93 protein-coding genes and 5 pseudogenes (2 of these 98 running past the window's edge) are annotated in these 115,343 nt (G+C 62.1%); 56 read left to right on the top strand and 42 right to left on the bottom strand.

Annotated features, from left to right (window positions below; all coding sequences use genetic code 11):
* The 4 genes in view from J1G34_RS00460 to glnE are tightly spaced (at most 54 nt apart) and all read right to left on the bottom strand, a layout consistent with a single transcriptional unit that may run on beyond the window.
* On the bottom strand, nucleotides 1–428 hold the 5' portion of the coding sequence (locus J1G34_RS00460; RefSeq protein ID WP_130138738.1) for a glycosyltransferase family 4 protein. 697 nt of this gene lie to the left of the window's left edge; 428 of the gene's 1,125 nt are visible here — the first part of the coding sequence; it begins with the start codon at nucleotides 426–428; the stop codon falls past the left edge of the window.
* Entirely contained in the window at nucleotides 428–1,489 is a 1,062-nt protein-coding gene (gene waaC / locus J1G34_RS00465) for a lipopolysaccharide heptosyltransferase I (RefSeq protein ID WP_065894440.1), read from the bottom strand. Before waaC ends, J1G34_RS00460 begins: the two co-directional genes overlap by 1 nt.
* A 1-nt stretch (nucleotide 1,490) precedes the next feature.
* Nucleotides 1,491–2,525, bottom strand: a complete 1,035-nt coding sequence (gene waaF / locus J1G34_RS00470) for a lipopolysaccharide heptosyltransferase II (protein ID WP_065894438.1) — start codon at nucleotides 2,523–2,525, stop codon at nucleotides 1,491–1,493.
* Between the two features lie 54 nt (nucleotides 2,526–2,579).
* Entirely contained in the window at nucleotides 2,580–5,519 is a 2,940-nt protein-coding gene (glnE, locus tag J1G34_RS00475; RefSeq protein ID WP_065894436.1) for a bifunctional [glutamate--ammonia ligase]-adenylyl-L-tyrosine phosphorylase/[glutamate--ammonia-ligase] adenylyltransferase, read from the bottom strand.
* 383 nt (nucleotides 5,520–5,902) lie between these two features.
* On the opposite strand from glnE, the gene aceE reads away from it, so the two are divergent.
* The 4 genes from aceE (at nucleotide 5,903) to msrA (ending at nucleotide 13,924) form a co-directional block, all read left to right on the top strand.
* Entirely contained in the window at nucleotides 5,903–8,548 is a 2,646-nt protein-coding gene (gene aceE, locus J1G34_RS00480) for a pyruvate dehydrogenase (acetyl-transferring), homodimeric type (RefSeq protein ID WP_065894434.1), read from the top strand.
* An 11-nt stretch (nucleotides 8,549–8,559) separates the two neighbouring features.
* Nucleotides 8,560–10,209, top strand: coding sequence for a dihydrolipoyllysine-residue acetyltransferase (gene aceF / locus J1G34_RS00485; protein WP_222993015.1), 1,650 nt, complete (start codon nucleotides 8,560–8,562; stop codon nucleotides 10,207–10,209).
* A 301-nt stretch (nucleotides 10,210–10,510) separates the two neighbouring features.
* Nucleotides 10,511–13,204, top strand: coding sequence for a putative bifunctional diguanylate cyclase/phosphodiesterase (locus J1G34_RS00490; RefSeq protein WP_065934840.1), 2,694 nt, complete (start codon nucleotides 10,511–10,513; stop codon nucleotides 13,202–13,204).
* Between the two features lie 72 nt (nucleotides 13,205–13,276).
* The gene (msrA, locus tag J1G34_RS00495; protein WP_065894429.1) at nucleotides 13,277–13,924 is read left to right on the top strand and encodes a peptide-methionine (S)-S-oxide reductase MsrA; all 648 of its coding nucleotides are present in this window, start codon (nucleotides 13,277–13,279) and stop codon (nucleotides 13,922–13,924) included.
* 333 nt (nucleotides 13,925–14,257) lie between these two features.
* Here the strand turns inward: msrA and J1G34_RS00500 are convergent, their stop codons facing one another.
* From J1G34_RS00500 to putP, 4 genes are all read right to left on the bottom strand, one after another.
* Nucleotides 14,258–15,094 carry a 23S rRNA (adenine(2030)-N(6))-methyltransferase RlmJ gene (locus tag J1G34_RS00500; RefSeq protein WP_065886580.1) on the bottom strand — a complete coding sequence of 279 codons (837 nt, stop codon included), beginning with the start codon at nucleotides 15,092–15,094 and terminating at the stop codon, nucleotides 14,258–14,260.
* Nucleotides 15,095–15,173: 79 nt separating this feature from the next.
* Complete coding sequence (locus J1G34_RS00505) at nucleotides 15,174–15,899, bottom strand: DUF4123 domain-containing protein (RefSeq protein WP_222993017.1); 726 nt, start codon at nucleotides 15,897–15,899, stop codon at nucleotides 15,174–15,176.
* Nucleotides 15,899–17,905: a type VI secretion system Vgr family protein gene (locus tag J1G34_RS00510; protein ID WP_222993019.1), complete on the bottom strand. Its 2,007-nt coding sequence runs from the start codon at nucleotides 17,903–17,905 to the stop codon at nucleotides 15,899–15,901. The genes J1G34_RS00505 and J1G34_RS00510 overlap by 1 nt, the downstream gene beginning before the upstream one ends.
* 200 nt (nucleotides 17,906–18,105) lie before the next feature.
* Nucleotides 18,106–19,590, bottom strand: a complete 1,485-nt coding sequence (gene putP / locus J1G34_RS00515; RefSeq protein ID WP_065892045.1) for a sodium/proline symporter PutP — start codon at nucleotides 19,588–19,590, stop codon at nucleotides 18,106–18,108.
* Nucleotides 19,591–20,051: 461 nt separating this feature from the next.
* Here putP and putA point away from each other — a divergent pair, with 461 nt between their 5' ends.
* A complete protein-coding gene (putA, locus tag J1G34_RS00520; RefSeq protein WP_222993021.1) occupies nucleotides 20,052–24,005 on the top strand; it encodes a trifunctional transcriptional regulator/proline dehydrogenase/L-glutamate gamma-semialdehyde dehydrogenase in 3,954 nt (1,317 codons plus the stop codon).
* A 160-nt stretch (nucleotides 24,006–24,165) separates the two neighbouring features.
* Nucleotides 24,166–25,968 carry an acyl-CoA dehydrogenase gene (locus tag J1G34_RS00525; protein WP_222993023.1) on the top strand — a complete coding sequence of 601 codons (1,803 nt, stop codon included), beginning with the start codon at nucleotides 24,166–24,168 and terminating at the stop codon, nucleotides 25,966–25,968.
* Here J1G34_RS00525 and J1G34_RS00530 read toward each other — a convergent pair.
* Nucleotides 25,965–26,255: a cell division protein ZapA gene (locus J1G34_RS00530; protein WP_057724383.1), complete on the bottom strand. Its 291-nt coding sequence runs from the start codon at nucleotides 26,253–26,255 to the stop codon at nucleotides 25,965–25,967. The two genes, J1G34_RS00525 and J1G34_RS00530, sit on opposite strands and share 4 nt — an antisense overlap.
* A complete protein-coding gene (locus tag J1G34_RS00535; RefSeq protein ID WP_065892051.1) occupies nucleotides 26,252–26,482 on the bottom strand; it encodes a hypothetical protein in 231 nt (76 codons plus the stop codon). Before J1G34_RS00535 ends, J1G34_RS00530 begins: the two co-directional genes overlap by 4 nt.
* Nucleotides 26,483–26,773: 291 nt before the next feature.
* On the opposite strand from J1G34_RS00535, the pseudogene J1G34_RS27525 reads away from it, so the two are divergent.
* From J1G34_RS27525 to selO, 5 genes and pseudogenes are all read left to right on the top strand, one after another.
* Nucleotides 26,774–27,529, top strand: a pseudogene (locus J1G34_RS27525) (MCP four helix bundle domain-containing protein); the annotation flags it as partial.
* Nucleotides 27,521–28,384 carry a methyl-accepting chemotaxis protein gene (locus J1G34_RS27530; RefSeq protein WP_370671698.1) on the top strand — a complete coding sequence of 288 codons (864 nt, stop codon included), beginning with the start codon at nucleotides 27,521–27,523 and terminating at the stop codon, nucleotides 28,382–28,384. The pseudogene J1G34_RS27525 and the gene J1G34_RS27530, both read left to right, overlap by 9 nt.
* Nucleotides 28,385–28,651: 267 nt before the next feature.
* Nucleotides 28,652–30,394 (top strand): potassium/proton antiporter, encoded by a 1,743-nt coding sequence (locus tag J1G34_RS00545; RefSeq protein ID WP_065886587.1) that lies wholly within the window; start codon nucleotides 28,652–28,654, stop codon nucleotides 30,392–30,394.
* Between the two features lie 49 nt (nucleotides 30,395–30,443).
* A complete protein-coding gene (gene mscK / locus J1G34_RS00550; protein ID WP_065897102.1) occupies nucleotides 30,444–33,821 on the top strand; it encodes a mechanosensitive channel MscK in 3,378 nt (1,125 codons plus the stop codon).
* A gap of 48 nt (nucleotides 33,822–33,869) precedes the next feature.
* Entirely contained in the window at nucleotides 33,870–35,333 is a 1,464-nt protein-coding gene (selO, locus tag J1G34_RS00555; RefSeq protein WP_222993026.1) for a protein adenylyltransferase SelO, read from the top strand.
* 4 nt (nucleotides 35,334–35,337) lie between these two features.
* Here selO and J1G34_RS00560 read toward each other — a convergent pair whose 3' ends face one another.
* The gene (locus J1G34_RS00560) at nucleotides 35,338–35,739 is read right to left on the bottom strand and encodes a helix-turn-helix domain-containing protein (protein ID WP_222993028.1); all 402 of its coding nucleotides are present in this window, start codon (nucleotides 35,737–35,739) and stop codon (nucleotides 35,338–35,340) included.
* Nucleotides 35,736–36,031: pseudogene (locus J1G34_RS00565) on the bottom strand (type II toxin-antitoxin system HigB family toxin). The gene J1G34_RS00560 and the pseudogene J1G34_RS00565 overlap by 4 nt, the downstream one beginning before the upstream one ends.
* A gap of 222 nt (nucleotides 36,032–36,253) precedes the next feature.
* On the opposite strand from J1G34_RS00565, the gene trxC reads away from it, so the two are divergent.
* A complete protein-coding gene (gene trxC / locus J1G34_RS00570; RefSeq protein WP_057724391.1) occupies nucleotides 36,254–36,688 on the top strand; it encodes a thioredoxin TrxC in 435 nt (144 codons plus the stop codon).
* 129 nt (nucleotides 36,689–36,817) lie between these two features.
* Here trxC and J1G34_RS00575 read toward each other — a convergent pair whose 3' ends face one another.
* Together J1G34_RS00575 and J1G34_RS00580 are read right to left on the bottom strand one after the other, a co-directional pair.
* Nucleotides 36,818–37,036 (bottom strand): DUF6124 family protein, encoded by a 219-nt coding sequence (locus tag J1G34_RS00575; protein WP_065886606.1) that lies wholly within the window; start codon nucleotides 37,034–37,036, stop codon nucleotides 36,818–36,820.
* Between the two features lie 483 nt (nucleotides 37,037–37,519).
* Nucleotides 37,520–38,290, bottom strand: coding sequence for a ParA family protein (locus J1G34_RS00580; RefSeq protein ID WP_057724393.1), 771 nt, complete (start codon nucleotides 38,288–38,290; stop codon nucleotides 37,520–37,522).
* Between the two features lie 316 nt (nucleotides 38,291–38,606).
* Between J1G34_RS00580 and J1G34_RS00585 the strand changes: the two genes are divergently transcribed.
* The 20 genes from J1G34_RS00585 to J1G34_RS00680 are packed head-to-tail and all read left to right on the top strand — an operon-like array spanning nucleotide 38,607 to nucleotide 55,918.
* Nucleotides 38,607–39,326, top strand: a complete 720-nt coding sequence (locus J1G34_RS00585) for a beta-ketoacyl synthase chain length factor (RefSeq protein WP_222993030.1) — start codon at nucleotides 38,607–38,609, stop codon at nucleotides 39,324–39,326.
* Entirely contained in the window at nucleotides 39,302–40,114 is an 813-nt protein-coding gene (locus tag J1G34_RS00590; protein WP_065886593.1) for a lysophospholipid acyltransferase family protein, read from the top strand. The genes J1G34_RS00585 and J1G34_RS00590 overlap by 25 nt, the downstream gene beginning before the upstream one ends.
* Nucleotides 40,092–40,361, top strand: a complete 270-nt coding sequence (locus J1G34_RS00595) for a phosphopantetheine-binding protein (protein WP_065886594.1) — start codon at nucleotides 40,092–40,094, stop codon at nucleotides 40,359–40,361. Before J1G34_RS00590 ends, J1G34_RS00595 begins: the two co-directional genes overlap by 23 nt.
* A gap of 9 nt (nucleotides 40,362–40,370) precedes the next feature.
* Complete coding sequence (locus J1G34_RS00600; RefSeq protein WP_003209389.1) at nucleotides 40,371–40,625, top strand: acyl carrier protein; 255 nt, start codon at nucleotides 40,371–40,373, stop codon at nucleotides 40,623–40,625.
* Nucleotides 40,622–41,167 (top strand): COG4648 family protein, encoded by a 546-nt coding sequence (locus J1G34_RS00605; RefSeq protein WP_065897112.1) that lies wholly within the window; start codon nucleotides 40,622–40,624, stop codon nucleotides 41,165–41,167. The genes J1G34_RS00600 and J1G34_RS00605 overlap by 4 nt, the downstream gene beginning before the upstream one ends.
* Nucleotides 41,164–42,834: an acyl-CoA synthetase family protein gene (locus tag J1G34_RS00610; RefSeq protein WP_065897115.1), complete on the top strand. Its 1,671-nt coding sequence runs from the start codon at nucleotides 41,164–41,166 to the stop codon at nucleotides 42,832–42,834. Before J1G34_RS00605 ends, J1G34_RS00610 begins: the two co-directional genes overlap by 4 nt.
* Nucleotides 42,827–43,561 (top strand): glycosyltransferase family 2 protein, encoded by a 735-nt coding sequence (locus J1G34_RS00615; protein ID WP_222993032.1) that lies wholly within the window; start codon nucleotides 42,827–42,829, stop codon nucleotides 43,559–43,561. The genes J1G34_RS00610 and J1G34_RS00615 overlap by 8 nt, the downstream gene beginning before the upstream one ends.
* Complete coding sequence (locus J1G34_RS00620) at nucleotides 43,558–44,493, top strand: LpxL/LpxP family acyltransferase (RefSeq protein WP_065886598.1); 936 nt, start codon at nucleotides 43,558–43,560, stop codon at nucleotides 44,491–44,493. Before J1G34_RS00615 ends, J1G34_RS00620 begins: the two co-directional genes overlap by 4 nt.
* Nucleotides 44,477–46,018 carry an HAL/PAL/TAL family ammonia-lyase gene (locus J1G34_RS00625; protein WP_065935998.1) on the top strand — a complete coding sequence of 514 codons (1,542 nt, stop codon included), beginning with the start codon at nucleotides 44,477–44,479 and terminating at the stop codon, nucleotides 46,016–46,018. Before J1G34_RS00620 ends, J1G34_RS00625 begins: the two co-directional genes overlap by 17 nt.
* Nucleotides 46,011–46,436: an acyl-CoA thioesterase gene (locus J1G34_RS00630; protein WP_065897121.1), complete on the top strand. Its 426-nt coding sequence runs from the start codon at nucleotides 46,011–46,013 to the stop codon at nucleotides 46,434–46,436. Before J1G34_RS00625 ends, J1G34_RS00630 begins: the two co-directional genes overlap by 8 nt.
* Nucleotides 46,433–47,116: an outer membrane lipoprotein carrier protein LolA gene (locus J1G34_RS00635; RefSeq protein ID WP_065892077.1), complete on the top strand. Its 684-nt coding sequence runs from the start codon at nucleotides 46,433–46,435 to the stop codon at nucleotides 47,114–47,116. The genes J1G34_RS00630 and J1G34_RS00635 overlap by 4 nt, the downstream gene beginning before the upstream one ends.
* Nucleotides 47,088–49,418 (top strand): MMPL family transporter, encoded by a 2,331-nt coding sequence (locus tag J1G34_RS00640; RefSeq protein ID WP_222993034.1) that lies wholly within the window; start codon nucleotides 47,088–47,090, stop codon nucleotides 49,416–49,418. The genes J1G34_RS00635 and J1G34_RS00640 overlap by 29 nt, the downstream gene beginning before the upstream one ends.
* Before the next feature lie 33 nt (nucleotides 49,419–49,451).
* Nucleotides 49,452–50,699 carry an NAD(P)/FAD-dependent oxidoreductase gene (locus J1G34_RS00645; protein WP_122683228.1) on the top strand — a complete coding sequence of 416 codons (1,248 nt, stop codon included), beginning with the start codon at nucleotides 49,452–49,454 and terminating at the stop codon, nucleotides 50,697–50,699.
* Nucleotides 50,696–51,445 carry a class I SAM-dependent methyltransferase gene (locus J1G34_RS00650; protein WP_122561630.1) on the top strand — a complete coding sequence of 250 codons (750 nt, stop codon included), beginning with the start codon at nucleotides 50,696–50,698 and terminating at the stop codon, nucleotides 51,443–51,445. Before J1G34_RS00645 ends, J1G34_RS00650 begins: the two co-directional genes overlap by 4 nt.
* Complete coding sequence (locus J1G34_RS00655; protein WP_065892093.1) at nucleotides 51,442–51,924, top strand: hypothetical protein; 483 nt, start codon at nucleotides 51,442–51,444, stop codon at nucleotides 51,922–51,924. Before J1G34_RS00650 ends, J1G34_RS00655 begins: the two co-directional genes overlap by 4 nt.
* Complete coding sequence (locus tag J1G34_RS00660) at nucleotides 51,921–53,087, top strand: beta-ketoacyl-[acyl-carrier-protein] synthase family protein (RefSeq protein ID WP_222993036.1); 1,167 nt, start codon at nucleotides 51,921–51,923, stop codon at nucleotides 53,085–53,087. The genes J1G34_RS00655 and J1G34_RS00660 overlap by 4 nt, the downstream gene beginning before the upstream one ends.
* Complete coding sequence (locus J1G34_RS00665) at nucleotides 53,084–53,545, top strand: hotdog family protein (RefSeq protein ID WP_065895800.1); 462 nt, start codon at nucleotides 53,084–53,086, stop codon at nucleotides 53,543–53,545. Before J1G34_RS00660 ends, J1G34_RS00665 begins: the two co-directional genes overlap by 4 nt.
* Nucleotides 53,542–54,270 (top strand): 3-oxoacyl-ACP reductase FabG, encoded by a 729-nt coding sequence (gene fabG / locus J1G34_RS00670; RefSeq protein WP_222993038.1) that lies wholly within the window; start codon nucleotides 53,542–53,544, stop codon nucleotides 54,268–54,270. Before J1G34_RS00665 ends, fabG begins: the two co-directional genes overlap by 4 nt.
* The gene (locus J1G34_RS00675; RefSeq protein ID WP_065895805.1) at nucleotides 54,270–55,496 is read left to right on the top strand and encodes a beta-ketoacyl-ACP synthase; all 1,227 of its coding nucleotides are present in this window, start codon (nucleotides 54,270–54,272) and stop codon (nucleotides 55,494–55,496) included. The genes fabG and J1G34_RS00675 overlap by 1 nt, the downstream gene beginning before the upstream one ends.
* A 26-nt stretch (nucleotides 55,497–55,522) precedes the next feature.
* Nucleotides 55,523–55,918: a hypothetical protein gene (locus tag J1G34_RS00680; RefSeq protein ID WP_065883094.1), complete on the top strand. Its 396-nt coding sequence runs from the start codon at nucleotides 55,523–55,525 to the stop codon at nucleotides 55,916–55,918.
* A gap of 432 nt (nucleotides 55,919–56,350) precedes the next feature.
* On the opposite strand, the gene J1G34_RS00685 is transcribed toward J1G34_RS00680, so the two are convergent.
* Nucleotides 56,351–57,244: a LysR family transcriptional regulator gene (locus J1G34_RS00685; protein WP_222993040.1), complete on the bottom strand. Its 894-nt coding sequence runs from the start codon at nucleotides 57,242–57,244 to the stop codon at nucleotides 56,351–56,353.
* A 181-nt stretch (nucleotides 57,245–57,425) separates the two neighbouring features.
* Here J1G34_RS00685 and J1G34_RS00690 point away from each other — a divergent pair, with 181 nt between their 5' ends.
* The gene (locus J1G34_RS00690; RefSeq protein ID WP_459077105.1) at nucleotides 57,426–58,643 is read left to right on the top strand and encodes an MFS transporter; all 1,218 of its coding nucleotides are present in this window, start codon (nucleotides 57,426–57,428) and stop codon (nucleotides 58,641–58,643) included.
* Nucleotides 58,644–58,703: 60 nt separating this feature from the next.
* Here the strand turns inward: J1G34_RS00690 and hemE are convergent, their stop codons facing one another.
* From hemE to pilM, 10 genes and pseudogenes are all read right to left on the bottom strand, one after another.
* Nucleotides 58,704–59,771: a uroporphyrinogen decarboxylase gene (gene hemE / locus J1G34_RS00695; protein ID WP_065895803.1), complete on the bottom strand. Its 1,068-nt coding sequence runs from the start codon at nucleotides 59,769–59,771 to the stop codon at nucleotides 58,704–58,706.
* 241 nt (nucleotides 59,772–60,012) lie between these two features.
* Nucleotides 60,013–61,431, bottom strand: coding sequence for an FAD-dependent oxidoreductase (locus tag J1G34_RS00700; RefSeq protein ID WP_065892113.1), 1,419 nt, complete (start codon nucleotides 61,429–61,431; stop codon nucleotides 60,013–60,015).
* Between the two features lie 32 nt (nucleotides 61,432–61,463).
* Nucleotides 61,464–65,909, bottom strand: a complete 4,446-nt coding sequence (gene gltB / locus J1G34_RS00705) for a glutamate synthase large subunit (protein ID WP_222993045.1) — start codon at nucleotides 65,907–65,909, stop codon at nucleotides 61,464–61,466.
* Nucleotides 65,910–66,260: 351 nt separating this feature from the next.
* Nucleotides 66,261–67,835 carry an SPOR domain-containing protein gene (locus tag J1G34_RS00710; RefSeq protein ID WP_065934870.1) on the bottom strand — a complete coding sequence of 525 codons (1,575 nt, stop codon included), beginning with the start codon at nucleotides 67,833–67,835 and terminating at the stop codon, nucleotides 66,261–66,263.
* Between the two features lie 10 nt (nucleotides 67,836–67,845).
* Nucleotides 67,846–68,946 carry a 3-dehydroquinate synthase gene (gene aroB / locus J1G34_RS00715; protein ID WP_065885697.1) on the bottom strand — a complete coding sequence of 367 codons (1,101 nt, stop codon included), beginning with the start codon at nucleotides 68,944–68,946 and terminating at the stop codon, nucleotides 67,846–67,848.
* Nucleotides 68,947–69,071: 125 nt separating this feature from the next.
* Nucleotides 69,072–69,590, bottom strand: coding sequence for a shikimate kinase AroK (gene aroK / locus J1G34_RS00720; RefSeq protein ID WP_065885698.1), 519 nt, complete (start codon nucleotides 69,588–69,590; stop codon nucleotides 69,072–69,074).
* A gap of 4 nt (nucleotides 69,591–69,594) precedes the next feature.
* A pseudogene (locus tag J1G34_RS00725) lies at nucleotides 69,595–70,848 on the bottom strand (type IV pilus secretin PilQ); the annotation flags it as partial.
* A gap of 141 nt (nucleotides 70,849–70,989) precedes the next feature.
* A complete protein-coding gene (locus J1G34_RS00730) occupies nucleotides 70,990–71,961 on the bottom strand; it encodes a pilus assembly protein PilP (protein WP_222993047.1) in 972 nt (323 codons plus the stop codon).
* Nucleotides 71,958–72,509 (bottom strand): PilN domain-containing protein, encoded by a 552-nt coding sequence (locus J1G34_RS00735; protein WP_065885700.1) that lies wholly within the window; start codon nucleotides 72,507–72,509, stop codon nucleotides 71,958–71,960. Before J1G34_RS00735 ends, J1G34_RS00730 begins: the two co-directional genes overlap by 4 nt.
* Nucleotides 72,506–73,162, bottom strand: a complete 657-nt coding sequence (gene pilM, locus J1G34_RS00740; RefSeq protein ID WP_065885701.1) for a type IV pilus biogenesis protein PilM — start codon at nucleotides 73,160–73,162, stop codon at nucleotides 72,506–72,508. Before pilM ends, J1G34_RS00735 begins: the two co-directional genes overlap by 4 nt.
* A 218-nt stretch (nucleotides 73,163–73,380) precedes the next feature.
* Here pilM and J1G34_RS00745 point away from each other — a divergent pair, with 218 nt between their 5' ends.
* Nucleotides 73,381–75,843, top strand: a complete 2,463-nt coding sequence (locus J1G34_RS00745) for a penicillin-binding protein 1A (protein WP_370671215.1) — start codon at nucleotides 73,381–73,383, stop codon at nucleotides 75,841–75,843.
* Nucleotides 75,844–76,411: 568 nt separating this feature from the next.
* On the opposite strand, the gene J1G34_RS00750 is transcribed toward J1G34_RS00745, so the two are convergent.
* The 3 genes from J1G34_RS00750 to rpmE all read right to left on the bottom strand — a co-directional run bounded on the left by J1G34_RS00750 (nucleotide 76,412) and on the right by rpmE (nucleotide 78,919).
* Nucleotides 76,412–77,680, bottom strand: a complete 1,269-nt coding sequence (locus J1G34_RS00750) for a malic enzyme-like NAD(P)-binding protein (protein ID WP_065893697.1) — start codon at nucleotides 77,678–77,680, stop codon at nucleotides 76,412–76,414.
* Between the two features lie 190 nt (nucleotides 77,681–77,870).
* Nucleotides 77,871–78,668, bottom strand: a complete 798-nt coding sequence (locus J1G34_RS00755) for a thermonuclease family protein (protein WP_222993049.1) — start codon at nucleotides 78,666–78,668, stop codon at nucleotides 77,871–77,873.
* Between the two features lie 14 nt (nucleotides 78,669–78,682).
* Entirely contained in the window at nucleotides 78,683–78,919 is a 237-nt protein-coding gene (gene rpmE, locus J1G34_RS00760; protein WP_003237330.1) for a 50S ribosomal protein L31, read from the bottom strand.
* A 213-nt stretch (nucleotides 78,920–79,132) separates the two neighbouring features.
* Here rpmE and J1G34_RS00765 point away from each other — a divergent pair, with 213 nt between their 5' ends.
* The gene (locus J1G34_RS00765; RefSeq protein ID WP_222993052.1) at nucleotides 79,133–81,352 is read left to right on the top strand and encodes a primosomal protein N'; all 2,220 of its coding nucleotides are present in this window, start codon (nucleotides 79,133–79,135) and stop codon (nucleotides 81,350–81,352) included.
* Between the two features lie 51 nt (nucleotides 81,353–81,403).
* Here the strand turns inward: J1G34_RS00765 and J1G34_RS00770 are convergent, their stop codons facing one another.
* Nucleotides 81,404–81,604, bottom strand: coding sequence for a hypothetical protein (locus tag J1G34_RS00770; protein ID WP_124356682.1), 201 nt, complete (start codon nucleotides 81,602–81,604; stop codon nucleotides 81,404–81,406).
* On the opposite strand from J1G34_RS00770, the gene argS reads away from it, so the two are divergent.
* From argS to J1G34_RS00815, 9 genes are all read left to right on the top strand, one after another.
* Entirely contained in the window at nucleotides 81,572–83,308 is a 1,737-nt protein-coding gene (gene argS, locus J1G34_RS00775; RefSeq protein ID WP_065897894.1) for an arginine--tRNA ligase, read from the top strand. The genes J1G34_RS00770 and argS overlap by 33 nt on opposite strands.
* Nucleotide 83,309: 1 nt before the next feature.
* Nucleotides 83,310–84,011 carry an SPOR domain-containing protein gene (locus J1G34_RS00780; RefSeq protein WP_065885706.1) on the top strand — a complete coding sequence of 234 codons (702 nt, stop codon included), beginning with the start codon at nucleotides 83,310–83,312 and terminating at the stop codon, nucleotides 84,009–84,011.
* Nucleotides 84,012–84,268: 257 nt separating this feature from the next.
* Entirely contained in the window at nucleotides 84,269–84,799 is a 531-nt protein-coding gene (gene hslV, locus J1G34_RS00785; RefSeq protein WP_065885707.1) for an ATP-dependent protease subunit HslV, read from the top strand.
* A 37-nt stretch (nucleotides 84,800–84,836) separates the two neighbouring features.
* On the top strand, nucleotides 84,837–86,174 hold the full coding sequence (hslU, locus tag J1G34_RS00790; protein ID WP_057724431.1) for an ATP-dependent protease ATPase subunit HslU: 1,338 nt from the start codon (nucleotides 84,837–84,839) through the stop codon (nucleotides 86,172–86,174).
* Nucleotides 86,175–86,322: 148 nt separating this feature from the next.
* Entirely contained in the window at nucleotides 86,323–86,700 is a 378-nt protein-coding gene (locus J1G34_RS00795; protein WP_065893701.1) for a gamma-butyrobetaine hydroxylase family protein, read from the top strand.
* A 247-nt stretch (nucleotides 86,701–86,947) separates the two neighbouring features.
* Nucleotides 86,948–88,627 carry a class II poly(R)-hydroxyalkanoic acid synthase gene (gene phaC, locus J1G34_RS00800; RefSeq protein ID WP_065885710.1) on the top strand — a complete coding sequence of 560 codons (1,680 nt, stop codon included), beginning with the start codon at nucleotides 86,948–86,950 and terminating at the stop codon, nucleotides 88,625–88,627.
* 147 nt (nucleotides 88,628–88,774) lie between these two features.
* The gene (phaZ, locus tag J1G34_RS00805; RefSeq protein WP_122561621.1) at nucleotides 88,775–89,620 is read left to right on the top strand and encodes a poly(3-hydroxyalkanoate) depolymerase; all 846 of its coding nucleotides are present in this window, start codon (nucleotides 88,775–88,777) and stop codon (nucleotides 89,618–89,620) included.
* Nucleotides 89,621–89,709: 89 nt separating this feature from the next.
* On the top strand, nucleotides 89,710–91,392 hold the full coding sequence (gene phaC, locus J1G34_RS00810; RefSeq protein ID WP_065897897.1) for a class II poly(R)-hydroxyalkanoic acid synthase: 1,683 nt from the start codon (nucleotides 89,710–89,712) through the stop codon (nucleotides 91,390–91,392).
* Between the two features lie 26 nt (nucleotides 91,393–91,418).
* Complete coding sequence (locus J1G34_RS00815; protein ID WP_065935769.1) at nucleotides 91,419–92,039, top strand: TetR/AcrR family transcriptional regulator; 621 nt, start codon at nucleotides 91,419–91,421, stop codon at nucleotides 92,037–92,039.
* 127 nt (nucleotides 92,040–92,166) lie between these two features.
* On the opposite strand, the gene J1G34_RS00820 is transcribed toward J1G34_RS00815, so the two are convergent.
* The 3 genes from J1G34_RS00820 to J1G34_RS00830 all read right to left on the bottom strand — a co-directional run bounded on the left by J1G34_RS00820 (nucleotide 92,167) and on the right by J1G34_RS00830 (nucleotide 93,890).
* Complete coding sequence (locus J1G34_RS00820) at nucleotides 92,167–93,075, bottom strand: phasin family protein (protein ID WP_222993054.1); 909 nt, start codon at nucleotides 93,073–93,075, stop codon at nucleotides 92,167–92,169.
* A 12-nt stretch (nucleotides 93,076–93,087) separates the two neighbouring features.
* Nucleotides 93,088–93,510: a phasin family protein gene (locus tag J1G34_RS00825; RefSeq protein ID WP_065885715.1), complete on the bottom strand. Its 423-nt coding sequence runs from the start codon at nucleotides 93,508–93,510 to the stop codon at nucleotides 93,088–93,090.
* Nucleotides 93,511–93,614: 104 nt separating this feature from the next.
* Complete coding sequence (locus J1G34_RS00830) at nucleotides 93,615–93,890, bottom strand: polyhydroxyalkanoic acid system family protein (RefSeq protein ID WP_065885716.1); 276 nt, start codon at nucleotides 93,888–93,890, stop codon at nucleotides 93,615–93,617.
* A 144-nt stretch (nucleotides 93,891–94,034) separates the two neighbouring features.
* Between J1G34_RS00830 and ubiE the strand changes: the two genes are divergently transcribed.
* From ubiE to J1G34_RS00885, 12 genes and pseudogenes are all read left to right on the top strand, one after another.
* Entirely contained in the window at nucleotides 94,035–94,805 is a 771-nt protein-coding gene (gene ubiE, locus J1G34_RS00835) for a bifunctional demethylmenaquinone methyltransferase/2-methoxy-6-polyprenyl-1,4-benzoquinol methylase UbiE (RefSeq protein WP_003171186.1), read from the top strand.
* On the top strand, nucleotides 94,805–95,428 hold the full coding sequence (locus tag J1G34_RS00840) for a ubiquinone biosynthesis accessory factor UbiJ (RefSeq protein ID WP_065893707.1): 624 nt from the start codon (nucleotides 94,805–94,807) through the stop codon (nucleotides 95,426–95,428). The genes ubiE and J1G34_RS00840 overlap by 1 nt, the downstream gene beginning before the upstream one ends.
* Nucleotides 95,425–97,029: a ubiquinone biosynthesis regulatory protein kinase UbiB gene (ubiB, locus tag J1G34_RS00845; RefSeq protein WP_065893708.1), complete on the top strand. Its 1,605-nt coding sequence runs from the start codon at nucleotides 95,425–95,427 to the stop codon at nucleotides 97,027–97,029. The genes J1G34_RS00840 and ubiB overlap by 4 nt, the downstream gene beginning before the upstream one ends.
* A gap of 41 nt (nucleotides 97,030–97,070) precedes the next feature.
* Complete coding sequence (gene hisI / locus J1G34_RS00850) at nucleotides 97,071–97,463, top strand: phosphoribosyl-AMP cyclohydrolase (protein ID WP_065893709.1); 393 nt, start codon at nucleotides 97,071–97,073, stop codon at nucleotides 97,461–97,463.
* Between the two features lie 2 nt (nucleotides 97,464–97,465).
* Entirely contained in the window at nucleotides 97,466–97,798 is a 333-nt protein-coding gene (locus tag J1G34_RS00855) for a phosphoribosyl-ATP diphosphatase (protein WP_057724443.1), read from the top strand.
* 25 nt (nucleotides 97,799–97,823) lie between these two features.
* A complete protein-coding gene (locus J1G34_RS00860; protein WP_065885720.1) occupies nucleotides 97,824–98,102 on the top strand; it encodes a twin-arginine translocase TatA/TatE family subunit in 279 nt (92 codons plus the stop codon).
* Nucleotides 98,103–98,112: 10 nt separating this feature from the next.
* Complete coding sequence (gene tatB, locus J1G34_RS00865; RefSeq protein ID WP_065893710.1) at nucleotides 98,113–98,517, top strand: Sec-independent protein translocase protein TatB; 405 nt, start codon at nucleotides 98,113–98,115, stop codon at nucleotides 98,515–98,517.
* Nucleotides 98,514–99,305, top strand: a complete 792-nt coding sequence (tatC, locus tag J1G34_RS00870) for a twin-arginine translocase subunit TatC (protein ID WP_065885722.1) — start codon at nucleotides 98,514–98,516, stop codon at nucleotides 99,303–99,305. Before tatB ends, tatC begins: the two co-directional genes overlap by 4 nt.
* On the top strand, nucleotides 99,302–100,009 hold the full coding sequence (locus J1G34_RS00875; protein ID WP_122561617.1) for a 16S rRNA (uracil(1498)-N(3))-methyltransferase: 708 nt from the start codon (nucleotides 99,302–99,304) through the stop codon (nucleotides 100,007–100,009). Before tatC ends, J1G34_RS00875 begins: the two co-directional genes overlap by 4 nt.
* 288 nt (nucleotides 100,010–100,297) lie before the next feature.
* Nucleotides 100,298–101,308 (top strand): annotated as a pseudogene (locus tag J1G34_RS27535) (methyl-accepting chemotaxis protein); the annotation flags it as partial.
* A 201-nt stretch (nucleotides 101,309–101,509) separates the two neighbouring features.
* Nucleotides 101,510–102,214 carry a methyl-accepting chemotaxis protein gene (locus J1G34_RS27540; RefSeq protein WP_370671216.1) on the top strand — a complete coding sequence of 235 codons (705 nt, stop codon included), beginning with the start codon at nucleotides 101,510–101,512 and terminating at the stop codon, nucleotides 102,212–102,214.
* Between the two features lie 135 nt (nucleotides 102,215–102,349).
* Complete coding sequence (locus J1G34_RS00885; RefSeq protein ID WP_222993058.1) at nucleotides 102,350–104,257, top strand: methyl-accepting chemotaxis protein; 1,908 nt, start codon at nucleotides 102,350–102,352, stop codon at nucleotides 104,255–104,257.
* A 113-nt stretch (nucleotides 104,258–104,370) separates the two neighbouring features.
* Here J1G34_RS00885 and J1G34_RS00890 read toward each other — a convergent pair whose 3' ends face one another.
* The 10 genes and pseudogenes from J1G34_RS00890 to hutI all read right to left on the bottom strand — a co-directional run.
* Complete coding sequence (locus tag J1G34_RS00890) at nucleotides 104,371–105,105, bottom strand: amino acid ABC transporter ATP-binding protein (protein ID WP_065885726.1); 735 nt, start codon at nucleotides 105,103–105,105, stop codon at nucleotides 104,371–104,373.
* Nucleotides 105,098–106,057, bottom strand: a complete 960-nt coding sequence (locus J1G34_RS00895; RefSeq protein WP_065885727.1) for an amino acid ABC transporter permease — start codon at nucleotides 106,055–106,057, stop codon at nucleotides 105,098–105,100. Before J1G34_RS00895 ends, J1G34_RS00890 begins: the two co-directional genes overlap by 8 nt.
* A 123-nt stretch (nucleotides 106,058–106,180) precedes the next feature.
* A complete protein-coding gene (locus tag J1G34_RS00900) occupies nucleotides 106,181–106,978 on the bottom strand; it encodes a transporter substrate-binding domain-containing protein (RefSeq protein ID WP_065893741.1) in 798 nt (265 codons plus the stop codon).
* 218 nt (nucleotides 106,979–107,196) lie between these two features.
* Nucleotides 107,197–107,997 (bottom strand): transporter substrate-binding domain-containing protein, encoded by an 801-nt coding sequence (locus J1G34_RS00905; RefSeq protein ID WP_222993060.1) that lies wholly within the window; start codon nucleotides 107,995–107,997, stop codon nucleotides 107,197–107,199.
* A 184-nt stretch (nucleotides 107,998–108,181) separates the two neighbouring features.
* Nucleotides 108,182–110,754 (bottom strand): annotated as a pseudogene (gene mdoH / locus J1G34_RS00910) (glucans biosynthesis glucosyltransferase MdoH); the annotation flags it as partial.
* A complete protein-coding gene (locus J1G34_RS00915; protein ID WP_065893742.1) occupies nucleotides 110,747–112,498 on the bottom strand; it encodes a glucan biosynthesis protein G in 1,752 nt (583 codons plus the stop codon). The gene J1G34_RS00915 and the pseudogene mdoH, both read right to left, overlap by 8 nt.
* A gap of 267 nt (nucleotides 112,499–112,765) precedes the next feature.
* Nucleotides 112,766–113,203 carry a D-aminoacyl-tRNA deacylase gene (gene dtd, locus J1G34_RS00920; RefSeq protein ID WP_065885730.1) on the bottom strand — a complete coding sequence of 146 codons (438 nt, stop codon included), beginning with the start codon at nucleotides 113,201–113,203 and terminating at the stop codon, nucleotides 112,766–112,768.
* Entirely contained in the window at nucleotides 113,200–114,171 is a 972-nt protein-coding gene (gene pip, locus J1G34_RS00925; protein WP_065885731.1) for a prolyl aminopeptidase, read from the bottom strand. The genes dtd and pip overlap by 4 nt, the downstream gene beginning before the upstream one ends.
* Nucleotides 114,172–114,292: 121 nt before the next feature.
* Complete coding sequence (gene hutG, locus J1G34_RS00930; protein ID WP_065935775.1) at nucleotides 114,293–115,093, bottom strand: N-formylglutamate deformylase; 801 nt, start codon at nucleotides 115,091–115,093, stop codon at nucleotides 114,293–114,295.
* An 11-nt stretch (nucleotides 115,094–115,104) separates the two neighbouring features.
* Nucleotides 115,105–115,343: the end of an imidazolonepropionase gene (gene hutI, locus J1G34_RS00935; RefSeq protein ID WP_065885733.1), read on the bottom strand. The gene runs 967 nt beyond the window's last position; only the last 239 of its 1,206 coding nucleotides appear in the window; its start codon lies beyond the right edge, outside the window; the stop codon is at nucleotides 115,105–115,107.

Below are 115,343 nucleotides of genomic sequence, written 5' to 3' on the forward strand. Positions count from 1 at the left end.
ATCATCAGGATTTCGGTCTTGGCGTCCTTGGCAAACACGGCGCGCTCGTAGTCGGCAAAGTGTTTGTAACGACCAAAATAACGATACAGCGAATGACGCAGGTTTTGCGCCTTGTCTTCAAAGCAGCCGTCGGCGGCGTAGTACACGTCAAGGTCAGGCATCTTGTTGAAGCCGATCAGGCGATCCACCGGGCGTTTGGCAAGGTCGGCTTTCATCCACGCGCTGAGCTTCTCGTTGCGCCGATGGTTGAAGAATGCCTTGACCGGCGCCACCAGCACTTCAAAGCCCGGCGGGATATCGCCCTCCCAGATCAAGGTGTACACGCGGATTTTATGCCCGCGTTGCTGACACTCCAGGGCGATGCGCATGAAGTCGCGCTGCAGGCCACCGAAGGGAAAATATTTGTACAGTACGAAAGCCAGTTGCATCAGTGCAGCTCCTCAGCCAGTAACAACGTGCTCAGCCGGCTCGCTACACGCTCAGGATTGAGGCGCGTGAAGCACAGGGGCGACTCGCGCTTGATGTCGAACCGCCGCAGGTCATCGGCGGTGGGTTGATAAGTGCATTGCTTTTGCAGGCACGGCGCACACGGCCAGTCGCTGGCCAGGTGGATCTGGCCTTTGCCGTAGGCGCCGGTGAGGCCCGGATTGGTAGGCCCGAACAGCGAAATGGTCGGCACATCCAGCGCAGCCGCCAGATGACCCAGACCGGTGTCCACCGCCACACAGGCACGGGCACCGGCCAACACACGGGCCACGCCCGCCAGGTTCAGTTTTGGCAGCACTTCGGCGTTGGCCAGGCCTTGAGCCAGGCGCTCGGCGCGGGCCTTTTCGACGGCGCTGCCCCACGGCAATTTCACGTCCACGCCCAGGCGGCCCATGCGTTCGGCCAGTTCGCGCCAGTAGGCCTCGGGCCAGTGCTTGGTGTCCCAGGTCGTGCCGTGCAGCAGCAACACGAAGGGTTTCTTCGGCGGCAGGCCCAGCAGTTTCTCGACGCTCAGGCCATAGTCGCCCAGGCCCTTGGGCAGGTCGTAACCCAACGCCACGGCAAACAGTTGGCGCAGGCGCTCCACCGCATGTTGCCCGCGGGCCACGGCCAGGCGGCGGGAATAAAAGCGCGCCGCCAGGGGTTCGCGTGCCGAGCTTTTATCGAACCCGGCTACCGGCGCCCGCACGTAGCGGGTCAGCCAGGCACTTTTCAACAGGCCCTGGGCGTCGATCACCAGGTCATACCGGGTCGACTGCAGCGCCTGTTTGAACCGCCGCCATTCGCCGCTCTTGAGGGTTTGCCAGAGGTTCTTGCGCCAGCGACGAATCGCCACCGGGATCACCTTGTCTACCGCCGGGTGCCAGGTCGGGATTTCAGCGAAGCCTTCTTCCACCACCCAGTCGAAACGGATGCCGGGGATCGCCCGCGCCGCGTCGGTCAGTGCCGGCAAGGCGTGGATCACGTCGCCCAGGGATGAGGTCTTGATTACCAGTACCCGCAACTCAGTGAACCTCGACCACGTCGCCCTGCAACCGCTGCAACGCGTCGGTCACCGGCTGCGGCAGCAATTGGCGCAGGCAATTGTAGTGGCCGAAACGGCAGGTGCGCTCAAAACAGGGGCTGCAATCCAGGCCCAGGCGCACCACTTCGACCTTGTCCGCCAGGGGCGGGGTGAAGCCGGGTGACGTCGAGCCGTACACCGCCACCAAGGGACGGTTCAGCGCGGCGGCAACGTGCATCAGGCCGGAATCATTGGACACCACCGCGTCGGCGCACGACAGCAAGTCGATGGCCTCGGCCAGGGACGTTTCGCCACTGAGGTTCACCGCCTCTTCGCGCAGGCCCGGAATCAGGCGCTGGCGAATATCCTCACCCACCGAATGATCGTTCTTCGAGCCAAACAGCCACACCTGCCAGCCTTCGCGAATCCTGGTCTCGGCGACCTTGGCGTAATGCTCCGACGGCCAGCGCTTGGACTCGCCAAACTCGGCGCCCGGGCACAGCGCCAATACCGGGCGATCCAGCGTCAGGCCGAACTTGGCCAGCGCCGCAGCGCGGGTCACCGGGTCAATCTGCAAGCTGGGGCGCGGGTACGGCTTGGGCAGTTCGGCGCCCGGCTCGTAGGCCAGGGCCATGAAACGTTCGATCATCAGCGGATAGCGGGCTTTATCCAGGGTGCGTACGTCATTGAGCAGCACGTAGCGAAACTCGCCGCGCCAGCCGGTACGCTTGGGGATGCCGGCAAAAAACGGCACCAGCGCCGACTTCAGCGAGTTGGGCAACAGGATGGCCTGGTCGTACTGGCCGGCCATGGCTTTGCCGATGCGACGGCGGGTCGCCAATTCCAGCGCGCCATGGCCGAGCGGAAAGCTCAAGGCCTTGCGCACTTGCGGCATGCGCTCAAGGATCGGCCGGCTCCACTCAGGGGCGAGCACGTCGATCTGGCAGTCCGGATAGCGCAGCCGCAGGCACTGGAACAGTGTCTGCGCCATCACCATGTCTCCGACCCAGCTGGGCCCAACGATCAGAATATTCATGTCATTTCCACAAACGATGCGGGGAGGCTTATGCCTCCCCGCCCTAATAGTGTTTCAGCTCAAGCCCAGCGTTTGCCAGATTCGCATCACCTGTCGCCGTTCGTCGGCGAACTGGTCGCCGGCCACCGTACCGGCCTCGTTCTGCAAGGCTTGGCGGTGCGCGGCTGAGCGGTAGGCCTTATACACTTCACGCAGCAAGTGAGCATCGGCGGCGGGCATCAGCCCGACCTGCTCCAAGCCCTCGAGGATGCGGATATTGTCGGTGTAGCGCAGCAACGATGGATGTTGCGCAGACCACGCCAAAGCGGCGTATTGCACCATAAATTCAATATCGACGATACCTCCGGCGTCCTGCTTGAGGTCGAACAGCGCCGTGGCTTCGAAGGCATTGGCGCCCCTGCCGGCCGTTGTGCTCTTGGTTCCCAGGTTATCGCGCATCTTGGCGCGCATCTCGCTGACCTCCTGGCGCAGCTTGGCCAGATCCCGCTCACGCCCTAACACGTTAGCGCGTACCTTCTCGAATGCATGGCCCACATCCTGGCTGCCGACCAGGACGCGTGCGCGAATCAGCGCCTGATGCTCCCAGGTCCAGGCTTCATTTTGTTGATAGCGGTCGAATGCGCCCAGCGAACTGACCAGCAAGCCGGACGCCCCTGAAGGTCGCAGACGCATATCCACCTCGTACAACTGGCCGGAGTTGGTCTGGGTGGTCAGCAGGTGAATGATGCGCTGGCCCAGGCGCGTGAAGAACTGCGCGCCGTCGATCGGCTTGGCGCCGTCGGTCTCGGCCTGCGGGTCGCCGTCATGGATAAACACCAGGTCCAGGTCCGAACCATGCCCCAGCTCGATACCGCCGACCTTTCCATAACCGACAATGATGAACCCGGGATCGCACAGGCTGCCGTCCAGCCGTTGCGGCGAGCCGTGGCGGGCAACAGTCTGGCGCCAGGCCAGGGCCAGCACTTGCTCGAGAATGGCTTCGGCGAGCCAGGTGAGGTAGTCGCTGACTTTCATCAACGGCAGGCTGCCGGCGATTTCCGAGGCCGCCACGCGCAGGCGGTGCGCCAGCTTGAAATGGCGCAGCGCTTCCATCTGCTGCTCGAGGTCGTCTTCGGGGATACGCGTGAGGCGCTCGCGCAACTCGGCGGCCAGTTCCGGCGCCAGCGGTGGCTTGAACAAGCGTCCTTCGTTGAGCAATTCATCCAGCAACAGCGGAAAGCGCGTGATCTGCTCGGCGATCCACGGGCTCGCGGCGCACAGGGTCAATAGACGGCGCAGGGCGTCGGGATTCTCGGTGAGCAGCACCAGGTAAGCGGAACGCCGCGCGACGGCCTCCACCAGGGGCAGTACGCGCTCCAGTACCAGGTCCGGATTGGCGTGTTCGACAGCCTGGGCCAGCAAGCGCGGGATAAACGCATCCAGGCGCTCGCGACCGAGGCGCTGCATGGCGCGCAGTTGGGGGCTACCGCGCAGGCCGGCCAGGGCTTTGAGCGCCTTGGGCGCGTCAGTAAAGCCGCCTTCGCCCAATTGGCGGCAGGCCGCGTCGTCGTCCTGGGACTCTTCCCACAGCGGAAGCCACTCCCCACCGACAACCAACTCGCTTTCTTCACCCTCTTCTTCATCAGGGTCGGCAATCACTTGGCGGAAATGCCAATCCACTCGCCCACGCCAATACATCAAGCGCTCGTGGAACGCGGCCCAATCGGCAAAGCCCAGCATGAAGGCAATACGCGCCTGGTCTTCGGGGCTGTCCGGGAGCATTTGGGTCTGGCGGTCGGCAATCGCCTGGATCGCGTGCTCGGTGTAACGCAGGAATTCGTAGCCATTGCGCAGCTCGGCAATCACCGCAGGCGGCAGGTAGCCCTGGCCTTCCAGGGTGCCGAGCACGTTCAACAGCGGGCGTTGCTGCAGGCTGAGGTCGCGACCACCGTGGATCAGTTGAAACGCCTGGGCGATAAATTCCACCTCGCGAATACCGCCCGAACCCAGCTTGATATTGTCGGCCATGCCCTTGCGCCGCACTTCCTGCTGGATCAACTGCTTCATGGTGCGCAGCGCTTCGATGGCCGAGAAGTCCAGGTAACGGCGATAGACGAACGGGCGCAGCATGTCGAGCAGTTGCGCGCCGGCCACCTGGTCTCCGGCGACGACGCGGGCCTTGATCATGGCGTAACGTTCCCAGTCGCGGCCCTGGTCCTGGTAGTACTGCTCCAGCGCGTTGAAGCTGAGTACCAGCGCACCCGCCGAACCGTAGGGGCGCAGGCGCATGTCGACGCGAAAGACGAAACCGTCGACGGTCATCGGGTCGAGGGCCTTGATCAATTTTTGACCAAGACGGATGAAAAACTCCTGGTTATCCAGGGCGCGCTTGACCCCTACTGTCTCGCCGCCTTCGGGGTAGGCGAAGATCAGGTCGATATCCGACGACAGGTTCAGCTCCACGGCCCCGAGCTTGCCCATGCCGAGGATGACCATGTGCTGCGCCTCGCCGCTGCGCCGCCCGGTTGGCGTGCCGAACTGCACGCAATGGCGCTGGTACAGCCACTGGTAGGCCTGGTCGATACAGGCGTCGGCCATGTCGGAGAGGTCGCGACAGGTTTGCACCAGGTCAGCCTGGCGGGTCAGGTCGCGCCAGATGATGCGCACCTGCTGGCGCGTGCGCTGGCGGCGCAGCACACGGCCCATCTGCTCTTCTGTATCGGCCTGTTGCACGGCACCGGCAATCTGCCCGCACAGTTCACCCGGCGCAAAACCCCGGTCCAGCTCGCCCCAGGCCACCAGCTCGAGCAACATCAAAGGGTCACGAACACTCTGTTCAATCACGAAATCACTGGCGGCGCACACCCGCGCGAAGTCGGCCCAGCGTTGCGGCGTCCAGCCAGAAAGGCCATGATCGTCATCCAGCGCGGCCACGGCGTCACGAAATGACTGCTCGGCCCGACTGGCGTAAGGCAACAGAATGGCCGGCAGTTCGGCCAGCGTAGGAAGGCTCATGGTCTATCCTTGATCGGCGGGTAAATGGCGTGTAGTTGTGAACGCAGGAGCCCTGCTCGATGAAGGACTGTCGAACAAAAGTTAGAAATAGCTGAAATTAAATTAATCTTGGCAGGCAACATCAAACTTTCACCTTTTCTTGTTCGCAATAGACCAACAATAACGATTATGCTCACCAGCCAGACCGAGCCATACGCTCGGTCTTGTGTAGTTTTACTACTCGTATATACATTCGAAAGGCTGAAATGGCCGACGATTTGTAGTAAAACTACAGGACGCCGAAGCAACCTTCGGCCATCCAAGAATTTATGTCGTCTGCCCACAAGGCCAGTCGCAAACTTCAGGCAACCGATTCTGGTAGCCTTTCCGCCCTGGAGCAAGCCATGCAAGACCTCGATCCCGTCGAAACCCAGGAATGGCTGGACGCCCTGGAATCGGTTCTCGACAAAGAAGGCGAAGACCGTGCTCATTACCTGATGACCCGTATGGGCGAACTCGCGACCCGCAGCGGCTCGCAGTTGCCTTACGCCATCACTACGCCATACCGCAACACCATCCCCGTTACCCACGAAGCACGCATGCCTGGCGACCTGTTCATGGAACGCCGCATTCGCTCGCTGGTACGTTGGAACGCCATGGCGATGGTAATGCGCACGAACTTGAAAGATTCGGACCTGGGCGGTCACATCTCCAGCTTCGCTTCCAGCGCAACCCTGTATGACATCGGCTTCAACTACTTCTTCCAGGCCCCGACCGACGAACACGGCGGCGACCTGATCTACTTCCAGGGCCACACCTCGCCAGGCGTCTACGCCCGTGCGTTCATGGAAGGTCGCATCAGCGAAGAACAAATGAACAACTTCCGCCAGGAAGTCGACGGTCAGGGCCTGTCGTCCTACCCGCACCCTTGGCTGATGCCTGATTTCTGGCAGTTCCCGACGGTATCCATGGGCCTGGGCCCGATCCAGGCGATCTACCAGGCACGCTTCATGAAGTACCTGGAAGCCCGTGGCTTCATCCCCGAAGGCAAGCAGAAAGTCTGGTGCTTCCTGGGCGACGGCGAGTGCGACGAGCCGGAATCCCTGGGCGCCATCTCCCTGGCCGGCCGCGAGAAGCTGGACAACCTGATCTTCGTCATCAACTGCAACCTGCAGCGCCTCGACGGCCCGGTTCGCGGCAACGGCAAGATCATCCAGGAACTCGAAGGCGTGTTCCGCGGCGCTCACTGGAACGTGACCAAAGTCATCTGGGGCCGTTTCTGGGACCCACTGCTGGCCAAGGACGTCGACGGTATCCTGCAACGTCGCATGGACGAAGTCATCGACGGCGAGTACCAGAACTACAAGGCCAAAGACGGCGCGTTCGTTCGCGAGCACTTCTTCAACACGCCTGAACTCAAGGCGATGGTTGCCGACCTGTCCGACGACGAGATCTGGAAACTCAACCGTGGCGGCCACGACCCGTACAAGGTCTACGCGGCGTACCACGAAGCGGTCAACCACAAGGAACAACCGACCGTCATCCTGGCCAAGACCATCAAGGGTTATGGCACCGGTGCCGGCGAAGCGAAGAACACCGCGCACAACACCAAGAAAGTCGACGTCGACAGCCTGAAGCTGTTCCGCGACCGCTTCGACATCCCGGTCAAGGACGAAGAGCTGGAGAACCTGCCGTTCTTCAAGCCGGAGCCGAACAGCGCCGAAGCCCGTTACCTCAGCGAGCGTCGTAGCGCCCTGGGCGGTTTCGTGCCGCAACGCCGCGCCAAGAGCATGAGCATCCCGACGCCGCCACTCGATACCCTCAAGGCTATCCTGGACGGCTCGGGCGACCGTGAAATCTCCACCACCATGGCCTTCGTGCGCATCCTTGCGCAACTGGTCAAGGACAAGGAAATCGGTTCGCGCATCGTCCCGATCATCCCGGACGAAGCCCGTACCTTCGGTATGGAAGGCATGTTCCGCCAGTTGGGCATCTACTCCTCCGTCGGCCAGCTCTACGAGCCAGTCGATAAAGACCAGGTGATGTTCTACAAGGAAGACAAGAAGGGCCAGATCCTCGAAGAAGGCATCAACGAAGCGGGCGCCATGAGCTCCTTCATCGCTGCCGGTACTTCGTACTCCAGCCACAACCAGCCGATGCTGCCGTTCTACATCTTCTACTCGATGTTCGGCTTCCAACGTATTGGCGACCTGGCCTGGGCAGCCGGCGACAGCCGTACCCGTGGTTTCCTGATCGGCGGCACTGCCGGCCGCACCACGCTGAACGGCGAAGGCCTGCAACACGAAGACGGTCACAGCCACATCCTGGCTGCCACCATCCCGAACTGCCGCACCTTTGATCCAACCTACGGCTACGAGCTGGCGGTGATCATCCAGGACGGCATGAAGAAGATGACCGAAGAGCAGCAGGACGTTTTCTACTACATCACCGTGATGAACGAGTCCTACCAGCAGCCAGCCATGCCGGCCGGCGTGGAAGAAGGCATCATCAAGGGCATGTACCTGCTCGAGGAAGACACCAAGGAAGCGGCGCACCACGTACAGCTGATGGGCTCCGGCACCATCCTGCGCGAAGTGCGTGAAGCGGCGAAGATCCTGCGTGACGAATTCAACGTCGGCGCCGACGTGTGGAGCGTGACCAGCTTCAACGAACTGCGTCGCGACGGCCTGGCCGTAGAGCGCAGCAACCGCCTGCACCCTGGCCAGAAACCAGCCAAGAGCTACGTCGAAGAATGCCTGGCCGGCCGTAAGGGTCCGGTCATCGCCTCTACCGACTACATGAAACTGTTTGCTGAACAAATTCGCCAGTGGGTCCCGTCCAAGGAATTCAAAGTCCTGGGCACCGACGGTTTCGGTCGCAGTGACAGCCGCAAGAAGCTGCGTCACTTCTTCGAAGTCGACCGTCACTTCGTGGTGTTGGCAGCCCTGGAAGCCTTGGCTGACCGTGGTGAGATCGAACCCAAGGTGGTGGCTGACGCCATCGTCAAGTTCGGGATCAACCCGGAAAAACGCAACCCACTGGACTGCTGAGGAGACTTTTTGTGAGCGAACTCATTCGCGTACCTGACATCGGCAGCGGTGAAGGTGAAGTAATCGAGCTGTTTGTGAAGGTCGGCGACACCGTCGAAGCCGACCAGAGCATCCTGACCCTGGAATCGGACAAGGCGAGCATGGAAATCCCTGCTCCCAAGGCCGGCGTGGTCAAGAGCCTGAAAGTGAAGCTGGGCGACCGCCTGAAAGAAGGCGACGAACTGCTGGAGCTGGAAATCGAAGGTGCTGCCGATGCAGCGCCTGCGGCTGCCGCTCCGGCCGCCGCTGCACCTGCACCTGCTGCTGAACAGCCTGTCGCTGCCGCCGAGGCCCCAGCGGCCCCGGCTGCCGCACCTGCCGCCGCCACCGTCCAGGACATTCACGTCCCGGACATCGGCTCGTCGGGCAAGGCCAAGATCATCGAGTTGCTGGTCAAGGTCGGCGACACCGTCGAAGCCGACCAGTCGCTGATCACCCTGGAGTCCGACAAGGCTTCCATGGAAATCCCATCGCCGGCTGCCGGCGTGGTGGAAAGCATTGCGGTCAAGCTGGAAGACGAAGTCGGTACCGGTGACTTCATCCTCAAGCTGAAAGTACAAGGCGCTGCGCCTGCGGCCGCTCCAGCACCGGCCGCCGCTCCGGCTGCCAAGGCTGAAGCTGCTCCGGCTGCTGCCGCCCCTGCGCCTGCTGCAAAAGCTGAGGCCGCTCCGGCCCCTGCTGCTGCCGCACCTGCGCCAAGCGGTGCCAAGGTTCACGCCGGCCCGGCTGTACGCCAACTGGCCCGTGAATTCGGCGTCGAGCTGAGCGCCGTCTCGGCCAGCGGTCCTCACGGTCGCGTGCTGAAGGAAGACGTGCAGGCTTACGTCAAGGCCATGATGCAGAAGGCCAAGGAAGCGCCGTCTGCCGGGGGCGCTACCGGGGGCTCGGGCATTCCGCCGATCCGTACCGTGGATTTCAGCCGTTTCGGCGAAATCGAAGAAGTGCCGATGACCCGCCTGATGCAAATCGGCGCAGCCGGCCTGCACGCGAGCTGGCTGAACATCCCGCACGTGACTCAGTTCGACCAGGCCGATATCACCGACCTGGAAGCCTTCCGCGTTGCGCAGAAAGCCGTGGCCGAGAAGGCCGGCGTGAAGCTGACCGTGCTGCCCCTGCTGCTCAAGGCCTGTGCGCACCTGCTCAAGGAACTGCCGGACTTCAACAGCTCGCTGGCGCCAAGCGGCAAAGCGATCATCCGCAAGAAGTACGTGAACATCGGCTTTGCGGTCGACACCCCTGACGGCCTGCTGGTACCGGTCATCAAGAACGTCGACCAGAAGAGCCTGCTGCAACTGGCTGGCGAAGCGGCTGCGTTGGCCGCCAAGGCCCGCGACAAGAAGCTCACCCCGGACGACATGCAGGGCGCGTGCTTCACCATCTCCAGCCTCGGGCACATTGGCGGTACGGGCTTCACGCCAATCGTCAATGCGCCGGAAGTGGCGATCCTGGGTGTGTCCAAGGCGACTATCCAGCCGGTGTGGGACGGTAAAGCGTTCCAGCCCAAGCTGATGCTGCCACTGTCGCTGTCCTACGATCACCGTGTGATCAACGGCGCCGCAGCGGCACGCTTCACCCAGCGCCTGAGCCAGTTGCTCAACGACATCCGCACCATCCTGCTGTAAGCCGCAACGGCCTCCCCCTGGGGGGAGGCCATTGCCGCCTCGATTTCCGAGCGCCACGCTCGTACCTCAACCCCGCCACTTGGCGGGGCTTTTTTTGGGTTTTTTGTACACACAGGACAGGCTTGTACACCTTCTGTCACCCTGATTGCAGAAATCCCCCGGGTGGCCGATAACACCCTTATAGCACTTAGCCTTCATCCTCTCTTGTCAGTGCGTGCCGCATGATGCAACCTTGCCGCAAGCGACAGTAAAGAGGGCGTGAGCCCGGCGCCGTGCGTATTTTCCCAAGCGAGTTTCCCCCATGAAAAGCCAACCCGATGTTGCCCGAATGGCGACCGAGGTAGTGACGCAATTACCGGTGCCTTCGCGCCTCGGTATGCTGCGTTTCGAGCGGCTGAATGAGGCAAGCTGGGCGCTGCTCTACCTTGACCCCAATTGCGAGCGCCAATTCGGCTTGCCGGCGGTCGAACTGTGCGCCCTGCTGGGCACGCCGTACGCCAGCCTGATGGAGCCCCAGGCGCGCTATCAACTGCACGACGCGATCCAGCAGCAACTGAGCCACAGCGCCCACTACCTGGTGCGCTACACCCTGCACACCAGCGATGGCCCGCTGAGCCTGCTCGAAATGGGCGAGGCCTACAAACAGCACAACCGTCACCTGCTGCGCGGCTACCTGATGGTGGTGGATGGCCTGTTCAGCGAACTGCCCGTCACGGTGCCGACCGCCGACCTGGAAAACCAGAACAGCCGCCTGCAAATCGCCCTGGAACTCAACCAGCGCGCGCAGCAGGAGCAACTGCAGCACCTGGAGCGGGTACGCGCCCAGCAGGAGCTGATCCTGCTGCTGGCCCGCCAGCGCTACACCACGCCCAATTCGCTGCAAGAAGCCGCCGAACTGATCACCCGCAGCGCCTGCGACATCTATCAGATCGATCGCGCCAGCATCTGGAATCTGGACGGCCAGCACCTGGTGCCGATTTCGGCCTATCTGCGCGCCGATCAACGCCACTATTTGCCCGAAGCGATCGACGCCAGCTGCTTCCCCGACTACCTCGAAGCCCTGCACAGCAGCCGCGCCATCGATGCCACCCATGCCGTGCAAGACCCGCGCACCCGGGAAATGGCCGAAAGCCTGATCGCCAAGGATGTCCACGCCATGCTCGACGCGAGCATCCGCGTGGATGGCCAGGTCGTCGGCGTGCTGTGCCTGGAGCAAAGCGGCAGTTCGCGGGCATGGCAGTCCGATGAGATCGCCTTTGCCGGCGAGCTGGCGGACCAGTTCGCCCAAGTCATCAACAACCACAACCGGCGCACCGCCACCAGCGCCCTGCACCTGTTCCAGCGCGCGGTGGAACAGAGCGCCAACGCGTTTCTGCTGGTTAATTGCGATGGTGTGGTGGAGTACGTCAACCCAAGCTTTACCGCCATTACCCAATACAGCGCCGAAGAGGTGCACGGCCACCGCCTGGCGCAGTTGCCGGCCCTGGAGAACCTCAGCGAATTACTGTTCGACGCGCCGTCGGTCCTGGCCAAAAGCAACAGCTGGCAAGGCGAATTCAAAAGCCGGCGCAAAAACCTGGAACCCTACTGGGGCCAGTTGTCGATTTCCAAGGTATATGGCGACAACCGTGAGTTGACCCATTACATCGGCATCTACGAAGACATTACCCAGACCAAGCTGGCGCAACAGCGCATCGAACGCCTGGCCTACACCGACAACCTGACCAACCTGGGCAACCGCCCGGCGTTCATCCGCAACCTCGATGAGCGCTTTGCCCGCGACAGCGACAGCCCGATCAGCCTGCTGCTGGTGGACATCGACAACTTCAAGCGGATCAACGACAGCCTCGGCCACCAGACCGGTGACAAGCTGCTGATCAGCCTGGCCCGCCGTCTGCGCAACAGTTTGAGCAGCGGCGGCAGCCTGGCGCGCTTTGCCAGTAACGAGTTTGCGGTGCTGCTTGACGATGCCGACATGGAGACCGGCCAGCAGGTGGCCAGTCAGTTACTGGCCACCCTCGACAAACCGATGTTCGTCGACAACCAGTTGATCAGCGTGACCGGCTCCGTGGGCCTCGCCTGCGCGCCGCTGCACGGGCGCGACCCGCAGACCCTGATGCGCAACGCCGGCCTGGCCCTGCACAAGGCCAAGGCCAACGGCAAACACCAGGTGCAGGTGTTTACCGAAGCGCTGAATGCCGAGGCCAGCTACAAGCTGTTTGTGGAAAACAACCTGCGCCGCGCCCTGACCCAGAATGAGCTGGACGTGTTCTACCAGCCCAAGCTGTGCCTGCGCAGTGGTCGCCTGCTGGGCATGGAAGCGCTGTTGCGCTGGAACCACCCGGAAAAGGGCATGATCCGCCCCGACCAGTTCATCAGCGTGGCCGAAGAGACCGGTTTGATCATCCCCATCGGCAAATGGGTCGCCCGGCAGGCATGCCGCATGAGCCGTCGATTGACAGCCGCGGGCCTGGGTAATTTGCAGGTGGCGATCAACCTGTCGCCCAAGCAGTTTTCCGACCCGGACCTGGTGGCCTCGATTGCCACGATCCTCAAGGAAGAGCAGTTGCCGGCCAATCTGCTGGAGCTGGAGCTGACCGAAGGCCTGCTGCTGGAAGCCACCGAAGACACGCGCCAGCAACTGGACCAACTGAAGAGTTTTGGCCTGACCCTGGCCATGGACGACTTCGGTACCGGTTACTCGTCGCTGAGCTACTTGAAAAAATTCCCCATCGACATCATTAAGATCGACCGCAGCTTTATCCACGAAATCCCGGATAACCAGGACGACATGGAGATCACCTCGGCGGTCATCGCCATGGCCCACAACCTCAAGCTCAAGGTGGTCGCCGAAGGTATCGAGACCGCCGAGCAACTGGCGTTCCTGCGCCGGCATCGTTGCGACGTGGGCCAGGGCTATCTGTTCGACCGGCCAATCCCCGGCGCAGAGCTGCTGGAAAAGCTCAAACGTTATCCACGCGGGCCAATTGCCTGACAGCGCGGTAACACTCGGGCACACTGGCTGTCTGAAAATTTACTGTTACTCAACCTGACGAGAGGACTGATCATGGTCTTGCGCTCGGAAATTCTGGTGAACAAAAACGTGCTGCCTACTCAAGAACAAGCCTTGCCCGGCCGTGAAACCCCGATGGCATTGCCCGAAACTCACTTCGTCAACGGCAACCCGTTGCTGGGCCCTTTTACCGACGACGTCGGTTTCGCGATCTTCGGCCTCGGTTGTTTCTGGGGCGCCGAGCGCAAATTCTGGGAGCGCGACGGGGTGGTCAGTACCGTGGTCGGCTACGCCGGCGGCTTCACGCCGAACCCGACCTACGAAGAAGTCTGCTCGGGCCTGACCGGCCACAGCGAAGTGGTGCTGGTGGTATACGACCAGGCCAAAGTGAAATACGAAGACCTGCTGAAGATGTTCTGGGAACTGCACAACCCGACCCAGGGCATGCGCCAGGGCAACGACATCGGCAGCCAATACCGTTCGGTGATCTATGCCACCACGCCGGAGCAACTGGCGGCAGCCAAGGCCAGTGCCCAGGCCTATCAGCAAGAGCTGACCAAGGCCGGCCTGGGCGAGATCACCACCGAAATCGACGAAGCGCCGACGGTGTACTTCGCCGAGGCGTATCACCAGCAATACCTGGCGAAGAACCCGCAGGGCTATTGCGGCATCGGCGGCACCGGCGTGACCTGCCCGATCTAAAGCACAACACAGATTAAAAATGTGGGAGGGGGCTTGCCCCCGATAGCGGAGTGTCAGTTACTGATGTAATGACTGACACCCAGCAATCGGGGGCAAGCCCCCTCCCACATTGGGTCCGTGCTTGGCTTCAGAGCCGGTTACCCAGCGAGAAGCCAATCCATGGATCAGCGGCACTGGCGCGGCCTGCCCGATCTAAAGAGCAACACAGATTAAAAATGTGGGAGGGGGCTTGCCCCCGATAGCGGAGTGTCAGTCACAGATGTAATGACTGACACCCAGCAATCGGGGGCAAGCCCCCTCCCACATTGGGTTCTGCGTTTGTATTGAGATTAGTTACTCAGCGATAAGCCAATCCATCTGCCATCCACCTTGGGTCTGGCCAAGCTTCTTGGACAGCCATGGCAGCAGTTCACGCAATTCCTCTTCCAGCCCCCACGGCGGGTTGGCAATCGCCAGGCCTGAGCCGGTCAGGGTGTTGGGCGTGTCCAGCGGGTGCACCAACAGCTCCACGCGCAACAGTTTCGGCGCGCCGGTGCCGGCCAGGTCCTGATAAAAGCGGCGCAGCATGCGCGGGTCCTTCACCGGGTACCAGATCGCTGCGACGGTCTGGCGCATGCGGCTCACGGCTTCCTTGAGGGACGCCGCGCAGCGCTGCATTTCGTCGAGTTTTTCGAACGGTGGGTCGATCAGCATCAGCGCGCGTTTTTCCGGTACTGGCAACAAGGCGCGCGGCACATGCCAGCCTTCGCCCAGGTGCACTTTGACCCGGCGATCACCCTTCATGTTGTCCTTGAGCAGCACGCCGTCTTCCGGGTGTTTTTCGTTGAGCAGCACACGGTCCTGGGGGCGCGTCAGGCGCCGCGCCAGCTCCGGCGAGCCCGGGTAGTAGCGCAACTGGCCATCCGGGTTCATCTCGTGCAGCACGCGCATGTAATCGGCGGTGAGCGGCGGCAGGTCGTTGGCGCCCCACAGGCGGGCGATGCCTTCCAGGTATTCACCGGTGCGGTTGGCCTGGTCACCCTGCAGGTCGTACAGGCCAATGCCGGCGTGGGTATCGAGGTAGGCGAACGGCTGCTCCTTGCGCGACATCAGGGCGATGAGGCGGGTCAAGGTCAGGTGTTTGAAGACATCGGCGTGGTTGCCGGCGTGAAAGGCGTGACGATAATTCATGGTTGCTCCTGCGCAGGGGGCGAAGTTTACCTTCTACCGGCGCAAAGGTGCAGGGCCGCATGGCGGGTGGCATCTTTGTCTAACTCAACTGCGACTGGAGGTAATCGACCAGCGCGGCATGGCTGGCCCCCCGCCTGCGCACGAACCAGCCCAGTTTGTGCTGCAAGGTGGCCGGCGTGAAGGCAGCACACAGATCAGGACGCTGCGCTTGCAGCCATTGCAGCAGGTTGTCGATCAGCACGCCCGGCGACTGTTCCTCCAGGTGCCTGAGCAACGACGCAGGCACTCGCCACCACGGGCACGCTTGAGCTGGCGTGACCGGTCCAGTTGCCACCGTCAGCGGGCGGCCATTGATCAGGTAACGCCCAAACACCGGCAAGACCGCGCCTGCCTGGTCATCCAGGTGCTGCCACATCGGCTCAAACCGGGCGCCATCCCAGAAGCGGAAAAACACCGCCTGGTCATTGGGCAGGAACACCTTGCTCAAGCCTCGCAGGTGGGCTACCACGCTTTCCAATGGACTGGAAGATACCGCCAGCCACCCCCAATCGTCGGATGGCGCGGCGGCTACCCAATCGAGAAACGCGCTGCCCGGCTCGACGATGCCCACGTAAGGCATCACCGCCTCCCACTGGGCGTAGGCCGTGCCTGCCCAGATCGCTTGGGGCAGCGGCCCCGCCGCTGTGGCTTGCCAGGCAGCGAGCGGCCTGGCGTCGCTGGCATTGCCGAGTACGGCATAAATTCGCTCATCGGCAAGCAAAGGGCACTGCGCCAGCCAGCTGCGGGGGTCCATGGGTGTGCGCATCAGGAAACACTCCGTGCATGCCCGCTGATATCGCACTGCCCGGCACGGCAACGCTCGCATTCCTCGCAAAACGGCGCGCTGCGCTTGAGGGTGGCCACTTGCACAGGGCTCAGGGGCAGCGGGATAACCGCCTGCAGCGCCTCCTTCAAACCAGGCGTCAACGGCGCCATCGTTGCGGCAGGCGCCCCGCCAGGCTGGATGGGCACACTGCTGAAGATGCCGCCCGCCGACAGCGTGATCGACTGCCCTCCCGCCTGAATCGTAACGCTGGCCCCCGCATCGATGACGATGCTCTGCCCTGCCACCAGTTGTAGCGTGCGACCGGCATGCATGTGCTGCGAACCGCCGACCCTCAGGTGGTCATCCTGCTTGAGTTCAGTCAGGCGATTGCCGTGGGTGATGCGTTGCTCTTCGCCCTGCAACTCATGGTGCGACTCGCCGCCCACCGTAATCCGGCGCTGGTTATCGACCTGCACCTGCTGGTCATGCAACACGTGCTGGGTCCAGTCGCGCTGGGCGCGCAGGTAAATTTCCTCGGCGCCCTTGCGGTCATCGATGCGCAGTTCGTTGTAGCCGCCACCACCGGGGCTGCTCTGGCTGCGAAAGATACTGCGGGTCTTGTCCGCCGGCAGATCAAGGGGCAAACGATTCGCCGCGTTGGGCAGGCAGCCCATCACCAGGGGCATGTCCACGTCGCCATCGACGAAGCCCACCAGCACTTCCATGCCGACGCGCGGGGTCAGCACCGCCCCGTAACGATCATGGGCCCAGCCGCTCGCCACGCGCAGCCAGCAACTGGAGTGTTCGTTGTGTTCCCCGTCGCGATCCCAGGCCATCTGCACCTTGACCCGACCGTATTCGTCGCAGTGCACCTCACTGCCGACAGGCCCGGTGACCACCGCGTTCTGGTAACCCGACAGCTGCGGCCGGGGCATGATCAAAGGTGTTCGGAACGGCACATCCCAAGGCGTGACGACAAATTCGTTGCTGTAGCCTGCGGGCACGTCCTCAGGCGCAGACTCCTCCAATACTTGCGGCTGCTGCCCGGTGTGGTGCAACCGGGTGACCAGCCACAGATCATTCCACTCCTGACGCGGGTGGTCGGCCATCTTCAGAAACTGCCCGGTGACCAGGGCCGGCTGGTCGCTGATACCGCTGGCCTGGCGAAAGTCACTGCGATGACGCTCCAACACACGTTGCGCCAGGTACTTGCCGTGCGCTCGGTCCGTAAAGTCACCGGGGTAGCGCTGTTCGTCGAGGGTCGGGCGTTGCCCGCTGGAGGCCGTGCCTTCCAATACCAGGCTGGGCTTTTTGAAGTCGTAGGCCCGCAGGTTCACACCAGCCGTGCGGGTTTCGAGACGCAACATAAAGCGCTTGATCGCGGGGGCCCCGGCCACCATCCCGGAACCGGCCAAGTAGGACGTTTCCTGGTCCGGCTGCCTGAACACACTCTGGTCATCGCCAAACACCAGCAAGTGGCGCTCGGGACTGTGCTGAAAGTGGTAGTGAATGCCCGACTCAACGCACAAGCGATGGATGAACTGCAAATCGGTTTCGTCGAACTGAACACAGTATTCGCGCTCGGGATATTGACCGCTCAGGCGAAACACGAAGGTATCGGCCTGGATCTCCTGAGCCTCCAGCACCCGCGCAATGATCTGCGGCACGGTTTTTTGCTGAAATATCCGTTGGTGAGTGCTGTGTTCCAGATACGCCAACTGCGGTACCAGGGTGATCTGGTAACGGGTCAGGCGCTTGCCCGAATCGCCTTGCGCGACGCGGTAAACCTGGCCATGAATGCCATGGCCGTGGGCGTCGAACCCCAGGAATGCCTGGCGGTGCAGAAGGCTATCGAGGTCAAGGTCGGGTTGTTCGCTGACCAACTCAAGGTCAAAGCGAAAGGGCAGACTGATAAATTCATCGCCCATGAATCCATGAACCTTGAGATCACAAGGCTTCCCATCCAGGGTCAGATTAAAGGCACTTTGATTGGCAGGAGCGAACATCCGGTGTTTCTCTGCGAAGGGTGAGTGAGCGATTCTGCAACAGCCGTTTACCGAGTCGGGCACTGCTACGGAAAATAAGTAAGGTCCTACATCGGCGATGCCGGAATCCTCAAGGCCTGACCGCTCAGGCAAAAAAAAGGCCCGCATCCATCGGACGCAGGCCTTCTTTTCGATAACTGGGCGATCAACGCCCAGCGGTATTACTTGTTGAGGTTGTAATCTTTTTCCGCCGCATCAAAGCGCTCGACCATACCGGCAGTCGGTGCACCCATCTTGCTCACGAAGTAGATCGCCAGGCTGGCGAAGATGAAGCCTGGGATGATTTCGTACAGGCCGAGCAACTCGAAGTGTTTCCACACGATCACGGTGATTGCGCCCACCAGGATGCCGGCCAGTGCGCCGTTGCGGGTCATGTGTTTCCAGATGACCGAGATCAGCACCACAGGACCGAAGGCAGCGCCGAAACCGGCCCAGGCGTAGCTGACCAGGCCCAGTACGCGGTTTTCCGGGTTGGCGGCCATGGCGATGGCGATCAAGGCAACCACCAGCACCATGATCCGACCGACCCATACCAGTTCAAGCTGGGACGCGCCCTTGCGCAGGAAGGCCTTGTAGAAATCTTCGGTCAGGGCGCTGGAGCACACCAGCAACTGGCAGCTCAGGGTGCTCATGACGGCCGCGAGGATGGCCGACAGCAGGACACCGGCAATCCATGGGTTGAACAGGATCTTGGCCAGTTCGATAAACACGCGCTCAGGGTTTTCGGTCACGGGACCGGCCACCTCAGGATGCGCCGAGAAGTAAGCGATGCCGAAGAAGCCCACTGCCACCGTGCCACCCAGGCACAGAATCATCCAGGTCATGGAGATACGGCGCGCGTTGGCAATCGACTTCACCGAATCCGCCGCCATGAACCGCGCGAGAATGTGCGGCTGGCCGAAGTAACCCAGGCCCCAGCCCATCAGCGAGATGATGCCGATGAAGGTGGTGTTTTTCAGCATGTCGAAGTTGGTCGGGTCCTGGGCTTCGATGGCCAGGAAGGTGGTGTCCACGCCGCCGGTGGCCAGCAATACGATGATCGGCGTCAGGATCAACGCGAAGATCATCAGCGTGGCTTGCACGGTGTCGGTCCAACTGACCGCCAGGAAACCGCCGATAAAGGTGTAGGCAATGGTCGCCGCGGCACCGGCCCACAACGCCGTCTCGTAGGACATGCCGAAGGTGCTTTCGAACAGACGCGCACCGGCCACGATGCCGGAGGCGCAGTAAATGGTGAAGAACACCAGGATCACCACGGCGGAAATGATCCGCAGCAGGCCGCTTTTATCTTCGAAGCGGCTGGAGAAGTAATCCGGCAGGGTCAGGGCGTCGCCGTTGTGTTCAGTCTGCACCCGCAGGCGACCGGCCACGAACAGCCAATTGAGGTAGGCACCGACGATCAGGCCGATGGCGATCCAGCTTTCCGACAAGCCCGACATGTAGATCGCGCCCGGCAGGCCCATCAACAACCAGCCGCTCATATCGGAAGCACCGGCGGACAAGGCTGTCACCACGCTGCCAAGGCTGCGACCGCCAAGGATGTAATCGGAAAGGTTGTTGGTGGAGCGATAGGCCATCAGGCCGATCAGCACCATTGCTGCGATATAGATCACGAACGTGATCAGGGTGGGATTGCTAACGCTCATAGAAGTGACGCCCTGGCTTTGTTTTTATGTAGCGACGGTCTGTCAGACCGCTACCGGTAGTAACCGAATAAACGATGCTGAATGCCGCGCATTTATGACTGGCGTTTCCCCAGGAAAGCCGCCAGCCGATGAACCAAACCGTAGAGGTGGTTGCACCTTGGTGCGCGAATGCTATTCAACAATGCAAATAAGGTGCAACCAGTTTCTTGCGAATAAGTTGCACCTGCGCGCTTTTGCGCACAAACACCGTGTTTTTGCTCCTTTTCGGAGCAAGAACATTCAATCTCAGAAGCAAATGCACCGACAAGCAGCCGATTCGGTCAAAGGCCGGATTTTTTCCGATCAAGCGTCGTAAATTTCATCAACAAAAAGGGTTGCACCCGGTTGCACCTCGCCATGGGCAAAGCTAATCTTGCCGCCAGCAGATGCCACTCGGTAGTGGCACCCATGAGGATAAGAATATGGCTACGACCACCCTTGGGGTCAAACTCGACGACCCGACCCGCGAACGCCTCAAGGCCGCCGCGTCCTCCATTGATCGCACGCCGCACTGGCTGATCAAACAGGCAATTTTCAATTACCTGGAGAAACTCGAGGGTGGTGCAACCCTGAACGAGCTCAATGGCTTGAGCAACAAGCACGCCGATGATGCGGGCGAGGTGCAGGCCGACCACGCGCACCAGTGCTTCCTTGAGTTCGCCGAGAGCATCCTGCCGCAGTCCGTATTGCGCGCTTCGATCACCGCCGCTTACCGTCGCCCCGAGCCGGAAGTGGTGCCGATGCTGATCGAACAGGCCCGTCTGCCGGCCGACATGGCCGAAGCCACCCACAAGCTGGCCGCCACGATTGCCGAGAAACTGCGCAACCAGAAGAGCGCCGGCGGCCGTGCCGGTATTGTTCAGGGCCTGCTGCAGGAATTTTCCCTGTCGTCCCAGGAAGGCGTGGCGCTGATGTGCCTGGCCGAGGCGCTGCTGCGCATCCCGGACAAGGGCACTCGCGATGCACTGATTCGCGACAAGATCAGCACCGGCAACTGGCACCCGCACCTGGGTAACAGCCCGTCGCTGTTCGTCAATGCCGCCACCTGGGGCCTGCTGTTGACCGGCAAACTGGTCGCCACCCACAACGAAGCAGGACTGACCTCGTCCCTGAGCCGCATCATCGGCAAAAGCGGCGAGCCGATGATCCGCAAGGGCGTCGACATGGCCATGCGCCTGATGGGCGAGCAGTTCGTCACCGGCGAAACCATCGCCGAAGCCCTGGCCAATGCGAGCAAGTTCGAAGCCAAGGGCTTTCGCTACTCCTACGACATGCTCGGGGAAGCCGCGCTCACCGAGCACGATGCGCAGAAGTACCTGGCCTCGTACGAACAAGCCATTCATTCCATCGGCAAGGCGTCCCACGGCCGTGGGATCTATGAAGGCCCAGGCATCTCCATCAAGCTTTCCGCCCTGCACCCGCGTTACAGCCGCGCGCAGTACGAGCGGGTGATGGACGAGTTGTACCCGCGCCTGTTGTCGCTGACCCTGCTGGCCAAACAGTACGACATCGGCCTGAACATCGACGCCGAAGAGGCCGACCGCCTCGAGTTGTCCCTGGATCTGCTTGAGCGCCTGTGCTTCGAGCCGCAACTGACCGGCTGGAACGGTATCGGTTTCGTGATCCAGGCCTACCAGAAGCGTTGCCCGTACGTGATCGACTATGTGATCGACCTGGCCCGCCGCAGCCGCCACCGCCTGATGATCCGCCTGGTCAAAGGCGCGTACTGGGACAGCGAAATCAAGCGCGCCCAGGTCGAAGGCCTGGAAGGCTACCCGGTGTATACGCGCAAGGTGTACACCGACGTTTCCTACATTGCCTGCGCACGCAAACTGCTGTCGGTGCCGGAAGTCATCTACCCGCAGTTCGCCACGCACAACGCCCACACCCTGGCCGCCATCTACCACATTGCCGGTCAGAACTATTACCCCGGCCAGTACGAGTTCCAATGCCTGCACGGCATGGGTGAGCCGCTGTACGAACAGGTCGTAGGCAAGGTTTCCGAAGGCAAGTTGAACCGTCCGTGCCGCGTGTACGCCCCGGTCGGCACCCACGAAACACTGCTGGCGTATCTGGTGCGTCGCCTGCTGGAAAACGGTGCGAACACTTCGTTCGTCAACCGCATCGCCGACCAATCCATCTCGATCCAGGAGCTGGTGGCCGATCCAGTGGCGAGCATCGAGCAGATGGCGACCGTGGAAGGCGGCTTCGGCCTGCCGCACCCGCGTATCCCGCTGCCGCGTGACTTGTATGGCCGCGACCGCGCCAACTCGGCCGGTATCGACCTGGCCAACGAGCATCGCCTGGCATCGCTGTCCTGTGCCCTGCTGGCCACCGCCCACAACAACTGGAAAGCCGCGCCGATGCTCGGTTGCGCCTCCAGCGAACAACCGGCTGCCGCGGTGCTGAACCCGTCGGACCTGCGCGATGTGGTCGGTCATGTTCAGGAAGCCACGGTCGAAGACGTCGACAATGCCATCCAGTGCGCTATCAGCGCCGCACCGATCTGGCAGGCCACCCCGCCCGCCGAGCGCGCCGCGATCCTGGAACGCGCCGCCGACCTGATGGAAGGCGAAATCCAGCCACTGATGGGCCTGCTGGCCCGCGAAGCCGGCAAGACCTTCGCCAACGCCATCGCTGAAGTGCGCGAAGCCGTGGACTTCCTGCGCTATTACGCGGTACAGGCACGCAACGATTTCACCAACGACGCCCATCGCCCATTGGGCCCGGTGGTGTGTATCAGCCCGTGGAACTTCCCGCTGGCGATCTTCAGCGGCCAGGTTGCCGCTGCGCTGGCCGCCGGCAACCCGGTACTGGCCAAGCCTGCCGAACAAACCCCGCTGGTCGCCGCCCAAGCCGTGCGCATCCTGCTCGAAGCTGGTATCCCGCAAGGCGTGCTGCAATTGCTGCCGGGCCAGGGCGAAAGCGTCGGTGCCCGCCTGGTCGGTGACGAGCGCGTCAAGGGCGTGATGTTCACCGGCTCCACCGAGGTTGCACGCTTGCTGCAACGCAGTGTGGCCGGGCGCCTGGATGCCCAGGGGCGTCCGATTCCGCTGATCGCCGAAACCGGTGGCCAGAACGCGATGATCGTCGATTCGTCGGCGCTCACCGAACAAGTGGTCATCGACGTGGTGTCGTCGGCCTTCGACAGCGCCGGCCAACGTTGCTCGGCCCTGCGCGTCTTGTGCCTGCAGGAAGATTCGGCAGACCGTGTCATCGAAATGCTCAAGGGCGCCATGGCCGAATGCCGCCTGGGCAACCCGGAGCGCCTGTCGGTGGATATCGGCCCGGTGATCGACGCCGAAGCCAAGGCCGGCATCGAGAAACACATCCAGGCCATGCGCGACAAAGGCCGCAACGTTTACCAGGTGGCCATTGCCGATGGCGACGAGATCAAGCGTGGCACCTTCGTGATGCCGACCCTGATCGAGCTGGAAAGCTTCGACGAGCTGCAACGGGAAATCTTCGGTCCGGTGCTGCACGTGGTGCGCTACAAGCGTAAAGAGATCGACCAGCTCATCGGCCAGATCAACGCATCCGGCTACGGCCTGACCCTGGGCGTGCACACCCGCATCGACGAGACCATCGCCAAGGTGATCGACAACGTCAACGCCGGTAACGTCTACGTCAACCGCAACATTGTCGGCGCCGTGGTCGGCGTGCAACCGTTCGGCGGTGAAGGCCTGTCGGGTACCGGCCCCAAAGCCGGTGGTCCGCTGTACCTGTACCGCCTGTTGTCGACCCGTCCTACCGATGCGATCGAGCAATCCTTCGTACGTGGCGACGCCTTGACCGCACCCGACCTGCGCCTGCGCGACGCCATGAGCCAACCGCTGACCGCACTGAAAACCTGGGCCGACACTCATAAGTTCAGCGAACTGAGCGCCCTGTGCACACAATTTGCGGCACAGTCGCAAAGCGGTATCACCCGCCAACTGGCCGGCCCGACCGGCGAGCGCAACAGCTATGCGATCCTGCCGCGCGAGCACGTGCTGTGCCTGGCCGAAGTGGAAGGAGACCTGCTGACCCAACTGGCCGCGGTATTGGCGGTAGGCGGTTCGGCGGTATGGCCGGAAACCGAGCTGACCAAGGCCTTGTTCCCACGTCTGCCGAAAGATATTCAGACGAAGATCAAGCGCGTGGCCGACTGGACCAAGGACGACGTGGTGTTTGACGCGGTCCTGCATCACGGTGATTCCGACCAATTGCGCGCGGTGTGCCAGCAAGTGGCGCAGCGTGGCGGTGCGATTGTTGGCGTGCATGGTTTGTCCCAGGGCGAAACGGCGATTGCGCTGGAGCGCCTGGTGATTGAGCGGGCATTGAGCGTCAACACCGCTGCGGCAGGCGGTAACGCCAGCCTGATGACCATAGGCTAACCGCGGTAAAAAATATGGGAGGGGGCAAGCCCCCTCCCACATTTGGCCCCATTTCAATTCCCTGCCTGCGTTTTGCCCCTCTATCACCCAGATCAATCTTGCTATCCACCCTCCATTCGCGCACTTAGACTCAGGCCAATTCCTTCAAAGGTAATCCGCCATGTCCGAGACGCTGCTCAGTTCCCGCAATCTGGCTTTCGAGCTGTACGAAGTCCTCGATGCCGAGGGCCTGACCCAGCGCGAGCGGTTTGCCGAGCACAATCGCGAAACCTTCGATGCCGCCATCGGCACGGCGCGCAGCATTGCCGAAAAGCACTTCGCGCCGCACAACCGCAAGAACGATGAAAACGAACCGCGCTATGAAGACGGCAAGGCGATCCTGATTCCGGAAGTAAAGCCGGCCGTGGATGCCTTTCTTGAAGCCGGTTTTCTCAACGCCGCGCGCAGTTTCGAAGCCGGTGGCATGCAGCTGCCTACATTGCTATCCCAGGCTTGCTTTGCGCACTTCCAGTCGGCCAACGCCGCGTCCACGTCCTACCCGTTCCTGACTATGGGCGCCGCCAACCTGATTGAAAGTTTTGGCACCGAGGAGCAGAAAAAACGCTTCCTGCAGCCAATGATCGACGGACGTTTCTTCGGCACCATGGCCCTCACCGAACCGCATGCCGGGTCGTCTTTGTCGGATATTCGTACACGCGCAGAGCCTGCGGCGGACGGCACGTATCGCCTGAAGGGCAACAAGATCTTCATTTCCGGCGGCGACCACCCGCTGTCGGAAAATATCGTGCACATGGTGCTGGCCAAGCTGCCCGACGCGCCGGCCGGGGTGAAGGGTATTTCGCTGTTTATCGTGCCCAAATTCCTGGTCAACGATGACGGCAGCCTGGGCGAGCGCAACGACGTGCTGCTGGCCGGGCTGTTTCACAAGATGGGCTGGCGCGGCACCACGTCCACAGCGCTTAATTTCGGTGATAACGGCAACTGTGTCGGCTACCTGGTGGGCAAACCGCACCAGGGCCTGAGCTGCATGTTCCAGATGATGAATGAAGCCCGCATTGGCGTGGGCATGGGCGCGGTGATGCTCGGTTATGCGGGCTACCTTTACTCGCTGGAGTACGCCCGCGAACGTCCGCAAGGCCGCCTGCCGGACAACAAGGACCCAGGCACCGCGCCGGTACCGATCATCCAGCACGCCGATATCAAGCGCATGCTGCTGACACAAAAAGCCTATGTCGAAGGCGCCTTCGACCTGGGCCTGTATGCCGCGCGGCTGTTCGACGACACCACCACCCTGCCGACCGACGACGAACGCAAACAGGCCCACGAGCTGCTGGACCTGCTGACCCCCATCGTCAAATCCTGGCCGTCGGAGTTCTGCCTCAAGGCCAACGAACTGGCGATCCAGATTCTTGGCGGCCATGGCTATACCCGTGAATACCCGGTGGAGCAGTACTACCGCGATAACCGCCTGAACCCGATCCATGAAGGCACCCATGGCATCCAGTCCCTGGATTTGCTCGGGCGCAAACTGGCGCAGAACGGGGGTGCCGGGCTCAAGCAATTGATTCGACTGATCGCCGAGACAGGCGCCCGGGCACAGCGGTACCCATCGCTGACCGCGCTGAGGCAACCACTGGAGCACCTGGTCAGTCGCCTGCAAAGCGTCACCCTCGGCCTGCTGGGCGATCTCGCCCAGGGCAAGGTCAACAGCAGCCTGGCGAACTCGGCGCTGTACCTGAAGGTGTTCGGACACACGGTGATTGGCTGGCGCTGGCTGGAACAGGCGATTCGCGCCGAAGAAGGACTGGCCAGGGGCAACGCGGCCGATGTGGCCTTCTATAAAGGCAAGCTCCAGGCCGCCCGGTACTTCCTGACCTGGGAAGTACCAGGCTGCCATCATGAACTGGCGATTCTGGAGGCACGCGACGATACGTGCCTGGGCATGCAGGATGCGTGGTTCTAGGGCTGGATCGCCTTGGAAATCACCTCGACCGTGGCGCTGACTTGCTCTTGGTAACGGTCGAGTTCCTGTTGGTGAGCCTGCTGCATTTCGATTTGCTCGGCGCACAGGTTCAGCGCGGCCAGTACCAATAGTTTGTCACCGATCAGGGTCGGGTACTTTTTCTTGGTGGTGGCCAGGGAGGCCTTGAGCATAGTCACGGCGTGCATCAGGGTCTGGTCTTCCCCGGCCGGTGCCTTGATCGAGTAATCCTCTCCGAGAATCGAAACGACCTTTATCCCTTCGTTCATGCGCTGACAGGCCCTGCGCTTACACGCTCAACCAGTGCCTGGATACGGGCGGCGGTGGCACCGTGTTTTTCTTCCTGTTCCATCAGGTTCAGTTGCAGGCTGTCGTTTTCGTCCCTGGCACGGGCAAGCTCCGCCTTGAGGGATTCGTTGCTGCCCAGCAGGTCATGATTCTGCTGTACGAGGTCGCTGACCAGTTGTTCCAGTTGGCTGAGGGATGCTTCTAACATTTTGATTTCTCTAGCTTTTAAAAGGGCGGTGACGATAAAGAAAATTCACCTCGGATGCCAGGGTTATCCCCCGGCGCGCAGCCCGATTCCGAAGGCCCGGGCCGCACTTTCGAGCCTTAGTGACTGCAATTACCCAATCTGGTTCCTGAATCGCTGAAACCCCTGGTCAGATGCGACAAAAACGCACAGTCCCTTAAGACTTTAGTCGTAGGGCCGATACGCGATGCACACACCACCTCATGGCCGCACGGATCGCGCTCCCCCCAGGATTCCAGCATGTCTCTTCGTAATATGAATATCGCGCCGAGGGCCTTCCTCGGCTTCGCGTTTATTGGCGCCTTGATGTTGTTTCTCGGCGTGTTCGCGCTGAACCAGATGAGCAAGATCCGAGCGGCCACCGAAGACATCACCCTGGCCAGCGTACCCAGCATCCGCGCCCTCGACGAGTTCACCCAACTGACATTGCGCCTGCGTGTGTTGTCGTACCGCTTGCTCACCAACCGCGAGCCGGACGTGCAGCAAAAGACCCTGGAAGCCTTCGACCTGCGCAACCAGCAGATCCGCACCGCCCAAGGCGTATATGAAAAGCTGATCGAGACCAGCGAAGAACGTTCGACCTACAACGAATACGTGCGATTGCTGGCTCAGTACCATCAGATCGAAGAGCGTATGAAGAGCCTCTCGCAGGGCAACCAGGTCGAGGCATTGCGCGCCCTGCTCAACACCGAGCTGCTGACCAACTCCGAGCAGGTCAACGGGGTACTCAACCGCCTGCTGGAAATCAATAACGCCATGGCCCTGGACACCAACCAGCAGGCCGAAGACCAGTACAACCTGGCCTTCAACATGGTCGTGGGCCTGCTGGTGATCGCCACCGCGCTGACCCTGTTGTTCGCCTGGCTGCTGACCCGCAGCATCACCGTGCCGATCTCCCAGGCCCTGGAAGCGGCGGAAGAAGTGGCCGAAGGCAACCTCACGCGCCCGATCAAGGTCGACGGCAACGATGAAGCCGGGCGCTTGCTGGCCGCCATGGCCAAAATGCAGGACAAACTGCGCGACACCCTGCAACGCATCGCCGGCTCGGCCACGCAACTGGCGTCGGCCGCCGAAGAGCTCAACGCCGTCACCGACGAAAGCGCGCGCGGCCTGACCCAGCAGAACAACGAAATCGAACAGGCCGCCACCGCCGTCAACGAGATGACCAGCGCGGTCGAGGAAGTCGCACGCAATGCCGTGAGCACCTCTGAAGCCTCGCGCAACGCCACCACCTCCGCCGGCGACGGGCGTGACCTTGTGCAGGAAACCGTCAGCGCCATCGAACGCATGAGCGGCGACGTACAAGCCACCGCGACCTTGATCGGTGAGCTGGCCAATGAATCGCGCGATATCGGCAAGGTACTGGACGTGATCCGTGGCCTGGCCGACCAGACCAACCTGCTGGCCCTCAACGCGGCCATCGAAGCGGCGCGGGCCGGTGAGGCCGGGCGTGGTTTTGCGGTGGTGGCGGATGAGGTGCGCGCGTTGGCCCATCGTACCCAGCAGTCCACCAGCGAGATCGAACGCATGATCGGCAGCATCCAGGCCGGCACCGAGCACGCGGTGGATTCGATGCGCAACAGTACCGAGCGCGCCGAATCGACGCTGAACATCGCCAAGGGCGCGGGGCTGTCGCTGGACACCATCAACACCGCAATTGTCGAGATCAACGAGCGCAACCTGGTGATCGCCAGTGCGGCGGAGGAACAGGCGCAGGTCGCACGGGAAGTCGACCGCAACCTGGTGAATATCCGTGACCTGTCGGTGCAATCGGCGACCGGCGCCAGCCAGACCAGCGCGGCGAGCAACGAGCTGTCGCGCCTGGCGGTGGATTTGAATGGCATGGTCGGGCGCTTCCGTCTCTGACTGACGGCACTGGCTTAAAAATGTAGGAGCGAGCTTGCTCGCGAAAAACGGCAACGATAACGCGTGCTTCCTGACTGAACGCGGCGCCTGTGAGTTTTTCGCGAGCAAGCTCGCTCCTACAAAAAGCCCTGCCCCCCTCCCACATTTGGTTTTGCAAGAATCAGAAAAAGCTTTTTGACAGCGCAGCAATTCAACAGGTTAGAATCCCTGGCACGCAGACTGCATGGTCAGTTTGCGCCCTGTCTTCCCTGCTCTGGAGTACTGCCTTTGAATGCGACGACCATCAACAGCCTGTTCTTGATCGGCGCGTTGCTGGTGAGTGCGAGCATTCTGGTGAGTTCTCTTTCGTCACGCCTGGGCATCCCGATCCTGGTGATCATCCTGGCCGTGGGCATGATCGCCGGCGTCGATGGCGGCGGCATCATCTTCGATAACTACCCGACCGCCTACCTGGTGGGCAACCTCGCTCTGGCCGTGATCTTGCTCGACGGCGGTTTGCGCACGCGGGTGGCGAGTTTCCGTGTGGCACTCTGGCCGGCGTTGTCCCTGGCCACAGTGGGCGTGCTGATCACCACCGGCCTCACCGGCATGGCGGCGGCCTGGCTGTTCGACCTCAATATCATCCAGGGCTTGCTGATCGGCGCCATCGTCGGCTCCACGGACGCTGCGGCAGTGTTCTCGCTGCTGGGCGGCAAGGGCCTGAACGAACGGGTCAGCGCCAGCCTGGAAATCGAATCGGGCAGCAACGACCCCATGGCGGTGTTCCTCACCGTGACCCTGATCGACATGCTCGCCAGCGGCCAGACCGGCCTGCATTGGAGCCTGCTGACCCACCTGATCCGCGAATTCGGCATCGGCGGCCTGGTCGGCCTGGGCGGCGGCTGGCTGATGCTGCAAATGGTCAACCGCATCAACCTGGCCAACGGCCTGTACCCGATCCTGGTGATCGCCGGCGGCCTGTTCGTCTTCGCCCTGACCAACGCCTTGCACGGCAGCGGTTTTCTCGCCGTGTACCTGTGCGGCCTGGTGATCGGCAACCGTCCGGTGCGCAGCCGCCACGGCATCCTGCATATGCTCGACGGCATGGCCTGGCTGGCGCAGATCGGCATGTTCCTGGTGCTGGGCCTGCTGGTCACGCCCCATGACTTGCTGCCCATCGCCCTGCCCGCCCTGGGCCTGGCGCTGTGGATGATCCTGTTTGCGCGCCCGCTGTCGGTGATGGTCGGCCTGCTGCCGTTCAAGGCCTTCCACAGTCGCGAAAAAGCCTTTATCGCCTGGGTCGGGCTGCGCGGTGCGGTGCCGATCATTCTCGCGGTGTTCCCGCTGATGGCCGGCCTGCCCCATGCGCAGCTGTACTTCAACCTGGCGTTCTTTATCGTGCTGGTGTCGCTGCTGGTGCAAGGCACCAGCCTGCCGTGGGTGGCCAAGTTGCTCAAAGTCACCGTACCGCCGGACCCGGCGCCGATTTCCCGCGCCGCCCTGGAAGTGCACGTCACCAGTGAGTGGGAGCTGTTCGTCTACCGCCTGGGCGCGGAAAAATGGTGCATCGGCGCTGCCCTGCGCGAGCTGAAAATGCCCGAGGGCACGCGGATCGCCGCGCTGTTTCGTGGCCAGCAACTGCTCCATCCGTCGGGTAGTACAGTATTGGAAGTCGATGATTTGCTCTGCGTCATCGGCCATGAACACAACCTGCCGGCCCTGGGCAAACTGTTCAGCCAGGCACCGCAACGCGGCCTGGACCTGCGCTTCTTCGGCGACTTCGTCCTTGAAGGCGACGCCCAGCTGGGCGCGGTGTCGGCGCTGTACGGGCTCAAGCTGGAGGGTATCGACCCGGACATGCCGTTGAGCCGCTTCATCACCCAGAAAGTCGGCGGCGCGCCGGTGGTGGGCGACCAGGTGGAGTGGAACAACACCATCTGGACCGTCGCAGTCATGGACGGGAACAAGATTGGCAAAGTCGGCGTCAGATTCCCCGAAGGAAGTCGCCCGGGCCCCGGGCTCTTCCTCTAAACTGCGGGGCGACAACGCCCCGATTCTTTACCTTGCTCGACCGGTCTCTATGCCAATCCTGCGCACTTTTCTCGCTACTGCCCTGCTGGGCCTGACCCTTTGTGTCGGCACCGTCCACGCCGCCGACCCGCCCAGTGCCGACGCTATCCAGCAAACCCTGGACAAGCTGCCCGACCGCAAGCTGCCCGACGCCGACATGAAGGCATTGCAGGGCATCCTGCAACAGACCCTGACGTACCTGGCCAACAAGCAGGATTACGAGCAGCGCCTGGCCGACCTCAAACGCCAACTTGAGGACGCGCCGCGCCAGACGGTCGACAACCAGCGCGAGCTGACCCGGCTCAAGGCCACCAAAATCGTCCCGGTGGCCCAACGCTACGCCAGCCTGCCCGTGCCGCAGCTTGAGCAATTACTGGTGCAGCGCAGTACCCAGCAAGGCGACCTGCAAAAAGAGCTGGCCGACGCCAACAGCCTGACCATCGCCGCCCAGACCCGGCCCGAGCGCGCCCAGACCGAAATCAGTAGCAGCCAGACGCGCATCCAGCAAATCAATGCGACCCTCAAGACCGGCAAGGACAACGGCAAAGCCCTCAACGCCGACCAGCGCAACCAGCTCAACGCCGAACTCGCCGCCCTGAATGCGCTGATTCCCCTGCGCCGCCAGGAACTGGCCGGCAACAGCCAATTGCAAGACCTGGGCAACAGCCAGCACGACCTGATCCAGGAAAAAACCACACGCCTGGAGCAGGAAATCCAGGACCTGCAAACCCTGATCAACCAGAAACGCCTGGCCCAGTCCCAGCAGACGGTGACCCAACAGTCCATCGAAGCGCAGAAAGCCGGCGGCAGCAGCCTGCTGGCCACGGAAAGCGCGGCCAACCTGAAGCTCTCCGACTACCTGCTCAAAAGCACCGACCGCCTCAACGACCTGACCCAGAAAAACCTGCAGACCAAGCAGCAACTGGACACCGTGACCCAAAGCGATTCGGCGCTGGACGAACAGATCAACGTACTCAAGGGCAGCCTGCTGCTGTCCAAGATCCTCTACAAACAGAAACAGGCGCTGCCGCGCTTGACCGTCGACCGCGACCTGGCCGACGACATCGCCAACATTCGCCTGTACCAGTTCGAGGTCAACCAGCAGCGCGAGCTGATCAGCTCTCCCAGCGCCTATGTGGATAACCTGCTGGCCAACCAGCCGCCGGACGACGTCACCCCGCAATTGCGCCGCACCCTGCTGGAACTGGCGATCACCCGCAGCGACCTGCTGGAGCGCCTGAGCCGTGAATTGAGCGCGCTGCTCAACGAATCCATCACCCTGCAACTGAACCAGAAACAACTGCTCAGCACCGCCACCACCCTGCGCGCCACGCTCGATGAGCAGATGTTCTGGATCCCCAGCAACAAGCCGCTGGACACCGAGTGGCTGGAAACCGTACCGGCGCACCTGACCAAGCAAGTCACCACCCTGCCCTGGGCCTCCAGCGTCAGCGAGCTGTATGACGGCCTGACCCAGCGTCCGCTGCTGTTCCTGCCGCTGCTGCTGTTGATCGGCGCGCTGCTGTGGCGACGCAAGGCGCTGTATCAGCGCCTGAACAAGGTTCACCTGGACATCGGTCACTTCAAGCGCGACAGCCAGTGGCACACGCCGCAGGCGATCCTGATCAATATCCTGCTGGCGATGCCGGTATCCCTGGGCCTGGCGCTGTGCGGCTATGCCTTGCAGATCGATGCCCGTGGGCAGAACGCCAACCTGGGCTCGGCCCTGCTGCAGATCGCCCAGGCGTGGCTGGTGTTCTACACCGCCTACCGCATCCTCGCGCCCGGCGGCGTGGCCGAGCTGCACTTTCGCTGGGAAAAGCCCCAGGTCGAATTCCTCCAGGGCTGGGTGCGCAAGCTCGGGCTGGTGGTACTGGCCCTGGTGGCCGTGGTGGCCATCGCCGAGCACCAACCGGCGGCACTCGCCGAAGACGTGCTGGGCATCGCCGTGGTCCTCACCTGCTACGCCCTGATGGCGTGGTTGCTCAGTCGCCTGCTGCTCAACAGCCCCACCCACGAAAAAGCCTCGCTGTTTCGCAAATCCGTGGGCCTGTTGTTCACCGCCCTGCCAATTGCGCTGTTTATTGCGGTGTGCTTCGGCTACTACTACACCGCGCTCAAGCTCAGCGACCGCTTGATCAACACCTTGTACCTGCTGATGTTCTGGCTGGTGATCGAAGCCACCTTCGTACGCTGGCTGAGCGTGGCCGCCCGACGCCTGGCCTATGCGCGCGCCCTGGCCAAACGCCAGGCCGCCAAGGAAGCCGGTGAAGGCGAAGCGGTGGTTGAAGAGCCGACCCTGGACATCGAAAAGGTCAACGAACAATCCTTGCGCCTGATCCGCCTCGCTCTGCTCGGCGGCTTTATCGCAGCCCTGTACTGGGTGTGGTCGGACCTCATCTCGGTATTTTCCTACCTGGATAACGTCACGCTGTACGAATACACCAGCGGCACCGGTGCAAATATCAGCATGGTGCCCATCAGCATCGGCGACTTGCTCGGCGCGTTGATCATCATCGGTATCACCTTCGCCCTGGCGCGCAACCTGCCCGGTTTACTCGAAGTGCTGGTGCTGTCCAAGCTGGAACTGGCGCAAGGCAGCGCCTATGCCACTACGACATTGCTGTCCTATGTGATCGCCGGCGTCGGTTTCGTCTCCACCTTGTCCACCCTGGGCGTGAGCTGGGACAAGTTGCAATGGCTGGTGGCGGCGTTGTCGGTCGGCCTGGGCTTCGGCATGCAGGAAATCTTCGCCAACTTCATCTCCGGCATCATGATTCTGTTCGAGCGCCCGGTGCGCATCGGCGACACCATCACCATCGGCAACCTGTCGGGCACGGTGAGCAAGATCCGCATCCGCGCCACCACCATCACCGACTTCGACCGCAAGGACATCATTGTCCCGAACAAGACCTTCATTACCGGGCAACTGATCAACTGGTCGCTGACCGACACCATCACGCGAGTGACCCTGAAACTGGGCGTGGACTACGGCTCCGACCTGGATCTGGTGAAGGAGCTGTTACTCAAGGCCGCCAGGGAAAACCCACGGGTACTGAAGGAACCGGAACCCCATGTGTATTTCCTCAACTTCGGCGAAAGCACCCTGGACCACGAGCTGCGCATGCACGTGCGCGACCTGGGCGACCGCAACCCGGTGCTGGACGAGGTCAACCGCTATATCAACCGTGAGTTCAAGAAGCAGCACATCAACATCTCGTTCCGACAGATGGAGGTGTACTTGAAGAACATGCACGGCCAGGAATACAAACTGGTGCCGGTGGAAGACGAACGCAAGACCCTCGTCGCGCCCGAGCAGGATACGCCCGAGCCGCCCGCCGCAAAGGTCGAGGATGCGCCTGAACCCCCGCCGAGCAAACTCGACTAACGAACTGAGCCCCAGCGAAATGCTGGGGCATCCTGCTGGAGATGCCCGGTGAAAGCCCTCGACGAACTGACCTTCGACAACCGCTTCGCACGCCTGGGCGATGCGTTCTCAACCCACGTACTGCCCGAGCCTCTGGACGAGCCGCGCCTGGTGGTGGCGAGCGACGCCGCCATGGCCCTGCTCGACCTCGACCCGGCCGTGGCCGAAACGCCCGTGTTTGCCGAACTGTTCGGCGGCCATAAGCTGTGGGCCGAAGCGCAGCCGCGGGCGATGGTCTATTCCGGTCACCAGTTCGGCGGCTACACCCCGCAACTGGGCGATGGCCGAGGGTTGCTGCTGGGCGAGGTGTATAACCAGGCCGGCGAACATTGGGACCTGCACCTCAAGGGCGCCGGCATGACGCCCTACTCACGCATGGGCGACGGGCGCGCGGTATTGCGCTCCTCGATCCGCGAATTCCTCGCCTCCGAAGCGCTTCATGCATTGGGCATTCCCACCAGCCGCGCCTTGTGCGTGATCGGCTCCAGCACGCCGGTGTGGCGTGAGAAGCAGGAGCGCGGGGCCATGGTGTTGCGCCTGGCCCCCAGCCATATCCGCTTCGGGCACTTCGAATATTTCTACTACACCCAGAAGCCCGAGCAGTTGGCCGAGCTGGCTGAACACGTATTGAACCTGCATTACCCCGAGTGCCGCGAACAGCCTGAGCCGTATCTGGCGATGTTCCGCGAAATCGTTGAGCGCAACGCCGAGATGATCGCCAAATGGCAGGCGTATGGTTTCTGCCACGGCGTGATGAACACCGACAACATGTCGATCCTGGGCATCACCTTCGACTTCGGGCCGTTCGCGTTTCTGGATGACTTCGACGCGCACTTCATCTGCAACCATTCCGATCATGAAGGGCGTTACTCCTTCAGTAATCAGGTGCCGATCGGGCAGTGGAACCTCAGCGCGCTGGCCCAGGCGCTCACGCCGTTTATCAGCGTTGACGCCTTGAAGGAAGCACTTGGCCTGTACCTGCCGATTTACCAGGCGCACTACCTGGACCTGATGCGTCGCCGGTTGGGGCTGACCACTGCCGAAGAGGATGATCAGAAGCTGGTGGAGCGCTTGCTCAAACTGATGCAGAACAGCGGCGTGGACTACACCCTGTTCTTCCGGCGTTTGGGCGATGAATCAGCGGCGTTGGCCGTGGCGCGTTTGCGTGACGACTTTGTCGACCTGGCCGGCTTCGATGCCTGGGCCGAGCAGTACAAGGCCCGTGTCGCAAGGGACGGGGACGACAGCGAGGCACAGCGCCGCGAACGCATGCATGCCGTGAACCCGCTGTACATCCTGCGCAACTACCTCGCCCAAAACGCTATCGCCGCCGCCGAGTCCGGGGACTACAGCGAAGTGCGGCGGCTGCATGAAGTGCTGAACAAACCGTTTGAGGAACAAGCGGGGATGGAGCAGTACGCGCAGCGGCCGCCGGATTGGGGCAAGCATTTGGAGATCAGTTGTTCGTCTTGACCGCTTAGATAAAGGTCTCCACGGACACCCCGAAACGCTCGGCCAGCCAACGAATCTGACGCACGTTGAGCTGGCGTTTTCCGCTCAATATTTCAGAGACGACTGATTGTGCCCCAACCCCCGGAAGGTCGCTCTGGGTGAGATTGTGCTCGCGCATCATGTAGCGCAGCACATCGACCCCGCTGGCGTCGGGCATTGGGCGGTGTTCACGGTCATACGCTTCGATCCAGTCACTGAGAATGTCGACCAGGCTCATCAGCGGGCTGTCCTCGTCTTCACCCACGAGGCTCAACAACTCATCCAGACCGCATACCAGTGCGTCGTAGTCCGCCTCGTTTTCCGGCTTGCGCAGCACCGGCGAAACGAACTGCCAGTGTTCTGCCGCTACTTGCATAAGCGCGCTCATCTGTTTTTTTCCTTCCATTTGTCCTTCTCATAGTCGCGGTGGTCCAGCAGGTGCTCGATGTAAACGCGCTGCATTCGATACTGCACCGACGCGATCAACCTCAGCTTGTTACCGCCAATATCAAACACATGAAATTCACCTACCTTGTCCGTGGCGGGAAACATGGCTTTCATTGCAGCGAAGTCCTTGGGGGCGTGCGCTTGATCACGCGATACCACTGGTCCAAAGCTGTTGCCGAGCGCGGCCATGTTTCCTTTGCTTCCCAGATCCTCTTTTCACTGATGACTCGCATGCAACGTCCCTATCGCATCTTGCTATGGAGGTTAAACCTGATTTCCGACTATCGCAATTTGCTATAGCCGTAAACAGACCAATGGCGCACAACAGCAATCCTAGACAGACGATTCATTCGGCGCGGGAGAAACTGTGAGCGAATGAGTCTCTGCATCCAGCCTTGATAAATCTCAGCCCCGGCACCAGATACAACCTATTGGCCAGTCCCCAGGAGCCTCCGATGTCTGAACCTCTCGTAATCCCCTGCCCTCATTGCAACGGTCTCAACCGCATCCCCGGCGCACGCCTGGGTGATGCGCCCAAATGCGGCCGTTGCAAGCAGCCAGTGCTGTTGAACAAGCCGTTTGAATTGAAACAGGGCGACTACGCCAGCCAGATCAAGGGCGACCTGCCGTTGCTGGTGGACGTGTGGGCTGACTGGTGCGGGCCGTGCAAGTCGTTTGCGCCGGTATTCGAGCAGGCCGCCGGGCAGCTTGAAGGCAAATGCCGGTTGGCCAAGCTGGACAGTGAGGCTAACCAGCAGTTGTCGGCGCAGTTGGGGATCCGGTCGATTCCGAGTTTGATTCTGTTCAAGAATGGCCGGGAAGTGGCGCGCCAGAGTGGGGCCTTTCCGTTGCCACAGTTGATGAGTTGGTTGCGTAGTCAGGGCGTGTAACCCGGTCAGGAAAGCACCACAGGACAGTGTGGGAGGGGGCTTGCTCCCGATAGCGGTGTATCAGTGACACATAAGTGCCTGACACTCTGCTATCGGGAGCAAGCCCCCTCCCACATTTTTAACCGCGTTTTAACTTGAGGATAGCGGGGCTTGGCGGTCCATCATCTGGCTGACCAGCATGACGCCAAGCTCGCTCAGTTGATGGATAGCCAGGGCCACATCGCGGTGTTCACCGGTAAGGTCGTTGGATAGATTGAGCAATAAGGTGCGGACCGAAGAGAAGGTTTCGTAGCTGTTGATCACCAGCGCTTCGGTGGGAAGGTTGGGTGTAACGGTGAATAAATTCATATTTTCGTTCTCTGCCAGGGCCATCGCCTGCTTGCTACTAAACAAGGGGCGGCAGCTGTACGCAGGTTAGTAGACCGGTAGAACGAAAGCAAAACCCGGCGCACCCGAAGGTGCCCTGCGCACAGCCACCATCGACAGGCAAGAAACGCCGTGGCGGGGAGCGGTGCACGTGCTTTCGTCTGAGTGGGCTACTAAACCCGATCACTGAACATTCAGCGACCGGCAAACCTTAGAGACCCCCATCCAGACGCACAAGCCGGCGGATTCTGGCGTAGCTGTAGGCAAGGTTACAAGGCCAATCCCATGCTGCCAGACCGCTCCTACAGCCTTCGTAGGATAAGTCCCAGAAACCCAACTGGAATGCAATCCAAATGTGGGAGGGGGCTTGCCCCCGATAGCGGTGGGTCAGCTACAGATAAGCTGGCTGACATACCGCATCGGGAGCAAGCCCCCTCCCACATTGAATCCATGCAGCGCTTGAGATCAGGCGTTTTCCAGCAAGTTATGCAATTCCACAAACTGTTGGGTCAGCTTGTGCCGTGGGTCCAGGTGAATCAGCGGCTTGTTCTCTTGGTGCGACTCACGCATGCGCACCGAGCTGGCGAGGTACACCGGCAGCACCGGCAGCCCTTCGGCAATCATTTCGTCGAGTATCTGCTGCGGCAGGCTCGCCCGGGCCTGGAACTGGTTGACCACGATACCTTCCACTTCCAGGCCTTCGTTATGGTCTTCCTTCAATTCTTCGATTTCAGCCAACAGGCCATACAGGGCCTGGCGCGAGAAGCTGTCGCAATCGAAGGGGATCAGCACGCGATCAGCGGCTATCAGCGCCGAAACCGCATAAAAATTCAACGCCGGGGGCGTGTCCAGGTAGATACGGTCGTAGTCCTCGCTCAACTCATCCAGCAGCTTTCGCAGCTTATTGATCTTGTGCTTGGCCTCGAGCTTGGGCTGCAGGTCTGCCAGTTCCGGGGTGGCGGTGATGACATGCAGGTTATCGAAGGGCGTTTCGTAGATATCTACCTTGTTCTTCTTGGAAAACGGCCCGGAAGACAGGGTTTGCTTGAAAAAATCGGCGATCCCCATGGGAATGTCATCACCGGTCAGCCCGGTGAGGTACTGGGTGGAGTTGCCCTGTGCATCGAGGTCTACCAACAGGGTTCGATAACCTTCGCTGGCGCTGACCGCCGCCAGGTTGCAGGCGATGCTGGACTTGCCCACGCCGCCTTTCTGATTGAACACCACGCGCCGCATGGAAAAGCCTCCGTGTATCAATGAATAACCCGAGTGTAGAGCGCAAAAGCGCCGGTTAGCTACCTCGTTCATCCATCCGCTGTGCCTGGCTCACAAATGAATGGGAACGTTCCGATATTCCGGTTCGACCTTCTGTCGCACACAGCGCGTAAATTTCAACGACTTATTTGTAATCAATAGCGAACAAATTTTAACCAGTATTTGCTAGAACCCCACGGCACCGGGATAATGCGCGCCATTCGGCCATTGCCCTCTGTCCCGGAATCCGGGGCCATTGGCCGCACATGGAAGCCCGCAGGGGCGGGATAACTTCTCAGTGATCAACTTCAACATCGCCCAATTGCGCGCCTGGGCTCCAAGCCTTGAGAGTGCGGACGACTGGCACGCCTGGTGCCGGGACCCGGTGTTGCTGCCTGTCAGCGACGCGTCCCCCGATGTGTCATTTTTGCCAGCTATGCAGCGCCGCCGCCTGAGCCGTCTGGCGCGCATGGCGTTCAGCGTCGGCTGGCCACTGGCCGAAGGCCTTGAAGACCTGCCGCTGGTGTTCATTTCCCGCCACGGCGAAACCCCGCGCACCCTCGACATCCTCAGCGACCTGGCCAACGAGCAGCCGCTGTCGCCGACCCAGTTCAGCCTGTCGGTGCATAACGCGGTGATTGGCCTGTGGTCGATCTTGCGCAATGAAACCAGCGAGATGACCGCCCTTGCCGCCGCCGGTGATGGCCTCGAACACGGCGTGCTCGAAGCCGCCGCATTGCTCAACGAAGGCGCCCCGGCCGTATTGCTGATAATTACCGAAGAACAACCGCCCGAGGCGTACGCCAGCTGGATTGCTGACGTGCCCTTCCCCTATGCCCTGGGCCTTTTGCTGACGCCGGGCGACGAGTGGCAACTGGAACTAAACAGCAGCGCTGTCCAACTCACTCACACCCAGTGGCCCCACGCCCTGAACCTGCTGCGCACCCTGCTGACCGAACAGGGCGCCTGCCAACATGCCTGGAAGAACCGAGTATGGAACTGGCGACCCAAGTCCTGAACGACAAACCACGGCAGGCCTATTACTGGCGCCTGTTCGCCACGGCCGCCAGCTTCTTTGTGTTCGGCGTCGGCGGGCTGTGCCTGCGCTTGCTGGTGTTCCCGCTGCTCAGTTGCCTGCCGGGCGACGCCGGGCAGCATCAACGACGCGCGCGCCACACCATCAGTTGCCTGTTCTGGTTCTTCATTCGCCTGATGAAATGGCTGGGCATCCTCACGTACAGCGTCGAGGGCGCGGAAAAACTCGGTCGCCCGGGCCAGATGATCGTCGCCAACCACCCGTCGCTGATCGATGTCGTGTTCCTGATCGGCCTGATGCGCCAGACCAATTGCGTGGTCAAGCAGAGCCTGTTCCAGAACCCGTTCACCCGCGGCCCGGTGCGCGACGCCGGCTACATCAGCAACGATGGCAGCGCCGACATGCTCGATGCCGCTGCCGATGCCCTGCGCGCGGGGCAAACCCTGATCATCTTTCCCGAGGGCACCCGCACCACGCCCGGCGCGCCACCGGCCTTTCATCGCGGCGGCGCGGCCATTGCACTGCGCGGTGCGACGATCATCACCCCGGTGGTGATCAAGGTCAGCCCCACCACCCTGACCAAGGCCGAGCCCTGGTATCGCATTCCCAAGTGCCGATTTCACTTCAGTTTGCGTGTGGGTGCCGATATAGAACCACACGCGTTTGCCGCACTGGGCCCCGCGCCCCAGGCGTCACGCAAGCTCAACGATTACCTGCATCACTATTTCATTAAGGAGCTCGCCGAAGATGAGCGACCAACACCGCCTTGAGCACGACATAAAGACGCTGATCATCGAGGCCCTGGGCCTGGAAGACATCAGCGCCGACGACATCGGCAGCGACCAGACCCTGTTCGGCGAGGGCCTGGGACTGGATTCGGTCGACGCCCTTGAACTGGGCCTGGCGATTCAGAAAACGTACGGCATCAAGATCGACGCCGACGCCAAGGACACGCGCAATCACTTCACCAACGTGGCCAGCCTTGCGGCATTCGTCACGGCCAGACAGGCAGCTTGAGACCGGACCATGCAAACTCGTGACGATATTTTCAACACCCTGCGCGATGCCTTGGTGGAACTGTTTGAACTGGAACCTGAGCGCGTCACCCTGGACGCCAACCTGTACCAGGACCTGGAAATCGACAGCATCGATGCCGTGGACCTGATCGACCATATCAAGCGCCAGACCGGCAAGAAGATCGCCGCCGAGGAATTCAAGGCGGTGCGCACCGTCAATGACGTGGTTGAGGCGGTGTACCGTCTGGTCCAGCCCGCCGCATGAGCCGGCTGATCGGCCTTGGCCTGTTGCTGGCGGGGCTGCTGTACCCCTTCGCGGTGTATTACGGCACCGAGCATTTTGCGCCCTGGCAATTTGGCCTGTTGTTGGGCAGCCTGTGGTTGCTGCGCGCGTTCACCGCTGCACGACGCCCCGGCAGTCGCTGGATGGCGCTGGTGGTGATTGTGTTTTGCCTGGCGCTGGCCTGGTTCGATAACCCGCAATGGCTGCGCTGGTACCCCAGCCTGGTCAGTGGGTTCATGCTGGCACTGTTCGGCCTGAGCCTGAAATACGGGCCGCCGATGGTCGAGCGCCTGGCGCGCATGACTGAGCCGGACCTGCCGGCGAACGCGGTGCTGTATACGCGCCAGGTCACCGTGGTGTGGAGTGTGTTTTTTCTGTGTAATGGCCTGCTCGCTGCCGCCCTCACCTTGTGGGCGCCGCTGAGCTGGTGGACGTTGTACAACGGCTTTATCGCCTACGCGCTGATGGGGCTGTTGTTTGCCGTGGAATGGCTGGTACGACAAAGGGTTCGAGGCCGCGTATGAAAGGTTTGAAACTTGAGCACCTGCTGCTCGAGCCACAGGAACAGCGTCGGGTCACCACTGAGCCGGCGCTCAATCATGCTCAACTGATGGAGCAGTCGCTGCGCCTGGCGGCAGGCTTGCAAGCGCGTGGCATCCAGCGCCTGGCGGTGCACCTGGAAGACGCCGGCGTGCTGGCGATTGCGTTGCTCGGCGCCTGGCGTGCCGGGGTCGGCGTGTTGCTGCCCGCCGACCTGCAGCCGCAAACCCGTCAACGCTGGGATGCCGTCGTCGATGCCTGGCTGACAGAAGCGGCGGACGTTGAAGCGTTGTACCAGGCGCCTCTGAGCCCTGCCGCCCTCGACCTCGATCGCTGCCAACTGAGCCTGTGCACCTCCGGCTCCAGCGGTGAACCCAAGCGCATCGACAAGTCCCTGCGCCAGCTGGCCAATGAGGTGCAGGCGCTGGAGGCACTGTGGGGCGCCGACCTGCAAGACGCCTGCATCATCGGCAGCGTCGCCACCCAACACATCTACGGGTTGCTGTTCCGCGTGCTGTGGCCACTGTGCGCCGGTCGCACGTTTTTGCGCAGGCAACTGGCATTCCCCGAGGACATGCAGCGCGCCAGTCGCGAGCATTCGCCATTCGCCTGGGTGGCCAGCCCGGCGCTGCTCAAGCGCATGGGCGATAACCTCGACTGGCCGGCGCTGAGCCAGGTCTCACGGGTGTTTTCCTCGGGCGGGGCCTTGCCTGTCGAAGCCGCCGGCAGCCTCTATGATCGCTTGCAGCAGTGGCCGACGGAAATCCTCGGCAGTTCGGAAACCGGCGGCATCGCCTGGCGCCAGGGCGCACAACCCTGGCAGCCGTTTGCCGACGTGCACCTGAGCCAGGCGGCCGACGGTGCCCTGCGCATCGCCTCGCCCTACCTGCCCGCCGGGCATATCGAACAGACCGCCGACGCCGCGCGCATCCATGCCGATGGCCGCTTCGAACTGCTCGGCCGCCTGGACCGCATCGTCAAGCTGGAAGAAAAACGCATCGCCCTGCCGATGCTCGAACAGGCATTGATGACCCATCCGTGGGTCGCTGAAACCCGCCTGGGCGTGGTGCAGGAAAACCGCGCGTCACTCGGTGCCCTGGTGGTACTGAGCGCCAAGGGCCTGCATGTTCTGCGCAACCAGGGCCGGCGCACGGTGACCCAAACCCTGCGCCAGCACCTGAGCCAGCATTGCGAAGCCCTGGCCTTGCCCCGCCGCTGGCGTTTGTTGCGCCAACTGCCGCTCAACAGCCAGGGCAAGCTGCCCCAGGCCGATATCGAGGCGCTGTTGCTGGCCCCCCGCCCCAAGGCGCCGGACGTACTGGAGCAGGTCGAAATCGACGGCGAATGGACATTGCAACTGAGCGTGCCGCCCGACCTGGCCTATTTCAGCGGGCATTTTCCAGTCACGCCTGTGCTGCCGGGCGTGGTGCAAGTGGAATGGGCCTTCAACCTGGGCCAGCAACTGCTCGACTTGCCGAGTACGTTTGCCGGTATGGAAGTGCTCAAGTTCCAGCAACTGGTGCGCCCCGGCGATCACATTCAATTGCACCTGCGCTTTGACCAAGAGCGCGGCAAGTTGTACTTCGCCTATCGCAATGGGGAGGCTGCATGCTCAAGTGGCCGGATCGTGCTGGAGGCCGCACATGCATAACCCCTGCGCACTGATCCCGGTCTACAACCATGAAACCGCCGTGCCCGCCGTGGTGCGCAGCCTTCTGAACAGTGGCCTGCCCTGCCTGTTGGTGGACGACGGCAGCAGCCCGGCCTGTGCGGCGGTGCTTATGCAACTGGCGACGCTGGATAACGTCACCCTGCTGACCCTGCCCCGCAATCAGGGCAAGGGCGCCGCCGTCATGGCGGGCTTTCGCGAAGCCGCGCGCCTGGGCCACAGCCACGCCCTGCAAGTGGACGCCGACGGCCAGCATGACCTGCGCGAAGTCGAGACCTTTATCGATACATCCCGCAGGCACCCCGACGCGATCATCTGCGGCTATCCCGAATACGACGAAAGCGTGCCCAAGGGCCGCCTCTACGCGCGCTACCTGACCCACGTGTGGGTGTGGATCAACACCTTGTCATTGCAGATTCGCGACTCGATGTGCGGCTTTCGCGTGTACCCGCTGGCACCCACGCTGGCGCTGATGGACTCGGCCTACATCGGCACGCGCATGGATTTCGACTCGGACATCCTCGTGCGCCTGGCCTGGCGCAACCAGCCGATGCGCTGGCTGCCGACCCAGGTGCATTACCCCTCCGACGGCCTGTCGCACTTTCGCCTGTTGCACGACAACGTGCGCATCAGCGCCATGCATACGCGGTTGTTCTTCGGCATGCTGGTGCGCGCGCCCGCCATCCTGTGGCGCCGGTGGCAGGCATGAGCGAGCGCAGCAAACACTGGGCCGACCGCGAGGAGCGCGGCAGCTTCCGGCTGATGAAACTCACGGCGTTCGCGGCAAAAGTCCTTGGCCGGCGCCTGTTGAGCCCGTTGCTCTACAGCATCGTGTTCTACTTCTTCGTGTTCGGCCGCACCGCGCGCCAGAGCGCCTGGCAATACCAGCAGCGCCTGGCGCAGTGGAGCGGGCGTGCCGAGCTGCAGCCGAGCCATGCCAAGGTCTTCGGCCAGTTCATGGCCTTCGCCGACTCCCTGCTCGACAAGCTCGACGTGTGGAACGGCAAGCTGCGCCTGGAGCAAATCGAAATCAACGACCCGGCGCAATTGCGCGGCCAGTTGCGTGGCGAGCGCGGGCAGATGCTGGTGGGCGCGCACCTGGGCAACCTGGAAGTGTGCCGCGCGCTGGCGGAGATCGGCGAACAGGTCACCATGAACGTGCTGGTGCACACCAAGCATGCCGAGCGTTTCAATCGTCTGCTGGGCGAAGCGGGCGCGACCCATTTGCGCCTGATCCAGGTCAGCGAACTGGACCCGGCCACCATGCTGCTGCTCAGCCAGCGCCTGGACGACGGCGAGTGGCTGGCGATTGCCGGCGACCGCATTCCGCTGCACGGCGGGCGCACGGTGCGCGTGGATTTCCTCGGGCATGATGCCGCATTCCCCCAGGGCCCGTGGCTGCTGGCCGGCCTGCTCAAGTGCCCGGTCAACCTGCTGATGTGCCTCAAGCACCAGGGCCGCTATCGCCTGACCATCGAGCCCTTCGCGCCATTGATCGAATGGAAGCGCAGCACCCGTGAGCAGGTCATCGCCCTGTGGGCCGCTCGCTACGCCGCACGCCTGGGCCAGTTCTGCCTGCAAGCGCCGCAACAATGGTTCAACTTTTACCCTTTCTGGAAGACCGATGACCACGTCTCTTGAGCCGATCACCTTTGGCGAACGCCCCCTGCGCATCGAAGACGTCCTGGCCCTGGCCAACCGTCAGGTGCCCACTCGCTTGCAGGACGATGCCGCGTATCGCCGGCGCATCGCCAAGGGCGCGCAGTTTCTTGATTCGCTGCTGGACAAGGAAGGCGTGATCTACGGCGTGACCACCGGCTACGGCGACTCCTGCGTGGTGGCGGTGCCGCTCGAGCACGTCGAGGCGCTGCCGCGTCATCTGTACACCTTCCACGGTTGCGGCCTGGGCAAGTTGCTCGATGCCCAAGCCACCCGCGCTGTGCTGGCGGCGCGCTTGCAGTCGCTGTGCCATGGCGTGTCCGGGGTACGCGTGGAACTGCTCGAGCGCCTGCACGGATTCCTCGAACACGACGTGCTGCCGCTGATCCCTGAGGAAGGCTCGGTGGGCGCCAGCGGCGACCTGACCCCGCTGTCGTATGTGGCAGCCACCTTGTCCGGCGAACGTGAAGTGTTGTTTGGTGGCGAGCGCCGCCTGGCCGCCGATGTACACCGCGAACTGGGCTGGGAACCGCTGGTGCTGCGCCCCAAGGAAGCCCTGGCGTTGATGAACGGCACAGCGGTAATGACCGGCATTGCCTGCCTGGCCTTCGCCCGCGCCGACTACCTGCTGCAGCTGGCCACGCGCATCACCGCGCTGAATGTGGTGGCGCTGCAAGGCAACCCGGAACACTTCGACGAACGCCTGTTCGCCGCCAAGCCCCATCCCGGGCAAATGCAAGTCGCCGCCTGGCTGCGCCAGGACCTGGCCATCGATGCACCGACGGCCCCGCTGCACCGCCTGCAGGATCGCTACTCCCTGCGCTGCGCGCCCCATGTACTCGGCGTGCTGGCCGACAGTCTGAACTGGCTGCGCGCGTTTATCGAAATCGAACTGAACAGCGCCAACGATAACCCGATCATCGACGCCGAAGAGGAACGCGTGCTGCACGGCGGGCACTTCTACGGCGGGCACATTGCCTTTGCCATGGACAGCCTCAAGACCCTGGTGGCCAATGTCGCCGACCTGCTCGACCGCCAGATGGCGCTGCTGGTGGACGTGCGTTACAACCACGGCCTGCCGAGCAACCTGTCGGGCGCGCCGGCCGAGCGCGCAATGATCAACCATGGCTTCAAGGCCGTACAGATCGGCACCAGCGCCTGGACCGCCGAAGCGCTGAAGAACACCATGCCGGCCAGCGTGTTCTCGCGCTCGACCGAGTGCCATAACCAGGACAAGGTCAGCATGGGCACCATCGCCGCCCGCGATGCGATCCGCGTGCTCGAGCTGACCGAACAGGTCGCCGCCGCCACCTTGCTCGCCGCCAACCAGGGCGTGTGGCTGCGCGCCCAGGCTGAAGACGCACGAGCGCTGCCACCAGCACTGGCTGCCATGCACGAAGAACTGGCCCGGGACTTCCCGCCGGTCATCGAAGACCGCGCCCTGGAAGGCGAACTGCGCCTGTGCCTGCAACGCATCGCCGAGCAACACTGGAGGCTGCATGCGTAGCCCCGGCGTGTTGCACTGCGACACTCAAATCCTCGTGCCGTTTTTCGACATCGACACCATGCACGTCGTATGGCACGGGCATTACGTGAAATACCTGGAAGTGGCGCGCTGCGCGTTGCTGGACAAGATCGGCCATAACTACACCGCGATGCTCGACGCCGGCTATGCCTGGCCGGTGATCGACATGCAGCTGCGCTACGTGCGCGGCGCCACCTTCGGCCAAACGATCAACGTGCGCGCCAGCCTGGTGGAGTGGGAGAACCGCTTGAAGATCAATTACCTGATTACCGATCTGGCCAGCGGCGAACGCTTGACCCGCGCCAGCACCGTGCAAGTGGCAGTGGAAATCGCCAGCCGCGAAATGCAGCTTGCATCGCCAACAATATTCACCAACGCCGTCGAAAGGGCCCTGAAATGAGATCCCCTGCAGGAGCGAGCTTGCTCGCGAAGATCGCCAACGATAACGCGGGGCGCCTGACACCCCGTGGCGCCCTCAGGTTTTTCGCGAGCAAGCTCGCTCCTGCAGTGGCCGCCGCATTGTTGAGCTTCAGCGCCCACGCCTTCGACCTGCAACAACTGAGCGATCAACTGGCCAAACCCAGCGTGATCCACGGCAACTTTACCCAGGAAAAACACCTGCGCGCCCTGCCCCAGCCGCTGGTCAGCAAAGGCACCTTCGTGCTCGCCAAGGACCACGGCCTGTTGTGGCTGCTCAAAACCCCGCTGCAACAGGACTATCGCATCACCAGTCAGGGCATCGCCCGGCGTGACGCCAACGGCTGGCAACTGCTGCCGAACAAGAGCGCCGGCACCGAGCAGAATCGCCTGTTCCTCGCCGTGCTCCAGGGCGACAGCAGCGGCTTGCAGCGTGACTTCGACCTGCAGCTGCAAGGCCAGGCGCAAGACTGGAAGCTCACGCTGATTCCGCGCTCACTGCTGCTCAAGCAAGTATTCACCCAAATCAATATCGATGGCGGTGCGCTAGTGAAGACCATCGAGCTGTTGGAAACCCAGGGCGACAGCACCGTACTGCGCATGCAGGACAGCAGCGCCGACCAACCGTTGAGCGATGCGGAGCAACACGACTTTGCCCAGTGAGCGCCTGCTGCCGCGCCTGTTCCTGATCCTGCTGGTGGCCGTGCTGGCACTGGCCGGCTGGCAGTGGCGTCACGGTGCGCCTTTGTCGGCCAACCTTATGGAGCTGGTGCCCGGCAGTACGCCGGACGCCCTGGAGATGCAAGCCGAGCAGCGCATGCAGGAACCGCTGAACCGCGAAATGCTGGTGCTGGTGGGGCATGCCGACCGCCAGCAAGCGCTGGCCATGGCGCAGCAACTGGCCGAGCGCTGGCAGGCCAGCGGCCTGTTTGAAAAGGTGCAGTGGAACCTGCAGGCCGACTTGCCGGCGCTGCGCGAACAACTGCTGCGCGACCGACTGGCGATGCTGTCGGCCAAGGACCGCGAGCAACTGATCGAGCACCCCGACGCGTTTATCCAACAACGCGTGCAAACGCTGTTCGACCCCATTGCCGGCTTCAGCCTGGTGCCCAGCCAGGACGACTGGCTGGGCCTGACCGGGCGCATCCAGAACAGCCAGCCGCAACACGGCGCGGTACAGCTGGATATCGGCAGCGGCGCGTTGATCGCCGATGCCGACGGCAAAAGCTGGGTACTCCTGCGGGCGCGCACCACCGGCAATGCATTCGACATGAAACTGCCGCTGCACGTGGCGGATTTGCTCCAGGCCAGTCGCGCCCAGGCCGGCGAGCAAGGCGTGCAACTGCTCGCCGCCAGTGGCCTGCTCTATGCGGCCAACGGGCAGCAGCAAGCCACGCGGGAGATGACCTGGGTCGGCGGCGGCGCAACCCTGGGCATCCTGATATTGCTGCTGCTGGCATTCCGGCGCTGGCGGGTGCTGCTGGCCTTCGTGCCGGTGGTGGTCGGCATGCTGTTTGGCGCAGTGGCCTGTGTGGCGCTGTTCGGCCATATGCATGTGATGACCCTGGTGTTGGGCTCCAGCCTGATCGGCGTGGCGGTGGATTACCCGCTGCACTATTTGTCCAAAAGCTGGAGCCTGCAGCCGTGGCGCAGTTGGCCGGCACTGCGCCTGACTCTGCCGGGCTTGAGCCTGAGCCTGGCCACCAGTTGCATCGGCTACCTGGCGCTGGCCTGGACGCCGTTCCCGGCGCTGACGCAAATCGCGGTGTTCTCGGCAGCCGGTCTGGTCGGCGCGTACCTGTGCGCCGTGTGCCTGCTGCCGGCACTGCTCAACGGCGTCGAACTGCGCCCGGCGCGCTGGCCGCTGCGCATCGCCGAACGCTTGTGGCAGTGGCGGGCGGGATTGATCAAGCGCGTGCCCGGCGCCGTGCTGCTGGTGTGGGTGCTGTTGTTCTGCGCCGGTGGCCTGTGGCAATTGAACAGTAAAAACGATATCCGCCAGTGGATCGGCGCGCCGCCGCAATTGCTGCAGGAAGCCCAGGCCGTGGCGCGCATTACCGGGTTCCAGCCCACCAGTCAGTTCTTCCTGGTGCGCGCCGACACTCAGCAGCAGTTGCTGGAGCGCCAGGCCGCCCTGGGCCAGCGTCTGGATCAACTGGTGAATATGGACAAGCTCCAGGGTTACCTGGCGCTGACTCAACTGGTCAACCTGCCCGCCGAACAGCAGCAACTGCGCGATGCGCTCAATAAGCTTGAGCAGCATTGGCAACCGTTGCTGGACATCGGCATTCCCGTCGATGCGCTGCAAGCTGAAGTCGCGCAGTTGCAGGCGCTGCCCACCGAAGACATCGACGCCGCGCTCAAAGGCCCCCTGGCCGAGCCCTGGCGCACGCTGTGGCTGGGCAAGGTAGACGGCGGCGTGGCGGCGATGGTCAGCCTGCAAGGCCTGAACAACCCGGCGTTGCTGCGGGTGCAGGCGGTGGATTTGCCCGGTGTGCAATTGGTCGATCGCCTGGGGGATTTGAACCGTGTGTTTGCCGACACTCAAATCAGCGCTGCCGAATTGAAATTGCTGTCCTGTGGGCTGATCGTGCTGCTGTTGATGCTGCCCTTCGGCTTCACCGGCGCCTTGCGCGTCGTCGCGCTGCCGTTGCTGGCGGCGCTGTGCAGCCTGGCCAGCCTCGGTTGGCTGGGCCAGCCGCTGACCCTGTTCAGCCTGTTCGGCCTGCTGCTGGTCACGGCCATCAGCGTCGACTACGCGATCCTGATGCGCGAGCAGATCGGCGGGGCCGCCGTCAGCCTGCTGGGAACCTTACTGGCGGCGCTGACCACTTGGTTATCGTTCGGCCTGCTGGCCGTCTCCAGTACCCCGGCGGTGAGCAATTTCGGCCTGTCGGTCAGCCTCGGCCTGGCATTCAGCTTTATGCTGGCGCCCTGGGCCGGGCAACAAAAGCACGCCTTATGAATGTGAATATCGCCAAAGTGGCAAGGAGCCTTCGTGCCCACAGTTGAAATGGAACGTCGCCAGGTGGTGGTGATCGGTGCCGGGCCATCCGGGGCCATCGCGGCCGCGCTGCTCAAGCGCAAAGGGCATGATGTATTGATTATCGAGCGCCAGTATTTCCCGCGTTTCTCGATTGGCGAAAGCCTGCTGTCGCACTGCATCGACTTTATCGAAGAAGCCGGCATGCTCGACGCCGTGCAGGCGGCCGGCTTCCAACTGAAAACCGGTGCTGCGTTCGCCTGGGGCGAGCGCTACAGTGCGTTCGATTTCGGTGACACCTTCAGCCAGGGCAAACCGACGACTTTCCAGGTGCAGCGTGCCGAGTTCGACAAGCTGCTGGCCGATCAGGCGGCGTTGCAGGGTGTGGAAATTCGCTACGGCGAGAGCATCGTCGGCGTGGATTTTTCCGCCAACCATCGCTACCTGCACGTACGCCGCGAAAATGGCAGCGAGTACCACCTCAAGACCGCATTCGTGCTGGATGCCAGTGGCTATGGCCGCGTGCTGCCGCGCCTGCTGGACCTCGAAGTGCCGTCCGGTTTCCCGCTGCGCCAGGCCGTGTTCACCCACGTCGAAGACCGCATCGAACACCCAGGCTTCGACCGTACCAAGATTCTGATAACCACCCATCCCCTGCAGCGTGATATCTGGTTCTGGACCATCCCGTTCAGCAACGGCCGATGCTCGGTGGGCGTGGTCGCGGCCAAGGAACATTTCGACGGCCGTGACCACGACCTGGATGCCTGCCTGCGCAGCTTTATCGACGAAACCCCAAGCCTGTCCGGCGTACTGCAGAACGCCGTGTGGGACACCCCGGCGCGCAGCATCGGCGGCTATTCGGCCAACGTCAAAACCCTGCACGGCCCGGGCTTTGCGCTGTTGGGCAACGCGGCGGAATTTCTCGACCCGGTGTTCTCCTCCGGCGTCACCATCGCCATGCGCTCGGCGAGCATGGCCGCGGGCGTGCTGCATCGCCAACTGCAAGGCGAAGCGGTGGACTGGCAAACCGAGTTTGCCGAACCGTTGAAGCGCGGCGTCGATACCTTCCGCTGCTACGTCGAGGGCTGGTACGCCGGGACGTTCCAGGACGTTATCTTCCACGCCGGCAGTTCGCCGCAGATTCGCCGCATGATCAGTTCGATCCTCGCCGGCTACGCCTGGGATGAAAGCAACCCGTTTGTCAGCGAGCCCAAGCGGCGCCTGCGGATGCTGTCGCAAATCTGTGCGAGTGAGCCGGTATGACCAGCCCTGTCGTTGAAAAGAACTACCTGAGTAAAAACTACGTCGAAGAAACCCGCTTCGGCTTCTGGTTCCTGCGCAGCCACACCTGGCAGCATCACGTGTTGCGCGTAGCGATCAATGACCTGCGCAGCCTGTTCAGCGAACCGCTGCCGGTGGCGCCGGTATTGCTCGACGCCGGCTGCGGCCAGGGCAAATCGTTCAAGTTGCTGCAGCAGGTATTTGCGCCCGCGCGCCTGATCGGCCTGGATGCCGACCCTCACAGCCTGGCCCTGAGCCGCGAAGAAGCCACTCGCCAGGGCCTGGCCGTGGAGTTGATCGGCAGCGACTGCGCCACCCTCGAGTTACCCGACGCCAGCGTCGATATTGTGTTTTGCCACCAGACCTTTCACCACCTGGTCGAGCAGCATCGCGCGCTCAAGGAGTTCTATCGGGTCCTCAAGCCGGGCGGCTATTTGCTGTTTGCCGAATCCACCGAAGCCTATATCGACACCTGGGTGATTCGCTGGCTGTTCCGCCACCCCATGCATGTGCAGAAAAGCGCCGAGCAGTACCTGGACATGCTGCGCGAGCAGGGCTTTGAATTCGACGCGCAGAACGTCTCGTACCCCTATCTGTGGTGGAGCCGCTCCAGCGATTTCGGCCTGCTGGAACGTTGGGGCCTGCGCAAGGCGCCGCCGGTGGGCCAGCGCGAGGAAACCCTGGTCAACTGCGTGGCGCGCAAGCCGGCAGAGGCCGCGCGTTCATGATCCGCTGGTTGCTGATGGGTTGCCTGTTGCTGCTCGGCGCGTGCGCCAGCCAGGCGCCGTTGCCGCAAACCATGCCCGCCCTGAACTTGCCGATGCAGCTGCATGTACAACGCCTGGAGGGCGAACTCAGCCAGGATTGGCTGCTGGTGATCCAGCGTGAAGGCCGGGCGATTCGCTGGTCGATGATGGACCCGTTGGGCATCCCCCAGGCCCGGCAGAAGTTGATCGACGGCGAGTGGCAGGCCGATGGCTTGCTGCCGCCCAACCCCCAGGCCCGAGCGCTGTTCGCCGCGCTGTTGTTTGCCCTGGCCTCGGCGGATGACCTGCGTGCGCTGTATCCTGCGGCCCAGGCCATGGACCTTACGCGAACGCTGCCGGGCCATTGGCAAATCGTCTATCAGTCTTCAGAGGTGTTCAGCGTGAACATGGTGGGCCAACCGTTGAGCTATCGCATTACTCCGCTGGGCGTGGGCAAATGAGCGCCTACCTCAATGCCCTGGGCGTGATCTGTGCCCTCGGTCGCGGCCAGGCCGAGGTCAGCCGCAGCCTGTTTGCCGGCGACTGTGGCGGCATGCGCGCCGAGAGCGGCTGGGTGCCCGAGCGCGTGGTACCGGTGGCGGCCGTGCGCGGCGAGCTGGCGCCCCTTCCGGCACAGTTGGGCCAGCAGAGCAGCCGCAATAACCAGCTGCTGCTGGAAGCGGCGGTGCAGATCGAAGACTCGATCCGCCGGGCGATCCACACCTACGGCCCCTCACGGGTTGGCGTTGTGCTGGGCACCAGCACGTCGGGCATCGACGAGGCCAGTCGCGGCATTGCCCACTACCTGCGCGATAACGCCTTTCCCGGCGACTACGACTACCAACAGCAGGAGCTCAGCGCACCGGCGAATTTCCTCGCCGACTGGCTGCAATTGAGCGGCCCGGCCTATGTAATTTCCACCGCCTGCACCTCCAGCGCCCGCGCGTTGATGAGTGCCCGGCGCCTGCTCGACCTGGGCCTGTGCGATGCGGTGATCTGCGGGGGCGTCGACAGCTTGTGCAGGCTGACGCTGAACGGCTTTACCGCACTGGAAGCGGTGTCTACCGAGCGCTGCAATCCGTTTTCGGTGAACCGCAACGGCATCAATATCGGCGAAGCGGCGGTGGTGTTCCTGATGAGCCGTGAGCCGGCACCGGTCGCCCTGCTGGGCAGCGGCGCCAGCAGCGACGCGCACCATATCTCCGCCCCCGAGCCCACCGGCAAAGGCGCGTTGCAAGCCATGCGCAAGGCCCTGGCCCAGGCGAAACTCGCGCCCGAACAGATCGGTTACCTGAACCTGCACGGCACCGCCACCCAGCACAACGACGCCATGGAAAGCCTGGCGGTCGCCAGCCTGTTTCCGGGCGGGGTGGCCTGCTCCTCGACCAAACCCATGAGCGGCCACACCCTCGGCGCGGCGGGCGCACTGGAAGCGGCGTTCTGCTGGTTGAGCCTGACGCACGGGCGAGTCCCTCCCCATGTGTGGGACGGTCACGCCGACCCGGCGCTGCCCGCCTTGCAGTGGGCACACCAGGGCGACACCTTGAAAAAACCTTATTTGATGAGCAACTCGTTTGCCTTTGGCGGCAACAACGTCAGCCTGATTATTGGAGAGGCCCCATGATCGCTTGGCCACTCGCCGAACTGCTGCCCCATGCGGGCGACATGATCCTGATCGACCAGGTGCTGTCGTTCGATGAAGAGCAGGTGCACACCCGTCTCACCGTCAAGCCCGGCGGCCTGTTCAGCCAGGCTGACGGCAGCCTGCCGGCCTGGGTCGGTATCGAGCTGATGGCGCAAAGCGTCGCCGCCTATGCCGGGTGCCGCGCGCGCCAGCAAGGCCACGCGGTGGAACTGGGCTTCCTGCTGGGCACGCGAAAATTCGAGTGCAATGTGGCGCACTTTCCCGTCGGCGCCGAGCTGACTATCCACGGCCTGCGCTCGCTGGAGGACGACAATGGCATGGGGGTGTTCGAATGCCACCTCACCGGCGACGGCATCCAGGCCAGCGCACGCTTGAACGTATTTCGACCGCCCCAGGCGGCCACCTATTTAGATGAATCGAAGGACGAAACGCCATGACTGAATCCGTACTGGTCACCGGCTCCAGCCGTGGCATCGGCCGCGCCATTGCCCTGCGCCTGGCCCAGGCCGGGCATGACCTCGTGCTGCATTGCCGCAGTGGCCGCGCCGAAGCCGACGCGGTACAGGCCGAAATCGAAGCCCTGGGCCGCCAGGCGCGGGTGCTGCAATTCGATGTCGCCGATCGCGCGGCGTGCAAGGAAATCCTGGAGGCCGACGTCGAGCAACATGGCGCCTATTACGGCGTGGTGCTCAATGCCGGCCTGACCCGCGACGGCGCATTCCCGGCGCTCTCGGAAGACGACTGGGACGTGGTGATGCGCACCAACCTCGACGGGTTCTACAACGTGCTGCACCCGGTGATGATGCCGATGATCCGTCGTCGCGCCGCCGGGCGCATCGTGTGCATCACCTCGGTGTCCGGGCTGATCGGCAACCGCGGCCAGGTCAACTACAGCGCCTCCAAGGCGGGCTTGATCGGCGCAGCCAAGGCGCTGGCCATCGAGCTGGGCAAGCGCAAGATCACCGTCAACTGTGTGGCACCGGGTTTGATCGACACCGCCATGCTGGACGAACACGTGCCGGTCGAAGAGCTGATGAAAATGATCCCGGCGCAGCGCATGGGCACTCCGGAAGAAGTGGCCGGTGCGGTGAATTTCCTGATGTCCGCCGAGGCAGGCTATATCACGCGCCAAGTGTTGGCCGTGAATGGGGGCCTGTGCTGATGAAACGCGTTGTCGTCACCGGCATGGCCGGCATGACCTCCCTGGGCAGCGACTGGGACACCATCGCCGCCAACTTTCGCGCCAACCGCAGCGGCATCCGGCGCATGGATGAATGGGACCGCTTCACCGAATTGAACACGCGCCTGGCCGGGCCGATTGACGATTTCGCCGTCCCCGCGCACTGGACCCGCAAGCAGCTGCGCAGCATGGGCCGCGTCTCGCGCCTGGCGGTCTGGGCGGCGGAGCAGGCGCTGCAGGACGCCGGCTTGCTTGGCGACCCGTCGATCAAGGACGGGCGCATGGGCGTGGCCTGTGGCTCGTCCACCGGCAGCACCGATGAGATCAAGGCGTTCGGCAACATGCTGCTGAACTCGGTGGCCGAGGGCCTGAATGCCAATTCCTATGTGCGCATGATGCCGCACACCACGGCAGCGAATATCAGCATCTTCTTTGGCCTGACCGGGCGCCTGATCCCCACCTCCAGCGCCTGCACCAGCGGCAGCCAGGGCATCGGTTATGCCTACGAGGCCATCAAGTTCGGCCGTCTGCCGTTGATGCTCGCCGGCGGCGCCGAAGAGCTGTGCCCCACCGAGGCCATGGTGTTCGACGCGCTCTACGCCACCAGCCTGAAAAACGACGCGCCGCAAACCAGCCCGCGCCCCTACGACAGCGGCCGCGATGGCCTGGTGATCGGCGAAGGCGGCGGCATGCTGGTGCTCGAAGAACTGGAACACGCGCTGGCGCGGGGTGCGCATATCCATGCCGAGATCGTCGGTTTCGGCAGCAATGCCGACGGCCAGCACACCACCCGCCCGGAACAGAAAACCATGCGCCGCGCCATGGAGCTGGCGCTGGAAGACGCCGGGCTTGAACCGTCCGCCATCGGCTATGTCAATGGTCACGGCACCGCGACCGACCAGGGCGACATCGCCGAGACCCTGGCCACCAGCAGCCTGTTCGGCAGCCGCATGCCCATCAGTTCGCAGAAGAGTTTCCTGGGCCACACCCTGGGCGCGTGCGGGGCGCTGGAGTCGTGGTTCAGCATCGAGATGATGAACCGCGACCAGTACGTGCACACCTTCAACCTGGACTCGGTCGACCCGCAATGCGGTGAGCTGGATTACCTGCAAGGTGGCTTTCGCCAGATGCACAACGACTACGTGATGAACAACAACTTTGCCTTTGGCGGCGTCAACACCTCGCTGATCTTTCGCCGCTGGTCCTGACTTTTTAATCGATTGGAGAAAACGGAATGTCTTCCCTGCTACGCGCCACCCTGATCGCCCTGGCCCTGTTGACCACCGCCGGCTGCACCAGCAAACCGGTGCTCAACACCCAGCACGAGCTGCCGGCCACGCCCCAGCTCAGCGAAGAAAAAATGAAACAGGTGATCGTCGCCGCCCTGCAAAAACGCGAGTGGACGGTACAACGCCTGAGCCCGCAGTTGGTGCAGGCCGACATCACCGTGCGCGGCCAGTTCTATGCCGCCATCGACATCCGCTACACCCGCAACAGCTACGCCATCAGCTACCGCGACAGCCGCGAACTGGGCTACAAGGACGGCAAGATCCATCGCAACTACAACCGTTGGGTGAGCATGCTGGATCGGGACATTCTGGCGGGGCTGCGCTCGGCGGGGATGCAGTAACCCAGAAACGACAAAGGGCGCCTTTCGGCGCCCTCTTCACAAACAGGTTGGCTTGTCATCGCCGCTTCCTGCCTGGCTCTGCGATGGCTGGTTGCCCAGGATCCTCAGAGTCTCACAAGCCCCTTTCGGGAACTCGGCCAGTATGCCTGAAAACAGGTTGCCTGCAATCAGTGGCAAAACGCCGTCCATCCAGATGCTGCTTTATCGCAAGCCGAGCGCACTGCGCACCGCCGCTTTTATCGCCACAAACTGGTCATCGGTAAGCTCTGCAATTTTGTAAGTTGGATCGTTCCCACGCTCCGCGTGGTAACGCCGCCTGGGACGCTCTGCGTCCCGCCGCGAGTGCATGGCTCCAGCCTTCACCTGGGTGACGCGGAGCGTCACGGGATGCATTACCACGCGGAGCGTGGGAACGATCGGGTGTGAACATACCTACGCCACCGCCCTACGCGTCAACAATTCCACAAACGCCCTTGCCATCGGCGTCTGCGCACCCTTGCGCTGCACCAGCCATACCGCGGTCACCGCTTCCGGGTCCAGCAACGTGCGATACACCACGCCGTCGATCCGTATCCGGTGATAGGACGCCGGCAGCACCGATACGCCCAATCCCGCCGCCACCAGACCGATGATGGTCATCGCCTCGCCCGCCTCCTGGGCGACATGCGGGCTGAAGCCGGCGTCACGGCACAGGCTGAGCAGTTGCGCATAGAGACCGCTGCCGTAGGTGCGCGGGAAAAACACGAACGGTTCTTCTGCCAATTGCGCCAGGTGCAAGCCGCGCTCGCTGCCCTGCGCCAACGGGTGCCCGGCGTTCAGTACCGCCACCAGGGGCTCGCGCATCAGCTCGACCACACACAGTGATTCGGGCAACGGCAAAGGCCGCATCAGCCCGACCTGGATCGATTCATCCACCAGCGACTCGGCCACCTCGGTGCTGCTCATTTCCTGCAGGCTCAAGTGCACGGCTGGAAAGGCTTGGCGAAACGCAAAGATCGCCTGCGGGATGCTGGCGTTGAATGGTGCCGACGAGGTGAATCCGATTTTCAGCTCTCCCAGCTCTCCCATCTGCGCCCGCCGCGCGACGTCCGCCGCTTTATCCACTTGCGCCAGCACCAGGCGCGCCTCGTGCAGAAACAGGCGTCCCGCTTCGCTCAGCTCGACCCGACGATTGGTCCGCTCAAACAACCGCGCGCCCACCTCTTGCTCCAATGCCTGGATCTGCTGGCTCAGTGGCGGTTGCGAGATGCCCAGCACCTGCGCGGCGCGGCCAAAATGCAGCTCCTCGGCGACGGCGATGAAGTACCGCAGATGACGTAATTCCATGCACACCTCATTAGGTCGTAGAACCTATCAAACAGGTCGAACAATATATTGGAAAGAATCATTAGCCAGCTATATTCTTTTTCGTATTGTCAGTCCTGGCAGACTTTCCTCCCCGAGGTCCCCCGTGAATCCTGCTGTTGCTCCACTTGCCCAACACACCCCGCCTTCAGCCCTCGATGACGTGGTGGCGCAGCTCAATGACGAGTACATCGAAAAAGGTACGCCGATGTTCATGCGCACGGTGCTGGCGCTGTTCTCCGGCGGGTTTGCCACCTTTGCCCTGTTGTATTGCGTACAGCCGATGATGCCGGCGCTGTCCCACGAATTTTCCATCAATGCCGCGCAGAGCAGCCTGATTTTGTCGGTCGCCACGGCGATGCTTGCCTTCGGCCTGCTGATCACCGGGCCGATTTCCGACAGGCTGGGACGCAAACCGGTGATGGTCGCCGCGCTGTTCTGTGCAGCGCTGGCAACCATCGCCAGCGGCTTGATGCCGAGCTGGGAGGGTATCCTGCTCATGCGTGCGCTGGTGGGCTTGTCCTTGAGTGGCCTGGCCGCCGTGGCCATGACCTACCTGAGCGAAGAGATCCACCCGCAGCACATCGGCCTGGCCATGGGCCTGTACATCGGCGGCAATGCGATTGGTGGCATGAGCGGGCGTTTGATCATCGGGGTATTGATCGACTTCGTCAGTTGGCACACCGCCATGCTGATTATCGGCGGCCTGGCGCTGATCGCCGCGACGGTGTTCTGGAAAATCCTCCCAGAGTCGCGCAACTTCCGCGCCAGCAGCCTCAAGCCGCGTAACCTGCTCGATGGCTTCGTGATGCACTTCAAGGACGCGGGCCTGCCGTGGTTGTTCCTGGAAGCGTTCCTGCTGATGGGGGCGTTTGTGACCCTGTTCAACTACATCGGCTATCGCCTGCTGGCCGACCCGTATGACCTCAGCCAGGCCGTGGTCGGCCTGCTGTCGCTGGTGTATCTGTCAGGCATCTACAGCTCGGCGAAAATCGGCTCGCTGGCCGACCGCCTGGGGCGCCGTCGCGTGCTGTGGGCCACCATTGTGCTGATGCTCGCCGGCATGGCCCTGACGCTGTTCACCCCGCTGTGGCTGGTGGTGCCGGGCATGCTGATCTTTACCTTCGGCTTCTTCGGCGCCCATTCGGTAGCCAGCAGCTGGATCGGGCGGCGTGCGGTGAAGGCCAAGGGACAGGCGTCGTCGCTGTATCTGTTTTGCTATTACGCAGGGTCAAGCATTGCCGGGACGGCGGGCGGGTTCTTCTGGCACTTGGGCGGATGGAACGGGATTGGCGGGTTTATCGTCGCGCTGCTAATTGGCGCGTTGCTGGTGGCGTTGAAGCTGGCGAAGTTGCCGCCGTTGGGGCATGTGAAAACCTGAGGTTTCCCGGCTTTAAATGTGGGAGGGGGCAAGCCCCCTCCCACATTTTTGCTCTGTGTTTTATTCGTGGTATTGCGCCGACAGTTCATGCACCGCGCGCAGGAAGGCACCCGCGTGCTCCGGGTTCACTTCCGGGGTGATGCCATGGCCGAGGTTGAACACGTGACCGGTGCCCTTGCCGTAGCTGGCAAGGATGCGGCCGACTTCGGTGCGGATCGCTTCCGGCTTGGCGTACAGCACGGTGGGGTCCATGTTGCCTTGCAGTGCAACTTGACCGCCAACGCGACGGCGGGCTTCGCCGATATCGCAGGTCCAATCCAGGCCCAACGCGTCGGCGCCTGCATCGGCGATGCTTTCCAGCCACAGGCCGCCGCCCTTGGTGAACACGATCACCGGCACCTTGCGGCCTTCGTGTTCGCGGATCAGGCCGCTGACGATCTTGCGCATGTAGGCCAGGGAGAATTCCTGGTAGGCCGCCGCCGAGAGGTTGCCGCCCCAGGTGTCAAAGATCTGCACCGCTTGCGCGCCGGCCATGATCTGGCCATTGAGGTACGCGGTGACCGACTGCGCCAGCTTGTCCAGCAGCAGGTGCATGGCGTGCGGGTTGTCGTAGAGCATGGCCTTGGTCTTGCGGAAGTCTTTCGACGAGCCGCCTTCGACCATGTAGGTGGCCAGGGTCCAGGGGCTGCCGGAGAAGCCGATCAGCGGCACGCGGCCGTTAAGCTCGCGGCGGATGGTGCTCACGGCGTCCATCACGTAGCCGAGGTCTTTGTGCGGGTCCGGGATCGGCAGGGCTTCGATATCGGCCAGGGTGCTGACGACCTTCCTGAAGCGCGGGCCTTCACCCGTCTCGAAGTACAGGCCTTGGCCCATGGCGTCGGGGATGGTGAGGATATCGGAAAAGAGAATGGCCGCGTCCAGTTGTGGGTAGCGGTCCAGCGGCTGCATCGTGACTTCGCAGGCGAACGCAGGATTCATGCACAGGCTCATGAAGTCGCCGGCGTGGGCGCGACTGGCGCGGTACTCCGGCAGGTAGCGACCGGCCTGGCGCATCATCCATACGGGCGTGACGTCTACGGGTTGCTTGAGCAGGGCACGAAGGAAACGGTCGTTCTTAAGGGCAGTCATGTCGGCATCCGCAAAAAAAGTGCGGGCATTTTCTCAGAGCGCGACGCAAAAGGCACGGAATGCGCCGTGCCTTTTGTCTATCGGGTCAATTTGTCGCGGACTTGAAAGCGCTGCAAAACAACTGTGGGAGGGGGCTTGCCCCCGATGGCGGTGGGTCAGTCAGTGAATCTGGTGACTGATGCAGCGCTATCGGGGGCAAGCCCCCTCCCACATTTTGATCCCATTTCAACCTGGGATCGGGTCAGACCTGCAGGTAGTCCAGGATCCCTTCGGCGGCGTTGCGGCCTTCGAAGATCGCGGTTACCACCAAATCAGAGCCGCGCACCATGTCGCCACCGGCGAAGATTTTCGGGTTGCTGGTCTGGTGCTTGTACTGGCCCTGCTCCGGGGCGACGACGCGGCCCTGGCTGTCGGTCTGGATCGCGAACTGCTCGAACCACGGCGCCGGGCTTGGGCGGAAACCGAAGGCGATGACCACGGCGTCGGCCGGGATGATCTCTTCGGAACCCGGGATCGGCTCGGGGCTGCGACGGCCACGGGCATCCGGTTCGCCAAGACGGGTCTCGACCACCTTCACACCTTCGACGCGGTCTTCACCGACGATGGCGATCGGCTGGCGGTTATAGAGGAATCTCACACCTTCTTCCTTGGCGTTCTTCACCTCTTTGCGCGAACCGGGCATGTTGGCTTCGTCACGACGATAAGCACAGGTCACCGACTTGGCGCCCTGGCGGATCGAGGTGCGGTTGCAGTCCATCGCGGTGTCGCCACCGCCGAGCACTACGACCTTCTTGCCTTTCATGTCGACGAAATCCTCCGGCGACTTTTCAAAGCCCAGGTTGCGGTTGACGTTGGCGATCAGGAAATCCAGCGCGTCGTACACGCCCGGCAAATCCTCACCGGCAAAGCCGCCCTTCATGTAGGTGTAGGTGCCCATGCCCATGAACACGGCGTCGTATTCGGCGAGCAGTTGCTCCATGGTGATGTCTTTGCCGATCTCGGTGTTGAGGCGGAACTCGATGCCCATGCCGGTGAAGACTTCGCGGCGATTGCTCAACACGGTCTTTTCCAGCTTGAACTCGGGGATGCCGAAGGTCAGCAGGCCGCCGATTTCCGGGTTCTTGTCGAACACCACCGGGGTCACGCCGCCGCGTACCAGCACGTCGGCACAGCCCAGGCCCGCCGGGCCCGCGCCGATGATGGCGACACGCTTGCCGGTCGGCTTGACCTTGGACATGTCCGGGCGCCAGCCCATGGCGAACGCGGTGTCGGTGATGTACTTCTCCACCGAACCGATGGTCACCGCGCCGAAGCCGTCGTTGAGGGTGCACGCACCCTCGCACAGACGATCCTGGGGGCACACCCTGCCGCAGACTTCCGGCAGGGTGTTGGTCTGGTGCGACAGCTCGGCGGCGGCGAGGATGTTGCCCTCGGCGACCAATTTCAGCCAGTTGGGAATGAAGTTGTGCACCGGGCACTTCCATTCGCAATACGGGTTACCGCACCCCAGGCAGCGGTGGGCCTGGTCGGCCGAGTGCTGGGGTTTGAAGGGCTCGTAGATTTCCACGAACTCTTTCTTGCGTTGACGCAACAGTTTCTTCTTCGGATCTTTGCGCCCGACATCGATGAACTGGAAGTCGTTATTCAGACGTTCAGCCATGTTAAAACCTCATCAAACTCTTCAGGCGCATATCACTGCGGGTTGGCACGGATGCTGGAAAGCAACGATTTCAGGTTGGCAGCCTTGGGCTTGACCAGCCAGAAACGACGCAGGTAATCATCGAGGTTTTCGGCGAGGTTACGACCCCATTCGCTGCCGGTCTCCTCGACATACTCGTCCAGCACGTGCTGCAAGTGGTTCCGGTAGGATTCCATGGCTTCGCCGCTGATCCGCTGGATCTCGACCAACTCGTGGTTGACCTTGTCGACGAAGGTGTTGTCCTGGTCGAGCACGTAGGCGAAACCGCCGGTCATGCCCGAGCCGAAGTTGTAACCGGTCTTGCCCAGTACCGCGACAAAGCCCCCGGTCATGTACTCGCAGCAGTGATCGCCGGTGCCTTCCACAACCGTGTGGGCCCCGGAGTTACGCACGGCGAAACGCTCACCGGCGGTGCCGGCGGCGAACAACTTGCCACCGGTGGCGCCGTACAGGCAGGTGTTGCCGATGATGGCACTGTCCTGACTCTTGTAGACGCTGCCTTTAGGCGGAACGATCACCAGCTTGCCGCCGGTCATGCCCTTGCCCACGTAGTCGTTGGCGTCGCCTTCGAGGTACATGTGCAGGCCGCCGGCGTTCCACACGCCGAAGCTCTGCCCCGCAGTGCCCTTGAAGCGGAAGGTGATCGGCGCTTTCGCCATGCCCTGGTTGCCGTGCTTGCGCGCGATTTCACCGGAGATGCGCGCGCCGATAGAACGGTCGCAGTTGCAGATATCCAGGGCGAATTCGCCACCGCTGGCGTCGTTGATCGAGGAGCCGGCCATTTCGACCATCTTCTCGGCCAACAGGCCTTTGTCGAACGGTGGGTTGCGGTCCACCTGGCAGAATTGTGGCTTGTCGGCCGGGATGTGATCGCTGCCCAACAGCGGCGTCAGGTCCAAATGTTGTTGCTTGGCGGTCTGGCCTTCGAGCACTTCGAGCAGGTCGGTACGCCCGATCAGTTCTTCCAGCGAACGCACGCCGAGCTTGGCCAGCCACTCACGGGTTTCTTCGGCGACGTAGGTGAAGAAATTCACCACCATGTCGACGGTGCCGATGTAGTGGTCCTTGCGCAGCTTTTCGTTCTGAGTGGCCACGCCGGTGGCGCAGTTGTTCAGATGGCAGATGCGCAGGTATTTACAGCCCAGGGCAATCATCGGCGCAGTACCGAAGCCGAAGCTTTCGGCGCCAAGGATTGCGGCCTTGATCACGTCGAGGCCGGTTTTCAGGCCGCCGTCGGTCTGTACCCGCACTTTGCCGCGCAGGTCGTTGCCGCGCAGGGTCTGGTGGGTTTCGGCCAGGCCCAGCTCCCACGGCGCACCGGCGTACTTGATCGAGGTCAACGGCGATGCGCCGGTGCCGCCGTCATAGCCGGAGATGGTGATCAGGTCGGCATAGGCCTTGGCCACACCGGCGGCGATGGTGCCGACGCCGGCTTCCGCCACCAGTTTCACCGAGACCAGCGCCTGCGGGTTGACTTGTTTCAAGTCGAAAATCAGCTGCGACAAGTCTTCGATCGAGTAGATGTCGTGGTGCGGCGGCGGCGAAATCAGGGTCACACCCGGCACTGCATAGCGCAGCTTGGCGATCAGGCCGTTGACCTTGCCGCCCGGCAGTTGACCACCCTCCCCCGGCTTGGCGCCCTGGGCCACCTTGATCTGCAGCACTTCGGCGTTGACCAGGTATTCCGGGGTCACACCGAACCGGCCGGTGGCCACCTGCTTGATTTTCGAGCTTTTGAGCGTGCCGTAGCGCGCCGGGTCTTCACCGCCTTCGCCGGAGTTGGAACGCGCACCCAGGCGGTTCATGGCTTCGGCCAGGGCTTCGTGGGCCTCGGGCGACAAGGCGCCCAGGGAAATACCGGCGGAGTCGAAGCGCTTGAGGATAGATTCCAGCGGCTCGACTTCGGCGATGTCCATCGGCGTGTCCAGGGTCTTCACCTTGAACAGGTCGCGGATCATCGACACCGGGCGGTTATCCACCAGGCTCGTGTACTGCTTGAACTTGGCGTAGTCGCCCTGTTGCACGGCGGCTTGCAGGGTGCTGACCACATCCGGGTTGTAGGCGTGGTATTCGCCACCGTGCACGAACTTGAGCAGGCCGCCTTGCTGGATCGGCTTGCGCGCGCTCCAGGCTTCAGCCGCCAGGGCTTTCTGTTCGGCTTCGATATCGACGAAACGCGCCCCCTTGATACGGCTCGGCACGCCACGGAAGCTCAACTCACAGACTTCTTCGGAAAGGCCGATGGCTTCGAACAACTGGGCGCCGCGATACGAGGTGACGGTGGAGATGCCCATCTTCGACAGGATCTTCAGCAGGCCTTTGGTGATGCCCTTGCGGTAGTTCTTGAACACCTCGTAGAGGTCGCCCAGCACTTCACCGGTACGGATCAGGTCGCCTAGCACTTCGTACGCAAGGAACGGATAAACCGCCGACGCGCCGAAACCGATCAACACCGCGAAATGGTGCGGGTCGCGGGCAGTGGCGGTTTCGACGAGGATGTTGGAGTCGCAGCGCAGGCCTTTCTCGGTCAGGCGGTGATGCACAGCGCCGGTGGCCAGCGAAGCGTGGATCGGCAACTTGCCCGGCGCGATATGCCGGTCGGTCAGCACGATCTGGGTACGACCGGCGCGCACGGCTTCTTCGGCCTGGTCGGCGACGTTGCGCACAGCGGCTTCAAGGCCGAGGCTCTCGTCGTAGTTCAGGTCGATGATCTGGCGGTCGAAGCCTGGACGTTCCAGGGTCATCAGCGAGCGCCACTTGGCCGGGGAAACCACCGGCGAGCTGAGGATCACACGGGAAGCGTGCTCCGGCGATTCCTGGAAAATGTTGCGCTCGGCACCGAGACACACTTCCAGCGACATCACGATGGCTTCGCGCAGCGGGTCGATCGGTGGGTTGGTCACCTGGGCGAATTGCTGGCGGAAGTAGTCGTACGGCGTGCGCACGCGCTGGGACAGCACGGCCATTGGCGTGTCGTCGCCCATGGAGCCGACGGCCTCGTAGCCTTGCTCGCCGAGCGGGCGCAGCACCTGGTCGCGCTCTTCGAACGTGACTTGGTACATCTTCATGTATTGCTTGAGCTGATCGACGTCGTAGAAAGCCGAACCGTGGTCGTTGTCTTCCATGGTCGCCTGGATGCGCAGGGCGTTCTTGCGCAGCCATTGCTTGTACGGGTGACGGGACTTGAGGCGGTTGTCGATGGCGTCAGTGTCGAGGATCTGCCCGGTTTCGGTGTCCACGGCGAGGATCTGGCCAGGGCCCACGCGGCCTTTGGCGATGACGTCTTCCGGCTTGTAGTTCCACACGCCGATTTCCGAGGCCAGGGTGATAAAGCCGTTGGTGGTAGTCACCCAACGCGCCGGGCGCAGACCGTTACGGTCGAGCAGGCACACCGCGTAGCGGCCGTCGGTCATGACCACGCCGGCCGGGCCGTCCCACGGCTCCATGTGCATCGAGTTGTATTCGTAGAACGCCCGCAGGTCCGGGTCCATGGTCTCGACGTTCTGCCACGCAGGCGGAATGATCATGCGCACGCCACGGAACAGGTCGATGCCGCCGGTGACCATCAACTCGAGCATGTTGTCCATGCTCGAGGAGTCCGAACCCACGCGGTTGACCAGCGGGCCGAGCTCTTCGAGGTCCATCAGATCGTTGGCGAACTTCGTGCGACGGGCCACGGCCCAGTTGCGGTTACCGGTGATGGTGTTGATCTCGCCGTTGTGGGCGAGGAAGCGGAATGGCTGGGCCAGCGGCCATTTCGGCAGGGTGTTGGTGGAAAAGCGCTGGTGGAACACGCAGATCGCGGTTTGCAGGCGCTCGTCGCTCAGGTCCGGATAGAAGGCGGTGAGGTCCGCCGGCATCATCAGGCCTTTGTAAATGATGGTCTTGTGGGAAAAGCTGCAGATGTAGTGGTCGGTGTCGGCGGCGTTGAGCACCGACGAACGACGACGCGAGGTGAACAGCTTGATCGCCATGTCCTGGTCGCTCAGGCCGTCGCCTGCGATGAACACCTGTTCGATCTGCGGCAGGCGCTCGTTGGCCAGGCGGCCGAGCACGCTGGTGTCGATCGGCACTTTGCGCCAGCCGATCAGTTGCAGGCCGGCGGCGACGATCTCGCGGTTCATGTTCTCGCGAGCAGCTTCGGCTTTGACCGGGTCCTGGTTGAAGAACACCATGCCCACCGCGTATTGCTTGGGCAGGTCGACAGCGAAATGCTCTTTGGCAACGGCGCGCAGGAACTGGTCGGGCTTTTGAATCAGCAAGCCGCAACCGTCACCGGTCTTGCCGTCGGCGTTGATCCCACCGCGGTGGGTCATGCAGGTCAGGGCCTCGATGGCCGTTTGTAAAAGGGTATGACTGGGCTCGCCCTGCATGTGGGCTATCAGGCCGAAACCGCAGTTATCCTTGAATTCATCGGGTTGGTACAGACCTGCTTTCATAGACACTTTCTCACCAGGCTGCCTCTTCTATCGAGGCAAATTTCTTTTCAATTCAACCGGTTACCTTCCACGCCGAACGTACGCCGGCTTAGCGGGGGCAAAAGGGAGGTCATTGTACACACCGACACAGACGCTCACAAATTTAGCGACGAAATGTCGCAAATCTATGTCGCATTTATGAAAGGTTTAAAGCGATATGCTGTGCTAGTCAAAACTTTTTTAATTCTGACCGCTACGACTCAAAAGCTACCGTGACGCAGACACCACAAAGCGCGCGGCCTTCAGGGCTGCACGCTGTTGTCGTTTTTTTTGAGGTGCTGGGAGGGCGGCCTGGGTAAGGCCGCCGGATCTTCAGCGAGTTGTCGCGAGTTCTTGTTGAACGCTGGCGACAGTTCGAGGCCAAGGTTTACCAGCCTGAACCTTCGCTGGCAAGGCTTTGATGGCAGAATCGGCTGCGGCGCGGCTTGGGAAGCTGCCGTAGGTGATCACGTAGAGAGGCTTGCCGTTGAGCACTTTCTTGAAATACCGGTACTGGCCGCCCTGCTCTTTGACGAACGCCTGGGCGTTGGCCTCGGAGCTGGTGCCGAGGATCTGCACCACGAAGTTGCCGGTGGGCTGGCTGCTGTACCAACTGCTGCCGGCGGCACCGGCCTTGGCGACGGTGGCGGCAGGTTTTTCAGCAGGCTTGGCCGCTGGCGCCGGAGCCGGAGCTGGTTTGGCAACCGGTGCAGGCTTGGCCGTGGCCACCGTCGGCGCCGGCGTCGGCTTGGCGGCCGGCGCAACCTGGGTGGCGGGGGCGACTGGGGTGGCTGGCGTGCCTGCCGGTACGCCCGCAGGCGGAGCGGTGGTCGTCACGGTTGGCGGCGTGGCGCTGGAGCCTTCCACCGGCACACCGTCGTCGCCTTCGGAGATGCCACCGGCTTCCTCAGCCAGCGGGCCGCGCATGACCGGTTGGCCGACCATCGGCAGGTTGGTCGGTTGGCCGGAGTTGGCGAATTCGACATTTGGCGTGGGCTTGCCCAGTGGCAACTGCGCCTGTTCGGTTGGCGCGCCAGCGGTGGTCGGCGCCTTGCTGCGGCCTGGAATCAACCAGGCGGCGGCAACGGCGACCACGACAACGGCGGAAATAGCCAATACGTGCTTCTTAGGCATAGTGAACCCCATCTTTGGACGCTTGACCGCAGAGCGGCTGGCAATCATGGCTTCGATCATTGCATCGCGGGCAACCTGATTGATGTTGCCAGGCCAGCCATCGGAGCTTTCGTGAATATCAGAGATCTGCGCAGCGGAGAAAAGTTCGATACCGGCCCCTGCGCCTTCGAGGCGCTGAGCCAGGTATTCGCGGGTCTCTTCTTCTTCGTACGGCTGCAATTCGATGACGTGGAACAGCTCTTGCTCACCGCTGATCTGTTCCAGATCGGCGATCAGCGACGACTCACCGAACAGGAACACATGGGGACGACCTTCCGGCGTACCCGCCGCCAGCGCCAGCAATGCTTCCAGGGCGGACTCGTCGAGTTGCTCGGCGTCATCCACCAGCAGATAGACTTCCTGGCCGGTCAGGCCCAGTTGCACCACCTGCTTGAGGATCGCGTTCGGCTCGGCGTTGGCGACGTCCAGCGCCTGCGCCACCTGGCGCAGCACGCCGGCCGCATCACCGGCGCCACGGGCCGAGACCACGACGCTCTGCACCGATTGCTTGTTGGTGCTGGCGACCAGCGCCTGGCGCAGCAACGTCTTGCCGCTGCCCAACGGCCCCGTGACCACCAGCAGCAACTGGCTGTAGCGCGCGAGGTGGTGCAATTGCCCCAGTACCGGCTTGCGCTGGGCAGGGAAGAATTTGAAACCAGGCACCCGTGGAGCGAAAGGGTCGTGGCTCAAGTGATAATGGCCGAGGAACGCCTCGTCGGCATGCAAACTAGTCATCGCGATCTTATTAACCTTTAAGCTGGGCCAGGGCGCGGTAATCCGCTCCCAGCGTGGCCTGTAAAATCTCTTTCGGATAATCGTCGGTCACCACCGCTTCGCCCATGTGGCGCAACAGCACCAGCCGCAGCCGACCGTCGATCACTTTCTTGTCTATTGCCATGTGCTCCAGGAAATCCGCTTCGGTCATCTCGGACGGCGGAATCACCGGCAAACCGGCGCGCTGGAACAGGCGGATCCCGCGATCACGCTCCTGGGCGCTGATCCAGCCCAGGCGCTGCGACATCTCCAATGCCATCACTGTGCCAGCCGCGACGGCTTCCCCATGCAGCCACACACCATAGCCCATGTGGGTTTCGATCGCATGGCCGAAGGTATGACCCAGGTTCAGGGTAGCCCGTACACCGGACTCCCGTTCGTCGGCATTCACCACCAGCGCCTTGGCTGCGCAGGAGCGGGAAATTGCCTCGGTGAGTGCCACCTGGTCGAGGGCGCGCAGGGCGTCCATATGTTCTTCCAGCCAGGTCAGGAAGGGCTCGTCGCAGATCAGCCCGTACTTGATGACTTCCGCCAGGCCCGCCGACAGCTCGCGGGGTGGCAAGGTGTTGAGGGTGGCCGTGTCGATCAGCACGGCCTGCGGCTGATAGAACGCGCCGACCATGTTCTTGCCCAGCGGATGGTTGATGCCGGTCTTGCCGCCTACCGATGAATCGACCTGGGACAACAGCGTGGTCGGCACCTGGATAAAGTCCACGCCACGCTGGTAGCAGGCGGCCGCGAAGCCGGCCATGTCGCCGATCACACCGCCGCCCAGGGCGACCACGGTGGTGCGGCGGTCATGCCGTGCGCGCAGCAGGCCATCGAAAATCAGCTGCAGGGTTTCCCAGTTCTTGTGGGCTTCGCCGTCGGGCAGGATTACCGAGATCACCGAGTACGCCGCCAGGCTGCGGCTCAGACGCTCCAGATACAGCGGCGCCACCGTTTCGTTGGAGATGATCGCCACCTGCCGACCGGCAATATGCGGTGCGAGCAGTTCGGGCAGGTCCAACAGACCTTCGCCAATATGGATCGGGTAGCTGCGCTCGCCTAGATCGACCTTAAGTGTCTGCATGTGTCCCCGCGTTGAAGATAGTGTGACGACCGGTAACGCCTGGATCAGACGCTGCCTGATGGCTCTACGCCATACCCCGTAAGGTCATGGCGCGCCGCCGAGAATAGCGCATTTGCGGCCAGGCTTTAACGGGGTGCCAGCCGTTGCAGGCGCTCAAGAATATCGAGTACCACCATTCGGGGCGGCCGTTCATCGGTTTCCACCACCAGATCGGCGATCTCCCGATACAGCGGATCGCGCAGCGCAAGCAGGTCCCGCAGGGTTTTTTCCGGGTTGGCCGTGCGCAGCAATGGGCGATTGCGATCACGAGCCGTGCGGCCCACCTGCTGCTCGACCGAGGCATGCAGATACACCACCCGACCACCGGCATGCAGGGCGCGGCGATTCTCATCACGCATCACTGCGCCTCCGCCGGTGGCCAATACCACGCCATCGCAGCCGCACAGCTCGGCAATCATTGCCTGCTCGCGGTCGCGAAAGCCCAGTTCGCCTTCCTTATCGAAGATCCATGGGATATTGGCACCCGTGCGCAATTCAATTTCCTTATCGGAATCTTTGAACGGCAGGCGCAGCTCTTTGGCCAGCAAACGGCCGATGGTGCTTTTTCCAGCCCCCATCGGCCCTACAAGAATCAAATTTCGCACAGAATCAACGACTCACAGCAATCGCCTGGTTATTCATGATACGCGGAGTCAGGAATACCAGCAGCTCGGATTTTTTCTCCGACCGCACATCGCGCCGGAAAAGGCGGCCAAGATACGGCACATCGCCCAAAAATGGCACTTTATCTAGCACTTTGCTCTGGGTATTGGAGAAAACCCCGCCGATGACAATGGTCTCGCCATCCTTGACCAGGACCTTGGCATTGACCTCGTTTTTCTTGATCGGCGGCACGTCGTTGAGTTTGTTCAAATAGTCGGGTTCGTCCTTGGTGACTTTGACCACCATGATCACATGATCGTCGGGGGTGATCTGCGGCGTGACCTCCAACGACAGCGAAGCTTCCTTGAACGATACCGAGGTGGCGCCCTGGGACGTGGATTCCTGATAGGGAATCTCGGTGCCCTTGAGAATGCGCGCGGTTTCCTTGTCCGAGGTGACCACCTTGGGCTGCGAGACGATTTCGCCGTTGCCGGACTTTTCCATGGCGGTCAGCTCAAGGTCCAGCAGCAGGTTGTCGGTGATAAACGCCAGCCCCAGACCCGAGGTGCCGGTCAGCGAACCCAAATCGACAAAGGGTGAACTGGGTGGATTCGGCGGTGGCTGCGCGCCATCTGCCGGGGGTTTTGAAATACCGCCGGCGCCCCAATTGCCGCGATTGAGCCGCCCACCCCAGCGCACGCCCAGGCTTTTGTCGTAATCGACATTGGCCTCGACAATGCGCGCCTCGATCATCACCTGGCGCACCGGGACGTCCAGCTGCGCCACGATCCGCCGCAGCTCTTGCAGCCGCTCTGCGGTCTGGTAGGCGATGATATTGTTGGTGCGATCGTCCACCGCCACCGAACCGCGTTCGTCGGTCGCGCCTTCAAAGCCGGCCATGGACTGGAACAGCTTGGCCAGGTCCGCCGCCTTGGCGTAATTGACCTGCAGTAACTCCCGGCGCAACGGCGCCAGTTCGGCCATCTGCTTGCGCGCCTCCAGCGTCAGCAGTTCGCGTGCGGCCAATTCGTCGGCGGGGGCCACCAGCAAGACGCCGGCCTTGACCCGCTTGTCCAACCCCTTGGCTTGCAACACCAGGTCCAGCGCCTGGTCCCAGGGCACGTCCTTGAGCCGCAGGGTGATCGAACCCTGCACCTCGTCTGCGGCCACCAGGTTCAGGCCGGCGACATCGGCGATTTGCTGCAATGCCGCGCGCAAATCGATGTTCTGGAAATTAAGGTTCAGTGTGTCGCCTGTGTAGTCGGCCGACGACGTGCTTTCAGGCGGCGGCAGATGGATAAGGTCGACGCGATTGGGCACAGCAGCAGCCATCGGCACCGTGAACGCTATCCATAGCGCCACGCCGAAGGACAAGAAAATCCTTTTCATTGTTTGATTCCGTTATGAGTTGACGTTCAACACCAGCGTTCGTGGGCGCTCCAGCCAGAGGCCCTGTTCATCGGGAAAGCGCTCGACCAGTTCCACATGGCCGTCCTGGATGGACGTGACCTGACCATGATCCGGACCGAGGTAGTCGCCGACCGCCAGCCGATGCACCGTTGATCCGGCACGCAGCAACGCAAAGCTCTGCCCGCCGCCGGACAGCGTGCCGACCATGTCGAACTGGTCGATTGCGATGCCCTCCAGCAGCCCGCGCGGCCGCGTGAGATCCGGAGCAGGGGCGGGCCGCCCAGGCGAATGATCCGGTTGCAAGGCTGTCAGTTGAAACGGGTCGCGCAGGGAGGTCGCGTCGTACACAAAGCGCGGAGCCGGGACGCCCGCCTGTGATGCCTTGCCCCCCTGAAAAACGCCTCGATAGGCCTTGATCAGCAGCTCCAGCCGCAACAAAGCCCCTTCCGAGCGCAACGCCAGGTCATGCACCGTGACGACGCGCTGCAAACTACCCAGGGCGCTGACGAACGCCGCCAGGTCGTGATAACCCCCTGTAACGCCAACCTTCAAGGGCTGTTCGACATGGAACGGCTGCGGCGCCTCGTCCATCACCTCGACGCCCTCGACCCATACGCCCTTGGCAACCGCCAGCCGAGCGATGTCTTCAAGCAAGTCCGGCACTGCAGCGTCGCCGGACAGTTGCCCTTGAAGATCCGCGACGGTGTCTTCCATTACCCTGACGCGCTCGGTGTGCGCCTCAAGGTCTGCGGCCACACCGGCACTCTGTTCAAGCTGCCCGCGCAGCACTTGCTCGCGCGCCTCCAACCCGTGCAATCGCGCTCGCGAAGCGCCCAGGTATGACACTTCTGCTATCAACAGCACCAGGCCGCCCAGGGTGCAGCCAAGCAGGACCTTTGCAGGCCAGGGCCATTTTGCAGCGTTGTAGGTGAGTGCGGAAAAGTCGAGCCCGGGCAGGCTCATGGTTGCGCCTCGATGGTTTCCCCCTGGCGCACCATCAACTGAAACTGATGAGCGCCGCGCTCACCCTCTGCCTGAACACGCTCGAGCCGCGCCGAATGGCCGCCTTGCGACGCCTCCAGCCGACGCATCAACTGGGCGATATCCTGGTTGCTGTCGGCACTGCCGCGGATGCTGAGCGTGTCGCCGTTGGCGACCACCTCATGCAGGTGAACGCCATCGGGCATCGTGCGCGCCAGCTGATCGAACAGCCGAGCGCCGGAGGAGCGCGCGTCGTGCAGATCCTGCATCACCTTCATGCGCTGCGCCAATTGCTGGCTTCGCTCCTGCAGGTCGTCGATGGTCTTGATTCGTGAGTCATGCGCGGCAACATTCCCGTCCAGGCGCACGTTGCGGGTGACCTGCCGGTCTATCGCCTGGTCGATCACTTGATCGGCCAGCCACACCGCCGCGAGCGCCAGGCAGGCAAACGCCAGCAAAAGCACCAGCAAATACTTGCGGCGCCGCTCGGCCAGCAGTTGGCGCCAAGGCAAAAGATTGATTCGTGTCATCCAGCGAAACTCCTCAGGGCCAACCCGCAAGCCACTCCCATCCCGTGGGCATCGGCGGCCCATTGTGCGCCATCGACTCGATGACCTGGCGTGAAGCTGGCAAAATCCTGACGGCAAGCGCGCTCCAATGCAAATGCTTCGACATCCACCACCCGCGTCACCAGCCCGGCCAGGCCCAGGACCGCCTCGCGCGCCTCGACCTGTTCGCGCAGGCAAGCCGCCAACATGACCTGCACCCGCCCGGCGCCCTGGGACGACGGGCCGCGTACCTGAAAATCGATGGCGACTTCGTCCAGAGGATAAGGAATGTACTGGTCGGCCTCCATGTGTATCTGCCAGGCCCTCTCTTCGTCGCTGAGGCCTGCGTCCATTTCGATCACCCGCGTAATCACCGACGGGCCCGAGACGGCCACGGCTGCGTGCCTGGCGCGACTGTGCAGCCGCGATAATGCCTGCTGCAGCGCCCGCCCGGCCCCTTCAAGGTCGAGCACTGTGCCATCGACCACCGCATGCGCCGGCAACCCCTGCGCGGCGTAGCCCTGAATGCTGAAACCTTGCGCCGAACGGCCCAGCTCGATCAGCTTGATACCTCGGTCATTGATGTCGACGCCGAGAACGATGGCGTGTTTTCGCCTGAAAAATCCCTTTCCCATAAAACTCCCTAAAGCTTTGCCTGTCTTACCGCCTGATTGCCTCCGGGCCGTGCATTCGGTCGACTTGTTTGAGCCGTGCGAATGACGCCCGGAGGCGAAAATGCTTTAATGCCCAGCGTTTTTTCCCGCTTTTTATCTGCCGCCCGGGTCGATCCATCGTTCGCCATGCATGCCCCGACGCGTAACTCTTTCTTTTCTCTGGAAATCCAAAAGCCTTGATTCGTCTGCTGAAGTTTTTCGGGTACTCCATTGTCGCGATCGTCTGCGGGCTGCTGCTCGTACTCAGCGGGGCCTACCTCTACCTTAGTCCGGGTTTGCCGTCGGTAGAGGCCCTCAGAAGTATCCAGTTGCAGATTCCTTTGCGGGTCTACAGCAGCGATGAAAAACTGATCGCGGAGTTCGGCGAAATGCGCCGTACACCGATCCGTTTCGCCGACATTCCGCCCAATTTCATCAACGCATTGCTGTCGGCTGAAGACGATAATTTCGCCAACCACTACGGCGTCGACCCCAGCAGCCTGGTCCGTGCAGCCACGCAATTGGTAAAAAGCGGACACATTCAATCCGGCGGCAGCACCATCACCATGCAGGTGGCGAAGAACTTCTTCCTCACCAGCGAGCGCAGTTTTTCGCGCAAAGCCACCGAGATCCTGCTGGCGCTGCAGATCGAACGCCAGTTGACCAAGGACGAAATCCTCGAGCTTTACGTCAACAAGATTTACCTGGGCAACCGTGCCTACGGCATCGAGGCGGCGTCCCAGGTGTACTACGGCAAGTCGATTCGGGATGCGAGCCTTGCGCAAATGGCGATGATTGCCGGCCTGCCCAAGGCGCCGTCGCGCTTCAACCCGCTGGCCAACCCGGCGCGCAGCAAGGAGCGTCGCGACTGGATCCTGGGGCGCATGTACAAGCTCGGCAAGATCGACCAGACGGCTTACGAAAGTGCCGTGGCCGAACCATTGAACGCCAGCTATCACGTGCCGACGCCGGAAGTGAATGCGCCGTATATCGCCGAAATGGCTCGTGCGGAAATGGTTGGCCGGTATGGCAGCGAGGCCTACACCGAAGGTTTCCGCGTAACCACCACCGTTCCGAGCAACTTGCAGGAAATTGCCAACCATTCGCTGCACGATGGCCTGATCACCTATGACCAGCGCCACGGCTATCGCGGCCCTGAATCGCGCCTGCCGGGCAAGACCCTGAGCGCCTGGACCACCGAACTGGGCAAGCAACGCCCGATCAGTGGCCTGGAGCCGGCCATCGTCACCCAGGTCAAGAAAGATGGCGTGCAAGTACTGACCCGCAGCGGCGAAGCGCATGTGGCGTGGGACAGCATGAAATGGGCACGTCCATTCCTGAATACCAACAGCATGGGCCCGATGCCCAAGCAGCCGTCCGACGTGGCGCAGGTGGGTGATTTGATCCGCGTGCAACGCCAGGCCGATGACAGCCTGAAATTCAGCCAGGTACCGGTCGCCCAGGGCGCACTGGTGTCCCTGGACCCGCAAAATGGTGCGATCCGCGCGCTGGTCGGCGGCTTCGCCTTCGAACAGAGCAACTACAACCGCGCCACCCAGGCCAAGCGCCAGCCGGGCTCAAGCTTCAAGCCGTTCGTCTACAGCGCCGCGCTGGATAACGGCTATACCGCCGCCAGCCTGGTCAACGATGCGCCGATTGTGTTCGTCGATGAGTACCTGGACAAGGTCTGGCGTCCGAAGAACGACACCAACACCTTCCTCGGCCCGATCCGCATTCGCGAGGCGCTGTACAAGTCGCGCAACCTGGTGTCGATCCGCCTGCTGCAGGCGATGGGCGTGGGCAAGACCATCGACTACATGACCCGCTTTGGCTTCGCCAAGTCTGACCTGCCGCCGAACCTGTCCCTGGCCCTGGGCACCGCGACCCTCACGCCGATGGAAATTGCCACCGGCTGGAGCACCTTTGCCAACGGCGGCTACAAGATCTCGCCGTACCTGATCGACAAGATCGAGAGCCGTAATGGCGACACACTGTTCACCGCCAACCCGCCACGGGTACCCGGCGATGTGGTCAATGGCGTGGCGGCAACCGATGGTCTCGCCGCGCCAAGTAACGGCGGCATCACCATTGAGCCGACGCCGGGCACGACGCCTGCCGCAAATGCTCAAGCTCCGGGCGAGCCACAGGCACCGGCGGTGGCTGAACGCATCGTGGATGGCCGCACCACCTATATCCTCAACAGCATCCTGCAGGACGTGATCAAGAAGGGCACCGGCCGACGTGCATTGGCCCTGGGCCGTGCGGACATCGCGGGCAAGACCGGTACCACCAACGAATCCAAGGATGCCTGGTTCTCCGGCTACAACGGCGACTACGTGACCACCGTATGGACCGGATACGACCAACCGGAAAGCCTGGGGCGTCGCGAATTCGGCGGCACCGTGGCGCTGCCGATATGGATGAGTTACATGGGCGCCGCCTTGAAGGACAAGCCGCTGCACACCCAGCCGGAACCGGAAGGCATCCTCAGCCTGCGCATCGACCCAGTCAGCGGCCGCGCGGCCTCGCCAAGTACCCCGAACGCCTACTTCGAACTGTTCAAGAGCGAAGACACGCCGCCGTCGGTCAACGAGCTGGGCAACGGCGCCGTACCGGGCAGCCCGCTGCCAGCGGATGAAGGCGCGCCGATCGACCTCTTCTAAGGCGCAACACAGCTTCAATGTGGGAGGGGGCTTGCCCCCGACTGCAGGGACTGATGTACCGCTATCGGGGCATAGATATCTACACAACTCTGTAGCGCTCAACCGTAACCACGATGCAAAGCGAGTCGCTCTTGATCTGGCTTTTGATCTTGATCTCAGGCGCCCCGTTAAACCACGCTGGCCGAACGCAGGCTTGAATCCGTGGGCAACCCGGCAGGACGCCGGGTTAGCCGCACTGGGCCAGGGATGGCCCATTGCGGCGGCCCACGGATTCAAGCCGGAGAGAGGGCACACCGAGCCTAAGCGAGGTGCCGAGTGGTGGGGCAAGAGCCCTTTGGTTACTTTGGGGCTTTTCCAAAGTGACCCGCCGTCAGGGCGGAACCCTAAGTGGCCGTGACCGCAGAAACGGATATGTACTCGGTCCAACATCCTGGTCGGCCCAGAGGCCGCCATCGGGGGCAAGCCCCCTCCCACATTTAGAGCGCCACAAGGCTCAATTTAAACGCCAGACACAAAAAAGCCCCAACTCACGAGAGCCGGGGCTTTTTTGTGGGTGCGCTACGCAGGCTTAGCCGTTGAACACATCATCCACGCTTTGCAGCGGGTAGTTCTTCGGATACGGCAGGGTTGCCACACCAGTCTCGATTGCAGCCTTGGCCACGGCATCGGAGATCAGAGTGATCAGGCGCTTGTCCATAGGTTTCGGGATGATGTACTCACGACCGAATTCCAGCTTGGCGCCACCGTAGGCGTCGCAGACATCCTGCGGCACCGGCAGCTTGGCCAGTTCACGCAGGGCGTTGGCGGCCGCTACTTTCATTTCTTCGTTGATGCGCTTGGCGCGAACGTCCAGGGCACCACGGAAGATGAACGGGAAACCCAACACGTTGTTGACCTGGTTCGGGTAGTCCGAACGGCCGGTGGCCATGATCACGTCGTCGCGGGTGGCGTGGGCCAGTTCCGGGGCGATTTCCGGGTCCGGGTTGGAGCAGGCGAACACGATAGGGTTCGGCGCCATCGACTTCAGGCCTTCGGCGCTCAGCAGGTTCGGGCCGGACAGGCCGACGAACACGTCAGCACCGTCAAGGGCGTCAGCCAGGGTGCGCTTGGAGGACGGGTGGGCAAACATCGCCTTGTACTGGTTCAGGTCGGTACGCTCGGACTGGATCACGCCCTTGCTGTCGACCATGTAGATGTTTTCCAGCTTGGCGCCCATGCTGATGATCAGCTTCATGCAGGAAATGGCCGCAGCGCCGGCGCCCAGGCAGACGATCTTCGCCTCACCCAGGGTTTTGCCGGCGATCTCCAGGGCGTTGATCATGCCGGCTGCGGTAACGATCGCGGTGCCGTGCTGGTCATCGTGGAATACCGGGATGTCACACTGTTCGATCAGCGCCTTTTCGATCTCGAAGCACTCGGGTGCCTTGATGTCTTCCAGGTTGATGCCACCGAAGGTGATGGAAATGCGTTTAACGGTGTCGATGAAGGCCTGCGGGCTCTCGGAGTCGACTTCGATGTCGAAAACATCGATGCCGGCAAAGCGCTTGAACAGCACGCCCTTGCCTTCCATGACCGGCTTGGACGCCAATGGGCCGAGGTTACCCAGGCCCAGGATCGCGGTGCCATCAGAAATCACTGCAACCAGGTTGCCCTTGCCGGTGTACTTGTATGCCAGCTCGGGGTCGCGGGCGATTTCACGTACGGGCTCGGCAACGCCAGGGCTGTAGGCCAGCGACAGATCACGGGCGGTGGCAGTGGCTTTGGTGAGCTCTACACTCAGCTTTCCTGGACGAGGATTGGCATGATATTCGAGAGCGGCAGTTTTCAAATCAGACATATCGGCATTCCGCTTTTACTGTTGGTCGACGGACCGCCGAGGATACGCGTGTCGTAAAGCCCCTACAAGACTGGTCAGTCACAGGTGTCAAGGCCCTGCTGCGGCGTACTTTAGTCTAAAGCCACGGGATACAAGGGCTAGACTGTTCACAATCGAATAAAAAAATGTCTACAATTTTTTATTATTGCGCTCAGCCAAGCATGCTCGGATCGGTGAGCAGCAACAGCCAACGTGCCTGAGGGTCTTTCGGCCCGCCGCGCCTGGAGCGGTCCTGCACCCAGCCACGCACCTCGATTGTCTTGCCTTGCAGACCATTGAGCATGGCGGTATCGAATAAACGGACCCGATCAGGCGCAATGCGTAATACCAGTGAACCCTGCAACTGGATCCAGACGCCACCGCGATTGCGTTCGACCGTGCTGACCCGTCCGCTGACCAACGCGAACCCGGACCGCTTGAGTTGCGCCACGCTCTGTACCGGCGATTGCCGCCAAAGCCCCAACCGCGCGTCACGCGCACTGTTTTCAGCAGCCTGCTGACAGGCGACCAGCTCGACATTCGGCGCGACACCCACCTGAAACCCCAGGCCCTCAGCCAGCAACTGTGCCTCAAGGTTGTTGCCGTCGGCGCCATACAGGTGGGCAAGGGTTCGCCCGTAGCGATCTTTACCCTCGCGCCCCGGCACCAGCCCGAGACGCCCGTCACTGGCATTGACCAATGCCTGCAGACGCTGGCGCGCGGCAGCCGCAAACGGCTCGTCGGAGCGGCCCTTCTTACCGGTCTCCGGCGCGTTGATACCGATCATCCGAACGCTGCGGCCATCCTTGAGACGCACAGTGTCGCCATCCACCACGCGCTGCACATGTACACGCGCCACCGACGCCGGCGCGGGGCAGAACACGTGGGCCTGGGCGGCGGATAGCCAAATCGCAGGCACAAAAAAGGCGCCCGCGAGGGACGCCTTTTTCAACAGCTGGCAAAAGCCCATAAGGCTTTTGAGCCTTACTCTGCCGGAGTAGCAGCAGCAGGCTTCTTGCCGAAAGCACCAAAGCGATCTGCGAAGCGCTGTACACGGCCGCCGGTGTCCAGAGTTTTCTGCTTACCGGTGTAGAACGGGTGGCACTCGTTGCATACGTCAGTACCCAGTGGCTTGCACAGGTTCGAACGGGTTTCGAACTTGTTGCCGCAGCTGCAGGTAACTTCGATGGTTTCGTACGCTGGATGGATATCGGCTTTCATGGCACTTCCTCGGGCTAGCGTGCCGCCACTCGACACTATTGTCGAATACCGCACGTAATTAGGCCGCGAATTCTAACAGACCTTTTCAATCACGCAAGCCGCACATCCGACTGAAAACCGCCTTTCATCAGAAAACCACGGCATACCCAAGCCCTCCCCTGTCTGCTAGGCTCCCGCCCCTGCGCCACCACCTGCCTAGATGAGACCCTCCGCGTGCCCGACGCCATTTTGCGCCTCGCCCTGCCCTCGCCCCTGCGCCGCCTGTTCGATTACCGGGCGCCGGCGGGTGTGCGGCGTGCGCAGTTGCAGCCCGGCATGCGCGTGCGCGTGCCGTTCGGGCGCAGGGAAATGATCGGCATCCTGGTGGAAGTCACCGACCACAGCGAAGTGCCCGCCGAAAAGCTCAAGCCGGCCATCGCCATCCTCGACGCCACCGCGCCGCTGCCGCCCGCGCTGTTCAAGCTGTGCCTGTGGACCGCGCAGTATTACCAGCACAGCCTGGGCGATACCCTGAGCTGGGCGCTGCCGGTGCTGCTGCGCCAGGGCGAACTGGCCGAAGCGCGCCAGGAACGTTTCTGGTCGATGGTTCCCGGCGCGCGCCTGGACGACCCACGCATCGCCCGCGCGCCGCGCCAACGTGAAGCCCTCGCCACCCTGGCGCAGCACCCCCACGGCGTGGCTCATCAGCTATTGAGCAAGCTGATGCTGAGCAAGGACAGCCTCGACCTGCTGCTGGCCAAGGGGCTGGTGCAGGTGGAGATCCGCAAGCACGCCCCCGACCCGCGCCATGAACACTGGCTGGCCCAGCCGGAGCTGCCGCTGAACCCCGAACAACGCGCCGCCTATGAAGCGATCCGCGCAGGGTTCGACAGTTTCCATGCGTTCCTGCTGGCCGGCGTCACCGGCAGCGGCAAGACCGAAGTGTATTTGCAGTTGATCCGCGAAACCTTGCAGGCCGGCAAACAGGCGCTGGTGCTGATCCCCGAGATCAACCTCGGCCCGCAAACCCTGGCGCGTTTCGAACAGCGTTTCAACGCCCGCATCGCCCTGGTGCACTCGGCGGTCAACGACCGTGAGCGCCTGGAGTCATGGCTGGCGGCGCGGGACGGCGAAGCCGACATTATTATCGGCACGCGCTCGGCACTGTTCACCCCGATGAAAAATCCGGGCCTGATCATCATCGACGAAGAGCACGACGGCTCGTATAAACAACAGGAAGGCCTGCGTTACCACGCCCGCGACCTGGCCCTGGTGCGTGCGCGCCAGGAAGACATCCCGATTGTGCTGGGTTCGGCCACGCCTTCCCTGGAAAGCCTGCATAACGCCTACACCGGTCGTTATGGCCTGCTACGCCTGAATGAACGCGCAGGTGGCGCCAAGCAACCGCGCTTCCTGCGCCTGGATGTCAAAAGCCGACCGCTGGACAGCGGTATTTCCGGACCGATGCAGCAAGCCATCGGCCAGACCCTCGCCGCCGGCCAGCAAGTCCTGGTGTTCCTCAACCGCCGCGGTTTTGCGCCGACGCTGTTGTGCCATGACTGTGGCTGGATGTCCGAATGCGAGCGTTGCGATGCGCGCATGACCGTGCATCAGCGCTACGGCGAACTGCGCTGCCACCACTGCGGCCATGTGGAACCTGTGCCCCGCCACTGCCCACAATGCGGCAAGGTCGACCTGCGCCCGGTCGGCGCGGGCACCGAGCGCGCCGAAGAGCGCCTGGGCATTCTGTTCCCGGATTACCCGGTGCTGCGGGTGGACCGCGACAGTACGTCGCGCAAAGACGCGATGAACCAACTGTTCGCCACCATCCAGAAAGGCCAGCCGTGCATCCTAGTCGGCACGCAGATGCTTGCCAAAGGGCATCATTTTCCGCGGGTGACCCTGGTGTCGATCCTGGATGCCGACGGTGGCTTATTCTCCGGCGACTTCCGCGCCAGTGAGCGCATGGCGCAGCTGATCGTGCAGGTCGCCGGCCGCGCAGGGCGTGCCGAAGAGCCGGGCCGGGTGATTATCCAGACGCACCTGGCCGACCACCCGCTGCTGATTCAACTGACCGAACAAGGTTACTTTGCCTTCGCCGAACAGGCCTTGAGCGAGCGCCGCGCCGCCGGGCTGCCGCCGTTTGCGCACCTGGCGCTGCTGCGCGCCGAGGCGCATAAACCGGGCCAGGCCGAAGGCTTTCTGGACGAAGCCTGCAGCGCCGCTGAACGTTTGCTGGCAGAGCTGGGTCTGAGCGGCATCGAGCTGCTCGGCCCGGTGCCCGCGCCCATGGAACGCCGTGCCGGGCGGTATCGGGCCCAGCTACTCTTGCAGGCAACGTCCCGCGCGCCGCTGCATCGGCTATTGAGCAGCTGGTTGCTGGCCCTGGAGCAAATGCCCAGCGGCCGGCAGGTGCGATGGTCACTGGATGTGGACCCGGTCGATTTGTATTAAGCCGTCCCCTGCAGGAGCGAGCTTGCTCGCGAAAAACTCAAGAACACCACGTTAAATCAGGAAGCCCGAGTTATCGTTGACGATTTTCGCGAGCAAGCTCGCGCCTACAAAATGCTCCACAGGTCCGGAACGGTTGGCAAGCCCGCCCTCGCCACGGATAATGCCCAGTTTTTCCACCTGCGCATCGCGCGCCGCCGCTTGCGGTCGAAAGAGAACACCATGAAAGACACCATTCGCCAGCTGATCCAACAAGCCCTCACCCAACTCGTCAACGAAGGTGTGTTGCCTGAAGGCCTGTCGCCGGCGATCCAGGTGGAGAACACCCGCGACAAGACCCACGGCGACTTCGCCAGCAACATCGCGATGATGCTGTCCAAGCCTGCGGGCATGAAGCCTCGCGACCTCGCGGAAAAAATCATCGCCGCGCTGCCGGCCGACGCCAGTGTCACCAAGGCCGAAATCGCAGGCCCAGGCTTTATCAACTTCTTCCAGAATACCCAGGCCCTGGCCGCGCGCCTGGATGCCGCCCTGGCCGACGCCCACATCGGCGTGCGCAAGGCTGGCCCGGCGCAGCGCGTGGCGATCGACCTGTCGGCACCTAACCTGGCCAAGGAGATGCACGTCGGCCACCTGCGCTCGACCATCATCGGCGACGGCGTGGCGCGGGTCCTGGAGTTTCTCGGTGACACCGTCATCCGTCAGAACCACGTGGGCGACTGGGGCACCCAGTTCGGCATGCTGATGGCCTACCTGCAGGAAAACCCGATCACCAGCAACGAGCTGGCCGACCTGGAAAACTTCTACCGTGCCGCCAAAAAGCGCTTTGACGAATCCGAAGAGTTTGCCGACCGTGCGCGCAGCCTGGTGGTCAAGCTGCAAGCGGGCGATGAGGAATGCCTGGCGCTGTGGGGGCGTTTCCGCGATATCTCCCTGTCCCACTGCCAGGAAATCTACGAGCTGCTCAACGTCAAATTGACCATGGCCGACGTGATGGGCGAAAGCGCCTACAACGACGACCTGATCAATGTGGTCAACGACCTCAAGGCCGCTGGCCTGCTGGTCGAGAGCAACGGTGCGCAGTGCGTGTTCCTTGAGGAATTCAAGACCGCCGATGGCGAACCGCTGCCGGTGATCATCGTCAAGGCCGATGGCGGTTATCTCTATGCCACCACCGACCTGGCCGCCGTGCGCTACCGCAGCGGCGTGCTCAAGGCCGATCGCGCGCTGTATTTCGTCGATCAGCGCCAGGCCCTGCACTTCCAGCAAGTGTTCGAAGTGGCTCGCCGCGCCGGTTTCGTCACCCACCCGATGCATATGGAACACATGGGTTTCGGTACCATGAACGGCGCCGATGGCCGCCCGTTCAAGACCCGCGATGGCGGCACCGTGAAGCTGATCGACCTGCTGACCGAAGCCCAGGAGCGCGCCTACAGCCTGGTCAAGGAAAAGAACCCCGAACTGGCCGAGGCCGACCTGCGCAATATCGCCCGCGTGGTCGGCATTGGCGCGGTGAAATACGCCGACCTGTCCAAGCACCGCACCAGCGACTACAGCTTCAACTTCGACCTGATGCTCAACTTCGAAGGCAACACCGCCCCGTACCTGCTGTACGCCTACACCCGTGTGGCCGGTGTGTTCCGCAAACTGGGCAAGGACTTCAGCGAGGTTGAAGGCCAAATCGTGCTGGACGCACCTCATGAGCAGGAACTGGCCGCCAAGCTCGCGCAGTTCGGCGAAGTGCTCAACAGCGTCGGCGAGAAAGGCACGCCGCATATCCTCTGCACCTACCTGTACGAAGTGGCCGGCCTGTTTTCCAGCTTCTACGAGAACTGCCCGATCCTCAGCGCCGACGATGAAGCCCAGAAGCAAAGTCGCCTGCGCCTTGCCGCACTGGCTGGACGGACCCTAAAGCAAGGCCTGGAGCTGTTGGGCCTGGAAACTCTGGAGCGCATGTAAGTTGGCAGCCAAGAAAAAACCTGCACCCAAGCGCGGCGCCAGCCGCTACCAGGCCCCGGCCAAGCAGCCGATTCCGGGTTGGCTGTGGATGGCGATCGGCCTCACGGTCGGCGCATTCGTTGTCTTTCTGATGAAGCTGGAGCCCGGCCAGGGCGATGACGTCAAGCGCGTCAAACAGGAGCAGCAGAAAGCCACGAAAATCGCCGAGGCCAACAAGACTGCGCCGAGCCCGACGGTTCCGGTGAAGCCCAAGTACGATTTCTACACGCTGCTGCCGGAATCGGAAGTGATCGTGCCGCCCGACGCCGTGCCGGAAAAAACCCTGCCGACGCCGCAAGTGCCGACCACGCCGGTAACCCCAGCGGAAGCGGCGAAGATCGATACCGCGCGCGCCCAGGCGGCATTGGCCGGCATCACGCCGCCACCGGCACCTCCAGTGGCAGAGACCAAGGCCGCGCCGGTGACCAAGTTCTTCCTGCAGGCGGGCTCGTTCCCCAAACAGGCGGACGCAGACCGTGTACGCGCGCAGATCATTCTGCTGGGCCAGTCGGTGACGGTGGAATCCGGCACCGTGAAGGAAGCGACCTGGTATCGCGTGCTGGTAGGCCCGTTCAGCAACCGCGAACAGCTGACCGTGGCGCAGAAACAATTGGCGGGCGCCGGGTTTAGCAACCTGCTGTTACAACAACGCCAGAGCCGCTGATCTCGAAGACATAGCAGGACTAATGTGGGAGGGGGCTTGCTCCCGATGGCGGTAGACCAGTCAATATATTCAGCGACTGATACACCGCAATCGGGGGCAAGCCCCCTCCCACATTTGGTTTTGCGGTGTTCTTGAACAGGTGTCGGATCAATAAACACCACTCGTCCGCACTGCCGTCCTACGGTTGAAATCCCCCTCGCCACCCCCATATGAGTTCCATCAGGGCATTTTCGCCCCGCTGCGTGGAGACTCTCCCCTTGACCACCATCGTTTCAGTACGTCGCCACGGCAAAGTTGTCATGGGCGGCGACGGCCAGGTTTCCCTGGGCAATACCGTGATGAAAGGCAACGCCAAGAAAGTGCGTCGCCTGTACCACGGCCAGGTGCTCGCCGGGTTCGCCGGCGCTACCGCCGATGCCTTCACCCTGTTCGAACGTTTCGAAGGCCAGCTCGAAAAGCACCAGGGCCATCTGGTGCGTGCCGCCGTCGAACTCGCCAAGGAATGGCGCACCGACCGTTCCCTCAGCCGCCTCGAAGCCATGCTGGCGGTCGCCAACAAAGACGCGTCCCTGATCATCACCGGCAACGGCGATGTGGTTGAACCTGAACACGGCCTGATCGCCATGGGTTCCGGTGGCGGCTATGCACAGGCTGCGGCCAGCGCGCTGTTGAAGAAGACCGACCTGTCGGCCCGTGAAATCGTCGAGACCGCCCTGGGTATCGCCGGCGATATCTGCGTGTTCACCAACCACAACCACACCATTGAGGAGCAGGACCTCGCCGAGTAAGCCGTAGGCTTATTCCCGCTTGAGGCCGCCAAACACTATGTCCATGACTCCCCGCGAAATCGTCCATGAACTCAATCGCCATATCATCGGCCAGGACGATGCCAAGCGCGCCGTTGCAATTGCGCTGCGTAACCGCTGGCGCCGGATGCAACTGCCCGAAGAACTGCGCGTTGAAGTAACGCCCAAGAACATCCTGATGATCGGCCCGACCGGCGTCGGTAAAACCGAAATCGCCCGGCGCCTGGCCAAACTGGCCAATGCCCCGTTCATCAAGGTCGAGGCCACCAAATTCACCGAAGTCGGCTATGTGGGCCGCGATGTGGAGTCGATCATTCGTGACCTGGCCGACGCCGCCCTGAAGATGCTGCGCGAGCAGGAAGTGACCAAGGTCAGCCATCGCGCCGAAGATGCTGCCGAAGAGCGCATCCTCGACGCGCTGTTGCCACCGGCCCGCATGGGCTTCAACGAAGACGCCGCGCCGTCATCGGATTCCAACACCCGCCAGCTGTTCCGCAAGCGCCTGCGTGAAGGCCAGTTGGACGACAAGGAAATCGAGATCGAAGTGGCCGAAGTGTCGGGCGTCGATATTTCCGCGCCCCCGGGCATGGAAGAAATGACCAGCCAGTTGCAGAACCTGTTCGCCAACATGGGCAAGGGCAAGAAGAAAAGCCGCAAGCTCAAGGTGAAAGAGGCCCTGAAGCTGGTGCGCGACGAAGAAGCCGGACGCCTGGTCAATGAGGAAGAACTCAAGGCCAAGGCCCTGGAAGCGGTCGAGCAGCACGGCATCGTGTTTATCGATGAGATCGACAAAGTGGCCAAGCGCGGCAACTCCGGCGGCGTCGATGTGTCCCGCGAGGGCGTACAGCGCGACCTGCTGCCACTGATCGAAGGCTGCACGGTCAACACCAAGCTGGGCATGGTCAAGACCGACCACATCCTGTTTATCGCCTCCGGTGCTTTCCACCTGAGCAAGCCAAGCGACCTGGTGCCTGAGCTGCAAGGCCGCCTGCCGATCCGCGTGGAACTCAAGGCGCTGACCCCGGGCGACTTCGAGCGCATTCTCAGCGAGCCGCATGCCTCACTGACCGAGCAGTACCGCGAATTGCTGAAAACCGAAGGCCTGGGCATCGAATTCCAGCCGGACGGGATCAAGCGCCTGGCGGAGATTGCCTGGCAGGTCAACGAGAAGACCGAGAACATCGGTGCGCGTCGCCTGCACACCTTGCTTGAGCGCCTGCTCGAGGAGGTGTCCTTCAGCGCCGGCGACATGGCCGGTGCGCAGAATGGCGAAGCGATCAAGATCGACGCGGATTACGTCAACAGCCACCTGGGCGAATTGGCGCAGAACGAAGACTTGTCGCGCTATATTCTGTAAGCCTCACACAGAATTGCTTCGCTTCAATGTGGGAGGGGGCTTGCCCCCGATAGCGGTCTGTCAGACAGATGTATGCTGACTGACACACGGCTATCGGGGGCAAGCCCCCTCTCACATTGTTAGGCCGGTTCCTTCAGGGTTATCTCCAATGTCGAAATTTCCTACTGCTGTAAACCTGCATAAAACCTCCAACACCCTGGGCCTCACCTACGGCCCGAACGAAACCTACCAACTGCCCGCCGAATTCCTGCGCGTGCACTCGCCTTCCGCCGAGGTCCAGGGCCACGGCAAACCCATCCTGCAATTCGGCAAGCTCAACGTTAAATTGATCAAGCTGGAACCGGCCGGCCAGTACGCACTGAAATTGACCTTCGACGACGGCCATGACAGCGGATTGTTCACCTGGGACTACCTTTATCAACTGGCCGTGCGTCAGGACGCGCTGTGGGCCGATTACCTGGCCGAACTGAAAACGGCCGGAAAAACCCGCGACCCGAGTCAGTCGGTCGTGCGGCTGATGCTCTAGTCCAGGCCTCTTGCTCTTTAGAGGGCATTTTCTAATTTCATCTGCTTGAATGCCCTGTCTCGTGGTCAACGATTGGCCCGCTTGCGAAAAAAATTAAACTCGGGTAACCAATGGAACTGGCAAGTTCCCTGCATTTGACGATGTGGTATCAACGGTCACCCGAGCGCAGTACCAGGCTGGTGTCGTGTATCGAAATGGGTGCGCGGAAATCGCCGGTACTCGTCTTTCGGACAATGGAGCGTCGTAGATGAGTAACAAGAATAACGATGACTTGAAACGCCAGGCCTCGGAAAACACCCTGGGGTTGAACCCGATCATCGCGTTACGCAAAAAGGACTTATTGGCCTCGGCGAAGATGGTGCTCACCCAAGCCATCAAGCAACCGTTACACAGCGTCAAACACGTCGCCCATTTCGGGGTGGAGCTCAAGAACGTCATGTTCGGCAAATCGGCGCTGGTGCCGGAGAGCGATGACCGTCGCTTCCATGACCCGGCCTGGAGCCAGAACCCGCTCTACAAACGCTACCTGCAGACTTACCTGGCGTGGCGCAAGGAGCTGCACGACTGGATCGGTGACAGCAATCTATCGGAACAGGACATCAGTCGCGGCCACTTCGTGATCAACCTGATGACTGAAGCCATGGCCCCCACCAACAGCGCGGCCAACCCGGCGGCCGTCAAACGCTTCTTTGAAACCGGCGGCAAAAGCCTGCTCGACGGCCTGTCCCACCTGGCCAAGGACATGGTGCACAACGGCGGCATGCCAAGCCAGGTCAACATGGGCGCCTTTGAAGTGGGCAAGAGCCTGGGCACCACCGAAGGCGCCGTGGTCTTTCGCAATGATGTGCTGGAGCTGATCCAGTACAAGCCCATCACCGAGCAGGTACACGAGCGACCGCTGCTGGTGGTGCCGCCGCAGATCAATAAATTCTATGTATTCGACCTGAGCCCGGACAAAAGCCTGGCGCGCTTCTGCCTGCGCAATGGGCAGCAGACCTTTATCGTCAGCTGGCGCAACCCGACCAAGGCCCAGCGCGAGTGGGGCCTGTCGACCTATATCGAAGCGCTCAAGGAAGCCGTCGATGTGATCACGGCGATTACCGGCAGCAAGGACGTGAACATGCTGGGCGCCTGCTCCGGCGGCATCACCTGCACCGCGCTGCTGGGCCACTACGCGGCGCTGGGGGAGAAAAAAGTCAACGCCCTGACCCTGCTGGTGAGTGTGCTGGACACCACGCTGGACACCCAGGTGGCGCTGTTCGTCGATGAACAGACGCTCGAAGCGGCGAAGCGTCATTCCTATCAGGCCGGCGTACTGGAAGGCCGTGACATGGCCAAGGTGTTTGCGTGGATGCGGCCCAACGACCTGATCTGGAATTACTGGGTCAACAATTACCTGCTGGGCAACGAGCCGCCGGTGTTCGACATCCTGTTCTGGAACAACGACACCACACGCCTGCCGGCCGCCTTCCATGGCGACCTGATCGAGCTGTTCAAGAACAACCCGTTGGTACGCGCCAATGCACTGGAAGTGTGCGGCACGCCCATCGATCTCAAGCAGGTCACGGCCGATATCTATTCACTGGCCGGCACCAACGACCACATCACGCCCTGGCAGTCCTGCTACAAGTCGGCGCAGTTGTTTGGCGGCAAGGTGGAGTTCGTGCTGTCCAGCAGCGGGCATATCCAGAGCATCCTCAACCCGCCGGGCAACCCCAAGTCGCGCTACCAGACCAGCGATGGCCTGGCGGGCACGGCACTGCAATGGCAGGAAAACGCGACCAAGCATACCGATTCGTGGTGGCTGCACTGGCAGGCATGGCAGGCGGAGCGGGCGGGGAAATTGAAAAAAGCCCCGACGACATTAGGTAATAAAACCTACGCTGCGGCCGAAGCGGCACCAGGCACCTATGTACACGAACGCTAAATTGAAATGCGGTCAATGTGGGAGGGGGCTTGCCCCCGATAGCAGTGGATCAGCTAAAGATGTGATGACTGAAACACCGCCATCGGGGGCAAGCCCCCTCCCACATTTTGACCGCATTTCTCCTGTAACACTTCACAGGGCTTGAGCATGCCGCAACCGTTCATCTTCCGCACCATCGACCTGGATGGCCAGGCCATCCGCACGGCGGTACGACCGGGCAAGCCGCACTTGACCCCGCTGCTGATCTTCAACGGCATCGGCGCCAACCTGGAGCTGGTGTTTCCGTTCATCCAGGCCCTGGACCCGGACCTGGAAGTGATCGCCTTCGATGTGCCAGGGGTGGGCGGCTCCTCCACGCCCAACCGGCCCTATCGCTTCCCCGGCCTGGCCAAGCTGACGGCGCGCATGCTCGATTACCTGGATTACGGCCAGGTGAGTGCGGTGGGAGTGTCCTGGGGCGGTGCGCTGGCGCAGCAGTTCGCCTATGACTACCCCGAGCGCTGCAAGAAGTTGATCCTGGCGGCCACGGCTGCCGGCGCCTTTATGGTGCCCGGCAAGCCCAAGGTGCTGTGGCTGATGGCCAGCCCCCGGCGCTATATCCAGCCGTCCCACGTGGTGCGCATTGCGCCGATGATTTACGGCGGTTCGTTCCGCCGCGACGCCAAGCTGGCCGCCGAACATGCCAGCAAAGTGCGCTCGGCCGGCAAGCTGGGCTATTACTGGCAGCTGTTCGCGGGGCTGGGCTGGACCAGCATCCATTGGCTGCACAAGATCCGCCAGCCGACCCTGGTCCTGGCCGGGGACGACGACCCGCTGATTCCGCTGATCAACATGCGCATGCTCGCCTGGCGCATCCCCAATGCGCAGTTGCACATCATCGATGATGGCCATTTATTCCTGATCACCCGCGCGGAAGCCGTGGCGCCGATCATCATGAAGTTTCTCGAAGAGGAGCGCCTGCGTGCCGTGATACATCCGCGACCGGCGGTGTGAAGGACCACACCGCCGCGCAACTTGCCAGGAACCGACTATGGTTCTGAATTGGCGTGCCTCTTGATGGCTTGACGAAGGAGTGTTGGCTCATGCGAGACAGACCCGTGACGAACCCGGCGCCCACCCCCGCTGCGTTCATCAACGCGCAAAACGCGATCACCGGCCTGCGCGGTCGCGACCTGCTGTCGACCCTGCGCACCGTGGCGGCCCATGGCCTGCGCAACCCGTTGCACACCGCACGCCACGCCCTGGCCCTGAGCGGCCAACTGGGCCGCGTGTTGCTGGGGGACACGGTGCATGAGCCCAACCCCAACGACAGCCGCTTCAAAGACCCCACCTGGGCGCTCAACCCGCTGTACCGGCGCAGCCTGCAAGCCTACTTGAGCTGGCAAAAACACACGCGCAACTGGATCGACGACAGCACCCTCAGCGCGGACGACCGTGCACGCGCACAGTTCGCGTTCGCCCTGCTCAACGACGCCGTATCGCCCTCCAACACGCTGCTCAACCCGCTGGCCATCAAGGAGTTGCTCAACTCCGGCGGCAACAGCGTGGTGCGCGGCGTCAGCCATTTGTTCGAAGACCTGCTGCACAACAACGGCCTGCCGCGTCAGGTCAGCAAGCACGCTTTCGAAGTGGGCAAGACCGTTGCCACCACGCCGGGCTCGGTGGTGTTTCGCAATGAGCTGCTGGAGCTGATCCAATACAAGCCCATGAGCGAAAAACAATACGCCAAGCCCTTGCTGGTGGTGCCGCCGCAAATCAACAAGTTCTACATATTCGACCTCAGCCCGGCTAACAGCTTTGTGCAATATGCGCTGAAAAACGGGCTGCAGACCTTTATGGTCAGCTGGCGCAATCCGGATGTGCGACATCGCGAATGGGGCCTGTCCACCTACGTTGCGGCGCTGGAAGAAGCCCTCAACGCCTGCCGGGCAATCACCGGCGCACGCGCGGTCAATCTGATGGGCGCCTGCGCCGGCGGCCTGACCATCGCCGCACTGCAAGGCCATCTGCAAGCCAAGCGCCAGTTGCGGCGCATCGCCAGCGCGAGTTACCTGGTGAGCTTGCTCGACAGCCAGATCGACGGCCCGGCCACGTTGTTCGCCGATGAACAGACCCTTGAAGCCGCCAAGCGCCGCTCTTACCAACAAGGTGTACTGGACGGTCGCGACATGGCCAAGGTGTTCGCCTGGATGCGCCCCAATGACCTGATCTGGAACTACTGGGTCAACAACTACCTGCTGGGCAAGGAACCGCCCGCCTTCGACATCCTGTACTGGAACAACGACAACACACGCCTGCCCGCCGCCCTGCACGGCGACCTGTTGGATTTCTTCAAGCACAACCCGCTGAGGCATCCGGGAGGCCTTGAGGTGTGCGGCACCCCCATCGACTTGCAGAAGGTCACCGTAGACAGCTTCAGCGTGGCCGGCATCAACGATCACATTACGCCGTGGGACGCGGTGTACCGATCCACCCAACTGCTGGGCGGCGAGCGGCGCTTCGTCCTGTCCAACAGCGGGCATATCCAGAGCATCCTCAACCCGCCCGGCAACCCGAAGGCCAACTACGTCGAGAACCCCAGGCTGAGCAGCGACCCGCGCGCCTGGTACTACGACGCCAATCACGTCGAAGGCAGCTGGTGGCCGCAATGGCTGGCGTGGATTCAGCAACGTTCGGGCGTGCAACGCGAAACCCTCACCGCCCTGGGCAACCAAAACTACCCACCGATGGAAGCGGCGCCAGGCACCTACGTGCGCGTGCGCTGAGCTCAACGATCAGACTAAGAGGCTGGATGAAGACCCGCGACCGTATCCTTGAATGTGCCCTGCAGTTGTTCAACCACAAGGGCGAGCCGAATGTGTCGACCATGGAGGTGGCCAATGAAATGGGGATCAGCCCCGGCAACCTCTACTACCACTTCCATGGCAAGGAGCCATTGGTGCTGGGGCTGTTCGAACGTTTTCAAGGCGAGTTGGCGCCGCTGCTCGACCCTCCTGCCGATGCGCAACTGGAGGCCGAGGATTACTGGCTGTTCCTGCACCTGATTGTCGAGCGCATGGCCCACTACCGGTTCCTGTTCCAGGACCTGTCGAACCTGGCCGGGCGCCTGCCGAAGCTGGCCAAGGGCATTCGCAACCTGCTCACGGCGCTCAAGCGCACCCTGGCTTCATTGTTGGCGCGGTTGAAAACCGCAGGGCAACTGGTCAGTGACACCCAGGCGCTGGGGCAGTTGGTGGAGCAGATCACCATGACCCTGCTGTTTTCCCTGGATTACCAGCGAATCCTGGATCGCAAGGGTGAAGTGCGGGTGGTGGTGTACCAGGTCATGATGCTGGTGGCGCCGCATCTGCTGATGCCGGCACGTCTGGCGACCGAGAGGTTCGCGCTGAAATATCTGGATGACTTGGATTGAAGCCCCCCTGATCACACAGGTGACGCAGAGCATCACGGGCTGCATTCCCACGCGGGAGCGTGGGAACGATCTGTGATAAAAAAACGCCCGACCTTCGCAGGCCGGGCGTTTTTGTGCCCTGTGAAAATCAGGACTGACTGGATGGCGTCGGCGTTACCGGCGTTGCAGTCGGGGTAGCAGCCGTGTGCGACGGTGCAGACACCGAATGGGCTGTCGAAGCGGCCGGTGCTGTCGCTGTTGCCGGCTTGGCCGACGCAGCAGTCTTTGGCGCTGCTGGCTTTTTCGCTACCGCGGGCTTTTTAGCCTCTGCAAGTTTTGCCGCAGGCTTGGCTGCTGACTTCGCAGCGGCTGGTTTGGCAGCCGGTTTAGCCGCAGGTTTTGCAGCGGCTTTAGCGGCCACTGGCTTAGCGGCAGGCTTGGTGGCCGGTTTGGCGGCAGCGGTTTTGGCTGCGGGCTTGGCGGCAGGTTTTGCAGCAGCCTTGGCGGGCGCCTTGGCCGCAGGTTTTGCAGCGGGTTTGGCGGCCGCTTTAACCACAGGCTTGGCGGCCGTTTTCGCGGCGGGTTTTGCCGGTGCGGTTTTAGCCGCAGGTTTGGCGGCCGGTTTTGCCGCAGGCTTGGCCGCAGCCGTCTTGGCTGGCGCCACTTTGGCGCCTGTGAGTTTTTCGATTTGCTTGGTCAGGGTGTCGACCTTGCTGTGCAGCGTTTTCAGCTCAGCCTTGCTCGGCACGCCCAGTCGCGAAATGGCACTGTTGAGGCGTTTGTCGAAGGTTTCTTCCAACTTGTTCCACGTGTCGGAAATGCTCGACTTGGCCGAACCTGCGCTCGCCTTGGCCGCATCGACTTTTTTACCCACAGTGCTCTTGGTCAACTTCTCGGCCTTCTCGCCGTCCTTGACCAGCGTCTCGAAGTATTTGCCGCCGTCACTGCTCACCTTCGAGTACACGCCTAAACCAGCAAGCCAGATCTTTCGGGAATATTTTTCAACTTCCCCGACCCACGAGCTGCCTTCTTTCTGAGTAGTTTTTTTAACAGCCATCCCGATGTCTCCTTAGTGTTTACGCGCGACACGTTCGAGCAATGCCGTCAGCTCTTCGAGCTTAGCAGAGAGTGTCTCAACGTCATGTTTAGACGCAATGCCGATTCGATTCAAGGCACTTGCAACACGCGAGTCAAATGCTTTTTCAACTTTATCCAGTTGAACTTCAACCCGGCGGCCGACACTCGAGACGTTACTCTTTACTTGATCAATCTGACTGTTAGCGGCATCAAGTTGTTCAATAGCAACTTTTTTGCTTTTACTTTCAATATGTTGACCGCTCTTAACCAGCTCATTGAAGTATTCGCCGCCCTCGCTGCCGACCTTGGCGTAGGCACCAAGACCCGCCAGCCAGATCCTGCGGGCATAGCGTTTGACCTCACTCAGGGCAGTGGTCTGACTGTCGATTTTTTTCTGCAAAATAACGTTGGCCATGGTGCACCTCACATAGAACCGGGTGGAGGAACCGCCCGCCGAAGTTGGGGGCTTGGGCACAACGTAGGGTGAAAAATTAGAATCGGCACCCTAAGAGCGTCGAATCAGGCCAGCGCTTTATCCAGGGCTTTTTCGATTTCGGACTTGAGGGTACCGCTCATGGCCGACATCAACAGGCCCAGTTCAACATCGATACGCAATGCATCATCAAAGACCTGAACGGTGCCTTTAACGCCCGACCGCTTGAGGTTCAGGGTATCGCCGGACCACGACGACTCCACGCCATATTTATCCTTGAGTTTCTGCGCCAGCGTGTCGGCCTTCGCCCGTGCGGCGGCTTTACCCAGGGAATGCTCACGCTCAACGGTTATACGCGCCATTGCAATGGCTCCTTTCTATGAGGGCTTGGAAACCTTCCATGCGGCAAAAGGTCTCGATAAGCACCTATCTTACCTTCAGCCTTGCCAAGACAAAGCAGGCCCCGGGGATTATCATGTCCCGCATTCTCTTTTGGTGACAGCGATATGACTGATCAGCGCAAAGGCAGCGATGCCGAACCCACCACTCACTTCGGCTTCAAGAACGTCCCGGAAAGCCAGAAAGCGGAAAAAGTCGCTGAGGTGTTCCACTCCGTAGCCGCCAAGTACGACTTGATGAACGACGTGCTCTCCGGTGGCATGCACCGCCTGTGGAAGCGTTTCACCATCGAATTGTCGGGCGTACGCACCGGCAATCGCGTGCTCGACATCGCCGGCGGCACGGGCGATTTGGCCGCCAAGTTTTCCAAGCTGGTAGGGCCTACCGGCCAGGTGGTACTGGCCGATATCAACGGCTCGATGCTCAAGGTCGGTCGCGACCGCCTGCTCGACAAGGGCGTGGCCGGCAATATCGAATTCGTCCAGGCCGATGCGGAAAAACTGCCGTTCCCCGACAACCACTTCGATTGCGTAACCATCGCTTTCGGTCTGCGCAACGTCACCCACAAGGAAGACGCGATCCGCTCGATGCTGCGCGTGCTCAAACCGGGTGGCCGCCTGCTGGTGCTGGAATTCTCCAAGCCGACCAACGCGCTGATGTCCAAGGTGTACGACACCTATTCGTTCGCCTTCATGCCGTTGATGGGCAAGCTGATCACCAATGATGCCGAGAGCTACCGCTACCTGGCCGAATCGATCCGCATGCACCCCGACCAGGAAACCCTGAAGTCGATGATGGTGGAGGCCGGTTTCGACCGCGTGACCTACCACAACATGACCTCGGGCATCGTCGCCCTGCACCGCGGCATCAAGCCCTGATGCTGCTCGCAGGCCTTCTCGCCAGCGTCGAGCACGGCCTCAACCGTGTTTTGCGCCTGGACAGCACCGCCCTGGCGCGGCTTGCGCACCTGACCGGCAAAGTCATCGCCGTCGATTGCCGCAGCCCTGCCTTGCAGCTGTTCATCCTGCCCAGCGATGAGGGCCTGCTGCTCGCGTCGCAATGGGCCGCCGAGGCCGACTGCACCCTGCGTGCGCCCGCCGCCAGCCTGGTGCACCTGGCCCTGAGCCGCAACAAGACCGCTATCCTGCACAGCCCCGAAGTGGCGCTGGAAGGCGACAGCGCGGTGCTGATGGACCTGGCCGCCGTGCTGCAGGACCTGGAGCTGGACTGGGAATACGAACTCTCGCGCTGGCTCGGCCCCGTCGCCACCCAGTTGCTCGGCGGGCACCTGCGCAGCCGTTCGCGCTGGTACCAGCAAGGGTTCGCCAGCCTCAACCAGAACCTTGCCGAATACTTGAGCGAAGAATCGCGCACCCTGGTCGGGCAACGGGAAGCGCAAGCGCGCTTTCGTGAGCTCGACAAGGCCAAAATCGACCTGGAACGTCTCGAGGCCCGCTTCGAGCGCCTGAGCCGTTCCCTTGATCCAAGCGATAACGCATGAAGCTGCTCGCCGTCCGCCGTTTGTTTCGTATCCAGCGCGTCGTAATCCGCTACCGCCTCGATGACCTGCTGTTTGCCCTGCCCCTGCCATGGTTCCTGCTCGCGGTGCGCTATGTGCTGCCGTGGCGCTGGTTGCCGCGCAGAAAACTGGAACTGAGCCGAGGTGCTCGCGTGCGCCTGGCGTTGCAGGACCTGGGGCCGATCTTCATCAAGTTCGGGCAGATTTTGTCGACCCGCCGCGACTTGCTGCCCGAAGACATCGCCGATGAGCTGATGCTGCTGCAGGACCGTGTGCCGCCGTTCGATTCGCAGTTGTCGATGAAGCTGATCGAAGAGCAACTGGGCAGGAAGATCAGCGAGGTGTTCAGCCGCTTCGATGTCGAGCCGCTGGCTTCGGCCTCGGTTGCGCAGGTGCATGCCGCGCAGCTCAAGAGCGGTGAAGAAGTGGTGGTGAAGGTGATTCGCCCGGGCCTCAAGCCGATCATCGGCCAGGACCTGGCGTGGCTGTTCATCCTGGCCCGCGCCGCCGAACGGTTCTCCGCCGATGCGCGCCTGCTGCATCCGGTGGATGTGGTGGCCGACTACGAAAAAACCATCTACGACGAACTCGACCTGCTGCGCGAAGCGGCCAACGCCAGCCAGCTGCGCCGCAACTTCGAAGGCTCGCAGCTGCTGTACGTGCCGCAAGTGTATTGGGACTGGTGCCGCCCCAAAGTGCTGGTGATGGAGCGCATCTACGGCGTGCAAGTCACCGACCTCGCGACCCTGGCCGACCAGCGCACCGACATGAAAATGCTCGCCGAGCGCGGCGTGGAGATTTTCTTCACCCAGGTGTTCCGTGACAGTTTCTTCCACGCCGACATGCACCCGGGCAACATCTTCGTCAGCACCGTCAACCCGTGGAGCCCGCAGTACATTGCGATCGACTGCGGCATCGTCGGCAGCCTCACGCCGGAAGACCAGGACTACCTGGCGCGTAACCTGTTCGCCTTTTTCAAGCGTGACTATCGCCGCGTGGCGCAGTTGCACATTGATTCGGGCTGGGTGCCGGCGGAAACCAAACTGAATGAATTCGAAGCGGCGATCCGCACCGTGTGCGAACCGATCTTTGAAAAACCGTTAAAGGATATTTCCTTCGGTCAGGTGCTGATGCGCCTGTTCCAGACCGCGCGGCGCTTCAATATGGAAGTGCAGCCGCAGTTGGTGCTGCTGCAGAAAACCCTGCTCAACATCGAAGGCCTGGGCCGCCAGCTGTACCCGGACCTCGATCTGTGGAACACCGCGCAGCCGTTCCTGGAACGTTGGATGCGTGAGCGGATGAGCCCGAAGACCATGCTGGGCAACCTGCACAGCCAGATGGAACAGCTGCCGCACCTGGCCAATATGACCCGCGACCTGCTTGAGCGCATGTCCCAGCCTCACGCCAGGGACCCTGAGCCGCCATGGCGCAAGCGCAAGGACGACTGGTTCCTGCGCCTGCTCGGCGCCGCGCATCTGGTGGGTGGGGTCATGCTGGCGATTGGCGGACCGTTGAATCAACTGAGCTACTGGCCGGCCGCGATCATGGTCGCCGTGGGCGTTTATCTGATCGTGCGTCGATAACCCATCCGGTTATACACTGTCGCAAATTGCCGGAGCCGAACATGAAAGACTGGCTGGACGAGATCAAGTGGGACAGTGACGGCCTGGTGCCGGCCATTGCCCAGGACTACAAGACCGGGCGCGTGCTGATGATGGCCTGGATGAACCGCGAGGCCCTGAGCCTGACCGCCGCCGAGCAGCGCGCCATCTACTGGTCACGTTCGCGTGGCAAACTGTGGCGCAAGGGCGAAGAGTCCGGGCATGTGCAGACCCTGCATGAGCTGCGCCTGGACTGCGATGCCGACGTGGTGATCCTCAAGGTCGAACAAATCGGCGGCATCGCCTGCCACACCGGCCGTCACAGTTGCTTCTATCGCGTGTTCGAGAACGGCGAATGGAAGGTGGTGGAACCGGTGCTCAAAGACCCGCACGCCATTTATTCGGCAGGACACTGACCATGAGCGATACCCTCAACCGCGTGGCCCAGGTGCTGGAAGAGCGCAAGGGCGCGGATGCCGACAGCTCCTATGTCGCCAGCCTGTATCACAAGGGCTTGAACAAGATCCTGGAAAAACTCGGCGAAGAATCCGTCGAGACGATCATTGCCGCCAAGGATGCGCAGATCAGCGGCGATTGCAGCGATGTCATCTATGAGACGGCCGACCTGTGGTTCCATAGCCTGGTCATGCTCGCCCAACTGGGGCAGCATCCACAGGCCGTGCTGGATGAACTGGACCGTCGCTTCGGCCTGTCCGGGCACGCCGAGAAGGCTGCACGCCCGTCCACCTGAACAACTTTTATCGAGGATTTGCAGCATGGGTATTTTTGACTGGAAACACTGGATCGTCATTCTGGTGGTCGTGGTACTGGTGTTCGGCACCAAGAAACTCAAGAACCTGGGCACCGATGTCGGCGAGTCGATCAAGGGCTTTCGCAAAGCCATGAACGACGACGAAAAGCCGGCCGAACCCACTGCAAACCCGGTTCCACCGGCCCAGCCTGTGCACCCGCAGGCCGCCCAGCCGATCACCGAGCGTCGTACCTTCGACGTGCAGGCTGAAAAAGTCGAAGAGCCGACCCGCAAAGACTCGTGAGCACTGACTAATGTTTGGTATCAGCTTCTCTGAACTGCTGCTCGTCGGCCTCGTGGCCCTGCTGGTATTGGGCCCCGAACGCCTGCCCGGTGCGGCACGCACGGCCGGCCTGTGGATCGGGCGCCTGAAACGCAGTTTCAACGCGATCAAACAGGAAGTTGAGCGGGAAATCGGTGCCGACGAGATCCGCCGGCAATTGCACAACGAGCACATCCTGTCGTTGGAGCAGGAGACGCGCAAGATTCTGTCGCCGGTGCAGGAGCCCGCCAAACCGGTGGAACCTGTGGCCCAGAACAGTATCGCGCCGGCGACTGAAGCCGCCCCACCGGCACCGACCGCGCCAACAGAGCCTGCGCCGACGCCCGTTGCGTCGCCCGCGCCCCATGACCCTACATTGCCGCCGCGAGCCCCATGAGCGCTGATAAACCGGAAAACGACCAGCACATGCCGCTGGTCTCGCACCTCACCGAGCTGCGTACCCGCCTGCTGCGTTGCGTAGCGGCCATCTTCATCATCTTTGCCGGGCTGTTTGCCTTCACCCAGCAGATCTATACCTTCGTCTCCACGCCGCTGCGCCAGTATCTGCCGGCCGGCGCGACGATGATCGCCACCGACGTGTCTTCGCCGTTCCTGACGCCGTTGAAGCTGACCATGATGGTTTCGCTGTTCCTGGCGATCCCGGTGATCCTGCATCAGATCTGGGGCTTCATCGCGCCGGGGCTGTACAAGCATGAGAAGCGCATCGCCGTGCCGTTGCTGGTGTCGAGCATCCTGCTGTTCTATACCGGCATGGCCTTCGCCTACTTCCTGGTGTTCCCGCTGATCTTCAAATTCTTCGCCGCCGCCACCCCGGCCGGCGTGGAAATGATGACCGACATCACCAGCTACCTCGACTTCGTGATGACGCTGTTCTTCGCCTTCGGCGTAGCCTTCGAAATTCCGGTGGCGGTGGTGTTGCTGGTGTGGATCGGCGTCGTCAACGTGGCTTACCTGAAGAAAATCCGCCCCTACGTGATCATCGGCTGCTTCGTGGTCGGCATGATCCTTACCCCGCCGGACATCTTCTCCCAGACCCTGCTGGCCGTGCCGATGTGGATGCTGTTCGAGATCGGCATCCTGTTCAGCGGCTTGATCAGCAAGCGTGGCGAGCACCCGGACGACCAGACTGCCGACGACGACCAGCCGCCAGCGACCCAGCCGTGAACCTGCTGCTGCTGGAAGACGCCGACTTTATCGCGGCCGACCGGGTGGTGCTGCGTGATCGACGCCTGGTGCATATGCAGGAGGTGCACCGCGCCGTGGTCGGCGATAACGTGCGTGTGGGCCGCATTGGCGGGCTGATGGGTAATGCCCAGCTGCTGCGCCTGGAAGCTGGGGAAGCCGAGCTGCACGTCGGCTTCGACCAGGCGCCGCCGAGCAAACTGCCGCTGACCCTGCTGCTGGCCCTGCCCCGCCCGAAGATGCTGCGTCGGGTGCTGCAAACGGTGGCTGCCATGGGCGTGCCGAAGGTCGTACTGGTCAACAGCTACCGCGTGGAAAAAAGCTTCTGGCAGACCCCGTTCCTGGAGCCTGAAGCGATTCGCGAGCAGCTGATCCTCGGCCTGGAACAGGCGCGGGACACGGTATTGCCCGAGATCATTATCGAGAAGCGCTTCAAGCCGTTCGTTGAAGATCGCTTGCCGGCCATGACCACCGGCACGCTTGGCCTGATCGGCCACCCCGGCGACTACCCGCCCTGCCCTCGCGGCCTGGATGAACCGGTGACCCTGGCGATCGGGCCGGAAGGTGGCTGGATACCCTACGAAGTCGAATTGCTGAGCAAGGCCGGCCTGCAGCCGGTGCAACTCGGTGCGCGCATCCTGCGGGTTGAAACCGCCGTGACCGCCCTGCTCGCCCGCTTGTTCTGACACCAGTCCAGTGTGGGAGGGGGCTTGCCCCAATGCCAGTCAGCTAAGGCTTTTTGTAGGAGCGAGCTTGCTCGCGAAAAACTCACAGGCACCGCGTTCATTCAGGAAGCATGCGTTATCGTTGACGTTTTTCGCGAGCAAGCTCGCTCCTACAGGGGGTGGTGTACGCTTAAATGATTGGCATTAGGGCAAGCCCCCTCCCACATTGGATCGTGTTGCTACAGAATCCTGCGTACATGCCGATAACCCCGGAATAAGTCCAAGCCTTGTTCCAGGGGAGTTTGCAGCATGTATCGTTGGTTAGCCGAAAAGCTGGGGAATGTCAGCGTCAAAACCAAGTTGGGCGTCGGCTTCGGCCTGGTGTTGCTGCTTACATTAATCATCACACTCACCGGCTGGGCCGGGCTCTCGGGCGTGATCAGCCGTGGCGACAAACTGGGCTACATCGCCAGCCTCAACGATTTGAGCAAGGAACTGCGCATCGCGCGCCTGGACTTTGAAATGCGCCGTGGCGAACAGGGCCCGGGGGCAGTCAATGGTTTTCTGGGCCAGCTGGAAAGCGGCCTGAAAACGGCCCGGGCGCTGATTGAACAGCCCGCCGATATCGCGCTGGTCGATGACCAACTCGCCGCCGTTGACCAGTACAAGCGCGCCTTCGACACCATGGTCCAGGCCGGTGCCAATCGCGAAAACGCGCGCAGCAAGCTCGGCGATACTGCTGACAATGCGGTACTCAAAGTCGGCGAAGTGGAAAAGACCCTGCTACAGGGCGACAGCGTCAACCAGTTCAACAGCATCGTCGACCTGAGCAAGTTGATCCAGCAGGCGCGGTTCCAGGTGCGCGGCTACACCTACAGCGGCAAAGTCGAAGCCGAGCAGCCCGCGCTGGATGCCATCGATAATGCCCTGAAGAAAATCGCCGCGCTCAACGGCCAGCTACCTGATCAATTTTCCACCAACCTGCAGCAGGCCGGCACCTCGCTGCAAGCCTACCGCGCCGCTGTCAGCCAGTACCGTGACTCGCAGGTAGCCAGCGCCGCCGCGCTGAAAATCATGAACGTCCAGGGCGACATTCTGTTGGACCGCAGCAGCAAACTCACTGCCTCGCAAACCGTGGTCCGCGACAGTGACGCCGCCCAAGCCAAACAGCTGTTGCTGCTGTCTACCCTGCTGGCGCTGCTGTTTGGCCTCGTCGCCGCCTGGGCCATCACCCGCCAGATCATCATCCCGCTCAATCAAACCCTCAAGGTCGCCGAGCGCGTGGCCTCGGGCGACCTCAGCCACAACCTGGAGTCCGCCCGCCAGGATGAACTGGGCCAACTGCAACGCGCCATGCAGAGCATGACCGTGGGCCTGCGCGAGCTGATCGGTGGTATCAGCGACGGCGTGACCCAGATCGCCAGCGCCGCCGAACAACTGTCGGCCGTCACCGAGCAGACCAGCGCCGGGGTCAACAGCCAGAAGGTCGAGACCGACCAGGTCGCCACGGCCATGAACGAAATGGCCGCCACCGTGCAGGAAGTGGCGCGCAATGCCGAAGAAGCGTCGGAAGCCGCCGTGGCCGCCGATGTGCAGGCCCGCGAAGGCGACCGAGTGGTCGGTGAAGCCATCGCCCAGATCGAACGCCTGGCCACCGAGGTCGGCAACTCGACGATCGCCATGGGCGATCTGAAGCGCGAAAGTGACAAGATCGGCAGCGTGCTTGACGTTATCAAGTCCGTGGCCCAGCAGACCAATCTGCTGGCGCTTAACGCGGCCATTGAAGCGGCGCGTGCCGGTGAAGCCGGGCGTGGCTTCGCCGTGGTCGCCGACGAAGTGCGCAGCCTGGCCCAGCGCACACAGAAGTCCACCGAGGAGATCGAGGAGCTGATCGTCGGCCTGCAAAACGGCACGCAGCAGGTGGCGACCATCATGGACAACAGTCGCGGCCTGACCGACAGCAGTGTCGAACTGACGCGCCGGGCCGGCAGCGCGCTGGAGAGCATCACCCGCACCGTGTCGACCATCCAGGCGATGAACTCGCAGATCGCCACCGCCGCCGAGCAGCAAAGCGCCGTTGCCGAAGAGATCAACCGCAGCGTGTTGAATGTGCGCGATGTCTCCGAGCAAACGTCTTCGGCCAGCGAAGAAACGGCGGCGTCCAGTGCTGAGCTGGCGCGCCTGGGCATCTACCTGCAAACCCTGGTCGGTCGCTTCCGCATCTGACCGAACTTGCGCGGCAGCCGATTGCGGCTGCCGCATCTTGTGAAATTTCCTACACGGTTATCAGCCCGCCCTCACTCCAATTCGAATTAGCGTTCATCTGTCGCGAAACGCTTTTTTCTGAATGGGAGGTGCGCCATGTTATCTCGGCTGACCCGCATGCTGGCGAACGCCAGCGTACGCCTCAAGCTCGCGCTGGGTTTTGGCCAAGTGCTGATGCTCAGCTTCATCATCTCTGCAACGGGCTGGCAGGCCTTGAACGCCATCCTTTATCGCTCCGACAGCCTGACGAGCCTGGGCGAGCTGGCCGTCCAGGCGCAGGCCATGCGCGCCGACCGCATCGTGTACCGCACCCTGGCGGACAAGGCCAGCCTGGACCAGATGACGCAGAAGATCGAGAAAATCGACCAGCATCTGACAGACCTTTCGCAGCGCCTGATAGACCCGGTCGATCTGCAACGCATTGCAGAGGCGGCAAGCCTGGTAGCCGACTTCAAGACGGCGCTGGCGCAGCTACCGGCCTTGATCGAGCAGCGCGAGAACATCCGCCCGGCGCTGAAGACATCTGCCCTGCAAGCCAGTGACACCCTGGCCCAATTCGCCAGCGACTTGCCCGACCAGAATGACGAAAAGGCGCTCGATGCCATCGAGCAATTGCGTCAAGCCATGGAGCAGGCTGAGGATCGCGCCCAGAACCCCGCCTGGGCGGCCGACTCATTGCAAGCCTATGCCGAGGCCGCCAATCAGACGCTGGACGCATTGGATGCCGCACAGGCCGCCGTCACCACGCTGCCGGTGGACTCCACGCTGCTCAAAACCGACCTGGCCAACTACCGCGCACAACTGGTCAAGCTCAAGGAAGCCCAACTCAGCGTCGAAAACGTGCAAAACCGCTTCGAGCAGCAGCTCAACGAGTTGCGCGAGAAAAGCGACTTGCTGAGCCAGAGCCAGAACACCAAGCGCAATCAGGAGGCGGCCCAGACTCATACATTGCTGATCGGCGTCACTCTGGCTGCGCTGGTATTGGGAGCGCTGGCCGCGTGGTGGATTGCCCGGCAGATCGCCTCGCCGTTGCGTGGCATCCTGATCGCCGCCAACCGTGTGGCCGAGGGCGACTTGAGCCACGACATCCAGGTGGAGCGTCGCGACGAGCTGGGCCAACTGCAACACAGCATCGGCCAAATGACCCGCAGCCTGCGCAGCCTGATCAGCGGCATCGGTGACAGCGCCCGCCAGATCGCCGGTGCGGCGACGCAGTTGTCCACCGTCACTGAGCAGACCCGTAACGGGCTCAACCAGCAGAAAGATGAAACCGACCAGGTGGCAACGGCGATGAATCAAATGCTCGCCACCGCCCAAGAGGTTGCGCGCCATGCCGAACGCGCTTCCGTTGCCGCCAACGAAGCAGATCAGCAGGCCGGCGCCGGCGAGCAGGTGGTCACTCAGGCCGTTGAGCAAATCGGCAACCTGGCCAGTGAAATGGCTTTGTCCGGCCGCGCAATGCTGACCCTGCAACAGGAAAGCCAGAAGATCGCCAGCGTGCTGGACGTTATCAAGTCCGTGTCCCAGCAGACCAACCTGCTGGCCCTGAACGCCGCGATCGAAGCGGCGCGCGCGGGCACTGCCGGCCAAGGCTTCGCCGTGGTCGCCGATGAAGTACGCAGCCTGGCCCAACGCACGCAGGAATCGGCTGAAGAAATCGAAGGGCTGATCCTCGGCCTGCATAACGGTACCCAGCAGGTAGCCGACATCATGGACAGCAGCCGCACCCTGACCGACAACAGCGTTGCCCTGACCCGCGACGCCGGCGAGGCCCTGGCGGCGATTGCCCGCACGGTGGCGGTGATCCAGGAAATGAACCCGCAGATTGCCGCCGCCGCCGAGCAGCAAAGCGCAGTGGCCGAGGAAATCAATCGCAGCGTATTGAAAGTGCGGGATGTGTCGGAACAGACCGCAGCCGCCAGCGAGGAAACGGCGGCGGCGAGTGTTCAATTGACCAGGTTGAGCGTGGATCTGCAGACGCTGGTCGGCAAATTCAAGTTCTGAAGAACCACCACTGTAGGAGCGAGCTTGCTCGCGAAAAGCCCAAGGCCGCCGCGTTCATTTAAGGTGCGCTGCGTTATCGTTGACGATCTTCGCGAGCAAGCTCGCTCCTACAGTCATAGCACCTGGCGCAGGAAAGCCTGGGCGCGCGGGTCCTTGGGCGCATCGAAGAACTCGGCCGGCGCCGCGTCTTCCAGCAATTTCCCGTGATCGAAAAACAACACCCGGTCCGCCACCTCACGGGCAAAGCCCATCTCGTGGGTGACGCAGACCATGGTCATGCCTTCCAGGGCCAGGGTCTTCATGACGTCGAGCACTTCGCCGACCATTTCCGGGTCCAGCGCCGAGGTCGGTTCGTCAAACAGCATCACCTTGGGCTCCATTGCCAGGGCTCGGGCAATCGCTACCCGCTGCTGCTGGCCTCCGGAAAGGCGCGACGGAAACTCATTGGCTTTCTGGGCGATACCGACCTTCTCCAGCAATGCCAGGGCCTTGGCCTCACGCTCGCGCTTGCCGCGCTTGCGCACGACCTTTTGCGCCAGGCACAGGTTCTCCAGCACGGTCATGTGGGGGAACAGGTTGAAATGCTGGAACACCATGCCGACTTCACGGCGGTAGGCATTCACATCGGTCTTCGGGTCGGCCAGTTGCAGGCCGTCGATGCTGACCGAACCTGAATCGAACTCCTCCAGCCCATTAAGACAGCGCAGAAAGGTGGACTTGCCGGAACCGGACGGGCCGATCACCACCAGCACTTCGCCCCTGGCTACCTGGGTGGTGACATGGTCCACGGCGCGCACCACATGGCCACGGGTATCGAAGACTTTTACCAGATCGCGGACTTCAATCACTTTGCGCGAGCCTCCGCTCAAGCCGGCTGGCCATCTTCGACAGCGGCAGGTTGATCAGCAGGTACAGGCCTGCCACACAGAACAGAATTTCAAACGGCGAAAACGAGGTGGTGATCACTTCGCGCCCGCTCTTGAGCAGCTCGGTGATCGCGATCACCGAGACCAGCGAGGTGTCTTTCACCAGGCTGATGAATTGACCGGCCAGCGGCGGCAGGACGCGCTTGAACGCCTGCGGCAACACCACATGCCGCATCGACTGGCTGGCGCTCAAGCCCAGGGAGCGCGCGGCCTCGTCCTGGCCACGGGTGATCGATTGCACACCGGCACGCACGATTTCCGCCACGTAGGCGCCGGTGAACAGCGACAGTGCCGCGATCCCGGCAAACTCCCGAGACAGGTTGAGTACCGTGCCGATAAAGAAATAGAAAATGAAGATCTGTACCAGCAGCGGCGTACCGCGCACCAGTTCGACGTAGATCGTCGACAGGTCGCGCAGGGTCGGGTTGCTGGACAGCCGGCACAAGCCGGTGGCCAGGCCAATCGCCAGGCCCAGGATGCCGGACACCACCGACAACCACAGCGTGGTCCACAGGCCCCACATCAACGGGCCCAGTGCCCAATGGCGGTTGACACCGATGACGTCACCTTCAGCCACATCATCGCCACGCGCCACTTGCAGGCTGTTGTCGGCGACCGTCACCTTCTGCTCGGCACCGGCATCACTGCGCAGCGTCACCTCGGCCACATCGCCCTTGCGGACCAGCTCGATGACGGTGGAAATATCGGCTGCACGCTGCGCTTCTTCGGCCTGATAGGCGAAATACTGCGGCACGCGGTTCCAGCGCCATTCGTAGGACATCAGCGAGGTGGCGTAGTACAAGGCGCCGGCCAGGCCGACCAGCACGACCACGGTCAGCAGGTGCCAGGGCCATTGGGCTTTTTTCTGTTTCATTTCACTGTCCGCATAGGTGTTGCCTGGTCGGCCGCCATCGGGGGCAAGCCCCCTCCCACAGGGAAACGCATTACAAGTGTGGGAGGGGGCTTGCCCCCGATACAGGCAACTCGGTCTTAAGCCTTATTCCATATCCTTGAGCCACTCGGAGCTCTTGAACCACTTGTCATGGATGCGATCGTAGGTGCCATCGTTCCTGATCTGGTGCAGGAAGTTGTTGATGAAGTTGATGCTGTCGTAGTCGCCTTTCTTCAAGCCGAACGCCAGGGGCTCAAAGGTGAAGGGTTCTTCCAGGAACACCAGCTTGCCGTTACCGACTTTCTTCTCGGCCACCACGTTGTACGGGGCGTCGTAGACAAAGGCGTCCGCCTTGCCGTTGACCACGTCCAGCACGCCTTCCTGCTCGTTGTCGTAGCCGTGGTACTTGGCTTTGGCGATCAACTTCCTGGCGACCATCTCACCGGTGGTGCCCAGCTTGGAGGTCAGGCGGTATTTTTCATCGTTCAGGTCTTTGTAGGACTTGATGGTGCCTTCCAGCTCCTTGCGAATCAGCAGGGTCTGGCCGACCACGATGAAGGGTTCGCTGAAGTTCAGGCGCAGGTTGCGTTCCTGGGTCAGGGTCATGCCGCTGCCGATCATGTCGAACTTGCCGGTCAGGAAGGCCGGGATGATGCCGTCGTAGCCGGTGGACACCAGCTCCAGCTTGACGCCCATGGACTTGGCCATGGCCTTGAGGATGTCGACTTCAAAGCCGATGATTTCACCGCGCTTGTCGGTCATTTCGAACGGCATGTAGGTCGGGTCCATGCCGACTTTCAGCGTGCCGCGCTTGACCGCATCATCGATGGCGCCAGCCTGGGCCGCAGTCGCCGCCACCAGTGCGGTGACGCCGAGCATCAGCATCGAAAGATACTTTTTCATCATCAAGACCCCTGAACGTTTTTTGTAAGGCCGGCGCAGTATGGGCTGCGCCATTTCGGGGTGCGATCCTAACGCACTCGCTGCCCGTCACAAAGGTTTCACGACTAAATGTTATCGACGCAGGTAAGAGAAACACTACGGCGCTGCGCCTGACTAAACGCCTGGACGGGTCGACGCGCAGACTCGCTAATGAGTTGATGTGTAAGTAGTTATGACCATCAGTCGATCTCCGCCATCCAGGCAGTGTCCCTGAACCACTTGTCATGCAGTTGATCGTAGGTGCCGTCCTGGGCCACCTGGTTGAGGAAGTGATTGACCCAGTTGAGGCTGTCGTAGTCACCTTTCTTCAGGCCGAACGCCAGGGGCTCAAAGGTAAACGGCTGCTCCAGCGTCAACAATGCGCTGTTCTCGGGCCGCGTCATGGCGATCAGGTTGTAGGGCGCATCGTAGACAAAGGCGTCGGCCTTGCCCTCCACCACGTGGCGCACGCCCTCCTCCGGCGTAGTGAAACGCTTGAGCCGCGCCGCCCCCAGGAAGCGCTGCGCCGCTGCCTCGCCAGTGGTGCCTTCGGTGACTGCGATCAGATAGCCAGACTCGTTCAGGTCTTCGATACTCGATGCTTTGCCGGCCAGGCGCGGGTGCAGCAGGACCGACTGGCCCACCACGATAAAAGAGTCACTGAAGTTGAGGTACAGGTTGCGCTCCTGGGTTACCGTCATGCCGCTGCCGATCAGGTCGTACTTCTCCGCCATCAGCCCCGACAGCAACTCCGTGTAAGGCACCGCGACCAGTTCGAGTTCTACCCCCAGCGCGCGGCTCATCGCCTGGAGCAGGTCGATCTCGAAGCCGATGATGCGTCCCTGCTTGTCCGTCATTTCGAACGGTACGTAAGTCGGCGTGGTGCCCACTTTCAGCACGCCACGGCGCACAGCGTCGTCAATCGCCCCGGCACAGAGCAAGCCGGTGTGAAGCAATGCGACAACACCTATCAGCAGTGCCGAACAATACCTTTTGAACATGTGTGCCCCCGTGGCGCGTCAAATTTGGGGGGCGATGCTACCCCAGCCACAGGCACGGCAATACGCTTCGAACGAAGGTCTTTTGTTTCGAAATAACAAGGAGTTAGGGAGGAAAGGAAGCGGCGCAAAACGCTGTAGGACCAGCGCTTGAAACGCCCCCGAGGTGGGCCCTCGGGGGCGTCTGAATCAGGCCGGTTGAGCCTGGGACGACAGCGGTTGCAGCGGGAGCAATGGCGCGTGCGGATCAGCCTTGATCGAAGCACGCCAAGCATCCAGCCACTCGGCGTGGCCTTCGCTCCACACCTGTTCATGCAAACGCGCCAGGGCTACCGGGTCGCTGAGCAGGGCCAGGCGCTCGCTGTTGGTGAGGCCGGCCGGGCCGACTTTCAACGCGTGACGAACACGCTCCACCCGCAGGTACTCGATCGGCTCCGCCTCGCGGTGCCGCGAGGTCGCCAGGGCACAGGCCAGGGCGTTCTGCTGCGGGTCGACCACCGAACGCACAAACCCGTCATTGAGCGCGTGCCAACGGTTTTCGTGGGTGTACTTCTCGGTCGACAGCAATGCCTGCGGCGGATTGTATTCCTCGGGGATCAGGAACAGGCTCTCATCGCGGGACTTGAGGCCCAGCTTGACCCGGCTGGAAATCACCGACACCGGGATCGACAGCATCAGCGAACCGACGATCGGGATCAGCCACCACAAGAAGCTTGGGTTGAGCCACACCACCAGTAACGCCCACAAAAAGCCCAGCAAGGTCTGCGGACCGTGACGCTTGACCGCTTCGCTCCACGGCGTGGAGTCGTCGTCGCGCTGCGGCGAGTTCCAGGTCGCGGCCCAGCCGAGGAACGCGGCCAGTACAAAGCGGGTGTGGAAGATCATGCGCACCGGCGCCAGCAGCATGGAGAACAGCATCTCCAGCAGCATCGACAGGGTCACCTTGAACTTGCCGCCGAACTCTTTGGCGCCCTTGGCCCAGATCAGGATGATGCTCAGCAGTTTAGGCAGGAACAGCAGCACGATGGTGGTGGAGAACAGTGCCACCGCCTTGTCCGGATGCCATTGCGGCCACAGCGGGTACAACTGGCGCGGCGCCATGAAGTACTGCGGCTCCATCAGGGTGTTCACCGCCAGCAAGGCCGTCGACAACACCAGGAAGAAAAACCACAACGGCGCCGACAGGTAGGACATCACGCCGGTCAGGAACACCGCACGGTGCACCGGGTGCATGCCCTTGACCAGGAACAGGCGGAAGTTCATCAGGTTACCGTGGCACCAGCGACGGTCACGCTTGAGTTCGTCCAGCAAGTTGGGAGGCAGTTCTTCGTAGCTGCCCGGCAGGTCGTAGGCAATCCACACGCCCCAGCCGGCGCGGCGCATCAGCGCTGCTTCAACGAAGTCGTGAGAGAGGATCGCACCGGCAAACGCGCCCTTACCCGGCAACGGCGCCAGGGCGCAGTGCTCGATAAACGGCTTCATGCGGATGATCGCGTTGTGGCCCCAGTAATGGGATTCACCCAACTGCCAGAAGTGCAGACCGGCGGTAAACAGCGGACCATAAACGCGGGTGGCGAACTGCTGCATGCGCGCATACAGGGTGTCCATGCCCGACGCACGCGGCGCGGTCTGGATAATCCCGGCATCCGGCGTGGCTTCCATCAGGCGTACCAGGCTGGTCAGGCATTCGCCGCTCATCACGCTGTCGGCGTCGAGCACCACCATGTACTTGTAGTCACCGCCCCAGCGACGGCAGAAGTCGTCGAGGTTGCCGCTCTTGCGCTTGACGCGACGGCGACGGCGGCGATAGAAAATCTTGCCGAAACCACCGGCTTCGCGGCACACGTCGAGCCAGGCTTGCTGTTCGGCAATGCAGATATCCGCTTCATTACTGTCGCTGAGCACGAAGAAGTCGAAACGGTCCAAGTCGCCGGTCGCGGCCACCGATTCGAACGTGGCACGCAAACCGGCGAACACCCGGGGCACGTCCTCGTTACAGATCGGCATCACCAGCGCGGTACGTGCATCCTTGGGAATCGGCTCGTCGCCGGCACTTTTACCGGAGATACGGTATTTGTCGTGACCGGTCAGCAGCTCGAGGAAGCCCATCAGCGCGGTCCAGAAACCGGCCGACACCCAGCAGAACAGAATCCCGAACATGATCAGGATGCTGGTCTGCAGTGCGTAAGGCAGTACCTGGGTAGCGGTTTGCAGCAGGGTCTGGTTGCGGATCTCGTCGAAGTCGACCAGCGACCAGCCCTGGTACGGCATGATGCCTTTCATGTACCAGCCGGCGACGATGGTCTGGCCAAGCATCAGCACCAGCAGGATATAGCGGCGGATCGAACCCACGGTGCGCCAGCGCGCGGCAGGCAGTACCCGTTCGTCTTTCGGCGGCTTCGGCGGGTTGGTGCGCCCGGTCATCCGACGCCAGCCGCGTACCAGGATGTTGGTGCGCCAAGGCTCGGGCACCACTTTGGTCCGACGGATCGGCGGCGTGGCCTTCAGGCACACGCGGCCGCTGGCGTCGAGCGCCAGCATCTCCGCGTCCTGCAGCTCTTCGGCCGTGCTGAGGGTCAGCCTGCGGCCCACCGACGCTTGGGCGGCGTCGGTGGGTGCGTCGAAGGTGGCGGACGACAGGCGTTCGTGCAGCTCGCTGAAGGAGCTGCAGCCCGCCAGCTCGGCGCGCTGCTCAGCCGTCATGGGGAGATGCGCCAGATACTCGGTCAGAGTTTCCGGCTTGACTTGTGAATTACTCATCGGCGGGCAACTGGTAGCTCCAGGTTTCGGTCAGGACTTGTTCGGTCTTGGCCGGCTCCGGCGTGACAGGGGCCGGTGCAGCTTCTGGCTGCTTGGCGTCCTTGTCCTTCGCCTCTTTGGCGTCTTTCTTGGCCTGTTTCTCGTGTTGCTTGGCCAGGACCTTGTCAGCCTTGAGCACGTGGGTCGAGACCTGTTCAGGCTCGGCCTGTGCAATTTCCTGCACCAGCGCCGCACGCATTTCAGTCGGCTTGCTTGCGTCCTTGATCTTCATGCGCAGCGTCAGGCGCCAGCCTTTGGTGTGCTCGTTGTAGCGCACGCTGTTTTCAACCAGCTCGGCGTTGTCGCCAACGCTGACCTGGCTGCGTACCGGGGCGTCAGGCAGCAGTTTCTTCAGGGCCGGGCCCTCGAAGTCCACCAGGTAGGCCACGGTGCCGTCCGGCTGACGGATCAGGTTGGATTGCTTCACGTCACCGGTGGAACGCAAGGTCTGCTTGACCCAGGCGCTGTCCGGCGAATGGAAGGCGGCATCGTCCAGCGTCCAGTGCAGGCGGTAGGACACATCCAGCGGCTTGCCGACTTCCGGCAGTTCGGCCGGGCTCCAGAAGGCAACGATGTTGTCGTTGGTTTCGTCAGCGGTAGGAATCTCTACCAGGTCGACGGTGCCTTTGCCCCAGTCGCCCTCAGGTTCGATCCAGGCGCTTGGGCGCTTGTCGTAGTTGTCGTCCAGATCTTCGTAGTGGCTGAAGTTGCGACCGCGTTGCAGCAGGCCGAACCCACGCGGGTTTTCCACGCTGAAGTTGCTGACCGACAGGTGTTTAGGGTTGTTCAGCGGGCGCCAGATCCACTCGCCATTGCCGGCATGGATCGACAGGCCGCTGGAATCGTGCAGTTCACGACGGTAGTTGAGGACCTTGGACGGCTGGTTGGCGCCGAACAGGAACATCGAGGTCAGCGGGGCCACGCCCAGCTTGCTCACCTTGTCGCGCAGGTACATCTGGGACTTGACGTCGACCACAGTGTCGGTGCCCGGACGCAGGATCAGGCGGTAGGCGCCCGTCGCACGCGGCGAATCGAGCAGGGCGAAGATCACCAGGTGCTTGTCGCCCGGCTTCGGACGCTCGATCCAGAACTCGGTGAAACGCGGGAATTCTTCGCCGGACGGCAGCGCCGTGTCGATCGCCATGCCACGGGCGGACAGGCCATACACCTGGTCCTTGCCGACGACGCGGAAATAGCTGGCGCCGAGCATGGTCATGATTTCGTCTTGCTTGTCGGCCTTGTTGATCGGGAACAGCACCCGGAAGCCGGCATAACCCAACTGTTCGGTGGCTTTTGGATCAAACTTCACGTCGCCGAAATCGAAACGATTGGGGTCGTACTTGATTTCCTGGACGCTGTCGGCGGTGACTTCATTGATTTTCACCGGCGTATCGAAGTGCATACCCTGGTGATAGAAGGACAGCTTGAACGGGGTGTTCTGATCGGCCCACTCGGCTTTTTCATTACGGAAACGAATCTTCTGGTAGTCAGCGAATTTCATTTCGCGGAATTCGTTCGGCAGATTGCTGCGCGGAGCTTCGTATTTCTGCCCGGCCAGCTCTTTTGCCTTGGCCGATACATCGTCCAGACTGAATGCCCACAGTTGACCCGCGCCGAACAGGCAGAACAGGGCAGAGCCCGTCACCAGTGCGTTTCGTAACCGTTTGGCAGACAATTTTGGTGCATTACAGGGACTAACAATCACGAGCAACCCTCGCCGAAAACAGATCAAAAAACCAACGGCCAGCTATCTATATGCCAGGTTGGCGAGCATTGTTCCGACTCCGCAGGGGCAAAATGATTCCCCACTGGTTTGCCGGACAAGTCTCTACCTAAGTCAAAAATGGACCAAACAACGCTGATCCCCGTAGCGCGCGATTATCTAGCAGCCCGCGAGACAACGCATCAGGGACAACGAAGTATTTGTAGCGAAACCCTGCGTTTTTAGGCATTAAAGTCGTTTTTCATACATTCAGGTCTGTAAGAGAAAGGTCACAGGGCCATCATTGACCAAATGCACCTGCATATCCGCGCCGAAACGCCCTGATGCCACCTTGCCATGCAATTGTTGCGCTTGTAACAACAAGTGATCAAAAAGCGCCGCTCCGAGGGCCGGCGGGGCTGCCGTGGAGAAGCTCGGCCGCAGCCCGCTTTTGGTATCCGCCGCCAGGGTGAACTGCGATACAAGCAACAGCCCGCCGTCGACATCCTTCAACGACAGGTTCATCTTGCCCTCATCGTCGCTGAACACCCGATAGTTAAGCAGCTTGTGCAGCAGTTTGTCGGCGCTTTCAGGCGTATCTGAAGGTTCGACGGCCACCAGCACCAGCAAACCCTGGTCAATTGCCCCGACTATTTCGCCGGCCACCTCGACACGGGCGCCTCGCACCCGTTGCAACAAGCCCTTCATGCTTCCTCAGGCGGTAAATCAAGCAGGCGTCGTGCCATTTCGCCGGTTGCGCGGACCAGCGCATCGGTAATGCCAGGCTCGGACGCGGCATGCCCCGCCTCGCGGATCACCTGCAATTCACTGTTCGGCCAGGCCTGGTGCAGCGCCCAGGCGTTATCCAACGGGCAAATCATGTCGTAGCGGCCGTGGATGATGACCCCGGGCAGATGGGCGATCTTGTGCATGTCGCGAATCAGCTGGTCAGGCTCCAGGAACGAGTTGTTGGTGAAGTAATGGCACTCAATGCGGGCGATGGACAACGCACGCTGCGGCTCGGAGAAGCGCTCGACATGCTGCGGGCTCGGGCACAGGCCCAGCATGCGCCCTTCCCAGCCGGACCAGGCCTTGGCCGCGTGCATCTGGGCGATCTGGTCGTTGCCGGTCAGACGCTTGTGATACGCCGCGATCATGTCGTGACGCTCTTCCACCGGGATCGGTGCCAGGTAGTCCTGCCAGTAATCCGGGAACAGCCGGCTCGCGCCCTCCTGGTAGAACCAGTGAATGTCCTGAGGACGCGCCAGGAAAATGCCGCGCACGATCAAGCCATGCACACGCTCGGGGTGGGTTTGCGCGTAGGCCAGGGACAGCGTCGAACCCCAGGAGCCACCGAACAGCACCCATTTGTCGATACCCAGGTGCTCGCGGATGCGCTCAAGGTCGGCGACCAGGTCCCAGGTGGTGTTGTTTTCAAGGCTCGCGCGGGGGGTGGAGCGTCCGCAACCGCGCTGGTCGAAGGTGACGATGCGGTACAGGTTCGGATCGAAGTAGCAACGGCTCTGCGCGTCGCAACCGGAGCCGGGGCCGCCATGGATGAACACCACCGGCAGGCCCTCGGGGGAGCCGCTTTCATCGACGTACAGGGTGTGAACATCATCGACTGCCAGATCGTGCCGGGCATAGGGTTTGATCTGCGGGTACCAAGTCTGCATTGCGCGCTCCGTGGGGTGTCGGGTTCATCCCTGGGGGGACGTCTATTATTCTGCCGTCTGGCATCATAAACCCGAATTGTGCAATGAGCATGTCCTTGAGCGCCTGGACCCGCGTCAGCCTTTATCGATAGTGCATCTGCCCCCATGCCAGCAAGGCTTGCAGCAATTGTTTCAACACCACCTGGGTCGGCTCGGCCAGGTCCGGGCGATAGCGGAACGGCTCAACCTCTTCCATATACGTGCTCTGGCACAACTCCAACTGCACCGCATGGATATCCTGCGCCGGATTACCGTAGTGGCGGGTAATGTGACCGCCCTTGAAACGCCCGTTCAGCACGTGGGTGTACTGAGGATGCCGGGCGCAGATGGCTTCCAGCTGGCCGGCCAGTTCGGGATCGCAGGCGGCGCCATTGAAGGTGCCGAGGTTGAAGTCCGGCAATTTGCCCTCGAACAGGTGCGGGATCACAGAGCGGATCGAGTGCGCGTCAAACAGCAGCGCGTAGCCGAATTCAGCCTTGAGGCGCGCCAGTTCTTCTTGCAGCGTGCGGTGATACGGGCCCCAGATTTTCTGCAGGTAGGTGGCGCGCTCGGCCTCGGACGGTGTCTGCCCTTCACGGAACAACGGCACGCCATCGAACAGCGTCTCCGGGTACAGGCCGGTGGTGGCGCCCGCATAGAGCGGCTTGTTATCGGATGGCCGGTTCAGGTCGATGACGAACCGCGAATACTCGGCCGCCAGGGTGCTGGCGCCCAGTTCTTCGGCAAAGTCATACAGCAAGGGAATATGCCAATCGGTGTCCGGCAGGCTTTGCGCCTCGGGGATCAACCCGGCCTCGACCGCAGGCGTCAGGCGCAGGCCGGCGTGGGGCATGCTGATCAGCAGCGGTACGCGGCCTTGTTTGAATGTCAGAACCTTATCCACAACGCTTCTCCTCAAACAGTGACGTCGACGCCATGGCGCACAACGCGTTTATCCAGCTCGCCACCCAGCCAATAGGCCAGGTCGGCAGGGCGATCGATCTGCCAGGCGACAAAATCCGCGACCTTGCCCACTTCCAGCGAACCATGGGTGTCGCCCATGCCCAAGGCGGTAGCCGCGTGTTGCGTGGCGCCGGCCAGGGCTTCTTCCGGGGTCATGCGGAACAGGGTGCAGGCCATGTTCAACATCAGGC

The sequence above is a fragment of the Pseudomonas sp. Wu6 genome (genome assembly GCF_019891515.1).
GTDB lineage: Bacteria > Pseudomonadota > Gammaproteobacteria > Pseudomonadales > Pseudomonadaceae > Aquipseudomonas > Aquipseudomonas orientalis_A.

Excerpts from the sequence above, each read along its gene's own strand:
- J1G34_RS00665 (WP_065895800.1), top strand. The coding sequence starts at position 53,084 with ATGATCGCTTGGCCACTCGCCGAACTGCTGCCCCATGCGGGCGACATG.
- J1G34_RS00900 (WP_065893741.1), bottom strand. The coding sequence starts at position 106,978 with ATGAAAAAGTATCTTTCGATGCTGATGCTCGGCGTCACCGCACTGGTG.
- hemE (WP_065895803.1), bottom strand. The coding sequence starts at position 59,771 with ATGACTGCCCTTAAGAACGACCGTTTCCTTCGTGCCCTGCTCAAGCAA.
- J1G34_RS00620 (WP_065886598.1), top strand. The coding sequence starts at position 43,558 with ATGAGCGAGCGCAGCAAACACTGGGCCGACCGCGAGGAGCGCGGCAGC.
- J1G34_RS27530 (WP_370671698.1), top strand. The coding sequence starts at position 27,521 with ATGCAGGACAAACTGCGCGACACCCTGCAACGCATCGCCGGCTCGGCC.
- J1G34_RS00575 (WP_065886606.1), bottom strand. The coding sequence starts at position 37,036 with ATGAATTTATTCACCGTTACACCCAACCTTCCCACCGAAGCGCTGGTG.
- argS (WP_065897894.1), top strand. The coding sequence starts at position 81,572 with ATGAAAGACACCATTCGCCAGCTGATCCAACAAGCCCTCACCCAACTC.
- J1G34_RS00755 (WP_222993049.1), bottom strand. The coding sequence starts at position 78,668 with ATGGGCTTTTGCCAGCTGTTGAAAAAGGCGTCCCTCGCGGGCGCCTTT.
- J1G34_RS00675 (WP_065895805.1), top strand. The coding sequence starts at position 54,270 with ATGAAACGCGTTGTCGTCACCGGCATGGCCGGCATGACCTCCCTGGGC.
- J1G34_RS00830 (WP_065885716.1), bottom strand. The coding sequence starts at position 93,890 with ATGGCGCGTATAACCGTTGAGCGTGAGCATTCCCTGGGTAAAGCCGCC.
- J1G34_RS00490 (WP_065934840.1), top strand. The coding sequence starts at position 10,511 with ATGAAAAGCCAACCCGATGTTGCCCGAATGGCGACCGAGGTAGTGACG.
- J1G34_RS00530 (WP_057724383.1), bottom strand. The coding sequence starts at position 26,255 with ATGAACGAAGGGATAAAGGTCGTTTCGATTCTCGGAGAGGATTACTCG.
- J1G34_RS00825 (WP_065885715.1), bottom strand. The coding sequence starts at position 93,510 with ATGGCCAACGTTATTTTGCAGAAAAAAATCGACAGTCAGACCACTGCC.
- J1G34_RS00885 (WP_222993058.1), top strand. The coding sequence starts at position 102,350 with ATGTTATCTCGGCTGACCCGCATGCTGGCGAACGCCAGCGTACGCCTC.
- putP (WP_065892045.1), bottom strand. The coding sequence starts at position 19,590 with ATGAGCGTTAGCAATCCCACCCTGATCACGTTCGTGATCTATATCGCA.
- J1G34_RS00685 (WP_222993040.1), bottom strand. The coding sequence starts at position 57,244 with ATGGAATTACGTCATCTGCGGTACTTCATCGCCGTCGCCGAGGAGCTG.
- J1G34_RS00700 (WP_065892113.1), bottom strand. The coding sequence starts at position 61,431 with ATGGCTGAACGTCTGAATAACGACTTCCAGTTCATCGATGTCGGGCGC.
- msrA (WP_065894429.1), top strand. The coding sequence starts at position 13,277 with ATGGTCTTGCGCTCGGAAATTCTGGTGAACAAAAACGTGCTGCCTACT.
- dtd (WP_065885730.1), bottom strand. The coding sequence starts at position 113,203 with ATGAAGGGCTTGTTGCAACGGGTGCGAGGCGCCCGTGTCGAGGTGGCC.
- pilM (WP_065885701.1), bottom strand. The coding sequence starts at position 73,162 with ATGGGAAAGGGATTTTTCAGGCGAAAACACGCCATCGTTCTCGGCGTC.
- J1G34_RS00630 (WP_065897121.1), top strand. The coding sequence starts at position 46,011 with ATGCGTAGCCCCGGCGTGTTGCACTGCGACACTCAAATCCTCGTGCCG.
- J1G34_RS00750 (WP_065893697.1), bottom strand. The coding sequence starts at position 77,680 with ATGTCTGATTTGAAAACTGCCGCTCTCGAATATCATGCCAATCCTCGT.
- tatB (WP_065893710.1), top strand. The coding sequence starts at position 98,113 with ATGTTTGGTATCAGCTTCTCTGAACTGCTGCTCGTCGGCCTCGTGGCC.
- J1G34_RS00510 (WP_222993019.1), bottom strand. The coding sequence starts at position 17,905 with ATGTTCGCTCCTGCCAATCAAAGTGCCTTTAATCTGACCCTGGATGGG.
- gltB (WP_222993045.1), bottom strand. The coding sequence starts at position 65,909 with ATGAAAGCAGGTCTGTACCAACCCGATGAATTCAAGGATAACTGCGGT.
- J1G34_RS00610 (WP_065897115.1), top strand. The coding sequence starts at position 41,164 with ATGAAAGGTTTGAAACTTGAGCACCTGCTGCTCGAGCCACAGGAACAG.
- J1G34_RS00625 (WP_065935998.1), top strand. The coding sequence starts at position 44,477 with ATGACCACGTCTCTTGAGCCGATCACCTTTGGCGAACGCCCCCTGCGC.
- glnE (WP_065894436.1), bottom strand. The coding sequence starts at position 5,519 with ATGAGCCTTCCTACGCTGGCCGAACTGCCGGCCATTCTGTTGCCTTAC.
- J1G34_RS00650 (WP_122561630.1), top strand. The coding sequence starts at position 50,696 with ATGACCAGCCCTGTCGTTGAAAAGAACTACCTGAGTAAAAACTACGTC.
- J1G34_RS00895 (WP_065885727.1), bottom strand. The coding sequence starts at position 106,057 with ATGAAACAGAAAAAAGCCCAATGGCCCTGGCACCTGCTGACCGTGGTC.
- J1G34_RS00735 (WP_065885700.1), bottom strand. The coding sequence starts at position 72,509 with ATGACACGAATCAATCTTTTGCCTTGGCGCCAACTGCTGGCCGAGCGG.
- J1G34_RS00525 (WP_222993023.1), top strand. The coding sequence starts at position 24,166 with ATGTCCGAGACGCTGCTCAGTTCCCGCAATCTGGCTTTCGAGCTGTAC.
- rpmE (WP_003237330.1), bottom strand. The coding sequence starts at position 78,919 with ATGAAAGCCGATATCCATCCAGCGTACGAAACCATCGAAGTTACCTGC.
- J1G34_RS00615 (WP_222993032.1), top strand. The coding sequence starts at position 42,827 with ATGCATAACCCCTGCGCACTGATCCCGGTCTACAACCATGAAACCGCC.
- ubiE (WP_003171186.1), top strand. The coding sequence starts at position 94,035 with ATGACTGATCAGCGCAAAGGCAGCGATGCCGAACCCACCACTCACTTC.
- J1G34_RS00855 (WP_057724443.1), top strand. The coding sequence starts at position 97,466 with ATGAGCGATACCCTCAACCGCGTGGCCCAGGTGCTGGAAGAGCGCAAG.
- J1G34_RS00605 (WP_065897112.1), top strand. The coding sequence starts at position 40,622 with ATGAGCCGGCTGATCGGCCTTGGCCTGTTGCTGGCGGGGCTGCTGTAC.
- J1G34_RS00640 (WP_222993034.1), top strand. The coding sequence starts at position 47,088 with ATGCGGAGCAACACGACTTTGCCCAGTGAGCGCCTGCTGCCGCGCCTG.
- J1G34_RS00660 (WP_222993036.1), top strand. The coding sequence starts at position 51,921 with ATGAGCGCCTACCTCAATGCCCTGGGCGTGATCTGTGCCCTCGGTCGC.
- pip (WP_065885731.1), bottom strand. The coding sequence starts at position 114,171 with ATGCAGACTTGGTACCCGCAGATCAAACCCTATGCCCGGCACGATCTG.
- J1G34_RS00590 (WP_065886593.1), top strand. The coding sequence starts at position 39,302 with ATGGAACTGGCGACCCAAGTCCTGAACGACAAACCACGGCAGGCCTAT.
- waaF (WP_065894438.1), bottom strand. The coding sequence starts at position 2,525 with ATGAATATTCTGATCGTTGGGCCCAGCTGGGTCGGAGACATGGTGATG.
- phaC (WP_065897897.1), top strand. The coding sequence starts at position 89,710 with ATGCGAGACAGACCCGTGACGAACCCGGCGCCCACCCCCGCTGCGTTC.
- J1G34_RS00600 (WP_003209389.1), top strand. The coding sequence starts at position 40,371 with ATGCAAACTCGTGACGATATTTTCAACACCCTGCGCGATGCCTTGGTG.
- J1G34_RS00795 (WP_065893701.1), top strand. The coding sequence starts at position 86,323 with ATGTCGAAATTTCCTACTGCTGTAAACCTGCATAAAACCTCCAACACC.
- J1G34_RS00635 (WP_065892077.1), top strand. The coding sequence starts at position 46,433 with ATGAGATCCCCTGCAGGAGCGAGCTTGCTCGCGAAGATCGCCAACGAT.
- mscK (WP_065897102.1), top strand. The coding sequence starts at position 30,444 with ATGCCAATCCTGCGCACTTTTCTCGCTACTGCCCTGCTGGGCCTGACC.
- putA (WP_222993021.1), top strand. The coding sequence starts at position 20,052 with ATGGCTACGACCACCCTTGGGGTCAAACTCGACGACCCGACCCGCGAA.
- hisI (WP_065893709.1), top strand. The coding sequence starts at position 97,071 with ATGAAAGACTGGCTGGACGAGATCAAGTGGGACAGTGACGGCCTGGTG.
- J1G34_RS00560 (WP_222993028.1), bottom strand. The coding sequence starts at position 35,739 with ATGAGCGCGCTTATGCAAGTAGCGGCAGAACACTGGCAGTTCGTTTCG.
- J1G34_RS00655 (WP_065892093.1), top strand. The coding sequence starts at position 51,442 with ATGATCCGCTGGTTGCTGATGGGTTGCCTGTTGCTGCTCGGCGCGTGC.
- hslU (WP_057724431.1), top strand. The coding sequence starts at position 84,837 with ATGTCCATGACTCCCCGCGAAATCGTCCATGAACTCAATCGCCATATC.
- aroB (WP_065885697.1), bottom strand. The coding sequence starts at position 68,946 with ATGCAGACACTTAAGGTCGATCTAGGCGAGCGCAGCTACCCGATCCAT.
- J1G34_RS00820 (WP_222993054.1), bottom strand. The coding sequence starts at position 93,075 with ATGGCTGTTAAAAAAACTACTCAGAAAGAAGGCAGCTCGTGGGTCGGG.
- J1G34_RS00500 (WP_065886580.1), bottom strand. The coding sequence starts at position 15,094 with ATGAATTATCGTCACGCCTTTCACGCCGGCAACCACGCCGATGTCTTC.
- J1G34_RS00680 (WP_065883094.1), top strand. The coding sequence starts at position 55,523 with ATGTCTTCCCTGCTACGCGCCACCCTGATCGCCCTGGCCCTGTTGACC.
- J1G34_RS00860 (WP_065885720.1), top strand. The coding sequence starts at position 97,824 with ATGGGTATTTTTGACTGGAAACACTGGATCGTCATTCTGGTGGTCGTG.
- fabG (WP_222993038.1), top strand. The coding sequence starts at position 53,542 with ATGACTGAATCCGTACTGGTCACCGGCTCCAGCCGTGGCATCGGCCGC.
- J1G34_RS00905 (WP_222993060.1), bottom strand. The coding sequence starts at position 107,997 with ATGTTCAAAAGGTATTGTTCGGCACTGCTGATAGGTGTTGTCGCATTG.
- J1G34_RS00505 (WP_222993017.1), bottom strand. The coding sequence starts at position 15,899 with ATGCGCACACCCATGGACCCCCGCAGCTGGCTGGCGCAGTGCCCTTTG.
- J1G34_RS00580 (WP_057724393.1), bottom strand. The coding sequence starts at position 38,290 with ATGCGGCGCGTGGTGTTCAATCAGAAAGGCGGCGTGGGCAAGTCCAGC.
- J1G34_RS00710 (WP_065934870.1), bottom strand. The coding sequence starts at position 67,835 with ATGACTAGTTTGCATGCCGACGAGGCGTTCCTCGGCCATTATCACTTG.
- trxC (WP_057724391.1), top strand. The coding sequence starts at position 36,254 with ATGTCTGAACCTCTCGTAATCCCCTGCCCTCATTGCAACGGTCTCAAC.
- J1G34_RS27540 (WP_370671216.1), top strand. The coding sequence starts at position 101,510 with ATGGCCGCCACCGTGCAGGAAGTGGCGCGCAATGCCGAAGAAGCGTCG.
- J1G34_RS00535 (WP_065892051.1), bottom strand. The coding sequence starts at position 26,482 with ATGTTAGAAGCATCCCTCAGCCAACTGGAACAACTGGTCAGCGACCTC.
- J1G34_RS00840 (WP_065893707.1), top strand. The coding sequence starts at position 94,805 with ATGCTGCTCGCAGGCCTTCTCGCCAGCGTCGAGCACGGCCTCAACCGT.
- tatC (WP_065885722.1), top strand. The coding sequence starts at position 98,514 with ATGAGCGCTGATAAACCGGAAAACGACCAGCACATGCCGCTGGTCTCG.
- J1G34_RS00730 (WP_222993047.1), bottom strand. The coding sequence starts at position 71,961 with ATGAGCCTGCCCGGGCTCGACTTTTCCGCACTCACCTACAACGCTGCA.
- J1G34_RS00815 (WP_065935769.1), top strand. The coding sequence starts at position 91,419 with ATGAAGACCCGCGACCGTATCCTTGAATGTGCCCTGCAGTTGTTCAAC.
- phaZ (WP_122561621.1), top strand. The coding sequence starts at position 88,775 with ATGCCGCAACCGTTCATCTTCCGCACCATCGACCTGGATGGCCAGGCC.
- phaC (WP_065885710.1), top strand. The coding sequence starts at position 86,948 with ATGAGTAACAAGAATAACGATGACTTGAAACGCCAGGCCTCGGAAAAC.
- ubiB (WP_065893708.1), top strand. The coding sequence starts at position 95,425 with ATGAAGCTGCTCGCCGTCCGCCGTTTGTTTCGTATCCAGCGCGTCGTA.
- J1G34_RS00595 (WP_065886594.1), top strand. The coding sequence starts at position 40,092 with ATGAGCGACCAACACCGCCTTGAGCACGACATAAAGACGCTGATCATC.
- aceE (WP_065894434.1), top strand. The coding sequence starts at position 5,903 with ATGCAAGACCTCGATCCCGTCGAAACCCAGGAATGGCTGGACGCCCTG.